The organism is Pseudomonas sp. BF-RE-21 (assembly GCF_019947305.1).
Lineage (GTDB): Bacteria > Pseudomonadota > Gammaproteobacteria > Pseudomonadales > Pseudomonadaceae > Aquipseudomonas > Aquipseudomonas migulae.
Window position 1 is genome coordinate 1 of record NZ_JAGYGF010000003.1, and the last position, 114,009, is coordinate 114,009.

A 114,009-nucleotide genomic window follows, 5' to 3' on the forward strand; every position below is an offset into this window, starting at 1 on the left:
GGGGCTTGATTTGACATGGGTGCCCTTACTGACTGGAAAAAATGCATTGGCGCACGCCCCTGTAGGAACGAGCCTGCTCGCGAAAAAGCCACAGGCGCCGCTGGGCATCTGGTTTCACGCGTTATCGTTAACGACCATCGCGAGCGGGCTCGCTCCTACGGAGGGCAGGTGGCGCCGGGAGAAAAAACATCACCAGCGCCACCACCAGGTAAATCAGATAAGCGCCGAGGGTGCTGACAGTCGGCGCATCCTGATACCCGAACATCCCGGCCAGCACCGAGCCCAGCGGGCCGTCCATTGGCAGCGTCGCGCTGAAGTCGAACAACACGGTTTGCAGCTGATTCCACACCCCGGCCTCATGTAGCGCCTGCACCGAGTTGGCGAGAATGCCGGCCGCGACCACGAGGATGAACAGCCCGGTCCAGCGAAAGAACGCGCCGAGGTTCAGGCGCATGCTGCCGGTGTAAATGAGGAAACCAACGATGATCGCCAGGATCAGGCCGAGCAGGGCGCCAATCGGTGCCGCCGGGCCTTCGCTTTGCTGGAACACAGCGAGCAGGAAAAACACCGTTTCCAGGCCTTCGCGGGCGACGGCGAAAAACACCATGGCGATCAGCGCCGTGACCTGATGTTTAGAGCCAGCCAACGCCTGATCGAGGGAGACGTGCAGCGAATGCTTGATCGAACGCGCCACCTTGCGCATCCAGAACACCATGGAACTGAGGATGCCGACCGCCACCAGGCCGACCACACCTTCAAACAGTTCCTGTTGTTTCTGCGGGAACTCAGCGCTGACCAGTTCCAGACCACCGCCCACCAGCAGGGCCAGCGCGGCGGCGAGAAACACACCGATCCACACGGCCGGCATCCACTGGCCGCGACCGGTTTGCTTGAGGTAGCTGGCGATGATGCCGACGATCAATGCGGCCTCGATGCCTTCGCGCAGCATGATCAGAAAAGGAACAAGCATTCAGCACCGTCGTGGAATTAGATAGGGTGCTAATTTGTAACATAATGACACTCATTCCCAAATGCCAATAGTTGACATTTACCTGAACCTAACCTGAACAACCCTCAACATCGCCCAAGTACCCCCTGTAGGAGCGAGCGGTGCGGCGATCCGACTTGCCCGCGAAGAGGCCATGTCAGTCACTGTGGATGTTGAATGACACACTGCTTTCGCGAGCAAGCTTCGCTCCTACGGAACTGTGTCGCTGTGCGCTACTATGCCCTCCACTCAAACAACAGGGCACACCCCGCGCAATGTCGGAAAAAGACACCATTTCCATTCAACTGGTGCGTGAAGCGCTGTTGCAAAGTTGCGCCCCTGGCGCGGCCACCGATGAGGTGTTGAACAAGGTCGGTATCGATCCGGCGCTGCTGGAGTCCGCCGTTGCCCGCGTCCCGGCCACGGCCTATGCGCGTTTGTGGCGGTTGCTGGCCCGACGTGGCGACGATGAGTTTTTTGGCATGGACCCGCGCAAGCTCAAATCCGGCAGCCTGGAGTTCCTGTGCCGCTGCTCGATGGTCCAGCCGAGCCTGGCCGCCGGCCTGACTTCGGGGCTGGGGTTTCTGTCGTTGATGCTCGAACACCTGCCCGCGCAGCTGGTTCGTCAGCAAAGTCTCGCGGAAATTGTCCTGCTGGAAGACGACCAGGACCCTCGCCGCGCGTTCACCTATTTCACCTACTGGATGATCGTTCACGGTGTTGCGTGTTGGCTGGCCGGGCGGCGGATTCCGATTCTGGCCATCGAGTTGCGCTGCCCGGAACCGGATTTCTGTGATGACTATCAGGTGATGTTTTCCGAGAACCTGCGTTTCGACCGGCCGCGCACCCGAATGATTTTTTCAGCCGATTGCCTGGACCTGCCGATCAAGCGCAGCGCGGAAGAACTCAAGCGCTTCCTGGCCCATGCGCCGGCCAATATTCTGGTCAAGTACCGCGACCCGGAGAGTCTGGCGAGTCGGATCAAGCACGATTTGCGGCAATTGCCCGCCGAGAAGTGGCCGGAAACCGAACCTCTGGCACAGCAACTGTGCATGTCGGCCTCGACCTTGCGGCGGCGGCTGGCGGAGGAGGGGCAAACCTATCAAGGCCTCAAGGACAGCGTGCGCAAGGAACTGGCCATTGTCTGGCTGGCGGAGCCGAGTATCAGCTTCGCCGAAATCGCCACGCGACTGGGGTTTGCCGATGCGAGCTCGTTCTACAAGGCGTTTCGCAAATGGTCGGGGTCGAATCCGGGGCATTACCGGAGTTTGATTCTGACCGAGGCCGACTGATCCGGATTTTGTATTGATGCAGCTGACCTCTTCGCGGGCAAGCCTCGCTCCTACAGAGAAATGCGATCCCCTGTAGGAGCGAGGCTTGCCCGCGAAGGCGTCAGCTCAGGCGCCGCACCTCTTGAATCTTGGCCAAACCAGTCAGACAACTTGATAGCTTTGACCATTGCCCCACCCCCCGCGCAGAGCGAGTATTTCGCTGTTGGTTACGCTTCCCCCAACCTAATAAAAATACCGAGGGATTCTGGCAATGCGCGATTACTTGTCTGCCACGTCACAGTTCAATTATCAGCACACCGTCGACGCCGCACTTGCGGGTAACCTGACGGCCCTCAATGCCTGTGTCGAGTGTTGCGACCGGCATGCGTTACCAGGTCGCATCGCGCTGTTCTGGGAAGGCCGGGACGGCACCAGTGCGACGTACACCTTCAGCGACTTGCAGGACAAGGCTGCACGTTTCGCCAATTTCCTGCTGGCGCAGGGCGTAAAAAAAGGCGACAAGGTCGCCGGCCTGCTGCCGCGCAATATCGAATTGTTGATCACCGTGTTCGCCACCTGGCGCATCGGCGCGGTGTATCAGCCGCTGTTCACCGCGTTCGGCCCAAAGGCCATCGAACATCGCTTGAGCAGCTCCGGTGCCAAAGTGGTGGTGACCGACGCGGTCAATCGCTCGAAACTCGCTGAAGTCGCCGACTGCCCGACCATCGTCACCGTCGGTGGTGCAAAAGGCCAGGGCATCGTCCGTGGCGATTTCAGTTTCTGGGCCGAACTGGCCAACTATTCCGCTGACTGCGAACCGGTGCTGCTGACCGGCGAAGACCCGTTCCTGCTGATGTTCACCTCTGGCACGACCGGCCCGTCGAAAGCGCTGTCGGTGCCGCTCAAGGCAATCGTCGCGTTCGAGAGTTACACCCGCGACGCCGTGGACCTGCGCCCTGAAGACGCTTTCTGGAACGTCGCTGATCCGGGTTGGGCCTACGGCATCTATTTCGGCGTCACCGGGCCGATGGCGATGGGGCATCCGATCACCTTTTACGATGGCCCGTTCACCCTCGAAAGCACCTGCAGGGTGATCAACAAATACGGGATCACCAACCTCACTGGGTCACCAACCGCCTATCGTCTGTTGATCGCCGGTGGCGATGAGTTCGCTAAGTCGATCAAAGGCAAGCTGCGCATCGTCAGCAGCGCCGGCGAGCCGTTGAATCCGGAAGTAATCCGCTGGTTCGCCGACAACCTTGGCGTGGTGATTCACGACCATTACGGCCAGACCGAATTGGGCATGGTCCTGTGCAACCACCACGGCCTCGATCATCCGATCCACATGGGCGCCGCCGGTTTTGCTTCGCCGGGCCACCGTATCGTGGTGCTGGACGAGGAGTACAAGGAACTGGGTGTCGGCCAACCCGGCATCCTCGCCATCGACCGCACTCAGTCGCCGATGTGCTGGTTCAACGGCTACGAAGGTGCACCGACCAAAGCCTTCGTCGGCAACTATTACCTGAGCGGCGACACCGTCGAGTGGAACCCGGACGGCAGCATCAGTTTCGTCGGCCGCAGTGACGACGTGATCACCACTTCCGGCTATCGCGTCGGCCCGTTCGATGTGGAAAGCGCATTGATCGAACACCCGGCCGTCGTCGAAGCCGCCGTGGTGGGCAAACCCGATCCGGAGCGCACCGAACTGGTCAAAGCCTTCGTCGTGCTCAGCGCGCAATACCGTGCCGCGCCGGAGTTGGCCGAAGAACTGCGCCAACATGTGCGCAAACGTCTGGCCGCGCACTCGTACCCCCGTGAAATCGAATTTGTCAGCGAATTGCCGAAAACCCCAAGCGGCAAATTGCAGCGCTTTATCTTGCGCAACCAGGAAATCGCCAAGGCTCAAGAGGCCGCAGCGAAGAACGTTTCAGCTTGAATCCAAGGAAACAATGATGCAGATCGAAAACAAGGTTTTTCTCGTCACCGGCGGTGCCTCCGGGCTCGGCGCGGCCACGGCTGAAATGCTGGTCGCGGCTGGCGCCAAAGTGATGCTGGTGGACATGAACGCCGAAGCGGTCGCGGCCCAGGCTGAACGTCTCGGCGCGCAAAGCGTGGTCGCGGACATCAGCAACGAAGCGGCGGCAGAGGCAGCGGTGCAGGCCACGGTCAAAGCCTTCGGTGGCCTGAACGGTCTGGTCAACTGCGCCGGCATCGTGCGTGGCGAGAAGATCCTCGGCAAAAACGGTCCGCATGCACTGGCTAGTTTCAGCCAGGTGATCAACGTCAACCTGATCGGCAGCTTCAACATGCTGCGTCTGGCGTCGGCGGCCATCGCCGAAACCGAGCCGGATGCCGATGGCGAGCGCGGTGTGATCATCAACACCGCTTCCGCCGCAGCCTATGACGGCCAGATCGGCCAGGCGGCTTATGCGGCATCGAAAGGCGCGATTGTCAGCCTGACCTTGCCGGCGGCTCGTGAACTGGCGCGCTTCGGTATCCGTGTGATGACCATCGCCCCAGGGATTTTCGAGACGCCGATGATGGCCGGCATGACCCCGGAAGTCCGCGATTCCCTTGCCGCTGGCGTGCCGTTTCCACCACGTTTGGGCAAACCGGCCGAGTACGCGCAGCTGGTCAGGCATATCATTGATAACAGCATGCTCAATGGCGAGGTGATCCGTCTCGACGGTGCCTTGCGCATGGCCGCCAAGTAAGGAGGATTTGTCATGACCCTTTCCCACGATCCAATCGTTATCGTCAGCGCCGTCCGTACCCCGATGGGCGGTTTCCAGGGTGAACTGAAAAGCCTGACTGCACCGCAGTTGGGTGCCGCCGCGATTCGCGCCGCCGTTGAACGCGCCGGTGTGGCGCCGGACGCGGTTGAAGAAGTGCTGTTTGGCTGCGTGCTGCCCGCCGGCCTCGGCCAGGCCCCGGCGCGCCAGGCTGCACTGGGCGCCGGGCTGGATAAATCGACCCGCTGCACCACCCTGAACAAGATGTGCGGTTCCGGTATGGAAGCGGCCATCCTGGCCCATGACATGCTGCTCGCCGGCAGCGCCGATGTGGTGGTGGCGGGCGGCATGGAAAGCATGTCCAACGCGCCATACCTGCTGGACCGCGCCCGCAGTGGTTATCGCATGGGCCATGGCCGTGTGCTCGATTCCATGTTCCTCGACGGTCTGGAAGACGCCTACGACAAGGGCCGCCTGATGGGCACTTTCGCCGAAGATTGCGCTGAAACCAACGGCTTCAGCCGCGAAGCCCAGGATGCGTTTGCCATCGCTTCGACCACCCGCGCGCAGCAGGCGATCAAGGACGGCAGCTTCAAGGACGAGATCGTGCCGCTGACCGTGACCGTCGGCAAAGAGCAAGTCGTCATCAGCAACGATGAGCAGCCGCCGAAAGCCAAACTGGACAAGATTGCCTCGCTGAAACCGGCCTTCCGCGAAGGCGGCACGGTGACGGCGGCCAACTCCAGCTCGATTTCCGACGGTGCGGCGGCGCTGGTGCTGATGCGTCGTTCCGAAGCGGACAAGCGCGGCCTCAAACCGCTGGCGGTGATCCATGGCCACGCGGCATTCGCCGACACGCCGGGCCTGTTCCCGGTGGCACCGATCGGCGCGATCAAGCGGCTGATGAAGAAAACCGGCTGGTCGTTGAATGACGTGGACCTGGTGGAAGTCAACGAAGCCTTCGCCGTGGTAGGCATGGCAGCGATGACCCATCTGGAAATCCCCCACGAGAAACTCAACGTGCACGGCGGCGCGTGCGCCTTGGGCCACCCGATCGGTGCGTCCGGCGCGCGGATCCTCGTGACCCTGCTCTCGGCCCTGCGCCAGAAAGGCCTGAAACGCGGCGTTGCGGCGATCTGCATCGGCGGCGGCGAAGCCACGGCGATGGCCGTGGAATGCCTGTACTGATCTGACCTGTAGGAGCCGGCTTGCCGGCGATGGCGCACTTGAAATTGCCATCGCCAGCAAGCTGGCTCCTACAGAGGCGATTACATTTTTAAGGATTTGCCATGATTCCCAATGACGAACAACTGCAGATCAGCGAAGCGGCCCGGCAGTTTGCCCAGGAACGGCTGAAACCGTTCGCCGCCGAATGGGACCGTGAGCACCGTTTTCCCAAGGAAGCCATCGGCGAAATGGCTGAACTGGGCTTCTTCGGCATGCTGGTGCCCGAACAGTGGGGCGGGTGCGACACCGGTTACCTGGCCTACGCCATGGCCCTGGAAGAAATCGCCGCCGGCGACGGCGCCTGCTCGACCATCATGAGCGTGCACAACTCGGTCGGCTGCGTGCCGATCCTGAACTACGGCAACGACGACCAGAAAGAACGCTTTCTCAAACCGTTGGCCAGCGGTGCAATGCTTGGCGCTTTCGCCCTGACCGAACCGCAGGCCGGCTCCGATGCCAGTGGCCTGAAAACCCGTGCGCGCCTGGAAGGCGATCATTACGTCCTGAACGGTTGCAAACAGTTCATCACCTCCGGGCAGAACGCCGGCGTGGTGATCGTGTTTGCGGTAACGGACCCGAGCGCCGGCAAACGCGGGATCACCGCGCTGATCGTGCCCACCGATTCACCGGGCTACAAAGTCGCCCGCGTCGAAGACAAACTCGGCCAGCATGCGTCCGACACCTGCCAGATTCTGTTCGAAGACGTCAAAGTGCCGGTGGCCAACCGCTTGGGCGAAGAGGGCGAAGGCTATCGAATTGCCCTGGCCAACCTCGAAGGCGGCCGCGTCGGTATCGCTTCGCAATCGGTGGGCATGGCCCGAGCCGCGTTTGAAGCGGCGCGGGATTACGCCCGTGAGCGCGAGAGTTTCGGCAAACCGATCATCGAGCATCAGGCCGTTGCGTTCCGCCTGGCGGACATGGCGACCCAGATCGCCGTCGCCCGGCAAATGGTGCATTACGCCGCCGCGCTGCGTGACAGCGGCAAACCGGCGTTGGTCGAAGCGTCCATGGCCAAACTGTTCGCCTCGGAAATGGCCGAAAAGGTCTGCTCTGCAGCGTTGCAAACCCTCGGCGGTTACGGTTACCTGAACGACTTCCCGCTGGAGCGGATCTACCGCGACGTGCGGGTATGCCAGATCTACGAAGGCACCAGCGATATTCAGCGCATGGTCATTTCGCGCAGTCTTTAAGAAGGAGTCCATTGTGAGTTACGAAACGATTTTGCTGGAAATCCATGGCCGTGTCGGCCTGATCACCCTGAACCGTCCGCAGGCGCTGAACGCGTTGAACGCGCAGATCGTCAGCGAACTGAACCACGCCCTCGATGGCCTGGAAGCCGATTCGAACATCGGTTGCATCGTGCTGACCGGCTCGAAAAAAGCCTTCGCCGCCGGTGCCGACATCAAGGAAATGGCCGAGCTGACCTACCCGCAGATCTACCTCGACGATCTGTTCAGCGACAGCGACCGCGTGGCCAACCGCCGCAAGCCGATCATCGCTGCCGTGAACGGTTTTGCCCTGGGCGGTGGTTGTGAACTGGCGTTGATGTGCGACTTCATCCTCGCCGGCGATAACGCCCGGTTCGGCCAACCGGAAATCAACCTCGGCGTGTTGCCGGGCATGGGCGGCACCCAGCGCCTGACTCGCGCCGTCGGTAAGGCCAAGGCGATGGAAATGTGCCTGAGCGGGCGTTTGATCGATGCCGTGGAAGCAGAGCGTTGCGGGATCGTCGCGCGAATCGTGCCAGCGGATGAATTGCTGGAAGAAGCGCTGAAAGTCGCCGCACTGATCGCCAAGAAGTCGCTGCCGATTGCGATGATGGTCAAGGAAAGCGTCAACCGCGCCTTCGAAGTGAGCCTGTCGGAAGGCGTGCGCTTTGAGCGTCGGGTGTTCCATGCGGCGTTTGCGACGCAGGATCAGAAGGAAGGGATGGCGGCGTTTATTGCCAAGCGTGAGGCGGAGTTCGTCGGTAAGTGATGTAGCGTTCTCACGGACGTCTTCGCGGGCAAGCCTCGCTCCTACGGGTTATGTGTTGTTCATGCGAACACCGATAACCTGTAGGAGCGAGGCTTGCCCGCGAAGCTTTTTAAGGTTCACACCAGATAATTTTTCAACTCTCGGGCAATCACCATCCGCTGAATCTCGCTCGATCCTTCATAAATCTGCGTGATCCGCGCATCCCGGTAGTAACGCTCCACCGGGTAATCCTCCAGATACCCGTACCCGCCATGGATCTGCATCGCTGACGAGCAGACCTTCTCAGCCATTTCCGAGGCAAACAGCTTGGCCTGCGAAGCCTCCGACAGACACGGCTTGCCGGCACTGCGCAACCGCGCGGCGTGCAGGATCATCAACCGTGCAGCGTTGAGTTGCATGTGCATGTCGGCCAGCATGTTGGCGATGCTCTGGTGCTCGATGATCGGCTTGGCGAACTGCACGCGATCACGGGAGTAGGCCAGCGCCGCTTCGAAAGCGGCACGCGCGATACCCAAGGCCTGCGCGGCGATGCCGATGCGTCCGCCTTCGAGGTTGGAGAGGGCGATGGCCAGGCCTTTACCGCGCTCACCCAACAGATTGGCTTCGGGGATGGTGCAGTTGCTCAGGGTGACTGCGCAGGTATCGGACGCGCGAATGCCCATCTTGTGTTCAGTGCGATCAACGATGAAACCGGCGGTATCGGTCGGCACCAGAAACGCCGAGATACCACGCTTGCCCAGGTCCGGATCGGTCACGGCAAACACAATCGCCAGTTTCGCCCGTTTACCGTTGCTGACGAATTGCTTGGCGCCGTTGATCACCCACTGGCCGTCGCGCAGTTCGGCGCGGGTACGCAGGTTATGCGCCTCGGAACCGGCTTGCGGCTCGGTCAGGCAGAAGCAGCCGATGGCCTTGCCGCTGGCCAGATCCGGCAACCAGGTCTGTTTCTGTTCGTCGGTGCCGTAGTTCATGACCGGCCCGCAACCCACGGAATTGTGGATGCTCATCAGTGCGCCCGTGGCGCCGTCGCCGGCGGAAATCTCTTCCACCGCCAGGGCGTAGGCGACGTAATCGACATAAGTGCCGCCCCATTCCTCGGGCACCACCATGCCCAGCAGCCCCAGTTCGCCCATCTTCGCCACCAGACCGTCGTCGATCCAGCCGGCCTTTTCCCAGGCTTGCGCGTGGGGCGCGATTTCGCCGCGGGCAAAGTCCCGGGCCATGTCGCGGATCATGACTTGCTCTTCGCTCAATTCGATATCGTGCATGGCTCAGCTCCCGCTCCGGTCAAACCCTGTGAAAAAACTCGCGACGTGTGCGGCGTCCAGCGCCTGCAAGGTCGGCGGGTTCCAGCGCGGGGTCTTGTCTTTGTCGATCAGCAAGGCGCGCACGCCTTCGATCAGGTCGCCGCGCTCGAACCACTGACGGTCCAGGTGCAGCTCCAGGGCAAAACAGTCTTCCAGACTCAGGTGCCGACCGCGCCGCAGCATTTCCAGGGTCACGCCCATGGCCAGCGGTGAACGGCTTTGCAGCAGGTCGGCGGTGGTGGTCGCCCATTCATGGCTGTCGGCAACCGTGACGTTGCGCAGTTGTTCAACAATACCCGGCACATCGGGCAGGGCGAAGAAGTGATCGATAGCCGGGCGCAGCGCTTCCAATGGCGCGTCCGGCAGTTGCTGCACGGCGAGTCGGGCCAGCAGGCCTTGCAGGTCCTTGAGCGGCGTGTCGTGCCATTCCAGCTGATCGAGTTTTTCGTCCAGCGTGGCCAGTTTGCTGCTGTCCAGATACCAGTCGGCCAGGCCGCAATAGAGCGCATCCGCCGCACGGATCTGCACGCCGCTGACGCCCAGGTAGATCCCCAGTTCACCGGGGATGCGCGGCAGGAAGTAGCTGCCACCGACGTCCGGGAAATAACCGATGGCCACTTCCGGCATCGCCAGGCGGCTTTTTTCGGTGACCACGCGCAGGTCGGCGCCTTGCACCAGGCCCATGCCGCCACCCAGGACGAAGCCGTCCATCAGGGCGAGAACCGGTTTGCGGTAATGGTGAATCGCGAGGTCGAGGGCGTATTCCTCGACGAAGAAGTCTTCGTGCAGGGTGTCGCCGTTTTTGAAGCTGTCATACAGCGAGCGGATGTCGCCGCCGGCACAAAAGGCTTTTTCACCGGCACCGCGCAAGACCACCGCGTGAATGTTCGAATCCTGCGCCCAGGCGTCGAGCTGACGCTGCAGATTGCGCACCATGTCGAGGGTAATGGCGTTGAGGCCGGCGGGGCGGTTGAGGGTCAGGTGACCGATATGGTTGCGAACCTCGGCCAGCACGTCGTTTTGCGTGGCATCCATGGACGAAGTCCACTTCGATAAAACCTGAGCAGTCATCACTAACTCCCTGCTTTTATTGTTCTTTATAGAGAAGCTCGCGCGCGAGCGATGCTGGATCGTAACAGTGCAAATTTGCCTAGTACAACCCGGATATGTGCAGGTCTCGTGTGCATTTTTGTAATAGCGCTGAAGAACTTCCCTCTCAAGACCACCGCGGGCCGCGCTCACGACCGAATCGGCTGTGAAAACAGCCTTATCAGCGCAATCGGGGCGTCTGGAGCGGCCCTTACGACACCTGCAACAGGTTATCTGTTGGCATTCTGGCCGTGCTTTTGAAGCCGTCTGTGCCGAGGGTTTCAGGCTGGAGGCCGCAACGTGCGGCCCCTCGAACAAAACAATAAGAACGCTGTTGCGGCTCGCGCCGCACCGACTCTCTGTTCCTGCCCATAAAGGCGGTCCGGTTCGCCAGGCCGCGATAACTCCAAACAAATCGGGACTCAAGAAGATGAATATCAAATGGCTGACTTTGCCGACACTCGCGCTGCTGTGCTGCACCACCGGCGCCCATGCCAAGGAATGGAAAGAGCTGCGATTCGGCGTCAACCCAAGCTACCCGCCTTTTGAGTCAACCACCGCCGATGGCGGCGTGCAGGGCTTTGGCGTGGACCTGGGCAACGCGATCTGTGCCGAGCTGAAACTGACTTGCGTGTGGGTCAGCAATGATTTCGACGGGCTGATTCCAGCCCTCAAGGCCGGCAAGTTCGACGCCATCGAATCGTCGATGACCGTGACCGAGCCGCGCAAAAAGCAGATCGACTTCACCGACCGTCTGTACGCCGGGCCGACCGCCATCGTCACCCGCAAGGACTCCGGGCTGCTGCCCACCGCCGAGTCGCTGCGGGGCAAGACCATCGGTTACATGCAGGGCACGATTCAGGAAACCTACGCCAAGGCCAAACTGGGGCCGGGCGGCGTGAAGCTGCGCGCTTATCAGAATCAGGATCAGGTGTACGCCGACCTGGTTTATGGCCGTCTCGATGCGTCGATCCAGGACAAGCTGCAAGCACAGATGAGCTTTCTCACATCGCCACAAGGGGCTGACTTCCAGAACAGCGAAGGCATCAGCGACCCGTTGGTGCCGTCGGAAATCGCCATCGGCGTGCGCAAGGACAACGAAGAACTCAAAGGCATGCTCAATGCCGCCATCAAGGCCCTGCACGACAAGGGCATCTACGCACAGATCCAGCAGAAGCATTTCGGCGATCTGGACCTCTACAACAACTGATCCTCGCGCCCCAAGACACTGTGCCGTGAACCGGCACAGTGTTTCATCGTGGGTGCCTCAAGACAGGTGACTGGCGTGAATTCCTTCCTGAATCTGATCGGGCTCGATGTTTCGGCCCTGCAAGGCTATGGCCCATTGTTGCTGCACGGCACCTGGGTCACGTTGAAACTGTCGGCGCTCTCGCTGCTGGTGAGCATGGCGCTGGGGTTGCTCGGCGCGGCGGCAAAGCTGTCGCCGCTGAAGCTGTTGAACCTGCCGGCAACCTTCTACACCACCTTGATTCGCGGTGTGCCGGACCTGGTACTGATGCTGCTGATTTTCTACAGCCTTCAAGGCTGGCTGAGCAGCCTGACCGAAGCGATGGGCTGGCCGTACATGGAAATCGACCCGTTCGTGGCCGGGATTATCACCCTCGGGTTTATCTATGGCGCGTATTTCACCGAGACCTTTCGCGGGGCGATCCTCAGCGTGCCGCGTGGACAGCAGGAAGCCGCGGCGTGTTTCGGTTTGAACCGCTGGCAGCGGTTTCGCTTCGTGGTGTTTCCGCAAATGATGCGTTTCGCCTTGCCGAGCCTGGGCAACAACTGGCTGGTGTTGCTCAAGGCCACGGCGCTGGTGTCGATCATCGGCCTGTCGGACCTGGTAAAGGTCGCGCAGGAGGCCGGTAAAAGCACCTTCAACATGCTCGATTTCCTGCTGATGGCGGCGGCGCTTTATCTGCTGATCACCAGCGCGTCGAACTACGCCTTGCGTGTGTTGGAGCGACGTTACAACCAGGGCGTACGGGGGATGGCGCGATGATCGAGTTGATTGCCGAATACTGGAAACCCTTTCTGTTCAGCGACGGCGAGACCCTCACTGGCCTGGCGATGACCCTGTGGTTGCTGGTGGCGAGCATCGCGATGGGCTTTGTCCTGTCGTTGCCGTTGGCGATCCTGCGCACCTCGCGCTGGGGCTTGCTGCGCTGGCCGGTTCAGCTGTTTACCTACGTGTTTCGCGGTACGCCGCTGTATATCCAGCTGCTGATTTGCTACAGCGGGATCTACGGCATCGCGGTGGTGCGCTCGCAGCCGCTGCTCGAAGCGTTCTTTCGCGACGCGATGAATTGCACGCTGCTTGCGTTCACCCTCAACACTTGCGCCTATACCGTGGAAATTTTTGCCGGGGCGATCCGCAGCATTCCCTACGGTGAGATCGAGGCAGCCCACGCTTATGGCTTGAGCGGCTGGCGCCTGTACCTGCGACTGATCCTGCCCTCGGCGCTGCGCCGGGCGCTGCCGTATTACAGCAACGAAGTGATTCTGATGCTGCACGCGACTTCGGTGGCGTTCACCGCAACCATTCCGGACATTCTCAAAGTCGCCCGCGACGCCAACGCCGCGACCTTCATGACCTTTCAGGCGTTCGGCATTGCCGGCCTGCTGTACCTCGCGTTGTCGTTCGGCCTGGTCGGCGCATTTCGCCTCGCGGAAAAGCGCTGGCTGAGCTTTCTCGGGCCGACTCATTAATCCATTTATCCAGACCAGCGCCGAATCGGGTGCTGCTGCAGGGGTGTCTGCATGTACAAACTCACGGTTGAAAATCTGTATAAACGTTTTGGTGACAATGAAGTGCTCAAGGGCGTCTCGTTGAATGCGCGGGCAGGGGACGTGGTGAGCATGATCGGCGCCAGCGGTTCAGGCAAAAGCACCATGCTGCGTTGCATCAATTTTCTGGAACGGGCGGACGAAGGCGTCATCGAACTCGACGGCGAACGGGTCATCACTCGCCCGGGCGCGAGTGGCATGCGCGTCGCCCATCCGGCACAGTTGCAGCGCTTGCGCACGCGCCTGGCGATGGTGTTCCAGCATTTCAACTTGTGGAGTCACCTGACCGTCCTGGAAAACATCGTGCTGGCGCCGTGCCGGGTGCTGGGCATCAGCCGCAAGGCGGCTGAGGAAAGTGCGCGGGCTTATCTGGACAAGGTCGGCTTGCCGCAGCGAGTCGCCGATCAATACCCGGCGTTTCTGTCCGGCGGCCAGCAACAACGGGTGGCGATTGCCCGGGCGCTGGCGGTGGAGCCGGAAATTCTGCTGTTCGACGAGCCGACCTCGGCCCTTGATCCGGAGTTGGTCGGCGAAGTGCTCAAGGTGATTCAGGCACTGGCGGAAGAAGGCCGGACCATGTTGATGGTGACCCACGAAATGGGCTTTGCCCGGCAGGTGTCGAGTCAGGTGTTGTTCTTGCATCAGGGGCGGGTCGAGGAGCAGGGTGATGCGACGATCCTCGACCGGCCAAACAGTGAACGTTTGCAGCAATTCCTATCGGGTCGTTTGAAGTGAGGCAAGACGTACATGGCGGATATCCGCGATCTGTCGATCGTGCTTGATCGTATCGATCAGGCAATCATTGAAGTGCTGCGCCATGAAGGGCGCATCACTTACCAAAAGCTTTCGGAGCGCGTGCACCTGACCCCCAGGCCATGCCTGGAACGGGTGCGCAAGCTTGAACAGCTCGGGGTCATTCGCGGTTACGGGGCGATCCTCGATGAGAAAAAACTGACGCCCGGACTGTCTTTGCTGGTGTTGGTGGCGCTGTCGAATCAGAGCGGGCGGGCGGCGCAAAAAGCCTTCGAAGCCAAGGTCCGTGCTTGCCCGCAGGTGCTGGAGTGTCGCTTGATCAGCGGCGCGTTCGACTACAGCCTGCGCATGCGTTGCCGCGACATGGAACATTACCGGGTACTGACCGAAGTCTGGTTCGACGACCCGGAGCTGCACATCGACAAACTGGTCAGCCACCCGGAACTGGCGATGGTCAAGACCACGATGGAGTAGTGAACAAGCCAGTTCCCTGTGGGAGCGAGCCTGCTCGCGATTGCGGTATGTCATCCAGCAATAATGTTGTCTGACACACCGCAATCGCGAGCAGGCTCGCTCCCACATTTGGTTCTGGGTGTCTGCCGAATCGGCTGGACGAGCCGGAATCTTCAGCCGTTTCCATCACCTTAAAAACCCTTATCAACCGGGTTTTCCCGCTCCCGAAACAGACAATGAGCCTCTCTCAACCCTCATTGAATCTGTGCCCATGCAAACCACCAATACCGTTTTGATGATTCGCCCGACACGTTTCTCTTTCAATCAGGACACGGCGGCAAACAACCGTTTTCAGCGCCCGGCAGCCGTGTCCGAAGACGTTCAGCTCAAGGCCCTGCAAGAATTCGATGGCTACGTTGCCGCACTGCGCGGGCAAGGCGTCGAGGTCCTTGTGCACAACGACCTTGAAGCCCCGCACACGCCAGACTCGATCTTTCCCAACAACTGGTGGAGCAGTCACCCCGACGGCACGTTGGTGCTGTATCCGATGCAAGGCCACAACAGGCGACTGGAGCGGGATAAAGGTGTGCTCGACTGGCTGCGCGACGAATACCGGGTCGAGCAGTTGCTGGACCTTTCCAGCCTCGAACAGCAGGAAGTCTTCCTGGAAGGCACCGGCAGCATGGTGCTGGATCGTCAGCAGCGGATTTGCTACGCCGGCTATTCCACCCGCACCCACGCCCGGGCGCTGGATCAGGTGGTCAACCATCTGGGTTACGAGCTATGCGCGTTCACGGCGCAGGACCGTCAGGGCGTCGCGATTTACCACACTAACGTGATGATGAGCGTCGGTACGCGGCTGGCCATTGCCTGCCTGGCATCGGTCACGAACCCGAGCGAACGCCTGGCCCTGCGCTCGCGGCTGGAAGACAGCGGCAAGCAAGTCATCGCGCTGAACTGGAGCCAGTTGGAATCCTTTGCCGGCAACATGCTGGAAGTTCAAAGCAGTGCGGGCGACCCCGTGCTGGTGATGTCACGTACCGCCTGGCAAGCGTTGGACACCCGCCAGCGTCGGTTGATTGAAGCCCACACCACGCCGCTGCCAGTGAACATCGACACCATCGAACGCATTGGCGGCGGCAGCGCCCGCTGCATGTTGGCCGAAGTATTCCTGCCCAAACACCTGACTGCCAAGGAGCAAGTGCGATGATCGTCCGTCCCGCCACACCGGCTGACCTGCCGGCACTCCTGGCCCTGGCCCATAGCGCCGGGACCGGTTTGACCACCTTGCCTGCCGATGCGCCGCGTTTGCGCCAGCGTCTGGAATGGGCCGCGAAAACCTTTGCCGGCGACGCCGAGCGTGCCGATGCCGACTACCTGTTTGTGCTGGAAAACGACCAGCAAGAAGCGATCGGTATTTGTGCGCTGGCCGGTGCCGTCGGCCTGCGCGAGCCCTGGTACAACTATCGAATGGGCTTGTTTGTCGCGGCGTCGAAAAACCTCGGGATCAATCAACAACTGCCGACGTTGTTCCTGGGCAACGACATGACCGGGCAATCGGAGTTGTGCTCACTGTTCCTGCACGCCGATCATCGCAGCGGGCTGAACGGGCGCTTGTTGTCGAAGGCGCGGTTCCTGTTTCTCGCAGAGTTCCGTCAGCACTTCGGCGACAAGGTCATTGCAGAGATGCGCGGCTACTCGGACGAAGCGGGCATTTCACCGTTCTGGGAAGGACTGGGGCGGCACTTTTTCAAGATGGACTTTGCCGATGCCGATTATCTTACCGGCCTGGGCAACAAGACCTTCATCGCGGAACTGATGCCCAAGTTTCCGCTGCCGACCTGCCTGTTGCCGGAAGCGGCGCGCTCGGTGATTGGCCGCGTCCATCCCAACACCGAGCCGGCGCTGGGCATGCTGCAGGCGGAAGGATTCGAACACCGCGATTACATCGACATTTTCGACGGCGGGCCGCTGATTGAATGCGCCACCGCCGACATCCGAGCGGTGCGTGACAGTCAGGTACTGCAATTGAGCATTGGCACCCCCGGAGAACAGGCGGCGACTTACCTGATTCACAACCGCCAGTTTGCCGAGTGCCGGATTACCGCAGCACCGGCGCGGGTAGCGGCGGGCACGTTGATTGTCGATGCGCAGACCGCAAAAACACTGGGGTTGAGTGCCGGGGCATCGGTGCGGGCAGTGAGTCTGGCAGTACCGGCCAAGCAATTATCTGCGGCTTGACTCGATCCTTCAGGAGCGAGGCTGCTCGCTCCTGAAAGGTTCTGTAGGGTGTCAGGTTCTGCGGCTAAGGACTTCAGTGATACTGCGCCGTTTGGCATGCAACTCACTGGCTTGAATCAATTGTTCAAGGTCTTCGGGCGTGACATCAAAGAAAGCTTCCATGTCCGCCAGCGCCCGTTTCAGGTCCTGGGCAGTGATCGCCTGGCTGTCGATGGGCGGGTGATCGGCTGGCACCATCGCCACCGGTTCACTGGCGCGTCTTGGGTAACGAATGCGCGTCAGGTTGTTGTACGCCAGCGCGCTGAGCAACATCGTCGAGGCGCCGAGCATTACCGGGCCGAGAGCTTTCCAGTCCAGCGCGATGGTCGCCGGGTCTGCCAATACCAGCAGCAACGCCAAGGCACCGGCCGGCGGATGCAGGCAACGCAGCCAGCACATCAGGATCAGCGACATGCCTGCGGCCAGGCAAGCACTGCCAAGGGTTCGTCCGAGCACGTGGGCGACCAACAATGCGACCACCCCAGCGCTCAAGTAGCCGCCGAGAATCGACCAGGGTTGCGCCAATGCGCCGGAGGACACCGCGAACAACAGCACTGCCGAGGCGCCCAGCGGACCGATCAGGTGCTGCGCCACTTCGATGCCGAAAGCCTGTGAGCACAGCCAGACGCTGAACATCGTACCGAGGGCCATGCCGATGGCGGCGCGGCTCCATTCAGAAGGTCGAGTATTGATGGCGGCGGGGAACCAGCGAGCAAACATGAGGTGAACGGTCCGTTGCAAAAGTCGAGGCAAAAAAAAGGCTTAGCTGGGATACCCAGAAAGCCCTTGAAGTCGTTCCAACTATTGGGGGAGGAACGAGGCACAGTGTGCCGCTCATTCCAGACGGAGACAAATTCATATTAATGCAGTTTCAGTGCATTAATTTTGCTGTAAAGCCACCCGGCGTCCGCTCATGAAACACAGGAAACCGCCCATGGCGGTCAGCGCGCTCAGGGCATAAAACATCGTCGGCGCCGGGGTGTGCATCAACAGGAAACCGCAAATCACCGGGCTCAGGGCACCGCCCAGGGCCGCCAGGTTTTGCGCGCCGTAGTAACTGCCGCGCAGTTCTTCCGGGGCCAGGGTGTCGACGAACAGGAATTCGGCGGGGTAAATGATCATTTCGCCGAGGGTGAAGATGAACATCGCGATGCACCACGACACCAGGCTATCGGCCAGGCTGAAGCCGATCAGGCCGAGGATGAACAGGCTGGTGCCACCGGCAATCCAGTAGCGCAGTTGTTCACGCTTGAGGAAACGGCCGATCTGGTATTGCAGCAGGATCACGCTCATGGCGTTGCAGGCGAGCAGGGCGGCCATGGTTTCCAGGGCGCGTTTGGAGTCCTGGGTCACCAGCAGGTATTGCGACAGGTACAGGGTGAAGCGCCCATGGACCACGGTGCTGAGCAGGCAGCCGCAAGTGAACATAATCAGCGTGCGGTCGTTTTTCAGGGTGATCAGGGTTTTCAGAAAGCTTTGCGGCTGGCCGATCACCGGTGTCTGGCTCGAATCTTTCGGGATCCCGCTCATCAGGAAGATGCTGAAAAACGCAATGCCGCCGGCAATCAGGAACGGCGCAATCGGGTAGACACCGGCGATGACCACGCCAAGCATCGGCCCCGTGGCGTAACCGATGTTGGTCAGGGTGTAGCGCAGGGAAAAGGCCTTGGCACGCTGGCCCATGGGCAGGTTTTCGCTGAGGATCGCCTTCGAGCCAATCAGGAACAGCGCCGAAGCGGTTTCGGTGATCACCAGGGTCAGGGTGGTCAGGTAGAGGTTTTCGGCGAAGGTCAGCAACACGAAACCGATGGCGCTGGAGAGCATGGCGAGGATCAGCAGCCGGCGTTTTTCGAGGCGGTCGATGATGTAGCCGCCGTAGAGCGCAAGCAGGGTAGCGATGAACACCGCGATGCCCAGCAGCAAGCCAACGTCCTGTTGGTTGAGGCCCAGTTTGTTGCTCAGGAACAACGTGAGCAACGGGCTGGTGATGGCGCGGCTGACGACGATGGTCAGCGATACGATCATCAACCGGCGGATAACAAGCGAGTAAGTGGCCACGGTGGGGCAAATGTCCTTATTCAGATTTCAGGGTGTTCGACGGTGTACCGTGTCGCGCCCAATCGCGAGCAGGCTCGCTCCCACATTTGGAATGCGTTCCCCTGTGGGAGCGAGCCTGCTCGCGATTGGGTCAGATCAGTCACCGCATTACTCAAGTCAGCCACCGATCCAGCACAGCAACCGATTCCAGCTGTTCCAACCGCCACATCTGCCCGATCAGTTCCTCTGCCTGCAACCTCGGCATCACCCGCACCGCCAGACTGAAAAACTTCTGTTCCAACGCGTCATCACTCAACGGATTACCCGGCGCACCCAGTGGCGGGTCGACGCACAGGCTCGCCTGCCGACCGTCCACCGTCCGCACGCTCACCACGGGCTCGCCATCCTCTGACAGTTGCGGGTCCACTACAAGACGAATGCGCGACATCCACAGCGCAATCTGCGGAACACGCCGTTGCTCGTCGTCGTACGCCTCCAGCCGGCAATGCCCATGAACCAGGCGTGCGGCGAGGGCGTACGGCAAGCTCATCTGCGCCGCCGCGAGGCTGCTCACTTCCTGAGCGCCGCACATGTCCTGCAGAAACCCGCACAGCGAAACCTCAAGGTCTTCAACCTGATCGGCATCCACCTGCAGTTGATCCAGCAACAACCCCAACGCGTCGATGGCCGAATGCGTGCCACGGCACGAGGCGTACGGCTTGATCGAACAGCGGGCGAGCTTCCACACGACGCCCAGGTCGGCATCCAGTGCCTCCGGTTGTGCCGTCTCGCCGGCCAGGGTTTTCAGGAAACCGCCCCAGACATCATCGAACAGCTTCGACGGCCCGGTGATGCCTTGCTGCGCAAACCGTGCCGCCAGCAATCCACCTTCGGCGGCGCGCCCGCTGTGCAGTTTTTTACTCTGCGAGCCGTCGTGGATGAAGGCCCACAAGCCGCCGCTGAAACTGCCGGCAATGCCCAGTGCCGAGAGCATTTGTCCGGCGTTCAAACCCAGGATGCGTGCACTTGCCGCCGCCGCGCCAAACACGCCGCAGGTGGCGGTGGAATGCCAGCCGGCGCCGTTGTGCGCCGAATAACCACCACAGGCTTCGAGCACGCGGCGGCCGACTTCGTAACCGATGACCACCGCCGTGATGAACTCGCGACCACTGACCGGCCGCGTGCACATCGAAACAGCCGCCATCACCGCCGGCAGCACCACTGCGCCGGAATGGTCACAGCCACCGGTGTCATCCAGTTCCAGCGCATGTGCGGCGACGCCGTTGAGCATTGCAGCCTGAGCGGCGCCGACCCGCAGGTCCGCGCCCCAGACCAGTGTGCCGCCGGTTTCACCCGCGAACACCAGGCGCGCCTGTTTCGCCACATCGCTGTCAGCCCCGGCCAGCGTCGCGCCAAAGGTGTCGAGAATGTGCCGTTTGGCTTGTGCAACCAGTGCCGGGGGCAAGTCTTCAAATCGTGTGTCGACGCAAAACTGCGCCAGTCGTTGCAAACGCTCGGTCATAGGAGGTAGTCCCGATAATGCCGTTCGTACACTGACGCCGGGTGATCCTCGGTCACAGGCGTCGCGGAATCGGCCCACCACTGAGCGACTTCGGCTCCGGTGGCGATCCACACGTCGTTGTGTTGCTGAATGCCCTGCAGCAATTCGCGCAACACGCCGATCCGCCCCGGCGTGGCAATGATTTCCGGGTGCAAACGCAGTACGTAACACAGCCCGAAGCGGTGAAACCCGGCGAAGTCCATTTGCAGGTTGCCCAGGGTGTGGCTGTAAGAGGCGATCCGCGATTGCGCCGGCGGCACCGCCGGGCTCAGGTTGAACGCGAAGTAGGGTTCGTCTTCCAGCTCGTAGTGCAAGGGCAGTTCGACCACCTGCGGCGCCGTGGGATGCGCGAACGGCAAGTCATCGCCGCGCCACGAGGATGACCAATGAATGCCTTGATCCCTCAGCGCCTCGATGAACCCCGGCGCGCCATTGCCGGCGGGGATGCGAAATCCCGTCGGGCGCTGGCCGGTCAATGCTTCAAGTGCCTCGCAACCAGCGGCAATTTCGGCGCTCTGCTGCGCCAGATCGAGGGTGTCGTAGTTTTGATGGCGATACCCGGCGCAGGCAATTTCATGCCCACCGGCCTGAATCGCCTGAAGGTGTTCGGGGTTTTCTTCGGCGACGATGCCGGGGACAAACCAGCTGCTGCGAACCCCCAGTTCCTTGAACAAACCCAGCAGACGCTCGACGCCGCGCTGGCTGCCGTAACGCCATACAGACAGTGTCTTGTCGCGCCCGGCGACTTCCGGCGCCTGGGTGAGAATCCCGTGAATGTCGTTGTAATCGACGGTCAGCACCACGGCGCAGCGATAGCCGTCGGGCCAGACGATGGAATCAGCCATGGTGATGCTCCTTCAGCCACCACTGGGCGACGTCGCGGCAAGTGGCAAACCACACGTCGTCGCGCTGACGCATGTGTTCGAAAAGTTTTTCCAGCAACAGGATGCGTCCCGGTTTGCCGGTGATCTTGGGGTGGAACAGGGTGGTCAGGCACAACCCTTCATTCATGGCGCCGTCGTACTCGCGGCACCAGTTGTCCAGGGTCAGCTCGTAGCTGGCCGTGCGGTCCAGTCCCGAAGGAAAGTCCGGCGCGCGGGTGTAGGCGAGGGAGGCGTAGTCGTCCATTTCCCAGCGCCCGGGGATTTCCACCAGTGGCGTGTCGAACCCCGGCACGTTCACCAGGTACGGTCGGTCGTCGCCGCGCATGCTGCTGGAGTAGGTCACGCCGGCTTCCACCAGCATCGCCGGGGTCTCGGCGCGCCAGTCGCCGGACGGCGTGCGGAAACCTTCGGCGCGGATGTTCAGGTGTTTCCAGAACACCTCGCGGGATTTCTTCATCACGTCCTTTTGCTGGTCCAGCGTCAGGGCGTAAAAGGATTCGTGTTTGTAGCCGTGGTACGCCACTTCATGCCCGCGCTCGACAATCGCCTGGCACTGTTTCGGCCAGTTCTCCACGACCCAGGCCGGAACGAAAAACGTGGTCGGGATGCGGAACTCGTCGAGCAGGTCGAGAATCCGTGGCAGCGCCCGGTAAGGGCCGTAACCACCAAAACCGAAGTACTCGGGCTTGCGCCAGATCGAGCCGTTGAGCATCGCATCGCCGGTGGGGCCGTCGAGGTCGAAGGCCAGGGCAAGGCAGGCCTTGTGCTGGTCGGGCCAGGTTGGGGAGGACGACATCGTGATGCTCCGTATTCAATTGTCGAAACGCAACCTTGTAGGAGCCGGCTTGCCGGCGATGGCGGCGCATCAATCTGCATTGATGGTGCCTGACCCACCGCTATCGCCAGCAAGCTGGCTCCTACAGGGATGTGTTCATCCCGAGCGGATTATTTGCCGGCGTTGATGGTTGCCGTCTTGATTGCGCCCAGCTCCAGGTCCCATTTTTTCAGGATGGTCTGATAGCTGCCGTCATCGATCATGCTCTGCAACGCAACCTTCACCGCTTCGCTCAGCTCAGGCTTTTTGTTGCTCAGGCCCATGCCGGAGAACTGCACGGAAATCGGCTGGCCGACCGTTTTGTACATGTCCTTTTCCTGAGTCTTCAGGTACGACAAGGTCTCGCTGCCTTGCATCGCGGCATCGATACGGCTCTGACGCAGTTGCGCACGGGCATCCGCCGAGCCTTCGGTGCCGATCACCACGATGGCCGGTTTGCCGGCGGCTTCGCAGTTGGCCTTGCTGTATTCAGCGATTTCCGCCGGGAACGTGGTCCGGCGGCTGGTGCCGACTTTCTTGCCGCACAGGTCGGTGATTTCGTTGAAGTCCTTGTTCTTCTGCAGGGTGTAGAACTGCGGACCGCTGGTGAAGTAGTCGACGAAGGTCACGCTGGCCTGACGCTCTTTGGTGTCGGTCATGCCCGACAGCACCATGTCGACGCGGTCGGTGGTTAGGGCGTTGATCATTTGCTCGAAGCCGGTTTCCTGCCATTTGATCTTCACGCCCAGACGTTCGGCCAGGGCGTTGCCCAGATCAACGTCCACACCGGTGAGGGTATTGGTGGCCGGGTCCTTGAAATCCATCGGCGGGTAGTTCGGCATGATCGCGACGACGATCTCGCCTTTTTCCTTGATGCTGGCCGGCAATTCGGCGGCGAAGCTGACGCTGGATGCCATCAGGCCTGCGAGTACTGCTGGGATTACGATGTTCTTCATGGTCGTTCTCTTATGTGTGTTGTTACGCCAGCCGGCGCTTAGGTTCGAACGGCAGAAATGAAGCTTTGGGTGCGCGGGTTTTGCGGACTTATTAGTATTTCTTCGGGGCTTCCTGCCTCCACGATCTGCCCGCCGTCCATGAACACCATGCGGTTGGATACTTCGCGAGCGAAGCCCAGTTCATGGGTGACGACGATCATGGTCATGCCGGATTGCGCGAGATCGCGCATCACCGACAGCACCTCACCGACCAGTTCCGGGTCGAGTGCCGAAGTGGGTTCATCGAACAGCATCAGCTTGGGCCGCATGGCCAATGCGCGAGCAATGGCGACACGTTGTTGCTGACCACCCGAAAGCTCGATCGGGTAGCTGTTGCGCTTGTCGGCCAGGCCGACGCGGGCGAGCAGTTCCAAAGCTTCTTCGTGCGCCTCCTTGGGCGAACGCTTGAGCACCTGGCACGGCCCTTCGATGATGTTTTGCAGCACAGTCATGTGCGGAAACAGGTTGAAACGCTGGAACACCATGCCGGTGGCCAGGCGTTGACGGGCGATCTGCGACTCGTTGAGTTCGTGCAGTTTGTTGCCGACGATGCGGTAACCCACCAGCTCTCCGTCGACCCACAGGCCGCCCTTGTCGATCTTTTCCAGCTGGTTGACGCAACGCAGCAAGGTGCTTTTGCCGGAGCCGGACGGGCCGATGATGCACAGCACTTCGCCTTGCTCGACTTCGATGTTGATGTCCTTGAGGGCGTGGAAATGGTCGTAATACTTGTTCAGGCTCACGGCCTTGACGATGCTTCTCATGTTCAACTCCTCAAGAACGCTTGCCGGCGCCGCGAGCGAAACGACGCTCCAGACGGCTTTGACCAAAGGACAGCACGGTGACTGTGGCCAGGTACCAGATACCCGCGACGATCAGCAGCTCCATCACTCGGGCGTTGGCGTAGTAGATGTTCTGAGCGTTGTAGAGCAGCTCCGAGTACTGGATGACGCTCGCCAACGAGGTCATTTTCACCATGCCGATAAACTCGTTGCCGACCGGTGGAATGATGATCCGCATGGCCTGCGGCAGGATGATCCGGCGCAGCGCTTGCAGGCGTGGCATGCCGATCGACTTGGCGGCTTCGTACTGCCCGGTGTCCACCGACAGCAGGCCGGCGCGCACCACTTCAGCGGTGTAGGCACCCTGATTGATGCTCAAGCCGAGGAGGGCGGCCACGAACGGCGTCATCAGGCTTACGGTGTCCATTTCGAACACGCCGGGGATGCCGATGGTGGGGAAGATCAGCGCCAGGTTGAACCACAACAGCAGTTGCAGGATCAGCGGCGTGCCACGGAACAGCCAGGTGTAGGTCACCGCCACGTAACGCAGGATCGGGTTGGCCGACATGCGCATGATCGCCGTGATCACCCCGAACACAATGCCCAGCCCCATCGCCAGCACGGCCATGACGATGGTATTGAGCAAGCCCCACATGATCGCCTGGGACGTGAGGAACTGGCCGATGTACGACCACTCGATCTTGCCTTCGGCGAAGGCCCGCACCAGGCCGATGATCGCGATGACGATGACCGTGGCGAAAAAGATCCGCCCGTAATAACGCCGTGGCACGTGATCGTACTGGGTGATATCGAACTGGTTTTCCGCCAGTTTGCGCTCCGCCTGGAGTCGTTCTGCCTGAGTCTGGCTCATGTTGTTTCTCCGAACACTGGTATTACATTCCCTTTGTAGGAGCCGGCTTGCCGGCGATGGTGTGTCAGCTAAAACGGTGTCGGCTGACACTCCATCGCCAGCAAGCTGGCTCCTACAAGGGTTTTGCGTTGTCTATCAGAGGCGGAAGCCCTGATAGTTCTCGGTCCATTCGTGTTGCGCGGCGAGGGCGGTCTTCAAGCGACCGATCTGCTCGCGCACCTGCTGCGGCGCCGTACCACCCCAACCGCTACGGGCGGCGATGGCGGCTTCCAGCGTCAGGCTGTCGCGCACTTCCGGGGTCAGGCGCGGGTCGATCTCGGCCAACAGCGCCGGCGAGGCTTCCCACAACTCGATGTCGTGTTTCTCACAGGCCTGAACCAGCGCGCCGGTGATTTCATGAGCTTCCTTGAACGGCACGCCGCGCACCGCCAGCCAGTCGGCCACTTCGGTCGCGAGGGTGAACCCGAGCGGTGCCTGACGGCGCAGCTCTTCAACGTTGACCTTCATGGTCGCGACCATCCCGGCCATGGCGGGCAGCACCAGCAGCAAGGTGTCGACGCTGTCGAGCACGCCGTTCTTGTCTTCGCTCAAGTCGCGGTTATACGACAGCGGCAGGGATTTCAGGGTGGAGAGCAGGCCGGTGAGGTTGCCGATCAGGCGACCCGCCTTGCCCCGGGCCAGCTCGGCAATGTCCGGGTTTTTCTTCTGCGGCATGATCGAGCTGCCGGTGGCGTAGGCATCGTCCAGTGCAACCCAGCGAAATTGCCGCGAGGACCACAGGCAGAATTCTTCCGCCAGGCGGGAAATGTTGATTCCGAGCATGCTGGCGATAAACAGGAACTCGGCAACGTGATCGCGGCTGGCCACGGCGTCGATGGAGTTTTCGCACACGCCGCTGTAACCCATTTCCTTGGCCGACTGTTGTGGCAGGCGCGCGATGGCGGAACCGGCCATGGCGGCGGCGCCGAGTGGCGACAGCGAGGTGCGGATGTCCCAGTCCACCAGCCGTTGCACGTCACGCAGCATCGATTGGGCGTGAGCGAGCAAGTGGTGAGCAAAGACGATCGGTTGCGCCTGTTGCAGGTGAGTGAAACCGGGGCAGATGCTTTCGATGTGTTGTTCGGCCTGGTCGACCAGCGCTTGTTGCAAGGCCAGCACTTCGACGGCCAGGGTCCGCACGTGGTCCCGCAGGAACAGACGCAGGTCGTTGGCGGTCTGGTCGTTGCGCGAACGGCCGGCGCGCAGCTTGCCGCCCAATGGGCCGAGGCGCTCGGTCAGCAGGCGTTCGATGAAGGTGTGGACGTCTTCGTCATCCAGCGTTGGCGCGATGCTGCCGGCTTTGAAGTCAGCGCCGATACCTTCCAGCGCGGCCAGCATGGTGTGGGTTTCCTGCTCGCTCAACAGCCCGGCGCGCTGCAGTTCACGGGCATGGGCCTTGGAACCGGCGAGGTCGTACGGGGTCAGGCGAAAGTAGCGCTCAGGGCAACGGGACAGGGCCGCCAGGGCTTCGGATGGGCCGCTTTTGAAGCGGGCACCCCAGAGACGGTCGGTGGTTTGAGACATTGTTGTTTTCCTCGTCGGTAAAGCGAACTGAAATTGATGCGCAGAGCCGGGAAGACCCGCCGGAAATAATTCGGGCGTGGTTCGGCCTAAGCAGTTTTCAAGAGGGCAGTTGCAGCGTTGCGAGAGCTGATCGAAGTGTCAGCTTTTAGTAGTTCGAAATCAGTGAGTTGGCACTGAAGTACGGGGATTATTAGCGGTTGCCAAGCCTGGTTTTCTGTGTTCATTATTATTGGCCAGCTATGTTTTTGTTGTTGGACACAGGTTGTTGAATAGCGCGCCAGAGGTAAATAAGCATTATGGAAACCCCACTTTCCAATTCCGGAAACCCGGCGCCAAAAACGGCGCATCGGGCGCCACTGGCCCTCAGCGGGCTGGATTTCAAACTGCTCAAAGTGTTCAAGGCCGTGGTCGAGGCCGGTGGTTTCAGTGCGGCGCAGAACGAGCTGAATGTGGGGCTGGCGGCCATCAGCAAACAGATCTCCGACCTTGAAATTCGTATCGGCATGCGCTTGTGCACCCGAGGTCGCGAGGGCTTTCATCTGACCGAAGAAGGCCGCCTGGTGTATCAGGCGTCGATTGATTTATTTGCCTCGGTCGATAACTTTCGCGACAGGCTTAGTTCAGCGCAGAATGAACTTATTGGCGACTTGGGCGTGGGGGTTATTGATAACACTATTTCCGATCTTAATTCGCCGTTAGTTGCAGCGCTTAGACGGATAAATGAAGAGTCGCCGAAAGTAAGGTTTCAACTTCAGGCGTCACAACTGGATGAAATTGAAAGAGGGGTCGTAGAGGGACGCCTTGTTGCCGGTATCGTGCCGGTTTATCAGAAACGCGAAGAGTTCGACTATTACACGCTGTATGAAGAACGCTCGGAGGTTTACTGCGCAATCGGCCACCCGTTGTTCTCGGTGCCGGAGGCAGAAATCGGCAGCAACGTGCTCAAGGATTACGAGTGCATCAACCACCGCTACGCGATCCATCGCGACAAACTGAATTTTGCCCGGTACGACAGTTTTTCCGCCTCGGCGACCCAGGTGGAAGCCGTGGCGCTGCTGATCAAGACCGGGCGTTTCGTGGGTTTTCTACCGCAGCATTACGCCGCGTCGATGGTCGCCCAAGGGCAGTTTCGCGCGGTGCGACCGGACCTCATTCACATCAGCACACCGTTCAATCTGATCCTGCGTCACAACACCGTGCGCAGTCCGTTGGTGAAGGCGTTTGCCCAGGCGTTGGGCGTTGATTTGAAGGTGCCTGTTTGTTAATCAAACTTTACTGACACCATCAAACTGTAGGAGCTGGCTTGCCAGCGATAGCAATCAAAAGATCACCACAAAGTCCAAGCTCCTCATCGCCGGCAAGCCGGCTCCTACAGTGTTTTGAGTAGGCCTCTGTCAATCACGCAACAACCGAAGCCACCGGCCATTGTTGATGTGGAATCGGTAACTTGCGCGAGTCGCCTCGCCCCATCGGAAAGTACATAAACCCGCTGCGCGCCAACCGGTCTGCGTCATACAGATTGCGTCCATCGAATATCACCGGCGCTTTCAATCGTTGCTGGATCAGATTGAAATCCGGCGCCTTGAACTGCTGCCATTCGGTGCAGATGATCAACGCATCAGCGCCGGCCAGCACCGATTCCGGGGTGCCCATGAGCATCAGCTTCGCTTCGTCGGGATACAAATGCTGGGTTTCCTGCATCGCCTCCGGGTCGAACGCCCGCACGGCGGCACCGGCGGCCCACAGCGATTCCAGGAGTACCCGACTCGGCGCGTCGCGCATGTCGTCGGTGTTGGGCTTGAACGCCAGGCCCCACACAGCAAACGTCTTGCCGCGCAAATCGCCCTTGTAGAACGCGTTGATGCGCTCGAACAGCTTGTGTTTCTGCCGCTGGTTGATGGCTTCCACCGCTTGCAGCAGGTCGCTGGAGCAATGCGCTTCCTCGGCGCTGTGGATCAGGGCGCGCATGTCCTTGGGGAAACACGAGCCGCCATAACCGCAGCCGGGGTAGATGAAGTGGTAGCCGATGCGCGAATCGGCGCCGATGCCCAGCCGCACAGATTCGATGTCGGCGCCGAGGTGTTCGGCCAGTTCGGCGATCTGGTTGATGAAGCTGATCTTGGTCGCCAGCATGCAGTTGGCGGCGTACTTGGTCAGCTCGGCGCTGCGCAGGTCCATGAACATGATCCGGTCATGGTTGCGGTTGAACGGTGCGTAGAGGTCGCGCATGACATCGCGCACGTCATCGTTTTCGCAACCGATGATGATACGGTCAGGGCGCCGACAATCGGCGACGGCCGAACCTTCTTTCAAGAACTCCGGATTGGAGACGATATCGAACTGCAGCAACCGGCCGACCTTGATCAGGCACTTGTCGATGTGCGTGCGCAAGGTATCGCCGGTGCCCACGGGAACGGTGGATTTCTCCACCAGAATCACCGGCAGCTCGCGGTGACGGGCCACCGCTTCACCCACCGACAGCACGTAGCGCAAATCCGCTGAACCATCGTCCCGGGACGGCGTGCCCACCGCAATGAACAACACCTGGCCGTGTTGCACCGCGAATTTTTCATCAGTGGTGAACTGCAACCGCTTGGCCTCCAGGCTTTCGCGCACCAGGCTGGCCAGCCCCGGCTCGAAAATGCTCACGTGGCCTTGCTGCAGCAACTCGACTTTTTTCTCGTCGATGTCCATGCAAACCACGTCGTGGCCGACTTCAGCCAGGACAGCGGCCTGCACCAGGCCGACGTAACCGCTACCAAATACACTGATTTTCATAGGTCACTCCTGAGTGTGGACGCGTGAGCAGGTCGAGCGTTGATGGTGATGACGCCCAGAATGACCAGGGCCACCCCGAGGCTTTTGGAAAGGCTGAAGTCTTCGTTGAACACTGGCAGGACGGCGGCCAGCAGGTACACCAGCGCGTAGCTGATGCTCAGCAGCGAGTAAGCCCGGCCCAGCGGCACATCGCGCAGGGCCATGAGCCAGCTGAGCATCGACAGGGCGTAAGCGAGGATGGCGGCCAGCACCACGGCGACGGCGCTCGGGTCGAGGCTGGCGGTCAGCAAGTGCTCCGGTGACGGCAGGCGCGTCATGCTCCAGCGCATGCCCAACTGCGCGGCACTGCCGAGCAGCACGCTGCCCAGGGCGAAGGCGATGCCCCGGCGCAGGCTCATGCGTTCAACCCCAGCAAAATCACGCCGCCGATCACCAGCGCTACGCCCAACCCGTGGCGGCGGTCGATGGTTTCGTGGAAGACAAAGCGAGCGATCAGGGTGATCAGCACAAAGTTGAGACTCAACATCGGATAGGCGACGCCGACTTCAAGTCGCTGCAACACCAGCAGCCATACCAGCAAACCCGCGCCCAGCGCGGCGAGGGCCAGCCACAGCCATGGCGAGCGCAGTTTTTCGCCCCAGCCCGACGTCTTGCCGCGCCAGTTCTCCACGGCGTATTTCTGGGCGATCTGGCCCAGGCAGGTCAGCAGGCAGGCCGCCAATACCAGCAACAGGCTCATGACGCACCCTGAGGGAATATCAAAATCACAAGGTTGCCTTGTTCATAGCGTTTGCCATCCTTGGGCAAGCGGTCGATTTCACGCAGCTCGTCTTCACCCTTGACCCGCATCAGCACGCCTACCGAGCCACGCTGACGGGCGTCGTGCATCCACTGTTGCACGCGATCAGGGTCGACGCGTTGCGACACGCCGTCAGGATAAGCGAGGCCATATTTCAGTTCGCCTATCGTGTTGTACAACGCCACGTCCGGGCGTTTCAGGCGCCAGGCCAGGGCCGAAGCGGCGCCCAGATCGTTGCTCAACAAACTGGCGGTCTCGCCGAGCTCCCGGGCATGCTCAAGGACAAACTGGTCGGGCATTTTGTTCGCCACCACCGATTCGGGTATGGCCGCCGGCAAGACCCCGACCAGCAGCAGGCTGCCGAAGGCCGGCGCCGCCCAGCATTGCAAGGGCCGGAACGCTTGCAGCAGGTTGGCCATGATCCAGCCGATCAGGCCGATGAACACCAGCACCAGGTTGTGCAACTCGTGGTCGTACAACGGTTTCTTAAGTTGCAGGTACACCAAAGTGAAGAGGGTGGTCAGGCCCAGCATGAGATTGAGCAAACCATTGAGGCCCAGTACCCGGCCTTGCTCCAGCCGCAAGCGATCCGCCAGCGCATGCCCCAGCAGCAAGGCCAGTGGCAACAGGCACGGCATGATGTAGGTGGGCAGCTTGCCGTTGCTCAGGCTGAAAAACAGCAGCGGCATCAGTAACCACAACAGCAGGAACGCGATGTTTGCCTGCCTGCGGGTTTGCCATGCCTGGCGAAGTGCAGACGGCAGCAGCACCACCCACGGCAGACTGAACGCCACCAGCAACGGCAGATAAAACCACCACGGCGCGTCATGCTGCGCGTCCTCACTGGCGAACCGACGGATGTGCTCGTGCCAGAAGAAAAACCGCCAGTAATCGGGCTCCTGCGCGTGCACCGCCAAGGCCCAGGGCAGGCTCACGGCGATGGCCACGGCAATTGCCAGCGGGCCGTAGATCAACAGTTCACGCCAGCGTTTTTGCCAGAGCATCCAGGGCAGGGCGATCAGCACCGGCAGCAGCCAGGCGAGAAAGCCCTTGGTCAGGAAGCCCATGCCACAGGCCAGGCCCAGTGTTGCCCAGGCAATCAGGCGTCGGGCGCGGGTGGCGCTGTCCAACGCAAACCACAAGGCGACCAGGCTCAGGTTGACCCAGAAAGTGAACTGCGGATCGAGATTGGCGTAGCCGGCTTGCCCGGCGACCACGGTGAAACTCATGTACAGCAACGCGCAGGCAAAGCTTTTGCGTGGCTCGTTCCACAGCCGGCGAGCGATCAAGTAACACAGCATCACACTGAGCCCGGTACTGATGGCCGAAGCAATCCGCACCCCGAACAGATTGTCGCCAAACAGTGCCTGGCCAAGGGCGATCATCCAGTACCCGGCCACCGGTTTTTCGAAATAGCGCAGGCTCATGAAATGCGGCGAGATCCAATTGCCGCTCAAGAGCATGTCCTGGCTGATCTGCGCGTAACGGGTTTCATCGGGAATCCACAGACCGTGGGTGCCCATTGGCAGCAGGTAGCCCAGCAGGAAAAGTCCCAGCAGCAGCGGAAGTACCCAGCGTTTACTCATGCACCTTGCACTCCCAGCCAGCCTTCACGACCGTCGAGCGTGCCGCGCAGTACGCGACCGGTCGGCAAGGTGCCTGGCGCCTCGGGCAGCAGGTCGCCCAAGGGTTGAAAACGGATACCTCGCTGGCGCGCAGCGGCCAGCAGTTGACGAAAATCGTTGGCCATCAGAATCCCTTCTACTTCGGCGTGGATCGTATAGACGTTGAGTTTTTCCGAGGAGAATCGATCGAGAATGAACCCGTTGAAGTCCTTGGCCGCGAGCGTTGGGCCAACCACTTCATCGAAGGTCGGCAGGTCGACCGGAATCTGCGGCGCCCCCAAACCACCCCCGGCCAGAGTCGGCTGGAACAGGCTGTGGCCACGGCAATCGCTGTTGTAGCGAAAGCCGAAAGCCTGCTTGGCCTCGATCACGCGCTCGTCCGCGCGCCAACCGGCGGCTGCCGAACACTCGATTTTTTGCCCGAGGATGTCGCCGAGCGTGTCCACGCCCTGGCGAATCTGCTCGATCAGCTGTGCGTCGCTCCAGCGCCCGGCATTGGCCTGCCAGCCGTGGTGATCCCAGGCATGCAGGCCGACTTCATGACCTGCATCCCGGGCCTGGCGCATCAAGTGCCCGAGGTCGCGACCAATGGGTTTGCCCGGCCATGCGGTGCCGGCCAGCAGGATGTCCCAGCCGTAGAGCCCGGCGGCGTTGGAACGCAGCATCTTCCACAGGAACTGCGGACGGATCAGGCGCCACAAGTGGCGCCCCATGTTGTCCGGCCCGACGCTGAAGAAAAACGTCGCTTTGACCTGGGCTTCATCGAGCATCTCCAGCAGCCGGGGCACTCCTTCCCGAGTACCCCGGTAGGTGTCGACATCAATCCGAAGGCCTGCCTGCATCAGTGTTTGTCCGCGATTTCGAGCATCGCTTCACGCAAGAAGAAATCCAGGGTGTTGCCGATGGTTTCGCTCATCTGCACGGTCGGCGCCCAGTCCAAAAGGCGCTTGGCGTTGTCGATGCTCGGTTTGCGGTGGGACACGTCCTGGTAACCGGTGCCGTAGAACGCCTTGCTTTCAACGTCGCGGAAGCCGGCGAACGGCGGGAAGTTGTCGCGCAGCGGGTGGGCTTCGAACTGGCGCAGCAGTTCCTCGCCCAACTGACGGATGCTGGCTTCGTTATCCGGGTTGCCGATGTTGATGATCTGGCCGTTGCAGGCATCGTTGTCGTTATCGATGATCCGCGCCAACGCTTCGACACCGTCGGCGATGTCGGTGAAGCAGCGTTTTTGCTCACCGCCATCGAACAGGCGAATCGGCGTGCCTTCCACCAGATTGAGGATCAGTTGCGTGATCGCCCGGGAGCTGCCGATGCGTGCCGAGTCCAGTCGGTCGAGGCGCGGGCCCATCCAGTTGAAGGGGCGGAACAGGGTGAAGTTCAGGCCTTTCTGGCCGTACGCCCAGATCACGCGGTCGAGCAATTGCTTGGAGGTCGAGTAGATCCAGCGCTGCTTGTTGATCGGCCCGACCACGAGGTTGGAGGTGTCTTCGTCGAATTTGGCGTCCTGGCACATGCCGTAGACTTCCGAGGTCGAGGGGAAGATCACGCGCTTGTTGTATTTGACGCAGTAGCGAACCAGTTTCAGATTTTCTTCAAAGTCCAGTTCGAACACGCGCAGCGGGTTGCGGGTGTACTCGATCGGCGTGGCGATCGCCACCAGCGGCAGGACCACGTCGCACTTCTTGATGTGGTATTCGATCCACTCGGAATGGATGCTGATGTCGCCTTCGACGAAGTGGAAATGCGGATGGCTGCGCAAGCGTTCGATGGCGTCCGAGCCGATATCCAGGCCGTAGACCTCGTAGCGGTCGTCACGCAGCAGACGCTCGGACAAGTGATTACCGATGAAACCGTTGACGCCGAGGATCAGCACGCGGGTGCGACGTGGCGCGCGCCCTGATTCGGCACCGCGCAGCACGGAACCGTCGACCAGCCCCAGTTCGTTGGCCAGTTGCGGGCCGCTCAGGTACAAACCGTTGTCGTTGCGTTGGCCGGCAGTGATCACCAGGGAATCTTCGCCGCAGGCAATGCGCAGCGGATCGACGCTGATGACCCGGCCCGGTGCCTGACCTTCGTTGCCCTGGGCGACTTCGGCGCTCCACACAATCAGTTTGTGCTCACCCACCGCGCAGAACGCGCCGGGATAAGGCTGGGTCACGGCGCGTACCAGATTGAACAGTTCTTCGGCCGGTTTTTGCCACATCAACTTGCCGTCGGCAGGCGTGCGGCGACTAAACACCGTGGCTTTCGATTCGTCCTGCGGGGTCTCGCTGACTTTCCCGGCGAGCAACGCTGGCAGCGTGTCGCGCAGCAGGTCGGTGGCGGCCACGCGCAACTTGCCGTGCAGGCTCAGCGCGGTGTCGCTGCGCTCTATCGCGACTTTTTTCTGGGCGAGAATCGCGCCGGCATCGGCCCGTTTGACCATGCGGTGCAGGGTCACGCCGGTTTCACTTTCGCCATTGACCAGCACCCAGTTGGCCGGCGCACGACCGCGATAGCGCGGCAGCAACGAACCGTGCAGGTTGAACGCGCCCTTAGTGGCCGTGGCCAGCAGCGGTTCGCTGAGCAGGTGGCGGTAGTAAAACGAGAACAGGTAATCGGGGTTGAGCTTGGCGATGCGTTCGATCCACAGCGGATGATTGACGTCTTCCGGCGCGTGCACCGGGATCCCCTGACGGGCGCACAGTTGCGCAACCGAGCCGTAGAAGGCGTTTTCCTGCGGATCATCGGCATGGGTGAACACGGCGGCAATCTCGTAACCGCTGGCGAGCAGGGTTTCGATGCCGGCACAGCCAATATCGTGATAGGCGAAGACAACAGCTTTTGCGCTCATGAGAGAACCTGATCTGAAGAGGTGGAAGTGAGGCCGTCGACGGTGACCACAGGCGCCGGGGTGGCCGGCTGGCCGCGCAGGACTTTTTCGATGAAGAACCGCGGACGGGCGCGAACGTCGCTGTACATGCGCCCGAGGTACTCGCCCAAAAGACCCATGCCGATGAATTGCCCGCCGGTGAACACGAACAGCACGGCGAACAGCACGAACGTACCGTCACCGGCCCAACTGGCGCCGAACACCAGTCGCAGGACGATCAGCGCCATGGCGAATGCCACGCCCAGTCCGGCCATGGCGAAACCGACGATGCTCAGCAACCGCAGCGGCGTGGTGGTCATGCACGTGATCAGGTCGAACATCAGATTGACCAGGCGCATGGGGCTGTACTTCGATTCGCCGTGTTCGCGCTCGGCGTGGGTCACCAGGATTTCCGTGGTGTGCCGGGCGAAGCTGTTGGCCAGGATCGGAATGAACGTGCTGCGTTCACGGCAGGCGAGCATCGCGTCGACAATGGTCCGGCGGTAAGCCCGGAGCATGCAGCCGTAGTCGCTCATGGCGACGCCGGTGGAGCGCTGCACGGCGAGGTTGATCAGTTTCGATGGCCAACGGCGCAGGGCCGAGTCCTGGCGGTTGTTGCGCACCGTGGCGACCACGTCATAGCCGAGTTCGGCCTGAGCCACCAACCGTGGAATTTCTTCGGGCGGGTTTTGCAGATCGGCATCGAGGGTGATGACGACATCGCCCTTGCACTGCTCGAAACCGGCCATGATTGCCGCGTGCTGCCCGTAATTGCGGTTGAGAATGACCGCCACCACCGGGCTGCACTCGCGACTGGCGGCTTCTTCAAGTATCTGCGCCGAGTGGTCGCGGCTGCCGTCGTCGACCAATACGATTTCATAGTCATGGTGCAATTGCTGGCACGCCGCCTCGGTGCGCCTGAGCAGTTCGGGCAGGCTGTCCTGTTCGTTGTAGACCGGGATGACAATTGACACACAACGGATCGGATAAGGTTTCACAGGCGGCTGTCCACAGTGTTTTCGATGGCGCTGACCACACGGTCGACGTCGTCGTGGGTCATGTCGGGGAACAACGGGATCGAACACAGGCGCGCCGAGTTCCATTCGGTGTTGGGCAGGTAGATGTTGGGGAATCGCCGGCGGTAGTAGGTGTGCAGGTGAGTGGCGATGAAGTGAATGCCGGTGCCGATGTTTTGTTCCTGCAGGGCTTTCATGAACGCCTCACGGTCCAGCCCGCAGCGTTCGGCATCGATGCGCAGGATGAACAGGTGCCAGGCGTGCTGCTGCGGGTAGGCCGGAATCGCCAGCGGTTGCACTGGTGAGCCTTCCAGCCGTTGCAGGTAAGTCTTGGCCAGTTCGGTGCGCTTGGCGTTGATCTGGTCCAGGCGCTCCAGTTGCACCAAAGCAATGGCGGCATTGATGTCGGCCAGGTTGTATTTGAACCCCGGCTCGATCACTTGGGCCTGGGGTTTGCGGCCGTGGGTCAGGCGGTCGTAGGCATCGACGCCGAGGCCGTGAAACTTGAGCATGCGCACCCGGTTGGCCAGCGCTTCATCATCCGTGACGAACATCGCGCCCTCGGCGCAGGTCATGTTCTTGATCGCATGGAACGAGAAGATCGCCGTGCCTTTCGCGCCGACGTGACGATTTCTGTAGAGGGTTCCGGCGGCGTGGGCGGCGTCTTCAACAACGGGGATGCCGTGTTTGTCGGCCAACGCATAGAGCGGGTCGAGATCGAACGCGGCGCCGGCATAATGCACCGGAATGATTGCCCGGGTGCGCGGGGTGATGGCCGCTTCAATGTGCTCCATGTTGCTCATCAGCGTGTCGCGGTCAACGTCGACGAACACCGGTGTCGCGCCCAGCAGGCAGATCATGTTGGCGGTGGAGACCCAGGTCTGGGACGGGGTGATCACTTCATCGCCGGGACCAATGCCCAAGGCCAGTAATGTGACGTGCATGGCGCCGGTCGCCGAGGAAAGTGCCACGGCATGACGGCAGCCCACGTAGTTGGCGAAGTGTTCTTCCAGTTGCTGGTTTTTCGGTCCGGTAGTGATCCAGCCGGAGCGCAATACTTGCTCTACGGCAGCCATTTCTTCATCGCCGATACTGGGGCGGGAGAAGGGGAGAAAAGCCTGACTCATGGGCACCTCAAGGCTGTTGGCTTAGTGGTGTGGCTCTAGATAATTATTGGATCCAATAAAAGCGTAGCCGAATAATCTAAAGCTGCATCAATGAGTTGACTCATCATGCTGACAATCCGCTTTCATTGACTTTTCCTGCCTGGACCGGCAGGTTGGGAGCCCCTTGCGGCTCACCGTATTCATAAGAGGTTAGGCGCGTTTTTGTGAAAGGAACATGAAAAACCAGTCGGCGAATCGTTTTTCTGACAGCTATTAAGCCCGTGTTCAGACTACTGCCGTTCATCGCGTTTTTAGTAGAAAGGTCCTACAGAAGTGTTCCGCTTTATATGAAGGATGTTTCAATCCTTAGTTGTTTTATTGATCTGTTTCCACTCAAGGCCGTTTTGTTTTGATTGACTTACCTGTTGCTGATTCAACTGCTGCAAAGAGCCCGATGACCGTGTATCTGGCGCGACTGGCGCCGTCCAGCCAACTGACCATGCGTTATGTGTTGCAGGATGCCGCCGACCGTCTGGGCTTCGAAGACATGAACGTCGAGGAAATTCCCTGGCACGAGCTTCAGCCCGAGGATGTGATCGCGCTGGTCGCGGCACTGCGTGAGGATGGCTACGCGCCGAATACGTCGTCGCTGTACGTCAACGCTGTGCGCGGGGTGATGAACGAAGCGTGGCGCATGAGCCTGATCAGCCAGGAACACTTGCTGAAAATGCGTTCGGTCAAAGGAATTGCCGGAACGCGGCTGTCCCAGGGGCGCAACCTGCGACGCTCGCTGATTCAGGAAATGATGGCGGTCTGTGCCGCGGACCCACGGCCACAAGGCCTGCGAGACGCGGCGATCATCGGGATTCTGTATGGCTCGGGCATGCGCAAGTCGGAATCGGTGAACCTGGACCTCGATCAGGTGGACTTCACCGAGCGCAGCCTGCGGGTGACCGCCAAAGGTAACAAGCAACTGATCAAATACGCACCGGCCTGGGCATTCGCCAAACTGGATGCCTGGCTGGAGCTGCGCCGCTCGCAGCTCAAGGAAGGCGAAGTGGATGATCCATTCCTGTTCAATCGCATTCGCCGTGGCAGCCACATCACCCGTGAGCGCATCACCAAGCACGCGATCTATTACATCGCCCGCCAGCGCGGTGCGCAGGTTGGGGTGAAGATCATGCCCCACGATTTTCGCCGCTCGTTCATTACCCGGGTGATCGAGGAGCATGACCTGTCGATCGCGCAGAAGCTCGCCCATCACAGCAACATCCAGACAACCGCCAACTATGACGTGCGGGATGACAACGAGCGGCGACGGGCCGTGGATCGTTTCGACCTTTAAGCTTCGCTCAACACGTGGGCGTGACCGATGGTCGAGACGTGCACCGCACTGCCGGTGGGTGGCGCGTACAGGCCCGAACTGCGCACCATGAGTGTGCGACCGGGCTGTTCGGCGGATGGCGGCGACTCCAGTTCCACGGTCAAAGTGCAGGTATTGCCGCTGAAATCCCGTTCGGTCACCACCGCGCGGCACCCAGTGGCCTCCACCGCGCTCGGCACGATGCCGACCACTTGCAGCTGCTCGGGCCGCAGCATGATCTGCGCGCAACGGTTGTTGCGATGGTTGTTGACCGGGATCCGCCCCAGATCGCAATGCGCCCAGCCAGCCTCGATCCTGGCGGGCATGACCACCGCATCGCCGAGAAACAGCGCGGTTTGTTCGTCACCGGGGTAGCGGTAGAGGTCCAGTGGATGACCTGACTGCACCAGTTGGCCATCGCGCATGACCGCCAGTTGATCGGCAAACGACAGCGCCTCACTCTGGTCATGGGTCACCAGGATGGTGGTGACCCCGGCGTCTGCCAGCAACCGCGCGACCAGTTTGCGCATGGCCGCGCGCAAGCCGGTGTCGAGCGCGGAAAACGGCTCATCAAGCAACATCAGGCGTGGCTGTTGCGCCAGTGCCCGCGCCAGAGCCACACGTTGTTGCTGGCCGCCGGAAAGCTCGTGGGGCCAACGATTGGCCATGCTGGAATCCAGCGCCACGCTGTCCATCAGCTCAGCGATACGCTCCTGTTTTTGCGCACCCTTGATCGACAGGCCGAAACCGATGTTGGCGGCCACGGTCATGTGCGGGAACAGGGCGCCGTCCTGCGGGACATAACCTATCTGGCGTTGGTGCGCCGGGACTTCGTGGGTGTCGTCCACCAGCGTCTGGCCGTTGAGTGTCAGGCGACCCCAGTCCGGAAACTCGAAACCGGCGATCATGCGCAACAAGGTGGTTTTGCCCGAACCGGAAGGCCCGACGATCACCGTACGGCTGCCCGTTGGCACCGACAGGCTGATGTTTTCCAGGGCGCGTTGCGAGCCATAGGATTTGCAGATCGAATGCAGTTCAAGAGCGTTCATCGGCCAGCCGTTTTTTTGGATTGGTGATAGAGGAGCCCGGTCAACGGAAGTGACAGCAGGATCATCAGCAAGGCATAAGGCGCGGCAGCGGCGTAGTCGATCTCGCTGGTCAACGCCCAGAACCCGGTCGCCAGCGTGCGCGTGCCGTTCGGTGCGAGCAGCAGGGTGGCGGTCAATTCATTAGTGATCGCCAGAAATACCAGCGCGGCGCCGGCGGCTGCACCGGGCGCGGCGAGGCGCAGGGTAATCAGCCACAGTGCGCGGCCGGGCGAGCGACCGAGACTGCGCGCGATGTTCTCCAGCTCCACCGGCGCCTGGGCGATGCCGGCCCGCAAGCTGACCAGCGCACGGGGTAAAAACATCAGCAGATACGCCAGCAGCACGGTGATCGTGGTCTGATAAATCGGCCGGGCGAAATGTACCGTGACGGTCACCAAGGCCAGGGCGACCACAATGCCCGGCAATGAGCTGGTGATGTAGTTGCAGCTTTCGAGGACCCGTTGCAGCCGCCCCGGCGAGCGGATCGACAGCCAGGCAATCGGGATCGCCGCGCAGGTGGTGAGGGCCGCACCCGCAATCCCCAGCAGCAGCGTCTGTTGCAGTGCCGGCATCAAGTCGGCCATCTGCCAGACGTCCGCACCACCGGCGATCAGCCACTTGCCCAAGGTGATCAACGGCACCCCGAGCGCGAGGGCGCAGGTCACGATCTGCAAGGTCAGCGCGAGCACGGTGGGCACCTTTTTCAGGCGCACGAGCTGCTGCTCCCGGGCGCTTCCGGAACCGACGCGGGCATAACGCGCATTGCCACGCGCCGTCGATTCAACGGTGAGCATCGCCAGGCAGCACAGCGCGAGAACACTGGCCAGCATGTTCGCGGCAGGTCCGTTGAAGGTGGATTTGAACTGATCGAAGATCGCCGTGGTGAAGGTGTCGAAGCGGATCATCGCGTACAGGCCATATTCGGCCAGCAGGTGCAGCCCCACCAACAAGGCGCCGCCGCAAATGGCCAGGCGCAACTGCGGCAGCACGACGCGAAAAAATACGGCCCAGGGCTTGAGCCCCATTGATTGCGCGACATCTTCAATGGCCGGATCGAGCCGACGCAAAGTCGCCGCAATCGGCAAGTAGAGGAAGGGGAAGTAGGCGATGACCGACACCAGAACCCCGGCAAACAGCCCGTGAATCGGCGGCACCAGGCTGACCCAGGCATAGCTGTGGACGAATGCCGGAACCGCTAGCGGCGCGGTCGCCAGTAACGACCACCAACGTCGCCCCGGCAGATCGCTGCGCTCGGTCAGCCAGGCCAGTGTCACGCCCAGCGCGATGCACAAGGGGATCGTGATCAACACCAGCAACACCGTATTGATCAACAGCTCGCCAACCCGTGGCCGAAACACCAGTGCCAGCAAGGTCGACCAGCCAGTTTGTACGGACACGCCGATGACAAAGGCGATGGGCAGCAGCGCGAGCAGAGAAACCAGCACCGACAAACCGATCACCCACGCACCGCCGCGACCCACGAACAATCCGCGGGAGCGGCGGCGTAAAGTTGCGGGAATCGCCTCAGCGACGCCCGCCGGTAATGTTTCAGGTATCAATTAGAGCAGTCCGGCCTGAGTCATCAGCTCCACGGCTTTTTTACTGTCGAGTTTCGAGGCGTCGACTTTCGGCGCGTCGAGCTGCTGCAGCGGCACCAGTTTGGGGTTGGATTCAGCGTTCTTGCCTACAGCATATTCATAGGAGTTACCGGTCTTGAGGATCGCCTGGCCGTCTTTGCCGGTGACCCACTTCAGGAACGCCTGGGCTTGATCCTTGTGTTGGCTGGACGCCAGGACACCGCCACCGGAAATACTCACAAACGCGCCCGGGTCTTTGTGCTTGAAGTAGTGCAGGGCGGTGTTCTTGCTGTTCTCGCCGGTCTTGGCCTGATCACCGAAGCGGTAATAGTGATAAATCACGCCGCTGTCAATTTGTCCGGCGTTGACCGCTTTGAGCACCGAGCTGTTGCCCCGGTACGCGGTAAAGTTGTTTTTCATGCCCTTCAGCCACTCAAGCGTGGCGGCTTCGCCCTTGAGCTCCAGCACGGCGGCGACAATCGCCTGGAAGTCGGCACCGGCCGGGGAGGCCGCCCAACGGCCTTTCCACTTGGCGTCGGCGAGGTCCATCAGCGACTTCGGCAATTCGGCTTCGGGCAGTTTGCCCGGGTTATAGACAAACACCGTGGAGCGCGCGGCGATCCCGACCCATTTGCCATGGGCCGGACGGTAGGCTGCATCGACCTGTTCCAGGGTGGTCGGCGCCACCGGTGCAAACAGCCCGGCGTTGTCCACCAGCACCATGGCCGGGGAGTTTTCGGTCAGGAACACGTCAGCCGGGGAGGCCGCGCCTTCCTGCACGATTTGATTGCCCATTTCCGTGTCGTCGCCATTGCGTATCGTGACCTTGATCCCGGTTTCCTTGGTAAAACCTTCGACCCAGGCTTTGGTCAGGCTTTCGTGCTGGGCGTTGTAGACCACGATACCGTCGGCATCGGCGGCGTAGACGTGGCCGGCGCTCAGCAGGGCAGTGGCCAGCAGGGCTTTTTTCAGGAAAGAGGGGATATGGCGATTCATGCTTCGGGCAGCTCCTGTTTTTTTGGGCGTCATGCGCAGGAATTCGCGGGTCAACCAATGCGAATCATTTGCATGTTTCGGATCGCTGGAATGTAGTGGGTACAATGAGAAAAAAACGTTAAATAAACCGTTAATACATGTCATTTTCATTCAGATTAGCAGTGACTCAGCCCCTTGCGCGGTCGATCTGATTCAAACGATGTCGTCGATCAGGATATGGCGCTGGCCACGGCTGCAAATCTCGATTCTGGCTTCGACCTCGTAGACATCGCGCAGCATCTGTTCGGTGATCACTTCATCGCTGGGGCCGCTCCCCTGAGACGTTCCATTGGCAATCACCAATACCTGATCGGCAAAACGTAGCGCTTGATTCAGGTCATGAATGGCAATAAATACAATGACTTCGCGTTTGCGTGCCAGTGCGCGCATGAAGCTCAGCACTTGCACCTGCCGATGCATGTCCAGCGCGCTGGTCGGTTCGTCCATCAGCAGGATTTCCGGTTCGCGCACCAGCGTTTGTGCGATCGATACCAATTGCTGCTGCCCGCCACTGAGTTCACCGAGGTTGCGAAAGGATAGTTCGGTGATGCCGAGCGCGTCGAGAATCTGGTCCACGAGTTTCAGCTCGTCGTCGTGAACGACCCACCCCGGCGTCAGTTGTTTGCGGGCCAGCAGCACGGACTCATAGACGGTCAACCGGGCACTGGCGTTCAAGCCCTGAGGCATGTAGCTGATGCCCTGCGGCCCCTTTTTCGAGCCCTGCAAGTTGACCTGTCCCGGGCCGTCGATCAGCCCGGCCATGCGTTTGAACAGGGTGGATTTACCCGCTGCATTGGGCCCGACCACCGCGACCACCTGGCCACCGATAAACCTTGCCGTAGTCACGCCGCTAATGATCTCGCGCTGGCCATAGCGGGCGCCAAGGTTTTCAAGCTGGAGCTTCACCATGTGTTTTTCTTCCCGCCAAGGATCAAAGAGATGAAGAACGGCACGCCGATCAGCGAAGTGACCACGCCAATGGGGAAAATCGCGCCAGGGATCAGGGTTTTGCTGACCACCGAACTGGCGGACAGAATCAGCGCACCGGTCAGCAATGACGCCGGCAAAAAGAACCGTTGATCTTCACCAATCAGCATCCGGGCAATGTGCGGGCCGACCAGCCCGATAAAACCGATGGTGCCGACGAAGGCCACCGGAAACGAGGCGAGCAGGCTGACCATGATCAGCGTCTGGAAGCGCAGGCTGCGCACGTTGATCCCGAAACTCGCGGCTTTGTCATCGCCTAAGCGCAGGGCCGTCAGGGCCCAGGCCCGTTTGGCGAAGATCGGCAGGGTGATGAGAATCACCGCGCAAATCACCCCGAGTTTTGGCCAAGTGGCTTTGGTCAGGCTGCCCATGGTCCAGAACACTACGGCCGCCACCGCTTGCTCGGTGGCAAAGAACTGCACCAGTGCCAACAACGCGTTAAACGTAAACACCAGGGCAATGCCGAGCAGCACGATGGTTTCGGCGGTTACGCCGCGACGCATGCTCAGAAAGTGGATCAGCAGCGCGCAGAGCATGGCCATGATGAACGCGTTCAGCGGCACCATGTACTGCGCCGCCAGTGGAAACAGCGCCACCCCGAAAGCCAGTCCCATTGCCGCGCCAAAACTGGCGGCAGCAGAAAGGCCCAGGGTGAACGGACTGGCCAGCGGGTTGTTGAGGATTGTCTGCATCTGCGCACCGGCCAGCGACAGCGCCGCGCCGACCGCAACCGCCATCAGCGCGACCGGCAAGCGGATGTCCCACATCACCACCCGCACTTGCGCCGACGCCGTGTCCGGTGAAAACAGGGCGCCAAGCACCTCCTTCAGGCTGTAACTGGCCGGCCCCAGCGCCAGATCGAGCAGCACGCTGAACACCAGCAACACCGCCAGCGCCACCAGGATCAGCCGTTTTCGCAGGACTCGTTGACGGTACGTCACGCTCTGCGCAATAGGCAGTTCACCTAGCGAACTCATGGCTTGCCCCCGGTTTTCTCAAGGCTGACGAAGTAGCCCGGCTGGTAGGGCACGGGCAGGAAGCGCTCGTGGAGTTCGCGAAACGCGGCGTCGGGATCCAGATCGGCAAACAGCGCCGGATGAAACCACTTGGCCAATTGCTGGATGGCCACAAACTGGTAGGGGCTGTTATAGAACTGGTGCCAGATGGCATGAAACGCTTGATTGTTCTGCGCCTTGATACCGGCGTAGGCCGGGCGTTGGGTGTACCAGGCCAGTTTGTGCCGCGCTTGTGTCAGGTCCGCGCCCGGTCCGACACCCACCCAGCGACCGCCGGGCGCAAAGGCTTGCCAGTTGGCGCTGGTGACGACCACTTGGTCCGGGTTGGCGACGATCACCTGTTCGGGGTTCAACTGGCCAAAGGTGTTCACAATGATGCTTTTGGCGATGTTGTTGCCACCGGCCATGTCGACAAACAGGCCGAAATTCTCGTTGCCGAAACTCAGGCAACAATCGTCGGTGTACCCACCGATTCGCTCGATGAACACCGTGGGCCGCGCGGGGTGTTTGGCCTCAATGACGTCGGTAACACGACGGATCTGTTGATTGCGAAAATCGATAAACGCCTCGGCGCGCTCTTCCTTGCCAAACAACTGGCCGAACAGGCGCATGGTCGGCTCGGTGTTTTGCATCGGGTTGTTGCGAAAATCGACGTAGACCACCGGGATCCCCAGCGCGTCGAGCTTCTCGATGTAACGCGCATCTTCGGTGGCGTGTTGCGCTTCGATGTTCAGGACGATGACGTCCGGTTGTTGCGAGATCGCTTGCTCGATGTCGAAGGTGCCGTCCTCAAAGCCGCCGAAGGTGGGAATCCTGGCGATGTCGGGGAACTTGCGCAGGTAGGCGCCGTAAGTGTCCGGGTCGGACTGAATCAAATCCTTGCGCCAACCGACTATGCGCTCGATGGGGTTTTGCGTATCCAGCGCGGCGACCAGGTACAACTGGCGACCCTCGCCGAGTATCACCCGTCTGACCGGGAGGTGAACCTTGACCTTGCGGCCCAGCAGGTCAGTGACCGTGACGGCGGCGGGATCCGGATTCGCCGCGAGCGCGGTGCGCGGCGCCAGGGAAAACCACACCACGCCCAGCAGTCCCGCCAATAGCAGGGCCGCGAAGGCGTGGCGGCGTGGATGAACAGATGCCATGGTTGAAACCTTTACAGGTAGCCAGACCGGGCAACGGCTCAGGCCGTTGCCCGGGGCTGAACGTTTCAGAAGTCGACGGTGGCCGACAGTTGCAGGGTGCGCGGCGAACCTTGTGAGAAGGCGCCATAGGACGCGACACCGGACCAGTACTCACGGTCGAAAACGTTCTGCACCGTGGCCCGGAATGTGGTCGGACGCTCCGCGATGCGCGTGGCGTAACGTGCGCCAACATCGAAGCGGGTCCAGGGGTCGAGTTCCTGGGTGTTGGCCTGGTTGACGTATTGGCTGCCGGTGTAGATCGCGCCGCTGGTCAGCGTCAAACCTTCGATCCACGGCGTATCCCACTCGGCCCACAAGTTGGCCTGGACCTCGGGCACGCCCACCGGTTTGTTGCCGCGATTGGCTACGGTTCCGGTCTTGGTCAGTTCAGCGTCGAGGACGGTGACGCCACCGAGCAGGCGAGTGCCTTGGGCGATCTCGCCAAACACGTTCAACTCCACGCCCCGGTTGCGCTGTTCACCTTGTACCGAGAACACACCGGAGGCCAGCTCGCCGCTGGGTTTCTTGATCTGGAACAGGCTGAGCGTGGAGGTGAAGGTGCCGTAGTCGACCTTGACCCCGACTTCCTGCTGGCGGGAAATGTACGGCGCGAAGATCTCGCCGGAGTTCGACGCAGTGGCCGGGGCAATGTCGCCCTTGCTCAGGCCTTCGATGTAGTTGTAGTAGAACGACACGTGGTCCCAGGGCTTGACCACCACCCCGAACAGCGGCGTGGTCTCGCTTTCGTCATAAGACGTGGTGACGGCGCCGGCCGCGTTGAAGTTATCGGATTCGATGTTCTGCTTGCGCAGGCCGACAGTGACCTGCAAGCGCTCATCCAGTACCGAAAGGGTGTCGGCCAACGCCACGCCCGACAGTTCTGTCTCGGAGACTTTGAGGGCATCCGGTTCGGCAATGGACGGTTTCGGACGGTCGATCGGGTGGTACATGTTCGACAGCACGGCCGGGCCGGAAATGATGCCGCGTTTCAGTTCGTCGCGATAACGGGTGACCTGCAACGTGGTGCTGTGGCTGATCGGGCCGGTGTCGAAGCGCAGGCGGGCACCGGCGTCGACGGTGTAGCGCTCGACTTCGAATTTGTAGTAGCCCGGGATTGAAGAGGTGTCACCCGCGTTGTTGAGAATGGTCGGGGTCTGATCAGACATCCGCTTCACGTCCGACCGGCCGCCACCGGCGTGGGCGAACACGGTCAAGGCGTCGTTGAGGTCGTACTCGGCACCGAGCAGGGCCGATTTATCGCGGGTTTCGGCCCATCCCCAGTCCTGGCTCACGTTGGTGCGGCCGTTGGCGGCGGAGGGAATTTCCACGCCCGAGGCGATGAGGAACGGACGGGACGCGGCGTCGAATTGTTCTTTCTGGCTGATCAGGTCCAGGGTGGTTCGCAGGCGATCACCCTGATAGTCCAGGGAGATGGCGCCGATGTCGACGTCCCGGGATTGATCGTCGATGGCCGTGTCACCTTGCTGGGTGCTGCCGTTGACGCGCACACCGAAGCGGCGTTCTTCGCCGAAGCGCCGGCTGACATCGACGTGGCCGCCGATCTGCGAATCCATGGCGTAGCTGGCGGTGAAACGGGTCAGGTCCTCATCGAGGGAACGCTTGGGGACTACGTTGATCACGCCACCGACACCGCTGTTGGGCGACATGCCGTACAGCAGGGCGCCGGGGCCCTTGATCACTTCGATACGCTCGGCGTATTCGGTGAAGACCCGGTAGTTGGGCGCAACGCCGTACACCCCGTCGAACGCCAGTTCGCCGAGGTTGCCTTCGCCCACCGGGAAGCCGCGAATGAAGAAGGAATCGACAATGCCGCCGGTCTGGCCAGTGGAGCGTACCGAGGAGTCGCGCTCCAGCACATCGGCCACTGTCACGGCCTGCTGATCTTTCATTAATGTCGAGGTGTAGTTGCTGACGCTGAACGGCGCGTCCATCACGTCCTTGTTGCCCAGCATGCCGAGACGCCCGCCACGGGCGACCTGACCGCCCGGGTAGGCTGGCGGCAAGCTGCCCTTGCGACCGTCGGTGCCGTTGATCGTGGTTTCGGCAAGGGTCAGATCCCCCTCGCTGTTGGCCGGGACCGGCGCCAGGGTGTAGCTGCCATCAGTGCGCGGCACTATTTGCAGGCCGCTGCCGGACAACAGTCGGGTGATCGCTTCCTGGGTCGAGTACGTGCCGGAAAGCCCCGGGCTCATCAGGCCCTCGGTCATTGATGGCTGGAATGACAGCGCAATGCCGGCGTCCACAGCGAACTTCGACAAGGTTGCCCCCAGCGGGCCGGGGGCAATGCTGTAGGCGCGGGTCGCAGTGGCATCCAGTGACGCTGGCGCGGCAAGGGCAACGGGGCAGGCGACGCCGGTCAGGGCAAGGCTTAGCAACGCGCTGCGGATAGCCAGCTTGAGTGAGCGATCCGAACGCAGAGGGCGTGCAACGAACATGGAGTGATGACCCTTTCGACGAGGTTGAGAAGTTCTTCCTTTCCTTGCCAGTCGAGATCAAAAAAAGTATCACCCGCTCAGCCATTTTTTTTGCGCGAGGTTCAGGCGGGGGAGAGCGTCACCCAATAACCGCTCAAATGGCCGGTTGCGAGCACCGGGTAGGTTTGCACCAGCATGTTCAAGGTGCGTTGGGTATCGCTGATGGGGAACGCGCCAGAAATGCGCAGATCGGCAATGGCCGGATCACAACGCACGAAGCCTTTGCGATAACGCGCCAGTTCCGCGATGAAGTCGGCCAGACGCATGTTGTCGGCCATCAGCATGCCTTGGGTCCAGGCGCTGACGGAGCGGTCCACCGGGTTCAACAGGCCGAAAGCCTGCGATGAAAAGTCGGTGCGTTGCCCGGCATTGACGATCAAGGGCGTTACGCCGTTGCCACCGGGCAGTTCCACCCTGACAGCGCCGTCCAGTACCGCGAGCTGAGTGCGGGTTTGCAGTTCGCGCACCGTAAACCGCGTGCCCAATGCCTGCATTCGCCCCTGACGGGTAGTCACCAGAAACGGTCGGGACTGGGGGGCTACATCCGGCGCGGTCTGCACCAGGATTTCACCTTCACGCAAATTGATCAGCCGTTGACGGGCGTCGAACAGCACATCGATCGCCGAATCGGTATTGAGTGTAATGCGCGAGCCATCGGCCAGCGTCAACTCGCGTTGCTGGCCCACGGCAGTCCGGTAGTCGGCCGACCATTGCTGGGATTCGACCAGCTTCCAACTGCCCCAACCGGCGGGTAACACGGCCAGCATTATCGCCAGTTTGCCGAGGGCCATGCGGCGTTCGGGATTGCTCGGGCGATCCAGCGCCGACATCGCCAATGACGGGGGCAGGCCGCCCAGTTTGCTTTGCAGCAGTTGGGCGCGGCCCCAGGCGCGGCTGCGTTCAGGGCAGCTGACGCGCCAGCATTCCCACTCGGCGCGCTCGGCATCGTCAAGGTCGCCTTCGCTGATGCGCATCAGCCACTCGGCCGCTTCGTCGAGTACTTGTGGATCAATCTGAGTGGGCGTGGCGTAGGTCGACATTCATTCCACCAGCATCAGGCATTGAACGAAGGCCTGTTTCATGTAGCGCTTCACGGTGATCAGCGACACGTCCAGTTGCGTGGCGATGTCGTCGTATTTCAGCCCGCTGATCTGCGACAGCAGGAACGCGCGTTTGACCAACGGCGGCAAGGCGTCGAGCATCGCGTCGATTTCATGCAGGGTTTCCAGCACGATGAAACGCAATTCGGGCGAGGGCGCTTCAGGGGCAGGCAACAGCGCCAGGGCATCCAGATAGGCGCGTTCAAGCGCCTTGCGCTGATACCAATTGACCAGAATGCCCTTGGCCACACAGCTCAGGTAGGCGCGGGGCTGTTCAATGACCGCGACCCTGGAAGCCAGTATGCGTGTGAAGGTGTCTTGCGCCAGGTCCGCCGCATCCATGGCGTTGCCCAGTTTTTTGCGCAGCGTGGCGTACAACCAGCCGTGATGGCCGGTATAGAGAGCCTCGATCGCGCGCAGGTGATTGTGATGAGTCGCGGGCAGGGTATCGCTCATGGATGATAATTTTTAGCGATTGAGAAGTATTCCCAATCCTAAGTGACTGCACCCCTGCGGCGCAAGGGGGAGGCTGATCAGTCGCAGCGTGGCGCTTCGTCCGGTTGCAACAGTACTGATCGATAACGCAAGGCGACAATGAGCACCAAGGCCATTGCGTAGGCGAGGCAAACGATCAGATAGGTGTATTGCAGGCCGTAGACCTGGCTGAGCAAACCGCCCAGGGAAATACCTGCGATGGAAGCCAGTTGCGCGGTGCTCTGAGCCACACCCAGTACGTAACCCTGTTGTGAACTGTCGACCGTCTTGGAAATCAGCGCCATCAGCACCGGCGTCGTGGCGCCCAGCAGCACACCCCACAGGAAGTAGGCCATGACAAACACGGCCGGGTTTCGGGTAAGGCCGGCGACGCCGGTCAGGCCGATGCAGCCGATGACAACCCAGGACATTCGCTGCAGGGTTTGCTGTTGCGTCCGGTGTTCGAAGTAGCGCGCCCAGCGTGTCGCCGAAAGGATGAAGCCCAGTGCCAGCAAGCCGTAACACAGGCCCGTGACCGAATTGCCGACCTCAAACACCGAGCTGACGTACAACGAAAATGATGTCTGCGGCAGCATCCGCGCCAACAGCAGAATGCCCATTACGCCCAGCAGCGACATCAGGGGTGAACCCTGCCACACGCCGCGGGCTCGAGTCGGCTGCGGCGCCGCATCCACCACCGGCGTTTTTTTCACGGGCGGCACATCCGGCAACGTCACGGCCGCCACCACGGTGCACACCGCGCAGAGCGCCGAAGCGATGAGATTGATCCAGAAAAAAGTCGCGTAATCGAGAATCAGACCGCCGACCACTGCGCCGAGCAACGAGCCGACGTTGGTGGAGATTTGCAGGATCGCAAACAGGCGGGCCCGCCGTGAGGGCGCCTCGATACTGACCCCGTAAGCCTGGGCTGGCGCGATATACCCGGCAAAGGCGCCTTGCAGGAAGCGCAGCAGCAGAATCACCCAGATATCGCTGCACAGTGCCAACCCCAACTGAGTCAACGACAAACCGGCCAAGGCACGAATCATCATCAACTTGTGACCATAACGGTCGCCGATCCGGCCCCAGAAGGCGCTGGTCAGCATGATGCCCAGCATCGGGCCGACATACACGGCGATGCTGGCGAAACTGAACAGCGATTCCGACGTGGTCAGCCCGCGCAGGTAGACCGGCCAGAACGGGCCGCTCATTTCCATCGCACCCATGGAGATGAGCTGGATCGTGAACAGAAGATAAATCAGGATTCTGACGCTGGAACCCTGAAAAGTGCCTGAATGGAACATCGGTCAGCCTCGGTGGTTGGCCGGCATCCTACGTGCTTTGCCATCGAGGGAAAACCATATCGGGCGTTCTGTATCGGTGTCAGTTGGCAGGCGGACAGCCTCGCTGCGCAGTGGTTGCCGCCTGGCTGATCAACGCGGCCAGGCGTTTGACGTTGTTTTGCTGGGCCACCACCAAGTCATCAATGGAGGGGCCTGAAGGCGTCTGCAAGGTGCTGCGGCAGGTAATCAGCGTGTTATCTCCTTCGCCGGGATTGCGCAGGCGCCATTTGACGTCGATCAAACCGTACTGCCCGGGAATCGAGTCGAAGCGTTGCACCTCCAGGCGTACTGACACTCTTCGCTTCGGACTGCTGTTGGCCAGTTGATCCACCAGAGCACTGCGCAACTCGTCCACCAGACTCGCAGCCCACCATTGGGTTTCGAGAATTGCCACGCCGCTGTTGCCCTGACGAATGACGATCTGCGGGCGATCGACCTGGGCCGGTACGCTGAGGCTTTCGATCTGGATTTCCCCACCGTTGCCTCGTGCGGTGCCGCTCAATTGTGCCGGGGTCAGGGTGTGGAACTGAATCGGGTCACTGCGGCAGGCGGCGAGCAGTAGACACGCAGTGACCAAGGTAATCTTCAGCGAAAAAGCCATGGGTGTTGCTCCTGTGGTCAGTTGCGCGGTGGGCCCTGTAGGTCCGTCGGTGCTGCGTTATTGGGACGACCGCGAATCAGCGACTCTGGATGCCGGCCCAGGTAATCCGAGAGCTCACGCAGGGAGCGCGACATGCGCCCGAGTTCTTCCAGGGTCTGGGTCAATTGCTCGCGTTGCGGCGAGTCTTCGGCGAGGGTCGAGCTGGCCGATTGCAGGGTTTTGCTGACGTCTGCCAGGGTGGTTTGCACGCCAGGCAGGGTCTTGGCGTTGAATTGCGCGAGGCCCTTGCGCAGCTCTACGAGGTTGCTGTCGAGGTTGCCGGCGATGCGCTCGATGGGCAGTTGGTTGATCTTGGTGACCATGCCTTCGAGTTTTTCCTGCAACTGTTCGAGGCTGCCAGGAATGGTGGGAATGCTGACAGGGCGGGCGGTCGGGTCGAACACGACTTTCTCCGCTTTGGGATAGAAGTCGAGTGCGATGTACAACTGGCCGGTCAACAGATTGCCGCTGCGGGCCTGGGCCCGCAGACCGTTTTCGATGAAGCTGCCCATCAACCGTACGCCGGCGGCTTCGTCATTGGGGTCATGCTTCAACGCTTCAAGCATTCTGGCGTGGGCCTGGCCGAGCCGTTGCGGGTAGATCACGATGCCGACGTTGACCGGAAAGCTGCGTTTTTTCGGGTCGAAATCCAGATTGACCGACACAACCCTGCCGAACTCGATGCCAAGGAACTCCACCGGCGCACCGACTTTCAACCCGCGCAATGCCTGGTCGAAACGCAAACTCAGGAACTGCGCCTTGCCGCTGGGTGGGGCGAGGGCGGTTTGCTGGTCTTCGAACAGCTCGAAGCCTTTGTCCTCTAGCGCCGGTTTATCGTTGGGGCTGTATTCCGGAGCCCTGAACGCGATGCCGCCCACCAATATGGACGAGAGCGACTCGGTCTTCACCGAAAAACCGTTGGCGCCGACGTTGACATCAATGCCGCTGGCATTCCAGAACCGGGTGTTATCGGTGACGAAGGCATCGTTGGGCGAATGGATGAAGACTTCGAGGTTCACCCCTTTGCCGTCGGCATCCAGGGCATAGGCGACCACTTGGCCGACCGGAATTTTGCGGTAGTAGACGGGGGAGCCAATGTCGAGCGAGCCCAGGTCCTGGGTGTGCAGCGTAAAGCGCTTTCCGGGTTCGCCATAGGTAATGGGGGGCGGATTTTCCAGCCCGGTGAAATTCTTCGACCGGGCATTGGCCTGGCCGATGTCGGCGCCAATGTAGTCCCCGGACAGCAGTGTATCGATGCCCGACACGCCGCCAGCACCGATGCGGGGTCGTACCACCCAGAATTGCGAGTCTTCGCGGGTGAAACTTTCCGCCTGCTTGGACAGTTTGATGGTGGCGTTGACGCTTTTCTGGTCGCCGCTCAATTCCACGTCGGAGACATGCCCGATCACCACGTTGCGGTATTTGACCTCGGTCTTGTTGGCGGTCAGGCCGCTACCGGTCTTGAACGTGACGGTGATGGTCGGTCCTTCCTGCAAAATGCTGTGAACCACCAGCGAAATACCCACCAGCACCGCGACAATCGGCACGATCCACACCAATGAAACGCTGTAGCGGCGGGTCTTGATGGGGGCCTGCCCGGGAGCTTGCGGCCCGTCAGCGGCTTGAGACTTCATCCATGACCTCCTCGTTTTCGGAATGTTGCTGATCCCAGATCAGACGTGGGTCGAAACTCATCGCCGACAGCATGGTGAACACCACCACCAGACCAAAAAACAGAATGCCCGCGCGGGGTTCGATATCGGCCAGCGCCTGGAACTTCACCAACGAAGCCACCAGGGCGACCACGATCACGTCGAGCATCGACCAATAACCGATGAGCTCGACGAAACGGTACATTTTTGAGCGCTCCTTGCGCGCCCAATCACTGTCGCGCTGAACGGTCACCAGCAATAACGACAGGGCGACGAACTTGATGCCCGGCACCGCGATGCTGGCAATGAAAATGATCAGGGCGATGTCCCAGGCGCCGTGCTGCCAGAAATCCAGCACACCACCCATGATTGTGCTGTCCGCGCCGCTGCCGACCATTTTGGTGTTCATCACCGGCAACACATTGGCCGGGATGTAAAACACCAATGACGTGATCAAGTAGGCCCAGGTTCGGGTCAGGGCGTTGGTTTTGCGCCGATGCAGCGGCGCACCGCAGCGTTCGCATTCGTGGGGGTCGCCGGTCATGTCACAGGCCAGGCCGCAGCTGTGGCAGAGACACAGGTTGAGTTCGCTGGCGACTGGTGGCGTAGTCATAAGACATCCCACAGTTCACGGACATCGCGCCCGGCGATGCGGATCATCATCAGGCTGAGAATGGCCAGGGCGAACAGGCCGATGCCAGGCAGGACGTCGAGCAACCCTGCGAGCTTGATCACCGCGACCATCGCCCCCAGCAGGCAGACTTCCAGCATGCTCCAGGGCCGCAGGGTTTCCAGCCAGCGCATACAGAATTTGAAACCCGGCGAACGACGGGAGGCGAGGGCAAAACTCAGGACCCAGATGAGCAGCAGCAACTGGAAAATCGGCGCGATGATCATGGCGATGGCCGCCACCATCGCGATGAAGGTAATCGGGCCCAGACTCAGGGCCTGTACCGAATCCCACAGCGTCGCGCTGTTTTTCAGGCCTTGCAGGCTGATGCTCATGACCGGGTAGAAATTGGCGAAAATCCACAGCATCAGCGCGGTGACGGTCAGCGCCAGCCGCTGCTCCACCGTCAGGCCGTTATAGCGCTGAAGCACGCCGCCGCAGCGCGTACAGAGGGTTTTCTGATGTTTGGCGAGCGTGACTTTTTGATACACGCAGTCGCAGTGCTCGCAGATGATCAGTTGGTCAGTCGTAGCCATAGGCCGCACTCGCCAGGAGGCAGGAAAGTCAGAGCACATCCTCAATATAGAAGTGCCTTGCGATTGAGCAAATTAAAAGGCGGACTTAAAGTCACTTGCTGGCGATCGGGCCTTGAGTCCTGCACTGATCTTGCGGCCGCCATCGCCAGCAAGCCGGCTCCTACAGGGGTTGGTGTTTACTCCGTTGATTGGCTGCGCACGGATATTGTAGGAGCCGGCTTGCCGGCGATTGGGCCTTGAGGCTAGCGGTTATGTTGAGGGCGCCATCGCCAGCAAGCTGGCTTCTACAGGGTTTGGTGTTTACCCGGTGGATCGGCTGCGCACGGCCATTGTAGGAGCCGGCTTGCCGGCGATTGGGCCTTGAGGCTTGCGATTATCTTGAGGACGCCATCGCCAGCAAGCTGGCTCCTACAGGGTTTGGTGTTGACCCGGTGGATCGGCTGCGCACGGTTATTGTAGGAGCCGGCTTGCCGGCGATCGGGCCTTGAGGCTTGCGGTTATGTTGAGGGCGCCATCGCCAGCAAGTTGGCTCCTACAGGGTTTTGTGTTCACCCGGTGGATCGGCTGCGCATGACCATTGTAGGAGCCGGCTTGCTGGCGATTGGGCCTTGAGGTTTGCGGTTATGTTGAGGGCGCCATCGCCAGCAAGCTGGCTCCTACAGGGTTTGGTGTTGACCCGGTGGATCGGCTGCGCACGGCCATTGTAGGAGCCGGCTTGCTGGCGATTGGGCCTTGAGGTTTGCGGTTATGTTGAGGGCGCCATCGCCAGCAAGGGGTGGGTGTTTTAGCCGAGGACTTCACGCAGGCGATACCAGAACATGCCGAGGGCCAGCAGCGGTGAGCGCAGTTTCGGGCCGCCGGGGAAGGTCATGTGGGGCACGGCGCTGAATACGTCAAAGCCTTGGCTGTGCCCGGCGTGAATCGCTTCGCCCAGCAGTTTGGCGCACCAGTGGGTCACGTTCAGGCCGTGACCGGAATAACCTTGTGCGTAGAACACGTTCGAATGCTGGCTCAAGCGCCCGACCTGCGGGAAGCGATTGGCGGTGATACCAATCTTGCCGCCCCATTGATAATCAATGCGCACATCGGCCAGTTGCGGGAACACCTTGAGCATTTGCGGGCGCATGTAGGCGGCGATGTCTGCCGGATCACGCCCGGAATAATGGCAGGCACCGCCGAACAGCAAACGCCGGTCCGCCGAGAGCCGGTAGTAATCCAGGCCGACTTTCTGGTCACACAGCGCCAGATTCTGCGGGATCAACTGCGTTGCGACGTCAGGCGTCAACGGCTCGGTGGCGATGATGTAGCTGCCCGCCGGAAGCACCTTGCCGCTAAGCTTCGGTTCGAGTTCGTCCAGATGCGCGTTACACGCCAGCACCAGGCTGCCGGCGCGCACTGTGCCCCTGGCACAACGCACCTGCACGGTGTTGCCATGAATCAACTCCAGCACCGGGCTCTGTTCGAAGATCTGCACCCCAAGCGATCGCGCCAGTCGCGCTTCGCCGAGCACCAGATTGAGCGGGTGCAAGTGCCCCGAACCCATGTCCACCAGGCCACCGGCATACACGCCTGAGTTCACTACGTGCTCACGGATCTGCTCCGGCCCGACCAAGCGCGTTTCATGGGCGTAACCCGACTCGACAAGGCCTTCCTGCTCGGCCTTGAACGCCGCGAACTGTGCCTTGGTGTTGGCCAGTTCGCAAAAACCCCAGCGCAGGTCGCAATCGATGCCGTGCTCGCGGATGCGCTTGCCCACCAGTTCCACCGATTCGGTCCCCGCGCGCTCCAGGTAACGCACACCTTCTACACCGACGTGCCGGGCGAAACCGCTGACGTCATGGCCAATGCCGCGGATCAACTGGCCACCGTTGCGCCCGCTGGCGCCCCAGCCGATCCGCCGGGCTTCCAGCAAAATAACCGAGAGCCCGCGCTGAGCCAGTTCGATAGCCGTGTTGACCCCGGTAAACCCGCCGCCGATCACGCAGACATCGGCGACAAGGTCATCTTCCAGCGCAGGGAAGGGCGTCAGCGTATGAGCCGATGCCGCGTAATAGGAGCGCGCATGTTCGTGGTTGTACTGATTCATTTGTTGGACTTCACTTTGCTCCAGGAACGGGTCATCAGCCGCATGATCGCCTGGGGCGGGGTGGTCGAGATGTAGAGCTTGTCGAGCACTTCCTGAGGCGGGTAAACCTCGGGATTGTTCACCAACTCAGGGTCCATGAATTGCTTGGCGGCCGGGTTGGGGTTGGCGTAACCGACCGAGGCGCTGACCTTGGCGATCACTTGTGGGTCGAGCAGGTAGTTGATGAAGGCGTGTGCCTCTTTCGTGTTGCTGGCGTCGGCAGGAATCGCCAGCAAATCGAACCACAGGTTGCTGCCTTCCTTCGGAATCGCGTAGGCGATGTTCACGCCGTTCTTGGCTTCCTTGGCGCGGTTGGCAGCCTGGAACACGTCGCCGGAATAACCGAACGCCACGCAGATGTCGCCGTTGGCCAGGTCCGACACGTACTTGGATGAGTGGAAGTAAGTGATGTAAGGCCGGATGCTCAGCAACTTGGCTTCGGCCTTCTTGTAGTCCTCGGGATTTTCGCTGCGCGGGTCCATGCCCATGTAGTTGAGGATCGCGGGGAAGACTTCATCCGCCGAGTCCATCATCGACACGCCACACTGGCTGAGCTTCTTGATATTTTCCGGTTCGAACAGCACGGCCCAGGAGTCGATGCGATCGATGCCCAGCACTTGCTTGACCTTGTCGACGTTGTAGCCGATGCCATTGGTGCCCCACAGGTAAGGCACCGAATGCTCGTTGCCCGGATCGTTTTTCTCCAGTAGCGCCAGCAGTTTCGGGTCAAGGTTCTTGAAGTTCGGCAACTGTGCGCGATCCAGCTTGAGGAACGCGCCGGCCTTCACCTGGCGCGCGAGGAAGTGGTTGGACGGCACCACCACGTCATACCCGGTACGACCGGCGAGCAGTTTGCCCTCCAGGGTTTCGTTGGAGTCGAAAACGTCGTAGATCACCTTGATTCCGGATTTAGCCTGGAAGTCGGCGAGGGTGGTTTCGCCGATGTAATCGGTCCAGTTGTAGACGCTGACCTGTGGTTGAGCCTGGGCAACAGCGCTGAACAGCAGGGCCAGCGCGACCGGGACCACGGATTTCAATAGACGCATATCGACACCTTTGGAGTTATTGGGTTTTTTCCTGAGCGTTCCTGTCCCTCTGTAGGAGCCGGCTTGCCGGCGATGGCGGCGCATCAAGCAACATTGATGACGCTTGACACAGCGCTATCGCCAGCAAGCTGGCTCCTACAGGGGCAGCGTGATCTCATATGACGTGTGGTTTTCAGACACTAAGAAGCAAAAACTCCCGCTCCCACGAGCTGATCACGCGCTTGAAGTTCTCGTGCTCCGCCCGCTTGACCGCGACATAACCGCGGACAAACTTGCTGCCCAGATAACGCTCGATGGTTTCGCATTCTTCCATCTGCGTCAGCGCGTCTTCGATGGTGATCGGCAGGCGCAGGTTCCGTCGTTCGTAGGCCCGGCCCTGTACCGCAGCGCTCGGCTCGATGCGTTCGACCATGCCGAGGTAACCGCACAGCAGGCTGGCGGCGATGGCCAGATACGGGTTGGCATCGGCGCCGGGCAAGCGGTTTTCCACGCGCATCGCCTCGGGGCTGGAGGTCGGCACACGCAGGCCCACGGTGCGGTTTTCTTCGCCCCATTCAACGTTCACCGGCGCCGAGGTGTCCGGCAGGAAACGGCGGAACGAGTTCACGTTGGGCGCGAACATCGGCAGCACTTTGGGGATGTATTTCTGCAGGCCGCCGATGTAATGCAGGAACAGCTCGCTCATCTGCCCGTCCGCATTGGCGAAGATCGGCTGGCCGGTGGCGATGTCCACCACACTCTGATGAATGTGCATGGCGCTGCCCGGCTCGTCGCCAATCGGCTTGGCCATGAACGTCGCCGCAACATTGTGCTTGAGCGCGGCTTCACGCATGGTGCGTTTGAACACCGTGATCTGGTCGGCCAGGTCCAGCGCGTCGCCATGACGGAAGTTGATTTCCATCTGCGCCGGGCCGTCTTCGTGGATCAGCGTGTCGAGGTCCAGGCCTTGCAATTCGCACCAGTCGTAGACGTCTTCAAACAGCGGGTCGAATTCGTTGGCGGCGTCGATGGAAAACGACTGACGCCCACTTTCCGCACGGCCCGAACGGCCCATCGGCGCCTTGAGCGGCAAGTCCGGGTCTTCGCAGCGCTGGGTCAGGTAAAACTCCATTTCCGGCGCGACAATCGGCTTCCAGCCTTTGTCGGTGTACAACTGCAAGACTTTCTTCAGCACGTTGCGCGGCGACAGTTCAATCGGGTTGCCGAACTTGTCGAAGGTGTCGTGAATCACGATTGCGGTGGGCTCGATGGCCCATGGGATCACGTACACCGCATCGGAAACCGGCTTGCACACCATGTCGATGTCGGCCGGGTCGAGCAGGTCGTAATAGATGTCGTCGTCGACAAAGTCCCCGGTTACCGTTTGCAACAGCACACTTTCCGGCAGGCGCATGCCTCGCTCATGCAGGAACTTGTTGGTGGGCGCAATTTTGCCGCGTGCAATGCCGGTCAGGTCGCTGACGACACACTCGACTTCGGTAATCTTGTGATCTTTCAGCCACGTGAGCAGCTGATCGAAAGGGACATTCATAAAGACCTCGTTATTGGTTTTATTAACGCCGGGGAGGGTGGTTTCATCCGCCACACACTTCCCCTGGGACGCGTTGACGACTATCTTGGGCGAGCCTTGACGTTCCATCTATCCACTTTCAGCAGCACCAAAACGCACCAAACGAGTGCGTAAGGTCACCCATGACAGCGTGCAATCCATTACAGGTCCAAGCGTTCGATACCGCCGATGTCGCCGAGCAAATCCGCGCCACACCCGGTTGGGTCCAGCATTACCAGCAGATGTCGCCAGGGCATTTCGCCGGGCGGGTGCGTTACCTCGACCTGCAGGGCGTAGAGATTTACGAGGAACACATGAACACCCGGGTCGAGCAGAATTTCAGCGCGCCCGAGGGTGCACTGGCGTTCTGTTTCGATCGCAGTGACAACGCGCTGTACGTGCTGAATGAAGAAAGCCGCAACATCTGGATCACGCCGGAGAACTACCAGGAAATCGCCGTGGTGTTCGGGCCGGAGTTCGTTCAGCGTCACGGTCTGAATGTCGCCAGGCTCGAAGGTTTGTTCATGGCGCCGCTGAATTCGGGGCAGAACGCGCTGTTCAGCCGCTGGCTCAGCGGGACCTTGACCCGGTTGGCGCAAACCCTCGATCCGCCGAGCAAAGACGCCTTGACCCAGCAGTTGCTGGAAGACTGCCTGTACATCCTCGACAACGCCTCGGTCTGCCTGGATCGCGGCGGTTTGCAGCGCCGCGCTGAAGAGCGGGCGGTGATGAAGCGCATTGGTGAATGGGCGGCCGATTCCCCGGAAGAAACCCTGAACCTGCTGGAGCTTTCCCGGGTTGCCGGGGTGTCATTGCGTCAGTTGCAGCACGCGTTCAAGGCGTACACCGGCATGACGCCGACCCATTGGCTGCGTCTGCGCCGACTCAACAGCGCCCACCGCGAACTGCTGAATCGCTCGCCTATGGAAACCACCGTGGCCGAAGTGGCGATGCAGTGGTCGTTCTGGCATTTGGGGCGGTTTTCCAGCAGCTACCGAGCGTTGTTCAAAGAGCTTCCCAGTCAGACCCTCGCACGCAAAACCGGTCGGGCATCAAGCCGCTGAGCCGACCACTGCTCAGCGTGGCTTGGTGGCTTTGGGCGATTTAGTGCTGCCGGGGATGTGCAGGTAAGCCATGACGCTTTCGGTCAGCTCGGTCGCCAGTTTGACGGCTTCCTTGTTGCGCGCCATCACCCCTGCGACCAACCCTTCGATCAAGGCGAGTACGGCGATGTTGGAACTGGTCATGACCGGGTGATCGGCCGGGGCGAACAGAACGTGATCGGCAACGCTGGTTAGCGGCGATGCAGGCGAATCGGTGATTGCCAGCACCTTGGCCCCGCGTTCATGGGCGAAACGGGCGAGTTGCAGGGTGTCGAGCGAGTAACGCGGCAGGGCAATCGCCAGCAAGACGTCCTGGTCGGTAATGGCGGCCAGACGGTAAGCGGCGTTCTCGTTACCGCCCTCCATGCTGATAGCGGTGGCGTCCGCACAGAACGGCATCAGCGTCGAGGCGGCGAGGCCGGCAAAATAGACGCTGTTGCCAAACCCAAGAATGTAGATTTTGCGTGCGTTGATCAGGCTGGTGACGAACGCTTCAAACGTGTCTTCATGGTTGTTGGTCGCCGCCGTCGCCAGGTTACTGGTGGCGCTCTGGATTTGTTCCTGCAGCCCAAACGCGCCGTCGGGGCGATGCGCCAGTTCGTTGCGCAGCTTGTCGACGGGCGAGACCATTTGCTGCAACGTCGCCACCAGCTCGGCCTTCATGCCGGTGTAGCCGCCGAGGTTCAGGGCTTTGGCCAGGCGGTTTACCGCTGCGGGTGAGGTGGACGTGACGTGAGCCATCTCTTCAATGGTCAGCGTCGCCGCCTTCAGCGGGTGGCGCAGAATGAAGTCGGCCACTTTGCGCAATGACGGCGGCAACTCGGAGACGGTTTCCGCCAGTTTGCGCATGACCGGCGCGGCATAGACCGTGGTGTCTTTCGATGGGGTCGGCATATCCGGCTCAACATTTCCTGAGAATTAGAGAAGGCCTGGCATGAGGTTGGCGCGAGTGTATCCGAAGCCGACCCTCGACGTGCAGCGCAAGGGCGAGGGTCGGTGACGCAAACGCGCGGATTACTTCAAGCTGCCGGCCAAAAACTGTTGCAGCCGTTCGGACTGTGGTTTTACCAGCACCTCACGTGGGTCACCGCGCTCTTCGACCAAGCCCTTATGCAGGAACACCAGTTGATTGGAGACTTCCCGGGCAAAACCCATTTCGTGGGTCACCACCACCATGGTGCGGCCTTCCTGAGCGAGGTCCTGCATGACCTTCAGCACTTCGCCGACCAGCTCGGGGTCGAGTGCCGACGTCGGTTCATCGAACAGCATCACTTCCGGTTCCATGGCCAGCGCACGCGCTATCGCCACGCGCTGCTGCTCGCCACCCGACATATGCGCCGGCCACGCGTTCATGCGGTGCGCCACGCCGACTTTGTTCAAGTAATGCTCGGCCTTTTCCCGCGCTTCTTTCTTGCCCAGCCCCTGCACATGCACCGGGGCTTCCATGACGTTTTCAAGGGCACTCATGTGCGACCAGAGATTGAAGTGCTGAAACACCATCGACAGTCGCGAACGCATGCGCTGCAACTGCCGGGGTTCGGCAGCCTTCAGGCCGCCGAGTTTGTTGTTCACCAGTTTGAGCTGCTCGCCATTGAGCACGATGTTGCCCGCGTTCGGCTGTTCCAGCAGGTTGATGCAGCGCAGGAAGGTGCTTTTGCCTGAGCCGCTGGAACCGATGATGCTGATGACGTCGCCCGCTTTCGCTTCCAGGGATACGCCCTTGAGCACTTCGTGGGCGCCGTAGCTTTTGTGCAGATTCTGGATTTCAAGTTTGTACATTCTGTTCACTCTCTGGTGTCAGTCGCTGAGTAAGCGGCCCTGGCGAATCAGGCGGGTGCCGGCGACTTTGGCCAGCCACAAACCGGGTTGGGCAAAACGCAGACGTTCGCGGGCATAAAGGATGCCGTCGGTGCTGGCGCGCACGATGCTGTGGCGATCGTTCAGCGGGTCAAGCACTTCAAACAGTGGATCGCCAACCTTGACCCGGGCGCCCAGCGGTTGCAGGAAACTCACCACACCAGGGTGCGGCGCGTAGGCGTATTGCGTCCCGGCGAATGGCGTTGCTTCACAAGCGGATATCGGGGCCTGGGGCCAGTCACCGCTGATCAGGCCTTGTTCGGCGAGATAGCCGAGAATGGCCTCGGCGCTGTCGACACATTGCTCGCGCTCGGTGTCGGCCATGCCACGCAATTCGATGGTCGTGGCCACGCACGCCATCGGGATGGCCGCTTCGGGAAACAGCTCGGCCAGGCGTAACCAAGGAATCGCACAGGCTTCATCGAAGGCGCTGCCGCCAGCATCTTCGGCCAGCAGGGCGGCACCGGCGCCCAGGCGTGCGGCCAATGAGCGCAAGCGTGGCCAGTGTTGTGGCATGGCATAAAGCAGCATGATCGACTCGAAGTCGCAGTGCAGGTCCAGCACCACGTCGGCGTCACACGCATGCCGCAACAGCAGGCGACGCAGGCCATCGAGTTCCGAAGTGGCTGGCGGTATGTCGGCGAGGACATCGGCCATGGCACGACGGATCAGCGCGGTGTTGACGTCGGCGTCGGCGCCCAGTTGGCCTTTCACCAATGCGGCCACGGCTTCGGTCAACTCGGGAAAATCACGATTGAAATTCTTGCCGCTGGAGAACTCGAAGCGACCTTGATGGGTCGCCTGGAACATCTGGGCGATGCCGATGGGGTTGGACATCGGCACCAACTCGACGACCCCGTTCAGGCGACCTTGCTCTTCCAGCACTCGCAGACGACGTTTGAGTTCCACCGCCACGCGCATCCCCGGCAACTCGTCGGCATGCAGGGAGGCCTGGATGTAAGCCTTGCGCGGCCCGCTGCCAAAGCGAAACAGTGACAGGCGCCGCTCGGTGCCCGAAGCACTCCACGGCAACAGGTATTCAATGTGCTCCATAACAGCTCCTTAATGCTTGCGCGGTGCCAGGTATGCCAGCCAGCGGCGCTCGGCCAACTTGAACAGACGAACCAGGATGAAGGTCAGGGCCAGGTAGATAAGGCCGGCAGTGATGAACGCCTCGAACGGCAGGTAGAACCGCGAACTGACTGTTCGCGCGGCCCCGGTGATATCCACCAGCGTGACGATCGACGCCAGGCTGGTGGTTTGCAGCATCATCAGCACTTCGTTGCTGTACTGCGGCAGCGCCCGGCGCAAGGCCGACGGCAGCAGAATGCGGCGGTACAACGTCACGCGCGACATGCCCATGGCTTTGGCCGCTTCGATCTCGCCATGTGCCGTGGCCTTCAAACTGCCGGCCAGTAACTCTGCGCTGTAGGCACTGGTGTTGATCGCGAAGGCCAGGCACGCGCAAAAGGTGGCACTGGACAGGTAGGGCCAGAGCGCGCTTTGGCGTACCGATTCGAACTGCGCCAGGCCGTAATAGATCAGGAACAACTGCACCAGCATGGGCGTGCCGCGGATCACGTAGGTGTAAAGCCAGGCCGGAAAGTTGATCAGCGGCGATCGAGACACCCGCATCAACGCCAGCGGAACGGCCAGGACCAGGCCGAAGGCCAGGGAAATCAGCAGCACTTTCAGCGTCACCAGGATGCCGTTGAAATACAGCGGCAGGTTTTCCCAGATCAGGTTGTAGTCGAGCATCATTGGTTGCTCCCCATCACAGTTCGGCGGCTTTGATGCCGACCGAGTAGTGTTTTTCCAGATAGCGCAGCACCAGCAATGACAGGCTGGTCAGCATCAGATAGAGCGCCGCTACCGCGAGAAAAAAGGTAAACGGCTGGTGGGTGGCGTCCGCAGCGTTCTTGGCTTTGAACATCATGTCCTGCAAGCCGATGACCGATATCAGCGCGGTGGATTTGGTCAGCACCAGCCAGTTGTTGGTGAAGCCGGGAAGGGCGAAACGAATCATCTGCGGCACCAGAATTCGCCAGAACACTTGCGTGCCCCTCATGCCATAAGCGGCTCCAGCCTCGGCCTGGCCTTTAGGGATCGCCATAAAGGCACCGCGAAAGGTTTCCGACAGGTAGGCACCAAAAATGAAACCCATGGTGCAGACACCGGCGATAAAGGGATTGATATCGATATAGCGGGTGTAACCGAGCGCAAGAGCGACGCGGTTCACCAGATCCTGGCCGCCGTAGAAAATCAGCAGGATCAACACCAGGTCGGGAATGCCCCGAATCAGGGTGGTATAACTTTCGCCCAGCATCGCCAGCCATTTCAGTGGCGACAAACGAAAGGCCGCTCCCAGCAGACCCAATGCTATCGCCATGGCCATGGAAGTCAGGGCCAGGTTAACGGTCAGCCAGGCGCCATCGAGAATGCTCGATCCGTAGCCGTGAAGCATGATGAAGTTCCTCAAGCGAGCGCGGTGAGGCGCGCAAACAAGCCCAAAGCGACGCCTGCCCAGGGGCCGGCGCCAGAGTGGCGGGTGAAGGCTTATTCGCCGTAGATATCGAACGCGAAGTACTTGCTCATCACTTGCTGGTACTTGCCATTTTCGCGGATGGCGTCAATGGCGGCACTCAGGCGGGCAACGTTGGCACTGTCACCTTTACGCACCGCGATCCCGGCGCCCCGACCGAAATATTTCGGGTCGTTGATGTCCGGCCCCACCAGGGCGAAATCCTTGCCCGCCGCGGTTTTGATAAAGCTTTCATTGGTGTTGACGATGTCGGCCAGCGTCGCGTCCAGACGGCCCGACGCCAGGTCCAGGAACGCCTCATTCTGCGAGGAATAGCGCACCACCTCGATCCCGCGTTCCGCCAGTTGTTCGGTGGCGAAACGGTCGTAAGTCGAGGCGCGTTGCACGCCGACTTTCTTGCCTTTGAGATCAATCAGCGGGTCGTTGATCACGTTGCCGGCCTTCATCGCGAACTTGCCCGGCGTGTGGTAGTACTTTTTGCTGAAGTCGACCGACTTCATCCGGTCTTCGGTAATCGACATCGACGACAGCACGGCGTCGATCTTGCGCACCTTGAGTGACGGGATCATGCCGTCGAATTCCTGGATGACCCACTCGCATTTGATCTTCATTTCTTCGCACAGGGCATTGCCGATGTCGTAGTCGAAACCGCTGACGTTGCCCTCCGGTGTCTTGAAGGAGAAGGGAGGGTAAGCGGCTTCGATACCGATACGCAGGCTGTCTTCGTCGGCATGCGCCAGGAAGCTTGTTGCGCACAGTGCCATGGCGCCTAGAAGTGCTCTTTTGTTCATTTTGTTGACTCCTTGAAGGGGCGTTTGGGTGGTCCGGGTAGAAGCCGTCCGATCTGGCGATGTCGCAGTCCCTGAAATGTGTGCAGCTATAATTGACACGTTTTATTTCATATTGCAACAGTGTGAAAATAAACATATCAGCACAGGACACACAAATTCTCGACGTGCATGACCCGAAGCCGGTGTGTAGTGAGGGCCGTCAGTCACCCGTCGGAGGAGGGGGAGCGGGGGTGATCTACACTCTTGATGGCTGAGAAAAATGCCAGGAGGTTTTCATGAACAGGTTGTCTTGCATAGGCCTGTGTCTCGCGCTGTCGGTTGTCGCTACTCAGAGTCGGGCAGAAACGGTTGTGCCGATGAAAGGGCAGAACTCGCAACAGACACAGCTGGACATCAATGAGTGCCACAACGTGGCCGCCAGTCAGAGTTCATCGACGCAGCCAACATCCGGTGGCCGCCTGAAAGGCGCGGCGGTCGGTGCCGCTGCAGGAGCCGCTGGAGCTCAGGTTCGCGGGCGCCAGCACGACGAGTTTTATGACCGCGTCGATGACGATGTAAAGCAGGATTATCGGCAGAATCGCGCCAAAGAGACGGCAGCGGCAGGCGCGGTAGTCGGTGGCTCGCGTCAACGCCAGGAGCGCCGGGCGCAGCAGAAAACCGCCGCTTCGACCAGCTCGACGGCCTATACCAGTTGCCTGCAAGGAAAGGGGTATCAGGTCAATCCCTGAGCGTGTTTTGGCGGTCGCTGATCCAGCAGATACACCATCAGGCAGGCATACAGCGTCACCAGAATGAACAGTCCCATGCGCACGGCGAATGCGGTGTAGACGTCCTTGCCTGCGATGCTGTCCTGCACTGACTGGCCCAGCAGAATGATCATCGTGATCAGGCTGTTGAGCCAGAACCCCGGGCTTAAACGTGTCGGGCTCAGCGCGTAGAGCTTGCGCGCAATGATCAGACCGAACAGCAGCATCCACAGAAAAAACATCCAGAGGTGCACAAACAGGCTGAGTGCACTCCAGAACAGCACCGCCAACACACCGGCGAGCAGGGTCGAACCGACCAGTTCGCGACCGGCGTTGCGGGCTGTGGTGGAACTCTGCTGACCCAGGCCGACCGCCTTCAGGATGATCGGCAGATAGCTTGCCGGATCGATCAATGCCAGTAAAAACGCCGGCAGCACAATCAGGGTTGCACGCAGCGCCACGCGACTGACTTCTTCGGCCGGCATCGGCGGCGCGACCGGCGGCGACGGTGCGTTGGCAGGTTCAGGAAACAGCCAATGACTCAGCCCGACCACCATCACGGCCAGCAGCAATCCTTTGACCAGCGCCCCGATGACCGTCGCCGCGAGGTCGAACTCGGCGACGCCGGCCGAGGAAATCATGGTCAGGCCGATCACCAGGAAAGTGACGATCAAATTGTTGCCGCCGCGCAGCCCAAAACGAAACACCAGAAACAGGCACACGCCGATCAACAGTACGCCGCTGACCGGGTAATAACGCAGGATCGGAATCAGCAATAGGCCGACGCCGGTGGTCAGCATTGCGATCAGCGCGAGCGCCAGTCCAGCCTTAAACGGCAGCGGACGATTGACGCTGGCGAGTAGCAACAACGCCAGCACCGGCGCGATGAACGGAATCGGCAATCCCAAACCGAAACTGGCCGCCAGACACATCGCGGTGCCGGTGGCCAGGCGCAATGCGCGCTGCTCCCGGGGCGTGCGCTCAGTAGGCATACGACAGCCAGCTCATCAGGCCCACAAACAAGCGGCCGAGTGGATTCAACGGATTGCCCTCGGTGGGGAACGCCATGACTTCAGCCTGACCGCCGGTACGAATGGCGCGACTGTCTTGCAGTTTGGCCATCGATGCTTCGGAAAACTCGATGATCACCGGAAAGCGTTGCGCCGGGCGCAGCCAGTCACGGCTGTTCTGCACAGTGGGCAACGTACCGGGTGGCGGCGTCTGACCGACACTGACGCCGTAACCGACACTGCGCACGCGCCCCTCGAACACCTCGCCCGGCAGCGCATCCAGAACGATTGCCACCGGCGTATCGACCCGGACCCGGCCGAGGTTGTTTTCGGTCATGTCCGCGCTGATCCAGACATCGTGGATCGCGATCAGTGTCATCACCGGAGTGCCAACGGCAGCGAACTGCCCGGCATCAGTGCGCAGGTCGGTGATCAACCCGGCCGACCGCGCACGAATCTGCGTATTGGCCAGATCCAGTTCGGCTTTCGACAACGCGGTGGCTGCGCTGCGCAGCAAGGCGTTCTCTTCCTCGCTGCCACCTTCCTGCTCACGCGCGCGCTGGACTTCGGCACGCGCAGCGGCGACCTGGCTGACCGCTTGTTCGCGGTTGGCCCGAGACACTTCGAGCAGGCGCACGGAAATGGTCCCGGGGTCGTCGCGGTACAAACCCTCAAGGCGCTGATTGTCCTGGCGAGCCTTGAGTTCGTTGGCTTGCGCGGCGCGCAAATTGGCCTGGGCCGAGGCAATGCCGGCGGTACTGGCGCCGATCTGGCGACGTGTCGACTCAAGGTCTGCGCGCGCACGGTCGACGGCGATCTGATAAGGCTGAGGATCGACCTCGAACAGCACGTCTCCCGCCTTCACGTCCTGATTGTTGCGCACGTTGACGCGAATGACCCGACCGGCCACTTCCGCGGCCACCGGAATGACGAAAGCACCGACCCGAGCCTGTTGCGTATAAGGCGTGTATCGGTCGGCCAACAGATACCAGGCCAGGCTCAGGAGGATCAACAGCAGCACCCACTTGAGCCCTTTTTTCGCCGGGTCGGCAGGCGGTTCCGGCGCCTTGGAGGAGGGCGCCTTGGAGGAGGGCGCCTCAGGGGAGGGTTGCGCGACATCACTCATGGTCCGTTACCTTTTTTGGCGGCTGCGGGCTCATCCAGTAAATCGCCCCAGTCCGTGCGTTTTTTCATGTCCTGGCGGGTGGCCGGATCAACGATCGGCTGGGCGCTGTACCAACCTCCGCCCAGCGCCTTATACAGCGCGATCACATTGCTCACGGCATTGCTGCGGCTGACCAGGTAATTGTCCTGTTGCTCCAGCAATGCGCGTTGCGCGTCCAGCACCCGCTGAAAGTCGGAATAGCCTTCGCGATACTGGGCGCTCGCCAGCACCAACGAACGTTTGGCGGCGACTTCAGCCTCACGCAGGATGCTTTCGCGCTCCAGGGATTTGATCAGCCCATTGGCGGCGTCATCTGCCTCGCGAGCCGCTTGGCGAACCTTGTCGCGGTAAGCCTCGATCAACTGCTGCAACCGCGCATCCTGCACGCGCACGTTGTTGCTGATCTGGCCATGGTCGAACAGGTTCCAGCGCAGGCTGGGGCCACCGATCAGGTCCAGACTTCTCGAGGTGCCATTGAGCGTGTCGGCCGACCAGACGATGCTGCCCAACAAGGTCAGCGACGGGTAGAAATCGCTTTCGGCGACACCGATCAAGGCCGACTGGGCCGCGACATTCAGTTCGGCGGCGCGTACATCGGGGCGTCGCAGCAGCAGATTGGCCGGGACGTCCTGCAGCACGGCGCGGTCGACCAGCGGGATCAGTCCTTCATTGTCGATCAGTTGCGGTAGCGCACCGGGCGGCTGGCCAATCAACACCGCCAACGCATTACGCGTGCGCAGCAACTGATCCTCGAAGCTGGGGATGGTGCTCAGGGTGCCCAGGTATTGGGTTCTGGCTTGCTGCAAGTCGAGCTCGGCTTGTTGGCCGCTGTTGAACAGCTTTTCGGTGATCTCGAAATTACGCTTTTGCTGTTTGGCGTTTTCCCTTGCAACCCGCAAGCGTGCCTCGGTGGTGCGCAACAAGAAGTACGTATCCGCCAGCTGCGCGCGCAGCAGCACGAGCACGTCTTCATAGTTGGCATGGGCGGCGAAGTAACTGGCATCGGCCGACTCGATCGCTCGGCTGAAACGCCCCCAGAAGTCCAGCTCCCAGCCAATGTCGAACCCGGCACTGTGCTGCCAGAAATGGCTGTCCTGAGGATTGTTCCCGCCGGATTGTCGGCGGTTGAAGTACAGACTGTCGGCGCTGGCTTGCTGCAGTTGCGGATAGCGTCCGCTTTGGGCAATCCCCAATTGCGCACGAGCCTCCATGACCCGTAGACCAGCGATTTTCAGATCCGAATTGTTCGTATCCGCTTCGGCAATCAGACGATCGAGGACGGGATCACCGAAGACTTGCCACCACTGACGCAAATCCGGGTTCAGGCTGCGTTGACTGGATTGCTCAAGGGCAGGGGAGCTCCAGTGCTCGATCCACGTGGGCTTCGGCGACTGAAAATCCGGCCCCAGACGTACGCAGCCACTCAAGCCGAGCACACCCAGCAGCAACAGTTGTCCCGATCGCGTCAGATGCATGCATGTTTTCCAGCCAAGGAAGTTCACAGGAGCATAGACGTCCAAATGATCAACTGACTGCTAAGCTGTCCAAACATCTGACCCTTTTAACAGGTACGACAGCCATGAATGCACCCCATACCGCTGGATGGCGATTCAAACTGGGCATCGCGATCATTTGTCTGATGCTCGGCTCCTGGCTGTTGGTGCCGATCATGGCGGCAACCGACATGCCGGGTTCCAAGATCGCCGCGCTGACCGGCGTCCTGTTTATCAGTAACAAAGTGCTGTTGATTATCGTCATTGCTGTCATGGGCAAGGCGGGGTTTCAGCAGCTTAAAAGCACTGTATTTGGCTACGTGTCTAAACTGGCACCGGCAACCGACACCGAAGTTGGGCCATGGCGTCATTGGATCGGTGTCGTGATGTTTTGTCTGCCGCTGATTTCGGCATTTCTGGAACCCTACGTAGACAGTATCTGGCCCGGACTCAGGCCAAACATCTGGCAGCTCCAGGCGTTGGGCGACTTGATGTTGATCGGCAGCTTTTTTGTACTGGGGGGAAACTTCTGGGAAAAAGTGCGTGCATTGTTCATTCGAACCGCGCGAGTGGTGAACACCAGTGCAGTGTGATTATTGATTAACTTAACTAAAGGGCTATTTAGTATAGCTATTTGCCATCATGGCATTCGGAGCAGCCATTGCAGCTAAACAGTGAAGCACTCGTGACCGCGCTTAATCTTGAACCGCATGTCGAGGGTGGTTACTACCGAAGAACCTATCAGGCTGATCAACAGCCTTTGGTCGAGACGATTGGTGGTCCACGTTACACGATGAGCTCCATCTATTACCTGTTGACCACAGATTCGCCCGTCGGCCAGTTTCACCTGAACCGATCCGACATCATGCATTACTACCACCTGGGCGACGCCATTGAGTACAGCCTGATTTTCCCGGACGGCACATTAAAAACTGTCGTGATGGGCAGCGACGTTTTGGCCGGAGAATGTTTGCAGCTGCATGTACCAGGTGGCATCTGGAAAGCTTCGCGGTTGATGAAGGGATCGACGGGATTCGGTTTGATCAGTGAAGCGGTAACACCAGAGTTTCATTTTGCGGACATGGAAATGGGCGACAGGAAAAAGCTCAGTGAGGAATTTCCAGAGCATGGAGGGTTGATTGAGCAACTGACGAGAGATTGAGGATCGAGGGGGAATCAGTGCTTCAAAATCTGCGTGCAACCGGGCTGATCCCGAAACACATTGTTACGTGTAATGTATATTATGTTAAATGATGTGTCTGGGTGGAACTTCTTCCAAGGGCCTCTCAGCGAAAGCTCTCCGAACTAATTATTAGAGTTTTCGCGAACTAATTTGTAGATTTTTGACCATTGCTTCGAAAATGAAATTTTAGTTCCTGCCGTGTGTCACAGAGCGTCTAGTAAATCTTTGGTTGAATTCGGAAGGATCAGCCTTAAGGCGACCATCACCTCGTTGCCACATATATAGAAATTCTCTGTCAGACGCCCGCGCTGTCCGCCAATACCACGACCCATACGCTCATGCGAAGCGCGGCAATACTGCTGCCCATTTTTCGGCGTCCAAATCTGTATTTGCTTCCTAACAAGCCCTAGGTAAGGGCCGTGACGGGCGTTGATTCCTCATGGAAAGCTTATTACTCGACCGCTTGCCGCCACAGTCGACACAGCTATTTTGGCGATGCCCAGAATGTTGACACAGTAAATTTTGAGCAATAAGGTGGGTTCACTTGCTCTGGGATTCGCGGGCGTGAAGCCTCCCCCTGGAGACACAAGACAGGCTCACTCCCGCCGCCCCCCCTGTCACCGAAAGAGCAATTCGAGGAAGAGGCGAAGCGGATGGCTCCCTCTGAATCCAAGCAAACTCACCGACAGGGTGTTTCCCTTGTGGATGCAGATGGCGCTACGCAATGCTATTTAACTGTCTGCGTTGGATGAACCCCAATTGGCCTAAAGCGACCAGTGATGAACGCCTTAAAGACTGCTCAGCGTCAGGCAAGCAAGAAAGAAAAGGTCCGTGCTGACTCGATCACCGCATTTTGGGATTTCAGCGCTAATCTCGACTTGCTCAAGGAGTCGGAGCGTCTGCTACAGATAAAAGCTGGGTTATCCGCTCAGCTTTTCCAGGCGGTTCGTCTTACTTTTGACCTTAAGGAACGCAGCTTGGAGACCCTCCTCAGTGCGTCAATCTCAACGCTCCGACGACGTTGGCGTGACCAAAAGCCTCTCGACCGTACCGCTTCTGAACGAATAGATCGAATCGCAGTTGTCTGCCGATTAGCCGAAGAGGTCTTCGAGAGCAGAGTTATCGCCGCGTGCTGGATGTCAAAACCGAACAAAGCCCTCGGCGGTGAGGAGCCGATTATGGTCTGTGTAACCGAAATCGGAGGCCAGCAGGTTCGTCGTGTGCTTCAAACATTAGAATGGGGGGGCGTTATCTGATGCTGTAGGGACCTGACTACATAATAGTTCGATGTAAAGAGGTATGTTATGTTTGCAATATCCGATAACTGTCAGACCCGGATATTGCACAACACCTCTTTGACAAGCAAAACGAGCGTCTGCACATCTTCACTATGATCACTCACGATGGTGTATGCCGGCTTATCTTGGCTGACAGGTCAAACCGTGGAGAGATCGCTTCGTTGCGTGTAGCAGTAGTATGGTGGCGTCCGTGCGAGCCTCAAGGGAGCCGCGCCATACGACTAACGCTTACATATTGAGCTCATTGACCACCCACCCTTGCGCCTCCAGCGCTGCTTTTCGCACAGCTCTCACTTCCCTTTCGCCCAGCGCGCTGCTTCGAATAGCCAAGCACAGCAGGTGCGTTGGCCTGGTCATACCAACGTACATGAGCATCCTGTTCTTCCGGTAAGTCACTTTGTGCTCTTTCTTCACCTGAGGCTTACCCTCCAGCCAAGGCAGCATCATTTCCAGGAAGCGCTGTCCACTGAACGTTTCCACAATCAGGGTCGCCGAATGAGTCTTGCCCTTGACAGAGTGCATGGACGCCAGCTGAACGTCGACGGGGTCGCCTCCACCCTCCTCGGATCGGTAGGTGTTGATAGTTTTACGTGGTACCTCGACATCGACCGTGTCCCTTGGTTCTGTCCACGCCAGGTAGGCATCTACCTCGGGGTTGTTTGATATGGCCTCACCAGGATGCAGTTCTGCAATAAAGCGCCTAAGCAGCATGGCATGCCTACGAACCCACCGCTCCTCTCTCAGCGGATGCGAGTAGAACAAATATAGATAGATACATCGTTGGTAGGCCTTCAGAAGATTCGTGTTAGACGCCAAGTTTCGCTCTATGTAGCGGTGAAGCCTTGTCCTGATCTGGACAGGTTTTCTTAACCCAGAACGTTCGGCGAGATGAAGCAGACACTTGGCAATCATCTCGACGCTTTCGTGCGCGTGACCGCTAATGGCCAGATGTGCCCTCGCCGTACGAACACCCTCAACGAACGTCTCGGGTGCATATCTAGAGGTACTAGAATCAGAGCGGTAGGCGCTCCAATAATGCTCCAGGGCCTTTGGATATTGCTCGAACTTGTAGTCCTTCAGCCGATGCACTGCGCCGATTGCATGCACCCCATCCTTGCGCTCCGCAACGGGTATACACCGAGACACCAAATTGGCAAATGCGCCGAGGACACCCCTTGCATTGTCGTCAGGGAAGACAAAGATTGTGTTTGGACAGCCATCTCCCGCCCTTCCCCGACCGATCAACCCTCCAGCAATTGGAGCGACTGCGAAGTGGTTCGCAAGGGAGGCAATTGCTTGGTCGAATCGAAAACTAGTAGAGATATCAATCGTCCGACCATGAGGAAAGGCGCCATCGGACTCGCTGTCGCCCTCAAATATCTGTTGATTGGGATCCCCTACCCTCACCACTACTGTATTCGCGGCATCGCGCGGAAAAACGTGATTCAAGAGGCGATTCTGCGTCACATCCGTGTCTTGCATCTCGTCGATGAGCACGCAGGGAAACCGAGCTTGCAGCGAGTGAGCGACATTAGGTTCTTGCTCGATCATGGCCTGGCCAAGCGTAAAAACCTCGTCATAGCAAAAGTAGCCTTCCGAGGCGGCAGCGCCCATGGCTCTGCAAAGCTTCCCGTGTGTCGGCGCATCTGGTGAACAAATATAGTGCTTACCTTGAAGCGGAGCAGAAAAATCAACCGAGGGTAGCCGAAGATCAGCGAGCGTTTTTTCTTTTTGTTCGAGAAAATACTCCACACTCCAGCGGTCTTTGCCCAACGCCCTTCCCCTGGCACGCCCGGTCGCCTCGTCATCGACCATCACAAGCGGATAGCCATTCGATCGTAGCCAAGGCGACGCCAGGAACCGCATGACGAAACCATGGATGGTGTCGATGAAGTGCGGGTAACGCAGCAGCCTTTGGCCAACCTCTGTGGCACCCAGCCGACTCTCGATCTCTTCACGGGCCGCATTGGTGTGAGACAGCACGCAGATCCCCTGCGTACGGCTACGCCAGTGACGTCCAAGAATGGCAAGTTTGGCAACCACCAAGGTGGTCTTGCCACTTCCTGGGCACGCTGCGACATCGAGCGTATCGAGACGCTTGAGAAAATCCCTCCGCGACTCATCCAGGTCACGCAATGACATGAGTACGCTAACCCATTCGATGTCTGCATCCGTGACTGGCGGAACAAGATCTTGGAGGCGCATTACGCGAGCTCCCCCGCTTCAACTGCCTGTGGAGGGGATGTAGTAGCGGGCTCAGCAGGTGGCTCTGGTGTCTGAGAAAGAATTGGGCTTCCAGTTGCAAACTCTATTGCTTCAACCACATATGTCGGCAGCGCTGCACGCAAGCTCGCCTGGTCGAGTTCACCCTCATCAAATGCCGTCTCCAGCAGGTCGACCAAGTGTTGAGCAGTGATCGACTTGGAGCCGGAATCCACAAGACGGTAAATCTCAGTGGCTCGTTCTTCATCGGAGGGATAGCGATCCTTGAGTGCCGTCAGTGCCTTGCTCGCCTTCTCAAGGACTTTCTCGCGCGTCAACTTGCGCTCATTGATCTTCACGTCATGTAAGGCCAACGTGGCGGCACGATGCACCCATTCCATGAGTCCCTCTACAGCTAAGTCGTATTCGAGCGTCCAATGATTAGCCACGAAGGTTTTTACATTCTGACCATCACCACGTGAACGTTTTTCTCTATGAGCCGCTAGCCTCGGCTCTCGTTCCGCATCTGAATCACCAAAGTCGCTCAGCATCCTCCATCGACGAGGGGCCGGCTTGCCATTGGCTTTGAGCTTGTTCGGATTCAGACCCATGATTGCCGGCGCGCAATCAGGCATTACATCCATATCGGTGATGCAGGCGGTTGGAATCTGGATTTCGCCTTCGGAGACATCAGCGCGCTGCATGATGTGCGCATAGCGACGCAAGCCGACTCCACCCACGTTGACGATCGAGACGCCGTGCTTTGTCAGGTCACGCTCAAGCAGTCGAGCCAACGCCGGCATAAGTATCGCCTCGGCATCCCCTTCAACGATGAGCAGCCCCTTCGCGAAGAACAGACTGGCTTTGGTGGCATCCAGGAAACGGCTCAGGAAACGATAGTCATCAGCGGATAGCTTGGTGCGCTCCTGCGCCATGGAGAACGCGCGCTGGCCTTGAATAAGTACCAGGTTTTCCAGGGCAATCTTAGAGCTCAGGTTGGGGCTATGCGTGGTAAGAATCACCTGCACGGGTCGTGTCTGCGCTGGCTCTTGCTCTTGCTCTTGCCTCTGGACCTGGGCTACAGGCTGGGATGAGCTCACCAGAAACTCCATCAGCCTGAGCTGGCGCTGCGGGTGAAGATGCGCTTCTGGCTCTTCGATCAACAGTAGCGGAAGCCCGTCCGGCTCCTTACCAAGCAGGAGGAGCTCGCAGGCCATGAACAGCAGGTTGTTTGAGCCCAGGCCGTAACTGCCCTTCGCAAGACCTGCACTCTTGTCCAGCAGTCCCAATTCGAGCCGCTCAAGGATTAGCTTGAGCTTTGCGGTGTCACTTCCGGAATCGCCGAAGCCAAGATGGCTATGAAGCGGCTGCCCAGCCAGCGAGAGAGGCTCTAGGTATCGGTCATTGATCGTCGCCTGGGCAACCTTGATGGCTTCATGTCCTCTGACGAGCTCTCGCATGTAATCGCCCATGCCGGCGATGCTCAGGTCAGAGGCCTCAGCTGTTGACGCCGGCGGGGCGGTATCGACATAGGACGCACCGGTTTCAATCCCCGGAAAGCTGGACAGAACTTGAGACAATCGGGAGTTACGGCCCGGTGACATCTCCCGCTCAGCATCACGCAAAGGCTTCAAGTAAGCGGTCGCCAGCAACTGGCGTACACCGACGTCCAGTGAGGGCCCTTCTCCGCGCTCGCCACAACGAACTTGGATATCTACCCAGCGTCGTGACGCTGTCGGCATCGCGAGTCGACGTGCTGACCAGTGCACATGGAGCACCCCTTCCCCGCGAGAGAACGTTACGTGCTCAGCAAAGGCACCGAGCTCTAATGAGGATAGTCCCGACAATGTGCAAACCAGGGTGATGTCGGTCGCAGGCTCACCGTTGCTCGTGACGTGGAAGTCTTCGATTTCTAGGCGCAGAAAGTCGGAGTCACGGGTCTGCAGGACATGCCGGATGGCGTCGATTACCGCTGTCTTGCCGGCATCATTCTCCCCTACAAGCGCAGTGACGCCCTCATTGAAGTGGATGACAAAGCCTGGAGTCAGCTCGCCAAACTGGCGGAAATTCTGGATCGACAGCGCTGAAATGTACATCCACTTCTCCCTCAACCTGGCTTCTATCGGCCTCTGGCTTCCTGGCCGAGCGCAATGTTAATGGCTGTATGCCACAGACTCGGGCGATGCGCTACATCTAGCGCCCATCATCTGTCACTGGGGGTAAACGGATCGTCAGATGGCTGTGAGTGCGGGAACCAAGGGTTTAGCCTCTTGGGACCGGCTAAGCGTCGACAGCGACTGTAAATTATCCTCGGAGGGAGCTACTGGAACGGGTTTTTTTACATTTTCAAAGCCAGCGGTAACTTCATAAAGTAATGTCTTGCCGTGTCTGTATTAAAATGCCGCAGTCCAGCCACCGCCTGTCGCCACTGCCTAGGTCGTTCTCTTCCGCTCAAGACCGCGAGTCGAGCTGATCATATCCGATACAAATGACTGGTCAGGTGTAATGCAATGGGGTGGGCAAGTCTATGCCATTACCACTACGCATTGATGACGACTAGTTGAGGTTGTAGCCGTGCGTCCTGGTCAACAGGATTTCCTTCCAATGGCTCTCGCGCGCATCAATTTCCCCCGGCATCGCGTGCAGGTCTGCGATCTCCAGCAATGAGAATCGCAGATCCTTATCACGTTCCGACGGAGCATCAATGCCAAACTCCCGCTTGAGCGCAACGTTGCGGCCATGGCTGGTCGTCGAATACATACACCAGCGCCCCCAAATATTGGTCTCCCCGTCGTCCTTGCCCACGTAGAGCTTGCCGGTATGGGTATCAGTGATGAGGTAGATGCCCTTGACGCTCGAAAGGGCTGAGCGCCACTAATCAACGTTCTGCTGCACTACGACATCGAGTTGGCTTTTGGTCAGGTTGACCTTTTTGAAGCCGGGGAAATGCCCAATGCTGAGGCGTTCGGCCAGCAGCTCAGTCACTGTCAAGTCGCCATCCGGGTTTTTACCGTACGGGTAGGAGTTACGTTTGGTGTAGCTGCTGCTCAGATACAGCCGCCCTACCCACTCCTCTGCCGCCGGCACACGCTCCAGGGTGTAGATGTAGTCAGTCGGGCCGTCTCTTTCGACACAATCCATTGTCCGAAACAGACCCGCAAACAACCAGCGGGTTGGACTGCCCGCCTGAATCAGCGAAACCACGTAGGGCAGCTTAAAATTGCGGTTGCTTTGCCGACGCGGCCATACGTCGAAGCCTCCCTGTATGAACACGTCGAGCGGATGGTCCTCGCCGTTGTACCCGGCCAGGTGGACCTTGGCCTGTTCCGGCGAAAACGTCGGCTCCCACAGTTTCATCAGATCGAACAGGTTCAATGCAACGCTCCCCAGGCAGTCAGGATCGCTTTGCTTGTTGGCATTACGCATATACGACGAATCCGTCATGCAGGGCGATCGGGATATTTCGTCTGATTATCGGGTAGACCATCGTGCTCCTCTTGGCTGTTGCGAGCGCTGGTGTGCTGATGGCCACAGCAATTGTCATGTTCACCACTTTCACCGTGTTCATGTCCGCCATGCCCACGGTGCATGAAAAAGTGCATCAGTGGACAGGCCAGTAGTAGCAGGAATGGCAGATATGGAAGGACGTGAGCCCTGTGCTCGGTGAACAGGAAATAACCGGCGATGGCAAGGAAGCCTAAAAAGTACCAGTTGGTCCCCCTTGCGCGGTGTTGGGGCAAGTTATGTTGATTCATGATGGCACTCCTTGGAGGGAACGGGAGGGACGGCTATAACGCAAGGCCACTTCCAATTCAGCTGAAGCGCTATCGCAGGTGTGAGCATAGCGAGCCACAGCATCAGTTTACCTGTCCAATGCGTCGGGAATTTAGGGTGGTAAGTCGCATAAAGTATCAAGGCAGATTCTTCCTTTTCAGATGCCGATTAGCCTCGGTCATGTCCTTATCAAATTGGCGGACGCCGCGGAAAAGTTGCACTCCGACCAAGACCGGGCACAGCAGGAAAATCGCTGCTATGACAAACGATTTTCCGGTCAGCCCCAACAGGTAAAGCACGGTGTTGATGCCCACAACACTCACCAGGAGGCAGATAATTAAAACTACGCGGTTCATGATTTAGCCTCCTGACTCAAGCCGATACGGGCACGTTTCAGCATCGCGGAATTGGCGATTACCGACAGGGAGCTGAGTGCCATCGCGGCGGCAGCGATGATGGGATTAAGCAGTCCGAAGGCCGCGATTGGAATGCCGATACTGTTGTAGATGAATGCCCAGAACAGGTTTTGTTTGATCTTGACCATCGTTGCGCGCGACAGCTTAATCGCGGTGACCACGTCGCGTACGTCGTTCTTGAGCAGGATAATGCCGCCGGTTTCCTTGGCTACATCGGAACCCGAGCCAATGGCGATGCCGATGTCAGCGGTGGCCAGGGCAGGCGCATCGTTGACACCATCGCCAACCATGGCCACGACCTGCCCTTCGCTTTGCAATTGACGGATAACTGCGGCCTTGTCGTCCGGCAAGACCTCGGCAATCACTCGCTCGATGCCGACCTGCCGAGCGACCGCTTCGGCAGTACGGTGGTTGTCGCCGCTCAGTAGCACGACCTTGATGCCGCTTGCCTGCAATGCCGCAACGGCTTCAGCCGCTTCAGGTTTTATGGTATCGGCCACAGCAATTACCCCGAGCAAGCGGTCGTCGACCCCGACCAGCATAGCGGTCTTGCCATCGGCTTCCAGGCCGATGAGGTGCTCCTCGGCAGCCTCGGTCGAAATACCTTGGCGGGCGAATAAACGCCGGTTGCCCAGCCAGATTTTGCGACTGTCGATACTGCCTACGATGCCGTGTCCGGCGACCCCATTGATGCCGATCGCTTTCGGCAGGCTGATGCCGCGATGCCGGGCGGCGCGCACTATCGCTGCGCCGAGCGGATGTTCTGAACCGGACTCCACGGGGGCGGCGAGCATCAAGACCTCGTGTTCCGACGCTGCGCCTAGCGGGATCACATCGGTTACGTTGGGTTCGCCTCGGGTAATCGTGCCGGTTTTGTCGAACACCACCGTACTCAGTTTTTCTGCCCGCTCCAAAACTTCGCCGCCGCGGATAAGGATGCCGTTATCGGCCCCCTTGCCAACACCGACCATTAACGCGGCGGGTGTCGCCACGCCCAGGGCGCAGGGGCAGGAAATGATCAAAACCGCGATAAAGGCCAATAGCCCCTGCGGAAAGTTCCCCGCGAGAGACCAGCCCAGCAGGGCCAGCAGTGCGACCGTTACCACTACTGGAACAAAGTAACCCGTGACCTGATCGGCCAACCGCTGGATCTGTGCCGTACTGGTCTGTGCTTCTTCGACCATCTTGATGATCTGCGCCAGTGCGGTATCGGCACCGATCCTGCTCGCCTTGAAAGTGAGCACACCACTGCCATTGAGCGTACCTCCGATCACCGGACTGCCCGGGTGTTTGTCGACCGGCATCGACTCGCCCGTCAGCATGGACTCATCTACCGTTGACTGACCTTCACTGACATCGCCATCAGTGGGGATTTTTTCGCCAGGCTTGACTACCAGAAACTCGCCGGCCATGACGTTTTCAGCGGGCAGGTCGACCTCTTGCCCATCACGAATCACATGCGCGATCGCCGGTTTGAGATCAAGTAAGCGCCGTACTGCGGCCGAAGACTTTTTCTTGATGATCTCCTCCATGTACCTACCCAGCAGTACGAAGGCGATGATCACAGCCGACACTTCGAAATAGACGTCGCGCTCGGCCACCTTGACCGGGAGGACATCCGGGAAAAACAACACCGCGACACTGTAGAAATAGGCGACTGACGTGCCGAGGGCGATCAAAAAATCCATGTTGATGTTACGGGTGCGAATGGCGTTCCACGCCCCTTTATAGAAACTCCAACCACCGATGAACTGCACCGGTGTTACCAGCAGGAATAGCCATATACCCCATGTGAACCAAGGGAGCGCCGGGATCGGTACCCAAGTCAGCAATGTGGCACCCGCGGCCAGCGCGATGAAGGCGCCTGCACGCAGCAGCGCCAAAGCCAGTACTCCAGTCAGGGCGATGGTGACGCGAGTTTTCATCGCCTTCAGTTCACTTTCTGGCGACTCGAAGGTGCGCAGGCAGGTATCGCTGCAAAAGTAATAGCTGCGCCCGCCACGTTCTCGTGACAACGCTGTGGTCTTATCTACCATCATCCCGCAGATCGGATCTTTCGCCATTTTTCCTGATGCAACTGCCTGCGGATGTTGGCTGTGCTGCATGTGTGATTCGTCCATCGCTGCCTCCTACTCGAAGCGGCTATCAAGGCCTGCCATGGAGCTTGGCGGACAGCCAGGCAAACAAGGTGCCGACCATCGCGCCCCATACACTCAAGACCAGCAGTGGCCCGACGAAAGTCGCCACACAGTAGTCTTGGGGAGCTTGAAGGCGACCAAAGTCAAGTCCATGGAACAAAGCGCTGAGAAAAGCGATACCCTGCGCCGGCCATAGCGCATAGAACAGCGCACAGATGGTGTAGGAAACGGCCATGGTCAGAGCCAGAGAAATGCCAGTTTTCCAGGGAGCGTTCATGGCTTTTTTCCTGAGCTTGGAGGGGCGCCTGTAGGGGTGTTGGGACTGTGAGGGGCTGACTAGGGCAGGAATGTCGGAGTCTGTTGACAGTAAGTGCGGTAGGTATCGCCGAAGCGCGTAAGCATCTCCCGTTCTTCTCGCTTCGCCAGCTTGGCGTAGACCACCAGGAGGATTGGAAACATCACCAAGGTGATCAATGTCGGCCACTGCACCAAAAAGCCAAACATGATCAGCACGAAGCCGACGTACTGTGGGTGACGGATCTTCGCATAGGGCCCGTCGAGCGCTAGTTGCCCAGTACTTTGGGCCTTGTAGAGCACGCGCCAGGCGGCCGCTAATAACCAGAAGCCGCCAGCGATCAGCAGATTGCTGATTATGTGGAATGGACCCCAGTGCGGATTGACCTTCCAGCCCATCACTGTTTCGAGCAAATGTCCTGCGTCGTGCGAGAGGAAGTCGATGCCAGGGAAGTTACGAGTGAGCCAGGGCATCAACAGGTAGATAGTCAGCGGGAAACCGTACATCTCTGTAAACAGAGCCACCAGGAACGCCGAGAACATGCCAAAGGAACGCCAATCGCGGCTCGTCTTAGGCCGGGTGAAGCTGAAGGCGAACAGGATAAACACTAATGAGTTGATGATGACCAGCGACCAAAGACCGTAGGCCGATTCAGTATGGTTCATGGTTGGTGCTCCTCATTTTCCTGGTGTGTTTGCTGTTCGTTCAACACACATCAGACGGGTGCGGTCTGCGTTAACCCAGCCAACACCAGTGCTTTGTAATTTGCATCAGCTCTACTGCACATTTATTTTTTCATTGGCATTTCCATCATGGACGACTGCTGTTCCATCATTTGCATCATCATGTCCATCATCCCTTTACCTCCGCCCTCCTTAGCTCCCGACATGCCCATACAACCCATTGCGCTCTGCTCCTTGCTCATCATGGCCATGCTGTCCTTCATCGTTTTCATGCCTTCTTGCATGGCCGCCTGGCGCTCGGCGGGAGTTTTAGCCGCCGCTGCTTTGTCATGCGCAGCCTGCATTTTCTGTATTTGATCGGTCATGGCCTTAGTCATGGCCGCCGACGCGGGTGCTGTGCTCTCGGTTGAGTTGCCCGGTACGTCGGCCGGGTGGTGTGTATCCTCGGCAGAGGCTATGAACGCACTGCTAGTCAGGATGGCAGCTAGTACGAATTTGGAATGTGTTTGCATGATGAACTCCAGGGAATGTGAGGGATAAACAGAAATAGTTGAGTCGCGAAAAAGCCGCGCGCAACAAGACAGAGCGACCGGTGCCCGGGTGCTCTGAAGCAGGGGTTAATCGTTGGAACGAACGAAAATCAGGCGGACGGGGCCTCTCGGCGGTGCGGGGCGTTTCAGTGCAAGAGCGGCGAAGGAGGATTTCTCCTCGGGGTTAAGCACTATTATTAAAGCCGCAGTTAGCAGCAAAAGGACGCCCCAATGGATGGGGTCTAATGCAGGAGTCTGCAAGGCAGGTTTTATCGCGGCGGCGGTGTCCTCACAGTTCTGAAGGCAACCACTGGCGTGGAGAGCATGACCATCCACCACATAGTGCTCGGCATCGTGTGGTGCGGCTATATTGTGATCCGGCTGCACCAAACACCCCTGGATTGCCATCACGGCCACAGCTAACACACATACCACGAGGGTAAGGTGCAATAGGCTTCGGCGGTGACGGCGGAACCAGTACATGAAATTCAACCTCGACTTATTACGTCGTGTTGATTTTCAGTCTAGCTAGCAAAGCAATGGAAAGATTGATCAAAATCAAACTAATTGATGACTTGATGATCGAGGCTCGCCTTGAATCGTCCCTGGTTATGGGCTGAGTTCGGCATTGGCATCGATACCCAATAACTGCGCCAAGTGCAGGTCGTCATGAACACATCGAAGATGTCCAACAGCCCCCCATCGCTGAAGCGACCATGACCCGTAGATAGGCCGTGACCATCCGATCTGCACGTACAACGCACATGAATGTGCTCAATGCAAAGCGGTCATGACCGATGCAAATGGCTGGTCAAGTGGAATGCAAACAGGTGATCAGAAGAATGAAGGCTTGATGACTTTGGGCCGCCCGTTTAACTACGCAAGGTGAGTTGGCTGGACGCTTACAGTGCGACAAGCACAGAACATGAAGGAACGATTGACCTCTGTCATTTAAGAGTCAGACGCTTGGCCAGCCCGGTGTTAGGCTCCCACAGAGCGTTGATACAGACTTCCCCATCTTCCTCCGTTACAGGCTCAAGTACCTGCGGATCAAGCAAGTGGCTGTCGACCAACGCGAGTCGCACAACTCCGTTTTTATCGAGGAACGAGCGCGCCACACATTCGCACAAAAATCGTGGCAAGGCTTTTATGGAAGGCTCTACTTCGGCATTCTCAAGCTCGATCTCGAAACGAGCCGAGCACGCGTTTACCATTTCCTTCAGTGCACGAGAGGTAAAGTAATACGCCGTGAAATAACATGTCGCCAACACCAGCGAGATCAATAGCAGGAAGATTGCTTCACGTTTCCACGGACTTTTGCCCGTCCGGCGCAGGGTTCCGAGTGTTGCACCTCGGTCCCGCCACCAGCCTTGCACCACGTGAATTCCAATTAGCTTGTTGATTTTCATGACAAGCCCCTCACCCATGTGTGAGAAAAGCATGGTGCCAATAACAGGATGCCGTTTGACCTAGATCAACCAGCCTGCAACAACGCATGCGCCTCAAACGGAACCAGAATGGAATTACTCGCTTGGCAAAAGCGCACCAAGGGGCAGACATTGCACCCAATGGAGCAATCAGCTGCTATATCAGCATACCGGCCCACATGCAGGTGTCGGTGATACGGCGGCTGCAAGATTCAACTGCGCGACTCATTTCAACCATTTTCACAACGGCGGGTCACTCATTGATGGCCTAGCGCACACAACCGCACAAAGAGGACAAGTGACGATGGTGCGCCAAGTGTGCTGTGCTGGACGCAAGCGTTCAGCGCCAATCCAGATAACGGAACAGCTCCTCTTCCTGATCAAAGTGTAATCGCACGAGGGTATCCAGCCGAATCAGTTGATGTTGAATCTCATCTGCTGAAACCGCTTCAGGGGCGACATTGAAGTCACTGCACATGCGCGCCAGCAGATGGATCAGGCGAAAAATCTCCCGGTGAGCGTGGCTCATGGCCGACATGGGGTCCTCGCCGGGCATGCTTCGCGTCAGCTGCGGATAGAGTGTGTTTTCATCTTCACGTTCATGGTGCGCCAGTGATGTTTGCAACTTGTTGACCAGTTCCAGCAAATCAGCCTGAGCTTGCGCCAGTGGACGTCGGGCAAAATCATTGGCCAGCTGGTGCAGATCGCTGAGTACTGAGGAGAGCTCCTTGTGTTCGTCTTGCAGACGATCAATCTGTTGCGTGGCAAGCTTCCGTTGGCTCGCCCCCCGCAGTGGCCCCAACGCACGCAAGGCGTTTATGATGATCGCCACATCGATGCCCTCTTGCACGATGGCGCCGATAAGCGGTGGCAGGTAACCGAGGGCCGCCACCACCATGGCCAGCAACGACATACCCATGCCGACCAGCACACCCTGGCGGGCGATGTGGCGGGTTCGTCGGGCAATGTCCAGTGCCTCCACCAGACGATCAAGACGATCCACCAGCAACACAACGCCCGCAGCCTGAGCAGAAGCCGTGGCACCGCTGGCCCCCATGGCCACGCCGACGTTGGCCGCCGCCAACGCGGGAGCATCATTGATGCCATCGCCGACCATCAAGGTACTCGCGCGCAAACAACCCTCCTGCACCGCTCGAACTTTATCCTCGGGGATCAACCCCGCACGCAGTTCGTCAATCCCGGCAGACAGCGCAACCATCTCGGCGGTTTCCAGACGATCCCCGGTGAGCATAACGATCCTCTCGATGCCCCTGTTACGTAGTCGGCGCAATGTTTGTGGTGTTTCACGACGCACGTTGTCCGAGAACACCAGCAGCCCGGCGAGTGTTCCATCCACGTCTATAAAGCTTCCACTGCACGCCAGGTAATCCATGTGGCGCAACATGGTTGCGGCCCACTCCGAGGCAGGTGCGTCTGCATGAGCAAAAGACAACGTGCCGAAACGCACCCGCCTGCCATCGACCACCCCACAAAGGCCAGAGCCCGGACTCTCTTCCACCTGCTGGGGGATGTTGAGAAGCAATTGACGCTGATGCGCCGCCTCGACAATGGCCTGGGAAATGGGGTGCGTCGAGGCCTGCGCAAGCGAAGCGGCCAGACCAAGCAAAAGCTGGGGATCGGCCAATCCATTGACCTCAATCGACTGCAAGCGGGCATGGCCGCTGGTTAATGTTCCGGTCTTGTCGAGAAAAACCTGCTTGATGCCAGCCAACGCCTCCAGGGTCGCGCCGTCCTTGATCAGGATCCCGCGTCGCGCAGCCCTCGAAATACCTGACATGATGGAAATCGGTACCGCCAGAATCAACGGGCAAGGTGTGGCCACCACCAGAACCGCCAGCGCTCGCAAGGGATCGCCACTCAGTTGCCAGGCCGTTGCGGCAATCAGCAAAGTCAACGGGATGAAGAACAGCGCATAACGGTCGGCCAAACGCACGAAAGGCGCGCGTGAACGGCGTGCCTCCTCGGCCAGCCGAACGATACCGGCATAGGTGCTCTGCGCGGCCGTTCGGGTGGCGGTCAGCAGAATGGGCATACCGACATTGGAAACCCCACTGAGCAGAGGCTCACCTTTTCGACGTGTGACGGGCAACGATTCGCCGCTGAGCGCAGATTCATCCAGAACAGCGGTAAGGCTCACCAAGCGCCCGTCGACTGGTACTACCTCCCCCAAGCGCACCAGCAATGTTTGATTTGGCTGGATCTGTTCTACGGGGATCTCGCGCAATCCATCGTCTTCCTGCAACCAGGCAAAACGTGGCGCCCTGTCGATGAGTGCACGAAGCTCTCGCTCGGCGCGTTGGCTAGTAAAAAACTCCAGGGTACGTCCACTTGCGAGCATCAAGGCAATCACCGCTGCCACCAATGTCTGCGCAAAGGCCAGGGCGGCGGTGATCGACAGCAACGCGATCATGTCTACACCGGCCTCGCGCCGGGCCAGGCGCCTGACGATCTCTATCAGCAGCACCACGGCCATCACCAGGCTTCCTGCGGCCCAGCACATCGATGCCCAGTCCGGTCTCTGCGAAATCTCCGCAATGCCCCCCGCCAGCAACGTCAGGGCGCTGAACAGTAGCAGCATGGGGTCTAGCCATTTACTGAGCATGAAGGTGAGCTCCTCACAGGGCCATTCACGTTCCTCGCAGTGAAATCACCCGCCGCCCATTGAGTTAAAGCTTAGGACTCGAATGTTTATCGTGTCCGTTTTCGTTAGAGGTCCGCCACACAGGTTTGCGAACCGGTCAATGCCCGACCACACTGGAAAAATCAACCCTGGACAAGCAGGCCATCTATGTATCAGAACTTAGCCCTGCTTGCCGCCTTCCTCCTGACCTACAGCATATTTGCGGGGCGTTTCGAGTCACGCCTGCTCAATGGTCCGCTCATGTTCATGCTTGCCGGTCTGATTCTCGGCCCGGCGTTTTTAGGCATTCTGCAACCTCGGATAGACAAAGACGGCCTAAAGATCCTGGCAGAACTCACATTGGCGATTGTGCTCTTCAGCGATGCGGCCAACGCCAATCTCAAGGTTCTAAAGGCATACGAAGGATTGCCACTGCGCTTGCTGATGATAGGACTACCACTGACCATACTCCTTGGTTGGCTGGTCGGCGTCTTGCTGTTCCCACAGGTAGCCCCGGTGGAATTGGCAATACTGGCGACACTCCTGGCTCCCACCGACGCTGCGCTGGGGAAGGCCGTCGTAACCAATCCCAAGGTACCCGCGTCTGTGCGTGAAGGGTTAAATGTGGAGAGCGGGTTGAATGATGGCATCTGCGTTCCAGTGCTATTGATGTTCCTGGCACTGCTGGTCGAAGAGCGAACGCAGTCCCCCCTTTCACTGGCAGTGGAGTTGGTTATTGAGGAACTGGGAATCGGTGCAGTCATCGGTGTCACCCTTACGTACATCGCCTGGCTGTTGCAGCGTTACTCCGGAAAACACCATTGGCAAACACCCATGTGGTCACAACTGACGCTGCCTGGACTTGCCATTCTGTGCTTTGCCACAGCGCAAACATTAGGCGGTAGTGGGTTTATCGCCGCGTTCGTCGGTGGGTTGCTAGCAAGCTCCTTGTTCACCGAACAAAAGCATCAACTGCTCAAAGCCAGCGAAGAGTTCGCCAGCCTGCTATCAGTCATTACCTGGATCGTATTTGGCGCACTGGTGATTCCTTGGGCCTGGAGCAGTCTCACCCTGAACATCTGGCTCTATGCGGTGTTCAGTCTGACGGTGATTCGCATATTGCCTGTGCTCATCAGCCTGGCAGGAACTCGCTTCGATTTCGAAACCCGCCTGTTCATCGGCTGGTTCGGCCCGCGAGGCCTGGCAAGCATCGTCTTCGCCGTCATGATATTGGACTACCCGCTACAAGCCAGTCGGTCATTGGTAGCTGCAGCTGTCTGTACCGTTTTACTCAGCGTGTTACTACATGGCTTGAGTGCCAATCCATGGGTTTCACGGCTGGCATGTCGTATTCATTGATTCTTGTCAGAAATGCCTCCTCTGTTGGTCCTAGCGTTGAAACAAGAGAGGCTCGTTGGTTTGAGAAACCTGACGGTGCATGGGCGTGGGGTTTGCTGCAAAAACCGAGTGTGAAATTTTATCGAGTCGACCCCGATGATCGAACATCGGCGTGCCAAAGGCGTGCCTGTCAGACCGACACATCGCTCTGATCCAAACGCTTTGGGAAATGGTGTCCACCCGAACTCAGAATGACACCTTTGTTAGTCTTTTAAGCGGATCATCCACGCAGCCAGCAACGCGATACTCCCCCGAAGAACAGAGCTGCTACGCTTTTGATTAAGGCCTTTTCCGCTTGCCATGGTTCGCATTCATAGGCGTTTGCGATGGCAATTCAGGTCCGTTGAACAAGGAATGGCCGCATACGGTAAACACCGAGTGCACGTGATAGTCGACGGGTGATCTGCAAGCTACTCCAGCAAGGAGTGAGCCTGATTCAGTGCGCCGTTTTCTATAGCCGCAAAGGGCTCGCTGCAAGGCAAGGACCGGGTTTGACAGCTTTGGTAATTACTCGCGTCTTTACCTGTGGCGTTTTTGGGCTGATGGATCCGACGCGTAACCCGGTTTGGCGCCCGAACGAGTTCGATTTCCTTGAGCAAAGGAGTAGAAATGTCTCCACGTAAAAAAAGGTCTGCCAAAGGTGGGACGCAAACTGTGGCAGTCGGCGATATCGAGCCGATCTTTCGGTCGCGCAAAGAACGCCTGCGCGCGGGAGAACAATTACGCGAGAGCGTGCCACATTCAACTCACTCTGTATGGAAACCACCGCGCAAACATCGTGACCCGATCGATCTCCTTGAAGAGTCCAACCGTTATCGACTCCCCAACCTGGTACCTGTGCGCTATGGACGCATGTTGCGCAACCCATTCGCTTTTCTGCGCGGCTCTGCGGGATTGATGGCTCATGACTTGGCCACTATCGCGAACACCGGCATTCTGGTTCAGGCGTGTGGGGATTGCCATCTATTGAACTTCGGACTATTTGCAACACCTGAGCGCAATCTGATTTTTGACATCAATGATTTCGATGAAACCCTTCCCGCCCCCTGGGAGTGGGATGTCAAGCGTCTGGCGATCAGTTTTGCAGTGGCCGCACGGGATAATCGACTCAGCGACAAAGACGCCCAAGCGATCGCTATCAAATCTGTTGCTGCTTACCGCAAGCGTCTGCGTGAACTGTCGAAGATGAACCCGCTGGATGTCTGGTATGACTGCTTGGATGCCCAAACGATCATTGACATGGCCCCAAATGCCAAAGTCAAAAAAAATCGCGAACAATTGATAGCTAAAGCCAGGATACGTGTCGGTGATTACCTTTACCCCACGATCAGCAGCGAAGTCGCAGGTCGTCGGCGCTTGATCGATCAACCTCCAGTACTGTTTCACATTTATGAAAAGGGCTTTGAGCAGCGAGTGCATATGGCGCTGCAAGATTATCGATTGTCTCTACCCCACGAACGGCGTGTACTCATTGATCGTTACCGTCTCGAAGACATTGCCGTCAAAGCTGTCGGGATCGGCAGCGTCGGCACCCATTGTTTTGTCGGCCTGTTTTTTTCCGCAGAAAACCACCCCTTGCTCCTGCAATTCAAGGAAGCCTGCCCTTCCGTGTTAGCGCCTTACGCGGGAAAAAGCGAGTACGAGAATCAGGGGCAGCGCGTTGTGACGGGGCAGCGATTGATGCAGTCATCCAGCGACATTTTTCTGGGATGGACGCAAGGCCAAAAAGGCAGGCATTTCTTTGTACGCCAGTTACGGGACATGAAAATGTCCGCGCCGATCGAAGGCGCAACGACCACACAAATGAAGATGTACGCCGAGCTGTGCGGTCTCACCCTTGCGCGCTCTCACGCCAAATCCGGGGATGCAGCACTGATTAGCGGCTATTTGGGCAAATCTGACTCCTTCGACCAGGCTATCGGAAAATTTGTCATGGCCTATTCAAAACAAAATGCGAAAGACTATGCCGCTCTGGTAGCCGCAGAAAAATCCGGACGAATCAAAGCGTTAAGAGAAGAAGACTGATGACGTCGATCCCTGTTTGTCCACTATCGTGACTATTGGTTTTGGATCGGCGACCGCGACATAAAATCCAAATCGGAGTTTTTGTTCATTCTGGTGTTGTTCTCTCTTGCCGAAACAGGCGTGGCGCCGCAGACGCCTGTGATCACCGTCCCCGCGAACTGAATAGGCGATGGTTCGTGCAGAAGCAGGCATCAATTTGATCTGCGCAAAGTGCGGGCGATGCAGCTAGCTAAACACCGATCATGCGAACTTGCGCGCGGGTTCCATTATCCGGCAAAACACCAGCCTATTTTCAGAGAGCAAGCCTTATGGAGCCTCATCCAGATGATTTGTACGAATGCTTGACCCTGTAACGTTGTTCTTCTGAGCGTCACACCGGGCAACGATGCGTTGAGGTGATCGCTGCGCTTCAGCAAAAACGGTGTTTGCCCTCTTTCTGATCTAAATCAAGCGGCCTTTGAGTGTTCACGTAGAAATTAGAGTCGGCGTTCGCACCATCGCATTCGGTGAGTACAGAAACTCTCGTTTTGTGGAGGCTCCTATGGCTACGCAGTTGCAAGGCACTCATACAAATATCCCTCCCTCGGGCCATCCCATTGCAGGCAGTTTGCAAAAGGTGGAGTCCAAGCGCCTGTCCCTGAGCCTGCTGATTGCCCTCGTGGTCGGCTCGATGATTGGCAGCGGCATTTTCAGCCTGCCGCAGAACATGGCGGCCAGTGCCGGGGCCGGGGCGATTTTGATTGGCTGGTTGATCACTGGCGTCGGCATGCTGTCATTGGCGCTGGTTTACCAAACGCTATCCAACCGCCAACCGGCCCTGGACAATGGTGTGTTTGCCTACGCCCGCGCGTTAGGAGGGGAATACTTGAGTTTCAATTCTGCCTGGGGCTACTGGATCAGCGCCTGGATTGGTAACGTGAGTTACCTGGTGATTTTGTTTGCCGCGCTGAGTTACTTCTTCCCGCTGTTCGGTGAAGGCAACAACACAGCGGCGATTGCCGGGGCGTCCGTGGTGTTGTGGTCGTTGCACTGGATGATCCTCAGGGGGGGGCGCACTGCGGCGCGGGCAAACGCGCTGACGACCATGGCCAAAATCGTGCCGTTGTTACTGTTTATAGGGCTGGTAATCGTAGCCTTTCAGCGTGAAACCTTCAGTGTCGACTTCTGGGGCTCGCCTGCACTGGGCAGTCCCCTTGATCAAGTCAAAAGCACCATGCTGGTGACCGTCTGGGTTTTTATCGGGATCGAGGGCGCCAATGTGTTTTCCGCTCGTGCGGCAGAACGGGCAAATGTCGGGCGCGCCACGGTGATCGGTTTTGTCATCACCCTGTTGCTGCTGATTGCGGTGTCCCTGTTGTCACTGGGCATTCTCAATCAAACGGAGCTGGCCGCCCTTAAAAATCCGTCAATGGCGGGTGTGCTTGAGGCAGCGACCGGACCTTGGGGAGCGGTTCTGATCAGCGTCGGCTTGATCATCTCGGTGGGCGGCGCCCTGCTCGCCTGGACGCTGCTGGCGGCCGAATCGGTATTCACACCGGCCAAAGAAAAGGTCATGCCGGGTGCGCTTGCCTTGGAAAACACTCGCGGTGTGCCGAGCCATGCCCTGTGGATCACTAACGGCTGCATCCAACTGTTTCTGTTGCTGACGCTGTATTCAAGCGCCAGCTACCTCGCGCTGATTTCCCTGGCCACCTCGATGATTCTACTGCCGTACCTGTTCAGTGGCCTGTATGCGCTGAAACTGGCCTGGCAAGGCCAGACCTACGAGGGCCATCGCGCCCTACAACTGCGCGACATGGCCATCGCTTCGGTCGCCACCCTGTATTGCCTGTGGTTGCTGTATGCCGCCGGGCCTAAATACATGCTGCTCAGCGCCTTGCTCTACGCCCCCGGCTCATTGATTTACCTGGCTAGCATGAAAGCTCGCCAGGGACAGCCGCTCAGCGGCCCCGAAACGGGACTGCTGATCATCATCTGGACGGCGGCCGCGTTCGCCGGATGGATGCTGTGGTCCGGAACGCTGGCTTTGTAAGGTCAGCGCCTGATTGTTTTTTCAGAGTGGACTGGCATACAGGATGTTCGCCGCCTGCCTTTTACCCAAGAGGAGTCGTGAAAAATGAGCAATTCCGTGAAAAAAATGCCGATTCAGACCGAAGACAAAGCAAGCCAGCATCCAGCGGCCTCAGACTTTTGGCGGCCCCTGGAAAAACTGCGGCAACAGGTCGATCACCTGTTCGACGAGTTCAATCGCGGTTCAGGGCTATCGCCCTTCAGCCGTGGGCTGTTCGATGTCGAACCATTCTGGCGACGCGAATTGATCGGCCATGGCCTGCCTGCCGTGGACATCACCGAGAAAGACAAGAGCTTCGAAATCACCGCCGAACTCCCCGGCATGGATCAGAAAAACATCGAGCTCAAACTGTCCAATGGCAATTTAATCATCAAGGGGGAAAAGAAAGAGGACAAGGAAGAAAAAAGAAAGGGCTATTACCTTAGCGAGCGTCACTATGGTTCCTTCGAGCGGGTGTTCAACCTGCCCAAAGGGGTCGATGCCGAGAAGATCGAAGCGAGTTTCAGCAAAGGCGTGTTGAGCATTTCGTTACCGAAAAAGCCCGAAGCCATGAAGGCGGACAAGGTCGTGCCGATCAAGGCCGATTGACCGCTGGCGTACTTGCCCCCTGCCGGGAAACCGGTCGGGGGTTTCTTATTTGATCTCTGGATCACGTCACTTGTACTCCAGTACATCAGACCCAGGACGCAATCATGAACGACTTAAACTTACGTAAAGCCATTTTGGAAGAGCTTGAATTTCAACCCGGCATTGACGCCGCCCACATCGGCGTGAGCGTTGAAAACGGCGTCGTTACACTCTCCGGCCATGTTAAAAATTACGCCCAGAAAGTCAGTGCCGAACGTGCGGTCAAAGCCATCAAAGGCGTACGTGCCGTGGCTGAAGAAATCCAGGTGAGACTGGAAAAGGGCGCGGGCACGGCGGACGACACCATCGCGAACCGCGCCTTGAACATCCTCTCTTGGAGTTCCGATACTCCAGAAGGTGACATCAAAATCGTCGTGCAGAAAGGATGGATCACCCTGGAAGGCCAAGTGGACTGGCAGCACCAGAAAGAAATCGCAGAGCGAGCTGTACGCAAACTGTCCGGCGTAGTCGGCGTAAACAATCACCTCACCATTCGCCCCCGGGTAGACGTAGTCGATATCCAGCAACGCATCGAAGAGGCCCTCAAACGCAATGCCGAAGTCGACGCCAAAGGGATACGCATCAAGGTCGAAGGCGGTGTTGTGAAGCTTGAAGGCAAAGTGCACTTTTGGCGCGAGCGTCAGATAGCGGAGCGTGCTGCCTGGTCGGTGCCGGGCGTGTCCAAGGTGGATGATCACTTGCTGATTGCCTGAGTCAATACTCGGGGACGTCTCGACTGCTCGGATTGATTCTTGCGTTACCGACCCGACGCCATACTCATTTCCGGAGGCGGCCAGCGTCGTAGAAAGAACTGAGCCACGTGGCTGGTCAATGCACGCCAACGTTCTATCCGGATGGAGGAACCCCTGATGCTCACTGTAAAGAAATCTGGTGATCGGGAAACCTGTTCCAACGTCGACGGGAAGTACTGGATCGATGCGCTCAGCAATGGTCGGCATGTGTTGATCCGGCAACCGACGGAAAAGGATCGTGAGCGCGAAAACACCTTCATCCGCCGTTTGGCCCTGGCATCCCGGCACATGCGCTTTCTTGCGCAGATCTGCGAACCCGGCAAAGGCATAACCTACATTGCACTGGTTCACGAAAATGGCCAATTGGTCGAGATCGGCGTCAGTCGTTATGTTGCCGCGGGGGACTATAAATGCGAATGCGTGGTAGCCGTCGTCGATGACTGGAAACGTCTGGGTTTGGGGACGCTATTGATGGAGCACTTGATCGACGCTGCTTGCAAAAACAGCGTCCACCTTATGTATTCGGTCGGCCCCTCCAGTAATGCGCCCATGCGCGACCTGGCCAGATCCCTGGGTTTTCAAGCGCACGACGATCCCTTCGACCCCCACCAGGTTATTCACCGCCTGTACCTGTAAAAATGTTCGGTAAAAATCTTGCCTATGGCTGATATTTGCTCTGATCTTCTGCAGTTAATCGGCCATTGAGTAAAAATGACTTGAGTGCGGTCAGCGAGCGGGTATTGAGCACGTTATGACTTTCCAGCCAGGCTCGACGGGCCTGAGCAATCCCATAGCGCAAGTAGGAAAAATCAGCGGTGCGATGGGCATCGGAATTGATGCTGATGAGCACGCCCTGATCCTTGGCGAATTGGCACTGGAGGTCGAACAGGTCCATGCGTTGTGGCTGTGCGTTGAGTTCCAGACAGCAACCACGCACAGAGGCGGCCTTGATGATGGCCGGAAGGTCCAGGTTCAGAGGGTCGCGTTCATTGATCAGCCGACACAGCGGATGGGCCAAAATGGTGAAGTAGCGGTGATCCATGGCCCTTAGCAGGCGTCGAGTTTGCTGACGCAGGGGCAGACCGAAATGGCTGTGGACCGCACCCACGACTAGATCCAGCCGTGCGAGGATATCGTCCGGCAGATCCAGGCTGCCGTCTTCAAGAATGTCCACCTCACTGCCTTTGAGCAAGGTTATGCCCCGCAAGCGGGCGTTGAGCGCATCGATCTGGTCGATTTGCTTCAGCAATCGGTCGCTGTCCAGACCATGGGCCACCCTGAGGGACCGGGAATGATCGGTTATCGCCAGGTATTGCAACCCGACCGCCTGCGCTGCGAGCGCCATCTCTTCCAAGCTGTTGCCGCCATCCGAGTCACGAGTGTGAACATGCAAGTCACCTTTGAGATCGCTCAACTCAATCAGTCTGGGCAAACGACCTGCCTGCGCCGCTTCGACTTCACCGCGATCCTCGCGCAACTCCGGCGCGATCCATGGCAGATCCAAGGCCCGATAGACGTCGCCCTCGGTGCTGCAGGCCACGCGTTCCCTATCCTTGAAGACGCCATACTCATTAAGTTTGAGCCCCTTCCTCTGGGCCCTTTGGCGAATCGCGATGTTGTGCGCCTTGCTGCCGGTAAAATAAACCAATGCCGCGCCATAGACTGTCGGCTCAACGATACGCACATCCACCTGCATGCCTGATGCCAGGAGGACGCTGGTACGTGTAAGCCCTTGAAGCAGAACCGTGGATATATCCGGATGCTTGATGAACTGCGCGGTGACATCCACGGAAGGCGCTGCGGCGACAAGGATATCGATATCACCGACGGTGTCGCGCATGCGTCGCAGGCTCCCGGCCACGGTCGCGTGTTCGACGCCCGGGATACGTTCAAGGTATTGAGCCAGGCAGTGTGCCACGGGCTCGACATGCGCCAGCGGCAAACGGCGATCCTTGCCGATTCCCTTCTGCGCAGCACTCAACAGCCGGGCCTCCAACTTTTCACCAAAGCCGGGCAGATGGCGAATACATCCCTGTTGAGCGGCCTGACATAACTGCTGTACGGTTTCGATTCCCAGGTCGTGATAAAGGTGTTTGACACGTTTTGGTCCCAAACCGGCGATAGACAGCAAGTCGGCCAAACCGGGCGGGAAGGTAGAGTGCAACCGCTGGTGCAAGGCGCAATCGCCTGTGGTGATGATTTCGTGGATCTTGCCGCCCAGGTCAACGCCAATACCAGACAGCTTGGGCAATGATTCGCCACGCGCGATGATCTTCGCAAGCTCAAAGGTCAACGCCCTAAGCGTTCGCGCCGCATTACGATACGCGCGGATCCGGAAGGGGTTGGCGTCCTGGAGCTCCAGCAGGTCAGCGATATCGTCAAAAATCGCAGCGATGTCATCATTGCCGGTCCCCTGCCCGGCCGATGAGGGCAGCGTGGTTGACAAGGGGGTGTGCAGCGATCTCTTTTGGTGGGGCATAGCGCAATCCCGACGCAGAGGGGTTGATTGCAACAGCATTGCCGATCCCCTTCTTTTGTCCTTGATGCAGATCAGACGAGATTGAAGGATTGTCTCGGCGTTCGGGTATCCGGTTCATCGTGGATACCCTGGCTGGTGATCATTCCTTTGCCCCGAGTGTCGCCATATACCGTGCGACGGATTCGGCATCTGCCTGAGAAAGTGCATGATCCACCTGCTTCATCTGGGCACCGTTGGGGCGTTCTCCGCTCTGCTGAAGCACCATGATCTGGTGGGTCATATAGCTTGCATGCTGGCCCGCCACCCGTGGAATCTGCCCATTGCCCCCGCCGTCCGGACCGTGGCAAGCGCTGCATGCAGCGACGCCCATCTTAGGCAAACCCTGGCGAAAGATCAGTTCTCCGCGCGCATCTGGCGTATCGGCTTCAGCCTTCATGGCACGCTGGCTTGAAAAATAGTCGGCCAGTTCGGTGACCTGAGTCGCGGTCAAATGGGTCAGTCCCCCCATGTACCGGCTGCCGGTTGCATCGCTGCGCATATGTTTTTTGAAGTCGGTCAGTTGTAACTGTATGTACTCTTTTTGCTGGCCTGCCAATTTTGGAAACATCGGCGAGACAGACTCTCCCGTCAGCCCATGGCACAACGAACAAACGCTGTCCGCCATGGCGATCCCGGACATGGGGGACGAGTCCTGGAGCCCTTCTTCGCTCGTACCGGTACAGCCCATGAGCGTGGCCAGGCAAAGGGCTAGAACATGAGGTGACCGATTGTCCGTACGCTGCATGCCCTTAACGTTCATGACCTGTACCCCCGAGTTGCGACAATCATTATCTTCTCTTGGGGGATTGCGCCCTTTATTGACAAACCTCAAGCAATCCTCTGGAGCGCCGTGTAGGAATAATCAAGAAGAAGGACACAGAACATCCGAATCGTTAACGCTCTGTGTCGAGACACTGCGCAATGATTTCGGGCGGTTGAGCCTCTGTTACGACCCTGGCGCCATGCCGCCGTCAGTAACCCACTCTCTGGGAGATGACGTTCATGAACTCTACCTCGCAGAAACTGCTCGAAAAACTCTACGGCCAGCAACATCACGTTGATACGGCGCACATAGCCCCTGTTTTGCGTCAATACGCGGAACCACTGCCGGACCTGGACGCCCCCGCTTTCGGCGACATGTTCGATCGCTACGCTGATGCGCGCATGGTGATGATCGGTGAGGCGAGCCATGGAACCAGCGACTTCTATCGAGCCAGGGCAGCGATCACCCAAAGGCTGATCGAGCAGCATGGGTTCAATATTGTGGCAGTGGAAGCAGACTGGCCGGACGCCGGCCATGTCGATCAATACGTCCGAGGGTTGGCGCATTCGGCGTGGAAGCGCCATATCTTCAGTCGATTTCCGACCTGGATGTGGCGCAATAGCGAGGTGAAGGCATTCGCCCACTGGCTGCATCAGTTCAACCACCAACAGGCCCCTGACCGTCGCGTCGAGTTTCGCGGCCTGGACGTCTACAGCCTGCGTAATTCCATTCATGAAGTGCTGGGCTATCTGGATCGGATCGACCCGCATCTGGCCCGTGAAGCCCGACGGCGTTATGGCTGTTTGACCCCATGGCAGGATGATCCTGCCCTGTACGGCCATTTCGTCGAGCGTGGCGGTGTGATGCCCTGTGAACAGCCAGTAGTCGAACAGCTCAACGTCATGCTGGCCGAACAACTGACCGGGCTCATCCGCAATGACGAAGCGTTCTTCAATGCGACGCAGAACGCCCGGGTCGTGATGGCGGCGGAGCAGTATTACCGCGCAATTTATCGAGGGTCGACAACCTCCTGGAACCTGCGTGACCGGCACATGTTCGATACGTTGCGCGCACTGCTCGAACACCGGGGCCCGCAAGCCAAGGCCGTGGTGTGGGCCCACAACTCCCATATTGGCAACGCGGGCGCGACGGAGATGGGCTGGAAGGGGCAGTTCAATATTGGTCAATTGTGCCGTAACGCCTTTGGACGCGATGTCGTGCTGATCGGCATGGCCACTGACCGCGGCCAGGTGGCTGCCGCCGATGACTGGGACGGCGAGATGTTGATCAAGGACATCCGCCCTTCCCGGCCGGACAGCTGGGAACATCAGTTCCTCAAGGCCGGGGTGGCGGCGTCCCTCACCGACTGGCGAGACCCGCAGCGAAAAGAATTGCGCAGAGTCCTGTCCACGTCCTTGCTGGGGCGAGCAATCGGTGTAATTTACCGCCCCGAAAGCGAGCGGTTCAGTCATTACTTCGAATCGATGCTGGCTGAACAATTCGACGCCATGATCTGGATCGAGCAAACCAGGCCGGTAACCGCGCTGCCGCTGCCGAAAAACCAGCAACTGGAAGCGGAAGACGAAACCTATCCGTTTGGCGTGTGAGGATAAGTGCACGCCCCCTCAGGGGTGGGAACATGCAGGTATTTTTCAAACCAGTCGCCAGCGAGCCTGGCGACTTCCTCCAGGGTACCGGGCTCTTCGAAAAGATGGGTGGCGCCATCCACGACTTCCAGTCGTTGCTCGCACCGCAGGGTCTGGCTGCTCTTGCGATTCAAGCCCAACACCACCGGGTCCTGTGCCCCGACAATCTGCAAGGTCGGCGCTTTCACACGGGCCAACGCCGGGCCAGCCAGATCGGTTCGCCCACCCCGGCTGACCACTGCCCCTACCACTTGTGTGCGCTCGGCGGCCGCCACCAGTGCTGCGGCAGCGCCGGTACTGGCGCCGAACAGACCGATCCGCAGCGAGCGCAACTCGCGGTCCAGGCCGGCCCAGTCAATCACATCGATCAACCGTCTGGCCAACCGAGGAATATCGAAACGCAGCTCCCCGGTCAGATTGTCCAGGCGCTGCTCCGGTTCCGTGAGCAGGTCGAACAACATTGAACCCAGGCTTCGACGGGCCAGGACATCGGCCACATATTGATTACGGGGGCTTGAGCGGCCACTGCCGCTGCCATGGACGAAGATGACCAAGGCGCGGGGGTTCGTCGGCAATCGCAATTCGGCGGATAATTCAACGCCCATCAGGTCCATGGATCGATATTGAAGTTCAAACATCGACAGGCTCCGGAGTGGAGCCGTGCGAGGATTCCCGCTGCCAGGCCCGTTGTATGAGATCAATGACTTCTTCATCCGGGGTCTGGGAAAAATCCATGTACCAGTAGCCGATCGAGATCATCCACTCGGGCATGAGCGGGCAGATCACCTCTTCCACTTCACCACGCAATGCCTCTACCGTTTCAAGGGGGGCAACCGGCACTGCGACAACAATGCGTGACGGCGCCTGCGCGCGCACTGCATGGACCGCCGCCATCATCGAGGCGCCTGTCGCCAGACCGTCGTCGATCAGGATCACCACCTGATCCTTGAGTTGCGACGGCGGCCGGGTTCCGCGATATAACTGCTCACGACGCGACAGCTCCCGTGTTTCCCGAGCGACCACGGCCTCGAAACTGGCTTGATCGATCGGATGCGCCTGCAGCGCGTCTTGATTGAGTACTTGTATGCCACCGCTGGCAATGGCTCCCATGGCGAACTCCGGGCGGGAGGGAACACCGAGTTTGCGGACCAGCAACAGGTCCAGACGAACGTCCAGGGCCTTGGCGACTTCATAGGCAACCGGAACACCACCACGGGGCAAGGCCAGGATGATGACGTCGGGCCTGTGGGCATATTTGAACAATGGCTCCACGAGACTTCGACCAGCCGCGGCCCGATTCTGCAGGGTGGTTTGCAATGAGGGACTCTGAATCACAATAGAACCTCCTCAGGCGATTGCACCTGTCGTTTCGTAGTACATGGCCCTGTCCGCTCTAGACCGCCAGAATGCTGCAAGGCACCTGATATAGGATGTGTTCGGTCGTGCTGCCCAAAAGCTTGTCCAGACCATGAGACTGGACTCTGCCCATCACAATCAAATCCACATTGTGTGCATGGGCGAACTCACTCAGCACCGAAACAGGGTGCCCCTCAATGAAATGCCAACGGTCAGGGGGCACACCATATTGATCAGCCAGATTGAGGAACGAATTTTCCAGTTCCTTGCGCAACTGACTGCCAAGGTCAGCAAGCGCCAAGCCACCGCCGCCCAAGTCGCCCAGATAGGCCGTTGACGTGTCGCAGGCGAACAGCAAGTGCAACTCGGCCTGACACTGCAAGGCGAGACCGGAAGCCTGCTTGATGATCCGCTCATTGAGTTCGCTGCCCTGAGGCTCGGTATTCGAAGCGTCAACCGCTGCCACGATCTTGCGCGGCAAGGCAAGTCCTCCTTCACCGACCAGATAAACAGGGATTGGGCAATGACGCAGCAAACGCCAGTCCAGCGGAGTGAAGAACGCACGCTTGAGCGCTGGTTCATGCTGCACTTGTTTGATTAGCAAGTCCGGCTGCATTTCCGCCACGTGATCAAGAATGTCTTGCTGCATGTCATCGGCCCAAGCCACTTCCGTTGTCACGTCGATTCCCCTGCCATGCAGGTTTTTCGCCTGGTCCTTCAACCAATCGTGATGATCCTGCAGGAAGCACTCTCGAGCCTTTTCCCGGTCACCCTCTTCGAGTAGCGACAACAGTTTCCACGACGGAATCAAGGCAGCAATATGCAGACTCGCCCCACTGGCCTTGGCCAGGGCCGCTGCGTGGTTTATGGCCTGTGAATGGCGCAGGGCCGGGTTGATGATCAGTAATAAGCGTTGATATTGGCTCATGATCTGACTCCAGATGGGGCTTTGCGCCTACAGTTACCCACTACGGAAACAGTTGATATGTCCGCGTGAACAGACACCCGCAGTTCCAGTTCAGCGTCCTCCGTTGAAGCCACCCTGGCGTTGATTTATATCAAGTGACCGTGCAACACCAATCATGCCCCTGCATCTCCCGGCCCCTGGAGCAAGTCCTGCACACGCGAACATGGGATTGGCGTTCCTTGGCTGAATACGTATTTCATTTCACCGCGGTTGATCAATATCAATCCGGCGAGGGCCAATGGGGCTACCTTGACCAAACCGCACTCGCACGAGGTGCAGTGCACAGGGCTCACAGGAGGTTGCTATGTCGAGCATGTTGGCGAGTCAGCGGTTGCGTTTGTACGACAGCGATGAACTCGATGACGTGTTACAGGCGATGACGCGCCAGGTCGCTGGTCTGTTGCCGCCCTGTCAAACGGCACTGATTGGCATCCAGCGCCGTGGCGAGCCTCTGGCTCAGCGCTTGCGCCAGCATCTTTCACATCAAACCGGTCAGCCGGAACTGCCCCTCTACCCCCTCAAGGTCAAGCGTTATGCCGATGATCTTCAGGTGCTGCACGCGCATACCCAATTAACCGAGAATCCGCTTTTGAGTGAATTGGACCTTGCCAATACCACCCTGCTGGTGATCGATGATGTGCTTTTCGAAGGCCATTCACTCCTGCGCACCTGCGCGTATCTGGCACAACTCGGGGCGCGTCGGGTCTACACTGCCGTATTGGTGGACCGCCATGTTTGCCAACAGCCGATTCATGCCGACATTGTCGGCGTGCATCTGCAAGTGGCGGCCGGTGACATCGTCGAATGCAACGTACCGCCCTACGAAACGGAGTTTTGCATTGATGTTGTTCGTCACGGCGCCGCGCGCTGACCGTTCGAGGGTCGTCCGTCGTTCAGACTCGACAGCGGCCATGCGCTATAGATGATGGATATGTGCCATTTCAGGTGAGGCGCAGTTGATATCCGGCCTCCAAGGAGCCTCTGCATGCGTGCCCTGCCCCCGCTTCTTTTTGCCCTCAAAGGAACCGAACTGTATGCAAGCAGCGTCGCTCAGCGGCTGGGTTGCCAACTGGCGAGCCACGAAGAGCGCGACTATGAAGACGGCGAACATAAATGCCGACCGCTGGATCGGGTCAGCGGTCGTGACGTCGTGGTGTTCCATTCCTTGTATGGGGATGCCCAACAGAGCGCAAACGATAAGCTGTGTCGCCTGCTGTTCTTCTGCGGTGCACTCAAGGATGCCGGCGCTCGTCAAGTGCAGGTGGTGACGCCCTACCTCTGCTACGGGCGCAAGGATCGCCGCAACCAGCCACAGGACCCGACTATTACGCGTTATGTAGCCGCCTTTTTTGAAGCCAGTGGCGTGGATCGTCTGATCGCCCTGGACGTGCATAATCCGGCAGCGTTCGACAACGCCTTTCGCATTCCAGCCTGGAACCTGCAGTGCACCGAACTGTTCGCAGGGCATTTCGCCGGGCTCGTCGGCGACGCCGAAGTCGTTGCGGTTTCCCCGGACTCAGGAGGCACCAAGCGCGCCGAGCAGTTTCGTCAAGCCCTGGAGCGGCAACTGGGGCGTTCGGTCGGCAGTGCATTGATGGAAAAGCACCGCGATCATGCCACGCTGACGGGTAATCTCTTGATCGGCGAAGTCTCAGGCAAGACAGCCATTGTGTTCGACGACCTGATCAGCACGGGTGAAACGCTGACGCATGCCGGTTACGCCTGCCAAAAGGCCGGCGCTGTCCGGCTGTTCGCAGCCGCCACCCACGGTTTGTTCACCGCTGGCAGTCGGTTGTTCGACCAGCCTCTTTTTGAACACATTGCGATCACTGATTCCGTGCCGCCGTTTCGCCTGCCGCCTGAGTGTGTCACGCGTCACCTGAAGGTACTCGACAGCACGGCCCTGACCGCCACCTTGCTGGCGGAAAATGGAGCCTTTGATCAGGTCTGAGCATGTGCCCGTGCCAATGAGCGGCCGGGACCTCGAGCCTTCACTAGACCGCCAGTACGCTGCAGGGCACCTGGTACAGGATATGTTCGGTCGTGCTGCCCAGAGGGTGCTCCAGGTCCTGGTACTGGGTTCTACCCATCACAATCACATCCACATGATGCTCGCTGGCAAATTCACTGAGAGCCGTGACGGGGTGACCCAAAACGAAATGCCGGCGGTCGGCGGGAACGCCGTATTGGCTGGCAAATGCCAGAAACGACTTTTCCAACTCCTTGCGCCCCCCTTTGCTCAGCGCTGACAGTTTCAAGCTATCGCTCAACTCTTGCAGATAATCTTCCGAAATGTCATGGGCATAGAGCAGGTGCAACTCGGCATCACATTGTATGGCGAGGTTGGAGGCCTGTTGGATGATGCGGTCATTGAGTTCGCTGTGTTCAGACTCGCCAGCCGACGCGTCAACCGCCGCCACCACCATGCGGGGCAAGGCGTGACCGGTCCCGCCCACCAGGTAAACCGGTACCGGACACTGGCGCAGCAAGCGCCAATCCAGCGGGGTAAAGAGCGCGCGTTTGAGCGCTGATTCATGTTGAATTTCTTTGATCAACAGGTCGGGCTGCAATTCTGCGACGTAATCCAGAATGTCTTGCCTCATGTCATCAGTCCAGGCCACCTCGGTAGTTACGTCGATCCCTCTGCCACGCAAGAGTTTTTCTTGGTCCTTCAGCCAATCGCGATGGTCCTGCAGATAACGTTCCCTTGCCTTTTTCCGGTCGCCATCTTCGAGCAGCGACAACAATTTCAACGGTGGAACCAGGGCCGCGATATGCAACCGCGCGCCGCTGGCCCGGGCCAACGCCGCAGCATGGTTGATTGCCGGAGAATGGCTCAGGGCAAGATGGATGATGAGTAATAACCGTCGGTACTGGCTCATGACTCGACTCCAGACAGAGGGGGCTCGATGCCGGATTCAGCACCTGAGTTCAGATTGCTCCACCGAAATGTTGCTGGCGTTGATAAATATCAAACGGGTCGGAACTTCCCTTCTTCACACTGCCCAAGGGGCCGCGGACAGCCTGAAGACGAGGAGTATCACGTGAGTATTGCTCAAGAGGAGGTCATCGCCTTTCTCTCCAGACCGTCCAGTTACGACGCGTCCAACCGCCCGGTGGAACGTATCGAAACCCATGGTTCTGTGATCTTTCTGCACGCGAACCGCGCCTACAAGCTCAAACGCGCGGTCGCGTTTGCCGAGCTGGACTTCCTAAGCCTGCAAAGCCGTAAAGATGCCTGCGAAGCAGAATTGCTACTCAATCGACGAACGGCGCCAATGCTGTATTTGAGCCTGTGCCCGATCAATCGCCGGAAAGATGGTCTGTTGCAGCTCAACGGTTGCGGCCCCGTGGTCGACTGGCTCGTGGTGATGCGCCGCTTTGCTCAGAATCTGTTGTTCGAGCGCATGGCCGTCGAAGGACGGCTGACCGAATCCATGATGGAACGGTTGGGAACCGAGATCGCCCGTTTCCATGCCAGCGCCGAAATAACCCCTTCGTTCGGTCGCATCCCGGACTTGTACAAAGAAATCGAGAAAAACCACAGGGAAATGTGTCGCTACCCGCAAATCCTGGACATCGCGACCGTCAATGCAATCACCCACGCCTCGAAGACGATGCTGGAATCGTTGATTGGGTGCCTCGAATCACGTCGCCGCGGGGGGCGCGTCCGGCGCTGTCATGGTGATATGCGCCTGGCCAATATCTGCCTGATCGACAATCATCCGACACTTTTCGACGGGATCGAATTCAGTGAACGGATCGCCTGCATCGACGTGCTCTACGACCTGGCGTTTGTGCTGATGGACCTGCAACATCATGGCCTGAACAGATTGGGCGCACGTCTGCTATCCAGTTACGTCAATCACAGTGTCATGGAGGAAGATTGCCAACCCTTGGCTTTTTTTCTTTCTCTGCGTGCGGCTACGCGCTGTTTTTCACTGGCAAATGGAGCGCTGCGCCAAGCTGATACAGCCAAGCAAAATGAAAAAAAAGAAAGATCCATCCAATTGATGCACCAGGCACAGGCTTACTTGCAAAGCGAAAGCCTGTTGCTCCATCACCTGACAATGAACGAGTCCTCATCGTGTTGAACAGGTCGCGTCCATCATTCAGGGAACGGTGCCTGCACAGGCGTTTCCTTTTCCGGAATGTCAGTCATGGTCGCCTCGGTCAGCAGCAGGATACTGGCGACTGAAACCGCATTTTCCAGGGCAATGCGTACCACCTTGGTCGGATCAATGATGCCGGCTTCGTACATGTCCACATAACAATTGGCGGACGCATCGAAGCCTATGTTTCCCGTTTCCGTGAGCATGCGCGCAACCACAACGCCAGCGTCCACTGCTGAGTTCTCGGCGATGAGTCTGGCCGGCGCTTCCAGCGCCCGGCCAAGTATCTGCAGACCAGTCCTGGCATCGCCCTCGTGTCGGCCTTCTTCGGATGCGATGATCGGCACAGTCTTGAGCAAAGCAAGGCCACCTCCAGGGACAATGCCTTCTGCAATCGCCGCCCGAGTCGCCGAAATGGCATCGTCCAGCGCATCCTTACGCGCCTTCATCTCAGCTTCGGATGGCGCCCCGACCCGGATCACCGCGACACCGCCAGATAATCTGGCCAGTCGCTCCTGGAGTTTTTCACGATCATAGTCACTGGTGGTCGCGTCCATTTGCGCGCGAATCTGCTGCAGACGCGCCTCGATAGCCTCGCGAGTACCTGCACCGCCAATCAACGCCGTGCTGTCTTTTTGCACCACTACGCGATGTGCCCGTCCCAATTGGCTCAGTTCCACCTGTTCGAGGGAGATACCCAATTCGTTCGAAACCATGGTAGCCCCTGTCAAAACTGCCATGTCCTGAAGCATCTCCTTGCGTCGATCCCCGAAGCCCGGCGCCTTGACCGCCACGGCTCGCAGTACCCCTCGCAGCTGGTTGACGACCAGCGTGGTCAATGCCTCACCTTCGATGTCATCTGCGATCAGAACCAGTGGTTGTCCACTCTTGGCAATCAGTTCAAGCAATGGCAGAAGATCCTTGAGTGCACCGATCTTGTGGTCACAGAGCAGCAAGTAGGCATCGTCGAGTTCGACCTGCATCTTCTCGGTGTCCGTGACGAAGTAAGGTGAGACATAGCCCCGGTCAAAGCGCATCCCTTCCATGACCTCGACCACTGTTTCGGTGGTCTTGGACTCTTCCACACTGACGACCCCTTCAACGCCGACCTTTTCCAGGGCGTCTGCCACCAACTGACCTATGACGGTATCGTTATGCGCCGAAAGCGTGGCGACCTGGGCCTTTTCCTTGAGGGTACTGACTGGGCGCGACTGGGCTGCAAGTGATTCCAGTACCAACAGCAACCCACAATCCAGGCCGCGTTTCAGGTCGATCGCACTGGCCCCCGCCACGACGTTGCGTATGCCATCGGCCAGCATTGCATGGGCCAGCACCGTTGACGTACTGGTCCCGTCCCCGACTGCATCGCCAGTGCGCTCCGCAGCTTGACGCAGCATTTGCGCACCGAGGTTTTCCTCGGGGTCTTGCAGGTCAATTCGTTTGGCAATTGTCACGCCGTCATTGCAGACCGTCGGGTTACCCCACTTGTTCTGGATCAACACCGATTTTGATTTGGGGCCCAGCGTAACGCGCACGGCATCCGCCAACTGGGTGGCGCCACTGAGGATTTTCTCGCGAGCGGCTGAACGAAACATGATTTTACTGTGAGCCATCAGATTGCTCTCCCGGCCGGTGCGTCCTTGCAGCTTCTATCAATGGCCCCCTGCAAACTTGATTTTTATCAATAAAATCGCCACGCCGGCGCAGCCTTCAGGCTCCTTGGCCTGCAGCTCATGCAACCGGCAATGCTGTGCGATGAGCGACTGGCGACGCATGATCGCGAGTTGACCCAGGTCAATCCGCACCGCTCGAATTCGAGCCCAAATAAACCTTGTCATCCCGGCGCGTACCGGAAAAAGGAAAAAGCCGGGCACGTCAGTTAGCGTATCCGGAATCGGGATGAGCAGTACCAGGCGAGGATATGTTAAATGCCCAAATTTGAAGAATGCCAGAAGACCGGATAGACACTTCTGTGTTTTCAGAGGGAAAAATAATGGAGAACATCGACACGCAAACAACCGAACAGCCAACTCATCGGCCACCGATCAACGATTGCGCCGAGCTGTTCATTGAAGCAGACCGGTTGAACGAGCAAGCCTACGCCCTGTTGAGCGAGCCTGTTTCGACGCTGTCCATCCATGAATTTTCCGAAGCGAAAAAGCGCGCGGAAGAAAAGTACCAGCAAGCCCGGCGGGAGTGGTTATGCACCAGGGACACGAAGGATCGATAATCACTCGATGGCAGGCCGATCAGCCCCCCGCCTCGACATCGGCCGGGGGGTGTTTTTTGTCAGAGGAGTGAGTGTTCAGGGGAACTGATTGGGGTGAGGTCGACGCTATCGCGATACTCCGGCACCGATACCGACCAGCCAAGTTCCAGGCTGATACGGCGGCGCAGCACATCCGAGGCGTTTGGCTCGCCATGCACCACAAAGGTGTGTTTGGGTGGTCGCTTGAACCCACGCAGCCACTGCATGATTTCATCGGCGTCAGCATGCGCCGACAGGGTTTGCATCGGCACCACCTCAGCGTTTATCGGCACGTCCCTGCCATGGATGCGAACGGATGGACTGCCTGCAACAATCTGCGCTCCGCGGGTGCCACCTGCCTGAAAACCCGGCATCAGCAGCGTATTAACCGGATTGGGAGCCAGCGCCTTGAGGTGATGGACGACCCGCCCTCCGGTCGCCATGCCGCTGGCGGCGATAATCACCGCCGGAGTGCGTTGCTGATCGAGTGCTCTCGAGTCCTGGACGGTCCGGACGAATTGCGCCACATGGCACATACCTTCGCAGTCCTCCAGGGATAATCTGTGCTCGCTGCGAAACCGCTGGTACAGGACCGTGACGTCGGTGGCCATCGGGCTGTTCAGGTAGATGGGAATATCAGGAATCGCTCTTTGGCGTTTCAACTGATAAAGGTGATACATCAACAATTGGGCACGTCCCACCGCGAACGATGGCACCAGCGTAATGCCTCGGCGCAACGCGGTTCGGTTGATGACCTCAGCCAATTGCTCCTGCGGCGAGTCGACTGGATGCTTACGGTCGCCATAAGTCGACTCCACCAGCAAGTAATCTGCCTGCTCTACGGCTTCCGGTGCGAACATCAAAGGATCATCAGGTCGCCCCAAATCCCCTGAAAACACCAAGTCCATGCCATTGGCGCCCACTTGCACCGTTGCCGCACCCAGGATATGCCCGGCGCATCGTAGCTCGATGGTCATGTCAGGGACAATTTTAACTTTGTGGTGCAACTCCACAGGCCGTAACAGTTTTAGTGCTTGCTCGGCATCTTGCTCAGTGTAAAGAGGCAGCGCCGGGCTGTGCTTTGAAAAGCCATGCCGATTGGCGAACTCAGCCTCTTCTTCCTGTAGGCGACCACTGTCTAGTAGCAGAATTTTCACCAGCTCACAGGTCGCTGGCGTGGCGTAAATCGGGCCGCGATAACCATTGCGCACCAGTACGGGTAGATAGCCGCTGTGATCAAGATGGGCATGGGTCAGCACGATAGCGTCCAGGTCGCTGACCGGAATCTGGAACGGGTCACGGTTGTGTAATCTCAGTTGCTTGTAGCCCTGAAACAGACCGCAATCGATCAGCACATGTTGGTTACGATTTTCCAGCAAGTACTTGCTGCCCGTGACCGTGCCCGCGGCACCCAGAAATGTGATTCGCATGGCCGTTTCCTTGAACATTCAGGGGAGCGCTATTGATTGCGCCTTTTGGCTCAAGACCAGTTGATTTTTATCAACTGCAAGCTCGACAGCTCCCCTTTCAATCAAGTGGCGGCAATGGTTTGACGATCATCAAGCTGCACGGTGCCCTGTTCAACACACTCTCGACGGTACTGCCGATAAACCCGTTTTTCCCGTCGGTATACCTCGTCCCCAACACCACCATGTCAATGGCATTCTGTTGAGCAAAAAGGGCGATTACCTTATGGGGAGTACCTGTCAGTGAATGCCGGCATGGAAGCTGGATGCAATAGCGTTCAGCAAGTTCATCGAAGGCTTCTTGCTGGGCATCCTCAATCGCGTCCCGCAAACTGTCATCCAGACTGCCTGTCGGCAAACTTCTAGACGCATCGTTCATCACTGACCAACTTCTGACATTGAGCAGGTGCAGCGCGGCACCGCAACTGGCCGCCAGTGTGGAAGCAAGGTCGAGTACTCGGTCATTCACCCCCTGAGTCAGTTCTTCCAGATGGGACAGGTCGATCGCCGTGAGAATTTTCAACGGTTTGGGGTGCACGGCACTGGTCACCAGGTGCAAGTGCGCCGGACATTTGCGCAGCAAATGCCAGTCCAGGGGTCGATGAAAGGCCCGGTCGAGTGCCGGCACATAATGAGTGTCCTTGATCACCATATCCGGATGAAAGTCATTCACGTACTCAAGCAGGTGCGTCACGCTTGATCGGGCCCAGACCACTTCAGTGGTCACCTGCAGGCCGATGCAACGTTTAAAGCGCGCTTGCTGTTCCAGCCAGTGCCGATGCACCTGTAAATACCCCTCCCGCGCCTGGACCATCGCATCATGGTCAAGCAAACCTGCCACCGCCAGTGCCGGGACATAATCGAACGCGACAATATGCAAAAACGCACCGGTTGCGCAGGCCAGTGCATATGCACGTTCAAACGCCGGAGTAAGGGTCATTTCGCCAGGGGCTATCAATAGAATGCGTTTGAGTTTGAGCATCACGTGCCTCTCCCTGAAACGTTTACCTGGATGATTGCAATTCTAATCTCATGCTTGGGGGGTTATCGCTTGTCATTTGCGACTTGCCTTCTCCAGCATCCGCTTCAGGCGTTCATTTGCTTGATCGGCTGCATTTTGCGCCTGTGCGGCCGCGGCCTCTGCCAGCTCGGCTTTGATGTACGCCTCGTCGGCCCTGAGCCGTGCCGTGGCGGCATTGTTTTCGGCATTTTCCAGGCGTGCGTCGATTTCCTGGGCATGCTGATGACTGCAACCGGCCGTCATCGCCAGCAAAATGGCCAGCACTGCAATGGACAAGCACTTGTTCATGATCTTCCCCTCGGCGTGTGCAACTGCAAATGCAGTGGTTCAAGTATCTGGCGGTATCCGTTGGCAGCACTGACTTTTATCAACTAAATCGGTGGCCGTACGCCCCTTGCGTGCTCATAGGAAGATTATTGATTTACCTCAACGATTTTCCTGTGCCCAGGCGTAGAAAAATACTGAACGGCAATCATCGTTTGCCCCTGGTCGGCGCCACGACCCAGAGCCACGCCCATGAAAAAAAATCACCAATGGAACTTGTCTCACTTCGCGATTGCGTTTGTTGTGCTGACCCTGGTTCAAATACTGTTTTTCGAACGCAATGTCGTGCAAAGCATTCCATACAGTCAGTTTGTGCAGTTGCTCAATGAGCAGAAGGTCAGCGATTTACGGGTCGAGAAGGATCAGATCAGCGGCAAACTGCAAGAGCCCATCAACGGGCATCAACAGTTTTCCACGGTGCGGGTGGATCCGGTGCTGGCGACTGAGCTGGGGCGTTCGGGCGTCGGCTTCACCGGGGTCAACGAAAGCTCGGTGCTTAATGGCCTGCTGGGCGTGCTGCTGCCTTTTGTCCTGATCATGGTGATCTGGCATTTCCTGTTTCGCGGGCTGGCGGAAAAACAAGGTGTCGGTGGGTTGATGAGCATCGGCAAGTCCCGGGCCAAGGTGTTTGTGCAGCGCGAAACCGGCGTGACCTTTGCCGATGTGGCGGGCATTGATGAGGCCAAAGCCGAGCTGGTGGAGATCGTCTCCTTCCTCAAGGACAAAGCCAAATACTCACGCCTGGGGGCGCATATTCCCAAGGGCACGTTGCTGGTCGGCCCGCCGGGAACAGGCAAGACGCTGGTGGCCAAAGCCATCGCCGGTGAAGCCGGCGTGCCTTTTTTCTCGATTTCGGGATCCGAGTTTGTCGAAATGTTCGTGGGAGTAGGCGCCGCCCGAGTGCATGACCTGTTCGAACAGGCGCGGCAGGCGGCACCTTGTATCATTTTCATCGACGAGCTTGATGCTCTGGGTAAAATGCGAGGCGTTGGCGCGTTTGGCGGCAATGACGAAAAAGAGCAGACGCTCAACCAGCTACTGTCAGAGCTGGACGGATTCGATCCCCGTGAGGGCGTTGTGCTACTTGCCGCTACCAACCGGCCAGAGATTCTGGACCCTGCACTGCTTCGGGCCGGCCGGATCGATCGGCAGGTGCTGATTGACCGCCCAGACCGAAAAGGCCGACAGGCGATCCTCAAGGTCCATCTGCAAAAAATCACCGTGGAGCCCGTCCTCAATGCCGAGCATATCGCCGACATCACCACAGGCTTCACCGGCGCGGATCTGGCCAATCTGGTCAACGAAGCCGCCATCGTGGCCACCCGTCGTGGAGCCGATGCAGTCAACCTCGACGATTTCACGGTCGCGGTAGAACGTATCGTCGCGGGGATTGAGCGCAAGAGCAGTGTGTTGCGCCCCGAGGAACGCCAAGTGGTGGCGTATCACGAGATGGGGCACGCTCTTGCCGCCAGCAGTCTGCCGGCCATGGACCCGGTACATAAAGTCTCTATTGTGCCCCGTGCCATTGGCTCGCTGGGCTATACACTGCAGCGTCCGACCGAAGATCACTTCCTGATCAGTTGTCAGATGCTCAAGGACCGGATCGTCGTCCTGATGGCCGGTCGCGCTGCCGAATTCCTCGCTTATGGTCAGATTTCCACTGGAGCTGCCGATGACCTGGCCCACGCAACGGATATCGCCCGCCAATTGATCACCCGGTTTGGCATGAGCGCTGAGCTCGGTCAGTCCGTCCTGGAGCGACAAAACACGACGTACCTGGGTGACCGCATGCCGGGGCTGGGTGAAAAAGACTATTCGGAACAGACAGCCAGGGAAGTCGACCTGGGCATTCGAGCCCTGCTCGATGAAGCCTATGGGCGGGCCAGGGCTTTGCTCGAAAGTCGTCGGGCAGATCTGGACGCCGGGGCACACCTGCTACTCGAAAAAGAAACTCTGACGCCTGAAGACTTTCCAGCACTCATGCCTGTACAGCGTGACCCTGATTCACCGTAACCCCCTTGGAAGATGGAGTCGGTCATGCTGGCAGTCACACTGATCAATACGCTGGTGGTCATAATCGCCGTAGTAATCCATTACGAATGTCTGTTACGCCTGAACGATTGGCTACCCCGGCTCAAGCTGTGGAGCCGCTTCAGAATTGTCGTCGGGGTATTCGGCGCCCTGCTGGCTCACGCGATAGAGGTCTGGTGCTTTGCACTGGTTTATTACCTGATGGTGCACTCCGGCAAATGGGGCGGCCTGACGGGCAACTTCGACGGTACCCTGATGGACTGCGTTTACTTCTCCTTCACGACCTACACGACGATCGGCTTCGGTGATATTTCGCCGATGGGCAACCTCAAGTATTTGACCGGCCTGCAAGCCCTGACCGGGCTGGTACTGATCACGTGGACCGCATCCTTTCTGTTTCTCGAAATGCAGAAGTACTGGAAGCGCAAATAAACCCTTTTGCGCACATGACGCTCTCAACTGTCACCAAGTTGCAATCGGATCTAGACCGCCAGAACACAACAAGGCACCTGGTACAGGATGTGTTCGGTCGTGCTGCCCAAAAGCTTACCCATCCCATGGGACTGGGTTTTGCCCATCACAATGACATCCACTTGATGTTCGTGGGCGAACTCACTCAATACCCTGACCGGATGCCCCTCGATGAGATGTCGCAGCTCAGAGGGCACGCCGTACCGACCAGCCAGCCGCAGGAAAGATTTTTCCAGATCCTTGCGAAGCGATTGGGTGAGTTCAGCGAGTGCGAGATTCCCGAAGTCCGCCAGAAAAGCGGCCGAGATATCACAGGCGTACAGCAAATGCAGCTCGGCATTGCATTGCATGGCAAGGCCGCGTGCCTGTTTGATGATCAGGTCGTTCAACGCGTTGTCGGCTGTCTCTATTTCCGATACTTCGACCGCTGCAACAACCTTGCGTGGCAACACGAAGCTGCTGCCGCCCACCAGATAGATCGGTATCGGGCAGTGGCGCAGCAAGTACCAGTCAAGCGCGGTGAAAAAAGCCCGCTTGAGTGTTGATTCATGCTGGATCTGCTTGATCAACAGGTCGGGCTGCATGTCCATGACATGATCGATGATGTCTTGTTTCATATCTTCGGCCCAGGCCACCTCCGTGGTCACGTCGATCCCTCTGACACGCAGATGTTCAGCCTGCCCCTGAAGCCAGTCGCGATGGTCCCGCAGGTAGTGCTTGCTAACCTGATCGCAGGCGCCTTCTTCAAGCATCGAAAGGCCTTTGATCGGGGGGATCAACGCCGCAATATGTAAACTCGCCCCACTGGTCCTGGCCAGCGCCGCGGCATGGTTGATTGCTTGAGAGTGACGCAGGACCGGATTAATCATCACTAACAACCGTTGATACTGGCTCATGACTGGCCTCCAGTCGGGTAACGATTCAATGCAACGGCCGCCCCAGGGACTCAGCGGCCCACTCCCGGCGTCCATCGCCAGTTCAGTACTTCAGGCATGTCCTGTCCATGCTCGATGAGGTAGAGCTTGTGTTTTTCCATGGTCGACCAATAGCGCGAACGAGCGGTTTGCAACTGATCGTGCAACCGGGGCACCCGCTCGATGACGTCCAGCGCCAGCCGATAACGATCCATGTTATTGATCACGGCCATGTCGAACGGCGTCGTGGTGGCGCCCTCCTCGTTGAAACCGCGCACGTGAAAATGCTCATGATTGGTGCGCTTGTAAATCAACCGGTGAATCAGCGCGGGATAGCCATGGAAGGAGAAGATGACCGGTTTGTCGACGGTAAAGAGCTCGTTGAACGCCGTGTCCGGCAAACCATGGGGGTGCTGGAAGGACGGCTGAAGCACCATCAAGTCCACAACATTGATCACCCTCACCCGCAAATCAGGTATGTACTCGCGCAACAAGGTCACGGCGGCCAGGGTTTCCAGGGTTGGCACGTCACCGGCACAGGCCATCACCACGTCCGGGTCGTCATCCTCGCGACAGGCCCAATCCCATCGACCGATACCTGCCTGGCAGTGGCGCAGGGCCGCGTCGATGTCCAGCCACTGCCATTCCGGTTGTTTACCGGCGACGATGACGTTGATGTAGTCGCGGCTTCTGAGGCAGTGGTCAGCCACCGACAGCAAACAATTGGCATCGGGCGGCAGGTAGATGCGCACCAGGTCCGACTTCTTGTTAGCCACCAGATCGATGAAACCCGGGTCCTGGTGGGAGAATCCGTTATGGTCCTGCCGCCAGACATGGGACGTCAGCAGAAAATTGAGCGAAGCGAGCGGTTTGCGCCACGGCACCTCGGCGGCGGTTTTCAACCATTTGGCATGCTGGTTGACCATCGAATCGACGATATGGATAAAGGCCTCGTAACACGACAGAAAACCATGGCGTCCGGTCAGCAAATACCCTTCTAGCCAACCCTCGCAAACCTGCTCACTGAGGATTTCCATCACCCGGCCATCGGCCGCCAGATTGAGGTCTTCCGGCTCTAGCGGGTCCATCCACGCCTTGGCGCTGACGTCATAAACCGCGTCGAGGCGGTTCGAGGCGGTTTCATCCGGGCCGAACAGCCGGAAGTTGCCGGCGCTCAGGTTGTTTTTCATGACATCGCGCAAGTACGTGCCCATGACCCGTGTCGCTTCGGCACGCAGGGTACCGGGGACGTCACATTTCACGGCATAGTCGGTAAAGCACGGCAGATCCAAGGGGCGCAACAACAGGCCACCATTTGCATGGGGATTGGCGCTCATGCGCCGATGTCCGGTGGGCGCCAACGCGGCCAACTCGGGGAGCAAGGCGCCGTTGGCATCGAACAATTCATCAGGACAGTAACTGTTGAGCCATTCTTCAAGCTGGCGCAGGTGCTGCGGCTGCCGGAAATCGGCCAAAGGGACCTGATGCGCCCGCCAGGTGCCTTCAACCCGATGACCGTCGACGAACTTCGGCCCGGTCCAACCCTTGGGCGTACGAAGTACCAGCATCG

General features: G+C 59.0%; 103 protein-coding genes and 1 pseudogene (1 of these 104 only partly in view). 33 read left to right on the forward strand and 71 right to left on the reverse strand.

Annotation, left to right across the window (positions count from 1 at the left end; genetic code table 11):
- Positions 1 to 127: 127 nt before the first annotated feature.
- Positions 128 to 970 (reverse strand): iron uptake transporter permease EfeU, encoded by an 843-nt coding sequence (efeU, locus tag KGB25_RS03180; RefSeq protein WP_223434202.1) that lies wholly within the window; start codon positions 968 to 970, stop codon positions 128 to 130.
- A gap of 293 nt (positions 971 to 1,263) precedes the next feature.
- Between efeU and KGB25_RS03185 the strand changes: the two genes are divergently transcribed.
- The 6 genes from KGB25_RS03185 to KGB25_RS03210 all read left to right on the forward strand — a co-directional run bounded on the left by KGB25_RS03185 (position 1,264) and on the right by KGB25_RS03210 (position 8,195).
- Positions 1,264 to 2,280 (forward strand): AraC family transcriptional regulator, encoded by a 1,017-nt coding sequence (locus KGB25_RS03185; RefSeq protein WP_223434203.1) that lies wholly within the window; start codon positions 1,264 to 1,266, stop codon positions 2,278 to 2,280.
- Between the two features lie 250 nt (positions 2,281 to 2,530).
- Complete coding sequence (locus KGB25_RS03190) at positions 2,531 to 4,195, forward strand: AMP-binding protein (protein ID WP_008038364.1); 1,665 nt, start codon at positions 2,531 to 2,533, stop codon at positions 4,193 to 4,195.
- Positions 4,196 to 4,211: 16 nt separating this feature from the next.
- Positions 4,212 to 4,973 (forward strand): SDR family NAD(P)-dependent oxidoreductase, encoded by a 762-nt coding sequence (locus KGB25_RS03195; protein ID WP_008026522.1) that lies wholly within the window; start codon positions 4,212 to 4,214, stop codon positions 4,971 to 4,973.
- Between the two features lie 12 nt (positions 4,974 to 4,985).
- On the forward strand, positions 4,986 to 6,179 hold the full coding sequence (locus KGB25_RS03200) for an acetyl-CoA C-acyltransferase (RefSeq protein ID WP_008038365.1): 1,194 nt from the start codon (positions 4,986 to 4,988) through the stop codon (positions 6,177 to 6,179).
- Between the two features lie 101 nt (positions 6,180 to 6,280).
- Complete coding sequence (locus tag KGB25_RS03205) at positions 6,281 to 7,408, forward strand: acyl-CoA dehydrogenase (RefSeq protein ID WP_008026517.1); 1,128 nt, start codon at positions 6,281 to 6,283, stop codon at positions 7,406 to 7,408.
- Between the two features lie 13 nt (positions 7,409 to 7,421).
- Positions 7,422 to 8,195, forward strand: coding sequence for an enoyl-CoA hydratase (locus KGB25_RS03210; RefSeq protein ID WP_192227237.1), 774 nt, complete (start codon positions 7,422 to 7,424; stop codon positions 8,193 to 8,195).
- A 116-nt stretch (positions 8,196 to 8,311) separates the two neighbouring features.
- Here KGB25_RS03210 and KGB25_RS03215 read toward each other — a convergent pair whose 3' ends face one another.
- Positions 8,312 to 9,463 carry an acyl-CoA dehydrogenase family protein gene (locus tag KGB25_RS03215; RefSeq protein ID WP_008026512.1) on the reverse strand — a complete coding sequence of 384 codons (1,152 nt, stop codon included), beginning with the start codon at positions 9,461 to 9,463 and terminating at the stop codon, positions 8,312 to 8,314.
- Positions 9,464 to 9,466: 3 nt separating this feature from the next.
- Positions 9,467 to 10,573, reverse strand: coding sequence for an enoyl-CoA hydratase/isomerase family protein (locus KGB25_RS03220; protein WP_223434204.1), 1,107 nt, complete (start codon positions 10,571 to 10,573; stop codon positions 9,467 to 9,469).
- 448 nt (positions 10,574 to 11,021) lie between these two features.
- Between KGB25_RS03220 and KGB25_RS03225 the strand changes: the two genes are divergently transcribed.
- The 7 genes from KGB25_RS03225 (at position 11,022) to astA (ending at position 16,834) form a co-directional block, all read left to right on the forward strand.
- Positions 11,022 to 11,801, forward strand: a complete 780-nt coding sequence (locus KGB25_RS03225) for a transporter substrate-binding domain-containing protein (RefSeq protein ID WP_008026508.1) — start codon at positions 11,022 to 11,024, stop codon at positions 11,799 to 11,801.
- Between the two features lie 75 nt (positions 11,802 to 11,876).
- The gene (locus KGB25_RS03230) at positions 11,877 to 12,602 is read left to right on the forward strand and encodes an ABC transporter permease (RefSeq protein ID WP_008038374.1); all 726 of its coding nucleotides are present in this window, start codon (positions 11,877 to 11,879) and stop codon (positions 12,600 to 12,602) included.
- Entirely contained in the window at positions 12,599 to 13,309 is a 711-nt protein-coding gene (locus KGB25_RS03235) for an ABC transporter permease (protein ID WP_008026504.1), read from the forward strand. The genes KGB25_RS03230 and KGB25_RS03235 overlap by 4 nt, the downstream gene beginning before the upstream one ends.
- A 51-nt stretch (positions 13,310 to 13,360) precedes the next feature.
- Positions 13,361 to 14,122: an ABC transporter ATP-binding protein gene (locus tag KGB25_RS03240; RefSeq protein ID WP_223434205.1), complete on the forward strand. Its 762-nt coding sequence runs from the start codon at positions 13,361 to 13,363 to the stop codon at positions 14,120 to 14,122.
- A 12-nt stretch (positions 14,123 to 14,134) separates the two neighbouring features.
- Positions 14,135 to 14,614 (forward strand): Lrp/AsnC family transcriptional regulator, encoded by a 480-nt coding sequence (locus KGB25_RS03245; protein ID WP_008026500.1) that lies wholly within the window; start codon positions 14,135 to 14,137, stop codon positions 14,612 to 14,614.
- Between the two features lie 250 nt (positions 14,615 to 14,864).
- Complete coding sequence (gene ctlX / locus KGB25_RS03250; protein WP_223434206.1) at positions 14,865 to 15,803, forward strand: citrulline utilization hydrolase CtlX; 939 nt, start codon at positions 14,865 to 14,867, stop codon at positions 15,801 to 15,803.
- Positions 15,800 to 16,834, forward strand: coding sequence for an arginine N-succinyltransferase (gene astA, locus KGB25_RS03255; protein WP_008038379.1), 1,035 nt, complete (start codon positions 15,800 to 15,802; stop codon positions 16,832 to 16,834). The genes ctlX and astA overlap by 4 nt, the downstream gene beginning before the upstream one ends.
- A 51-nt stretch (positions 16,835 to 16,885) precedes the next feature.
- On the opposite strand, the gene KGB25_RS03260 is transcribed toward astA, so the two are convergent.
- The 9 genes from KGB25_RS03260 to argH form a co-directional block, all read right to left on the reverse strand.
- Entirely contained in the window at positions 16,886 to 17,593 is a 708-nt protein-coding gene (locus KGB25_RS03260; RefSeq protein WP_008038386.1) for an HPP family protein, read from the reverse strand.
- A 159-nt stretch (positions 17,594 to 17,752) separates the two neighbouring features.
- Positions 17,753 to 18,931: an MFS transporter gene (locus tag KGB25_RS03265; protein ID WP_223434207.1), complete on the reverse strand. Its 1,179-nt coding sequence runs from the start codon at positions 18,929 to 18,931 to the stop codon at positions 17,753 to 17,755.
- A 151-nt stretch (positions 18,932 to 19,082) separates the two neighbouring features.
- Positions 19,083 to 20,432, reverse strand: coding sequence for an MmgE/PrpD family protein (locus KGB25_RS03270; protein ID WP_223434208.1), 1,350 nt, complete (start codon positions 20,430 to 20,432; stop codon positions 19,083 to 19,085).
- The gene (locus tag KGB25_RS03275) at positions 20,429 to 21,316 is read right to left on the reverse strand and encodes a polysaccharide deacetylase family protein (protein WP_223434209.1); all 888 of its coding nucleotides are present in this window, start codon (positions 21,314 to 21,316) and stop codon (positions 20,429 to 20,431) included. Before KGB25_RS03275 ends, KGB25_RS03270 begins: the two co-directional genes overlap by 4 nt.
- Positions 21,309 to 22,151, reverse strand: coding sequence for a polysaccharide deacetylase family protein (locus KGB25_RS03280; RefSeq protein ID WP_223434210.1), 843 nt, complete (start codon positions 22,149 to 22,151; stop codon positions 21,309 to 21,311). Before KGB25_RS03280 ends, KGB25_RS03275 begins: the two co-directional genes overlap by 8 nt.
- A 149-nt stretch (positions 22,152 to 22,300) precedes the next feature.
- On the reverse strand, positions 22,301 to 23,125 hold the full coding sequence (locus KGB25_RS03285) for an ABC transporter substrate-binding protein (protein WP_008026483.1): 825 nt from the start codon (positions 23,123 to 23,125) through the stop codon (positions 22,301 to 22,303).
- 38 nt (positions 23,126 to 23,163) lie between these two features.
- Entirely contained in the window at positions 23,164 to 23,928 is a 765-nt protein-coding gene (locus KGB25_RS03290) for an amino acid ABC transporter ATP-binding protein (protein WP_008026481.1), read from the reverse strand.
- Positions 23,929 to 23,938: 10 nt separating this feature from the next.
- Entirely contained in the window at positions 23,939 to 24,817 is an 879-nt protein-coding gene (locus KGB25_RS03295; RefSeq protein WP_008026479.1) for an amino acid ABC transporter permease, read from the reverse strand.
- A 135-nt stretch (positions 24,818 to 24,952) separates the two neighbouring features.
- The gene (gene argH, locus KGB25_RS03300; RefSeq protein ID WP_223434211.1) at positions 24,953 to 26,380 is read right to left on the reverse strand and encodes an argininosuccinate lyase; all 1,428 of its coding nucleotides are present in this window, start codon (positions 26,378 to 26,380) and stop codon (positions 24,953 to 24,955) included.
- A 296-nt stretch (positions 26,381 to 26,676) separates the two neighbouring features.
- Between argH and KGB25_RS03305 the strand changes: the two genes are divergently transcribed.
- On the forward strand, positions 26,677 to 27,645 hold the full coding sequence (locus KGB25_RS03305; protein ID WP_223434212.1) for a LysR family transcriptional regulator: 969 nt from the start codon (positions 26,677 to 26,679) through the stop codon (positions 27,643 to 27,645).
- 133 nt (positions 27,646 to 27,778) lie between these two features.
- Here KGB25_RS03305 and KGB25_RS03310 read toward each other — a convergent pair whose 3' ends face one another.
- Genes KGB25_RS03310 through arnB form a run of 8 tightly spaced genes read right to left on the reverse strand, consistent with a single transcriptional unit; the run spans position 27,779 to position 36,576 of the window.
- Positions 27,779 to 29,158 carry a UDP-glucose dehydrogenase family protein gene (locus tag KGB25_RS03310; protein WP_223434213.1) on the reverse strand — a complete coding sequence of 460 codons (1,380 nt, stop codon included), beginning with the start codon at positions 29,156 to 29,158 and terminating at the stop codon, positions 27,779 to 27,781.
- Entirely contained in the window at positions 29,155 to 29,556 is a 402-nt protein-coding gene (gene arnF / locus KGB25_RS03315; protein WP_223434214.1) for a 4-amino-4-deoxy-L-arabinose-phosphoundecaprenol flippase subunit ArnF, read from the reverse strand. The genes KGB25_RS03310 and arnF overlap by 4 nt, the downstream gene beginning before the upstream one ends.
- Positions 29,553 to 29,897 carry a 4-amino-4-deoxy-L-arabinose-phosphoundecaprenol flippase subunit ArnE gene (gene arnE / locus KGB25_RS03320; RefSeq protein WP_008026468.1) on the reverse strand — a complete coding sequence of 115 codons (345 nt, stop codon included), beginning with the start codon at positions 29,895 to 29,897 and terminating at the stop codon, positions 29,553 to 29,555. Before arnE ends, arnF begins: the two co-directional genes overlap by 4 nt.
- Positions 29,894 to 31,543, reverse strand: coding sequence for a lipid IV(A) 4-amino-4-deoxy-L-arabinosyltransferase (arnT, locus tag KGB25_RS03325; RefSeq protein ID WP_223434215.1), 1,650 nt, complete (start codon positions 31,541 to 31,543; stop codon positions 29,894 to 29,896). Before arnT ends, arnE begins: the two co-directional genes overlap by 4 nt.
- On the reverse strand, positions 31,540 to 32,424 hold the full coding sequence (gene arnD, locus KGB25_RS03330; protein WP_223434216.1) for a 4-deoxy-4-formamido-L-arabinose-phosphoundecaprenol deformylase: 885 nt from the start codon (positions 32,422 to 32,424) through the stop codon (positions 31,540 to 31,542). The genes arnT and arnD overlap by 4 nt, the downstream gene beginning before the upstream one ends.
- Positions 32,424 to 34,415, reverse strand: coding sequence for a bifunctional UDP-4-amino-4-deoxy-L-arabinose formyltransferase/UDP-glucuronic acid oxidase ArnA (arnA, locus tag KGB25_RS03335; protein WP_223434217.1), 1,992 nt, complete (start codon positions 34,413 to 34,415; stop codon positions 32,424 to 32,426). Before arnA ends, arnD begins: the two co-directional genes overlap by 1 nt.
- Complete coding sequence (gene arnC, locus KGB25_RS03340) at positions 34,412 to 35,431, reverse strand: undecaprenyl-phosphate 4-deoxy-4-formamido-L-arabinose transferase (protein WP_008026458.1); 1,020 nt, start codon at positions 35,429 to 35,431, stop codon at positions 34,412 to 34,414. Before arnC ends, arnA begins: the two co-directional genes overlap by 4 nt.
- Positions 35,428 to 36,576: a UDP-4-amino-4-deoxy-L-arabinose aminotransferase gene (gene arnB / locus KGB25_RS03345; RefSeq protein ID WP_223434218.1), complete on the reverse strand. Its 1,149-nt coding sequence runs from the start codon at positions 36,574 to 36,576 to the stop codon at positions 35,428 to 35,430. The genes arnC and arnB overlap by 4 nt, the downstream gene beginning before the upstream one ends.
- Before the next feature lie 433 nt (positions 36,577 to 37,009).
- Here arnB and xerC point away from each other — a divergent pair, with 433 nt between their 5' ends.
- On the forward strand, positions 37,010 to 37,900 hold the full coding sequence (gene xerC / locus KGB25_RS03350; RefSeq protein ID WP_008038408.1) for a tyrosine recombinase XerC: 891 nt from the start codon (positions 37,010 to 37,012) through the stop codon (positions 37,898 to 37,900).
- On the opposite strand, the gene KGB25_RS03355 is transcribed toward xerC, so the two are convergent.
- The 17 genes from KGB25_RS03355 to KGB25_RS03435 form a co-directional block, all read right to left on the reverse strand.
- Positions 37,897 to 38,967: an ABC transporter ATP-binding protein gene (locus KGB25_RS03355; RefSeq protein WP_223434219.1), complete on the reverse strand. Its 1,071-nt coding sequence runs from the start codon at positions 38,965 to 38,967 to the stop codon at positions 37,897 to 37,899. The genes xerC and KGB25_RS03355 overlap by 4 nt on opposite strands.
- Entirely contained in the window at positions 38,964 to 40,562 is a 1,599-nt protein-coding gene (locus tag KGB25_RS03360) for an ABC transporter permease (protein WP_223434356.1), read from the reverse strand. The genes KGB25_RS03355 and KGB25_RS03360 overlap by 4 nt, the downstream gene beginning before the upstream one ends.
- Positions 40,563 to 40,565: 3 nt before the next feature.
- A complete protein-coding gene (locus KGB25_RS03365; RefSeq protein ID WP_008026448.1) occupies positions 40,566 to 41,579 on the reverse strand; it encodes an iron ABC transporter substrate-binding protein in 1,014 nt (337 codons plus the stop codon).
- Positions 41,580 to 41,771: 192 nt separating this feature from the next.
- Positions 41,772 to 42,527 carry an ABC transporter ATP-binding protein gene (locus KGB25_RS03370; protein ID WP_223434220.1) on the reverse strand — a complete coding sequence of 252 codons (756 nt, stop codon included), beginning with the start codon at positions 42,525 to 42,527 and terminating at the stop codon, positions 41,772 to 41,774.
- Positions 42,521 to 43,582: a FecCD family ABC transporter permease gene (locus KGB25_RS03375; RefSeq protein ID WP_192227216.1), complete on the reverse strand. Its 1,062-nt coding sequence runs from the start codon at positions 43,580 to 43,582 to the stop codon at positions 42,521 to 42,523. The genes KGB25_RS03370 and KGB25_RS03375 overlap by 7 nt, the downstream gene beginning before the upstream one ends.
- Complete coding sequence (locus KGB25_RS03380; protein ID WP_223434221.1) at positions 43,579 to 44,766, reverse strand: ABC transporter substrate-binding protein; 1,188 nt, start codon at positions 44,764 to 44,766, stop codon at positions 43,579 to 43,581. The genes KGB25_RS03375 and KGB25_RS03380 overlap by 4 nt, the downstream gene beginning before the upstream one ends.
- A gap of 65 nt (positions 44,767 to 44,831) precedes the next feature.
- Positions 44,832 to 47,261, reverse strand: a complete 2,430-nt coding sequence (locus tag KGB25_RS03385) for a TonB-dependent receptor (RefSeq protein WP_223434222.1) — start codon at positions 47,259 to 47,261, stop codon at positions 44,832 to 44,834.
- Between the two features lie 101 nt (positions 47,262 to 47,362).
- Complete coding sequence (locus tag KGB25_RS03390) at positions 47,363 to 48,340, reverse strand: FecR domain-containing protein (RefSeq protein ID WP_223434223.1); 978 nt, start codon at positions 48,338 to 48,340, stop codon at positions 47,363 to 47,365.
- A complete protein-coding gene (locus KGB25_RS03395; protein WP_008026436.1) occupies positions 48,341 to 48,856 on the reverse strand; it encodes a sigma-70 family RNA polymerase sigma factor in 516 nt (171 codons plus the stop codon).
- 77 nt (positions 48,857 to 48,933) lie between these two features.
- On the reverse strand, positions 48,934 to 50,178 hold the full coding sequence (locus tag KGB25_RS03400; RefSeq protein WP_223434224.1) for an MFS transporter: 1,245 nt from the start codon (positions 50,176 to 50,178) through the stop codon (positions 48,934 to 48,936).
- A 79-nt stretch (positions 50,179 to 50,257) separates the two neighbouring features.
- Positions 50,258 to 50,818: a membrane integrity-associated transporter subunit PqiC gene (locus tag KGB25_RS03405; RefSeq protein ID WP_223434225.1), complete on the reverse strand. Its 561-nt coding sequence runs from the start codon at positions 50,816 to 50,818 to the stop codon at positions 50,258 to 50,260.
- Positions 50,819 to 50,835: 17 nt separating this feature from the next.
- Positions 50,836 to 52,491, reverse strand: coding sequence for an intermembrane transport protein PqiB (locus KGB25_RS03410; RefSeq protein WP_008038427.1), 1,656 nt, complete (start codon positions 52,489 to 52,491; stop codon positions 50,836 to 50,838).
- Positions 52,472 to 53,122: a paraquat-inducible protein A gene (locus KGB25_RS03415; protein ID WP_008038428.1), complete on the reverse strand. Its 651-nt coding sequence runs from the start codon at positions 53,120 to 53,122 to the stop codon at positions 52,472 to 52,474. Before KGB25_RS03415 ends, KGB25_RS03410 begins: the two co-directional genes overlap by 20 nt.
- Positions 53,119 to 53,715, reverse strand: coding sequence for a paraquat-inducible protein A (locus tag KGB25_RS03420; RefSeq protein ID WP_008038429.1), 597 nt, complete (start codon positions 53,713 to 53,715; stop codon positions 53,119 to 53,121). The genes KGB25_RS03415 and KGB25_RS03420 overlap by 4 nt, the downstream gene beginning before the upstream one ends.
- A 784-nt stretch (positions 53,716 to 54,499) precedes the next feature.
- Positions 54,500 to 55,801, reverse strand: coding sequence for an NAD(P)/FAD-dependent oxidoreductase (locus KGB25_RS03425; RefSeq protein ID WP_223434226.1), 1,302 nt, complete (start codon positions 55,799 to 55,801; stop codon positions 54,500 to 54,502).
- Positions 55,798 to 56,886: a polyamine ABC transporter substrate-binding protein gene (locus KGB25_RS03430; RefSeq protein WP_008041571.1), complete on the reverse strand. Its 1,089-nt coding sequence runs from the start codon at positions 56,884 to 56,886 to the stop codon at positions 55,798 to 55,800. Before KGB25_RS03430 ends, KGB25_RS03425 begins: the two co-directional genes overlap by 4 nt.
- A 172-nt stretch (positions 56,887 to 57,058) precedes the next feature.
- Positions 57,059 to 58,417, reverse strand: a complete 1,359-nt coding sequence (locus KGB25_RS03435) for a glutamine synthetase family protein (protein WP_008026421.1) — start codon at positions 58,415 to 58,417, stop codon at positions 57,059 to 57,061.
- 161 nt (positions 58,418 to 58,578) lie between these two features.
- Between KGB25_RS03435 and KGB25_RS03440 the strand changes: the two genes are divergently transcribed.
- Complete coding sequence (locus KGB25_RS03440) at positions 58,579 to 59,499, forward strand: helix-turn-helix domain-containing protein (protein ID WP_223434227.1); 921 nt, start codon at positions 58,579 to 58,581, stop codon at positions 59,497 to 59,499.
- A gap of 12 nt (positions 59,500 to 59,511) precedes the next feature.
- On the opposite strand, the gene KGB25_RS03445 is transcribed toward KGB25_RS03440, so the two are convergent.
- The 6 genes from KGB25_RS03445 to KGB25_RS03470 all read right to left on the reverse strand — a co-directional run bounded on the left by KGB25_RS03445 (position 59,512) and on the right by KGB25_RS03470 (position 64,728).
- Positions 59,512 to 60,432, reverse strand: a complete 921-nt coding sequence (locus KGB25_RS03445; RefSeq protein WP_008041565.1) for a MurR/RpiR family transcriptional regulator — start codon at positions 60,430 to 60,432, stop codon at positions 59,512 to 59,514.
- 120 nt (positions 60,433 to 60,552) lie between these two features.
- On the reverse strand, positions 60,553 to 61,317 hold the full coding sequence (locus KGB25_RS03450; protein ID WP_207284309.1) for an ABC transporter ATP-binding protein: 765 nt from the start codon (positions 61,315 to 61,317) through the stop codon (positions 60,553 to 60,555).
- An 18-nt stretch (positions 61,318 to 61,335) separates the two neighbouring features.
- Positions 61,336 to 62,448, reverse strand: a complete 1,113-nt coding sequence (locus KGB25_RS03455; RefSeq protein ID WP_192416381.1) for a succinylglutamate desuccinylase/aspartoacylase family protein — start codon at positions 62,446 to 62,448, stop codon at positions 61,336 to 61,338.
- Between the two features lie 9 nt (positions 62,449 to 62,457).
- Positions 62,458 to 63,156 carry an ABC transporter permease gene (locus KGB25_RS03460; protein WP_008026413.1) on the reverse strand — a complete coding sequence of 233 codons (699 nt, stop codon included), beginning with the start codon at positions 63,154 to 63,156 and terminating at the stop codon, positions 62,458 to 62,460.
- 13 nt (positions 63,157 to 63,169) lie between these two features.
- Entirely contained in the window at positions 63,170 to 63,859 is a 690-nt protein-coding gene (locus KGB25_RS03465) for an ABC transporter permease (protein WP_008041551.1), read from the reverse strand.
- Positions 63,860 to 63,951: 92 nt separating this feature from the next.
- The gene (locus KGB25_RS03470; protein ID WP_008026411.1) at positions 63,952 to 64,728 is read right to left on the reverse strand and encodes an ABC transporter substrate-binding protein; all 777 of its coding nucleotides are present in this window, start codon (positions 64,726 to 64,728) and stop codon (positions 63,952 to 63,954) included.
- Between the two features lie 275 nt (positions 64,729 to 65,003).
- Between KGB25_RS03470 and KGB25_RS03475 the strand changes: the two genes are divergently transcribed.
- Positions 65,004 to 65,456: a YMGG-like glycine zipper-containing protein gene (locus KGB25_RS03475; protein ID WP_008026410.1), complete on the forward strand. Its 453-nt coding sequence runs from the start codon at positions 65,004 to 65,006 to the stop codon at positions 65,454 to 65,456.
- Here KGB25_RS03475 and KGB25_RS03480 read toward each other — a convergent pair.
- From KGB25_RS03480 to KGB25_RS03490, 3 genes are read right to left on the reverse strand one after another with little or no spacing between them, the layout of a single operon-like run.
- Positions 65,441 to 66,466: a DUF2955 domain-containing protein gene (locus KGB25_RS03480; RefSeq protein WP_223434228.1), complete on the reverse strand. Its 1,026-nt coding sequence runs from the start codon at positions 66,464 to 66,466 to the stop codon at positions 65,441 to 65,443. The genes KGB25_RS03475 and KGB25_RS03480 overlap by 16 nt on opposite strands.
- On the reverse strand, positions 66,456 to 67,610 hold the full coding sequence (locus KGB25_RS03485) for an HlyD family secretion protein (RefSeq protein WP_223434229.1): 1,155 nt from the start codon (positions 67,608 to 67,610) through the stop codon (positions 66,456 to 66,458). Before KGB25_RS03485 ends, KGB25_RS03480 begins: the two co-directional genes overlap by 11 nt.
- On the reverse strand, positions 67,607 to 69,124 hold the full coding sequence (locus KGB25_RS03490; RefSeq protein WP_192227201.1) for an efflux transporter outer membrane subunit: 1,518 nt from the start codon (positions 69,122 to 69,124) through the stop codon (positions 67,607 to 67,609). Before KGB25_RS03490 ends, KGB25_RS03485 begins: the two co-directional genes overlap by 4 nt.
- A gap of 104 nt (positions 69,125 to 69,228) precedes the next feature.
- Between KGB25_RS03490 and KGB25_RS03495 the strand changes: the two genes are divergently transcribed.
- The 3 genes from KGB25_RS03495 to KGB25_RS03505 all read left to right on the forward strand — a co-directional run bounded on the left by KGB25_RS03495 (position 69,229) and on the right by KGB25_RS03505 (position 71,581).
- Complete coding sequence (locus KGB25_RS03495) at positions 69,229 to 69,735, forward strand: transporter suffix domain-containing protein (protein WP_008041543.1); 507 nt, start codon at positions 69,229 to 69,231, stop codon at positions 69,733 to 69,735.
- 68 nt (positions 69,736 to 69,803) lie between these two features.
- Entirely contained in the window at positions 69,804 to 70,304 is a 501-nt protein-coding gene (locus KGB25_RS03500) for a cupin domain-containing protein (protein ID WP_008026405.1), read from the forward strand.
- Positions 70,305 to 71,104: 800 nt separating this feature from the next.
- Entirely contained in the window at positions 71,105 to 71,581 is a 477-nt protein-coding gene (locus KGB25_RS03505; RefSeq protein WP_223434230.1) for an antitoxin Xre/MbcA/ParS toxin-binding domain-containing protein, read from the forward strand.
- A 270-nt stretch (positions 71,582 to 71,851) separates the two neighbouring features.
- Here the strand turns inward: KGB25_RS03505 and KGB25_RS03510 are convergent, their stop codons facing one another.
- From KGB25_RS03510 to KGB25_RS03565, 12 genes and pseudogenes are all read right to left on the reverse strand, one after another.
- Positions 71,852 to 73,828, reverse strand: coding sequence for a UvrD-helicase domain-containing protein (locus KGB25_RS03510; RefSeq protein WP_223434231.1), 1,977 nt, complete (start codon positions 73,826 to 73,828; stop codon positions 71,852 to 71,854).
- Positions 73,828 to 75,921, reverse strand: a complete 2,094-nt coding sequence (locus tag KGB25_RS03515) for an ATP-dependent nuclease (protein WP_223434232.1) — start codon at positions 75,919 to 75,921, stop codon at positions 73,828 to 73,830. The genes KGB25_RS03510 and KGB25_RS03515 overlap by 1 nt, the downstream gene beginning before the upstream one ends.
- A gap of 460 nt (positions 75,922 to 76,381) precedes the next feature.
- Entirely contained in the window at positions 76,382 to 76,630 is a 249-nt protein-coding gene (locus KGB25_RS03520) for a hypothetical protein (protein WP_223434233.1), read from the reverse strand.
- A gap of 69 nt (positions 76,631 to 76,699) precedes the next feature.
- Complete coding sequence (locus KGB25_RS03525; RefSeq protein WP_223434234.1) at positions 76,700 to 77,251, reverse strand: hypothetical protein; 552 nt, start codon at positions 77,249 to 77,251, stop codon at positions 76,700 to 76,702.
- A gap of 14 nt (positions 77,252 to 77,265) precedes the next feature.
- Positions 77,266 to 77,580, reverse strand: coding sequence for a DUF2933 domain-containing protein (locus KGB25_RS30370; protein WP_317850738.1), 315 nt, complete (start codon positions 77,578 to 77,580; stop codon positions 77,266 to 77,268).
- Positions 77,581 to 77,736: 156 nt separating this feature from the next.
- Positions 77,737 to 77,955, reverse strand: a complete 219-nt coding sequence (locus KGB25_RS03535; protein ID WP_223434235.1) for a hypothetical protein — start codon at positions 77,953 to 77,955, stop codon at positions 77,737 to 77,739.
- Complete coding sequence (locus KGB25_RS03540; RefSeq protein WP_223434236.1) at positions 77,952 to 80,135, reverse strand: heavy metal translocating P-type ATPase; 2,184 nt, start codon at positions 80,133 to 80,135, stop codon at positions 77,952 to 77,954. Before KGB25_RS03540 ends, KGB25_RS03535 begins: the two co-directional genes overlap by 4 nt.
- Positions 80,136 to 80,160: 25 nt before the next feature.
- Positions 80,161 to 80,430, reverse strand: a complete 270-nt coding sequence (locus KGB25_RS03545; RefSeq protein ID WP_223434237.1) for a DUF5676 family membrane protein — start codon at positions 80,428 to 80,430, stop codon at positions 80,161 to 80,163.
- Positions 80,431 to 80,492: 62 nt separating this feature from the next.
- A pseudogene (locus KGB25_RS03550) lies at positions 80,493 to 81,113 on the reverse strand (methyltransferase family protein); the annotation flags it as partial.
- A 122-nt stretch (positions 81,114 to 81,235) separates the two neighbouring features.
- The gene (locus KGB25_RS03555) at positions 81,236 to 81,643 is read right to left on the reverse strand and encodes a hypothetical protein (protein WP_223434239.1); all 408 of its coding nucleotides are present in this window, start codon (positions 81,641 to 81,643) and stop codon (positions 81,236 to 81,238) included.
- 965 nt (positions 81,644 to 82,608) lie between these two features.
- Positions 82,609 to 83,070, reverse strand: coding sequence for a hypothetical protein (locus KGB25_RS03560; RefSeq protein WP_223434240.1), 462 nt, complete (start codon positions 83,068 to 83,070; stop codon positions 82,609 to 82,611).
- A 358-nt stretch (positions 83,071 to 83,428) separates the two neighbouring features.
- On the reverse strand, positions 83,429 to 85,711 hold the full coding sequence (locus tag KGB25_RS03565) for a heavy metal translocating P-type ATPase (protein ID WP_223434241.1): 2,283 nt from the start codon (positions 85,709 to 85,711) through the stop codon (positions 83,429 to 83,431).
- A gap of 186 nt (positions 85,712 to 85,897) precedes the next feature.
- Between KGB25_RS03565 and KGB25_RS03570 the strand changes: the two genes are divergently transcribed.
- From KGB25_RS03570 to KGB25_RS03595, 6 genes are all read left to right on the forward strand, one after another.
- Positions 85,898 to 87,088, forward strand: a complete 1,191-nt coding sequence (locus KGB25_RS03570) for a cation:proton antiporter (RefSeq protein WP_223434242.1) — start codon at positions 85,898 to 85,900, stop codon at positions 87,086 to 87,088.
- Between the two features lie 891 nt (positions 87,089 to 87,979).
- On the forward strand, positions 87,980 to 89,152 hold the full coding sequence (locus tag KGB25_RS03575; RefSeq protein ID WP_411740521.1) for a DUF2252 domain-containing protein: 1,173 nt from the start codon (positions 87,980 to 87,982) through the stop codon (positions 89,150 to 89,152).
- A gap of 541 nt (positions 89,153 to 89,693) precedes the next feature.
- Positions 89,694 to 91,184 carry an arginine-ornithine antiporter gene (gene arcD, locus KGB25_RS03580; protein ID WP_223434244.1) on the forward strand — a complete coding sequence of 497 codons (1,491 nt, stop codon included), beginning with the start codon at positions 89,694 to 89,696 and terminating at the stop codon, positions 91,182 to 91,184.
- A gap of 84 nt (positions 91,185 to 91,268) precedes the next feature.
- Positions 91,269 to 91,811 (forward strand): Hsp20/alpha crystallin family protein, encoded by a 543-nt coding sequence (locus tag KGB25_RS03585; protein ID WP_223434245.1) that lies wholly within the window; start codon positions 91,269 to 91,271, stop codon positions 91,809 to 91,811.
- 104 nt (positions 91,812 to 91,915) lie between these two features.
- Positions 91,916 to 92,563: a BON domain-containing protein gene (locus KGB25_RS03590; RefSeq protein ID WP_223434246.1), complete on the forward strand. Its 648-nt coding sequence runs from the start codon at positions 91,916 to 91,918 to the stop codon at positions 92,561 to 92,563.
- Between the two features lie 156 nt (positions 92,564 to 92,719).
- Positions 92,720 to 93,238, forward strand: a complete 519-nt coding sequence (locus tag KGB25_RS03595) for a GNAT family N-acetyltransferase (RefSeq protein ID WP_223434247.1) — start codon at positions 92,720 to 92,722, stop codon at positions 93,236 to 93,238.
- 22 nt (positions 93,239 to 93,260) lie between these two features.
- Here KGB25_RS03595 and polX read toward each other — a convergent pair whose 3' ends face one another.
- Complete coding sequence (gene polX / locus KGB25_RS03600) at positions 93,261 to 95,081, reverse strand: DNA polymerase/3'-5' exonuclease PolX (RefSeq protein WP_223434248.1); 1,821 nt, start codon at positions 95,079 to 95,081, stop codon at positions 93,261 to 93,263.
- A gap of 139 nt (positions 95,082 to 95,220) precedes the next feature.
- A complete protein-coding gene (locus tag KGB25_RS03605) occupies positions 95,221 to 95,760 on the reverse strand; it encodes a c-type cytochrome (protein WP_223434249.1) in 540 nt (179 codons plus the stop codon).
- A gap of 362 nt (positions 95,761 to 96,122) precedes the next feature.
- Between KGB25_RS03605 and KGB25_RS03610 the strand changes: the two genes are divergently transcribed.
- On the forward strand, positions 96,123 to 97,490 hold the full coding sequence (locus tag KGB25_RS03610; protein WP_223434250.1) for an erythromycin esterase family protein: 1,368 nt from the start codon (positions 96,123 to 96,125) through the stop codon (positions 97,488 to 97,490).
- On the opposite strand, the gene KGB25_RS03615 is transcribed toward KGB25_RS03610, so the two are convergent.
- From KGB25_RS03615 to KGB25_RS03625, 3 genes are read right to left on the reverse strand one after another with little or no spacing between them, the layout of a single operon-like run.
- Complete coding sequence (locus tag KGB25_RS03615; RefSeq protein ID WP_223434251.1) at positions 97,472 to 98,167, reverse strand: dienelactone hydrolase family protein; 696 nt, start codon at positions 98,165 to 98,167, stop codon at positions 97,472 to 97,474. The two genes, KGB25_RS03610 and KGB25_RS03615, sit on opposite strands and share 19 nt — an antisense overlap.
- A complete protein-coding gene (locus KGB25_RS03620; protein ID WP_223434252.1) occupies positions 98,160 to 98,864 on the reverse strand; it encodes a phosphoribosyltransferase in 705 nt (234 codons plus the stop codon). The genes KGB25_RS03615 and KGB25_RS03620 overlap by 8 nt, the downstream gene beginning before the upstream one ends.
- A 58-nt stretch (positions 98,865 to 98,922) precedes the next feature.
- Positions 98,923 to 99,813, reverse strand: a complete 891-nt coding sequence (locus tag KGB25_RS03625; RefSeq protein ID WP_223434253.1) for a universal stress protein — start codon at positions 99,811 to 99,813, stop codon at positions 98,923 to 98,925.
- A gap of 343 nt (positions 99,814 to 100,156) precedes the next feature.
- On the opposite strand from KGB25_RS03625, the gene KGB25_RS03630 reads away from it, so the two are divergent.
- Both KGB25_RS03630 and KGB25_RS03635 read left to right on the forward strand, forming a co-directional pair.
- On the forward strand, positions 100,157 to 100,723 hold the full coding sequence (locus KGB25_RS03630) for a phosphoribosyltransferase family protein (RefSeq protein WP_223434254.1): 567 nt from the start codon (positions 100,157 to 100,159) through the stop codon (positions 100,721 to 100,723).
- A 114-nt stretch (positions 100,724 to 100,837) separates the two neighbouring features.
- Positions 100,838 to 101,803 (forward strand): ribose-phosphate diphosphokinase, encoded by a 966-nt coding sequence (locus KGB25_RS03635; RefSeq protein WP_223434255.1) that lies wholly within the window; start codon positions 100,838 to 100,840, stop codon positions 101,801 to 101,803.
- Between the two features lie 43 nt (positions 101,804 to 101,846).
- Here KGB25_RS03635 and KGB25_RS03640 read toward each other — a convergent pair whose 3' ends face one another.
- Entirely contained in the window at positions 101,847 to 102,734 is an 888-nt protein-coding gene (locus KGB25_RS03640; RefSeq protein WP_223434256.1) for a universal stress protein, read from the reverse strand.
- Between the two features lie 162 nt (positions 102,735 to 102,896).
- On the opposite strand from KGB25_RS03640, the gene KGB25_RS03645 reads away from it, so the two are divergent.
- Positions 102,897 to 103,946, forward strand: coding sequence for a phosphotransferase (locus KGB25_RS03645; RefSeq protein ID WP_223434257.1), 1,050 nt, complete (start codon positions 102,897 to 102,899; stop codon positions 103,944 to 103,946).
- A gap of 14 nt (positions 103,947 to 103,960) precedes the next feature.
- Here the strand turns inward: KGB25_RS03645 and groL are convergent, their stop codons facing one another.
- Both groL and KGB25_RS03655 read right to left on the reverse strand, forming a co-directional pair.
- A complete protein-coding gene (gene groL / locus KGB25_RS03650) occupies positions 103,961 to 105,577 on the reverse strand; it encodes a chaperonin GroEL (RefSeq protein ID WP_223434258.1) in 1,617 nt (538 codons plus the stop codon).
- 39 nt (positions 105,578 to 105,616) lie between these two features.
- Positions 105,617 to 105,838 (reverse strand): hypothetical protein, encoded by a 222-nt coding sequence (locus tag KGB25_RS03655; RefSeq protein ID WP_223434259.1) that lies wholly within the window; start codon positions 105,836 to 105,838, stop codon positions 105,617 to 105,619.
- Positions 105,839 to 105,957: 119 nt separating this feature from the next.
- Here KGB25_RS03655 and KGB25_RS03660 point away from each other — a divergent pair, with 119 nt between their 5' ends.
- A complete protein-coding gene (locus tag KGB25_RS03660; RefSeq protein WP_223434260.1) occupies positions 105,958 to 106,194 on the forward strand; it encodes a hypothetical protein in 237 nt (78 codons plus the stop codon).
- A gap of 59 nt (positions 106,195 to 106,253) precedes the next feature.
- Here the strand turns inward: KGB25_RS03660 and KGB25_RS03665 are convergent, their stop codons facing one another.
- The 3 genes from KGB25_RS03665 to KGB25_RS03675 form a co-directional block, all read right to left on the reverse strand.
- Positions 106,254 to 107,642, reverse strand: coding sequence for an MBL fold metallo-hydrolase RNA specificity domain-containing protein (locus tag KGB25_RS03665; protein WP_223434261.1), 1,389 nt, complete (start codon positions 107,640 to 107,642; stop codon positions 106,254 to 106,256).
- Between the two features lie 97 nt (positions 107,643 to 107,739).
- Positions 107,740 to 108,660 (reverse strand): universal stress protein, encoded by a 921-nt coding sequence (locus KGB25_RS03670; RefSeq protein WP_223434262.1) that lies wholly within the window; start codon positions 108,658 to 108,660, stop codon positions 107,740 to 107,742.
- 72 nt (positions 108,661 to 108,732) lie between these two features.
- Positions 108,733 to 108,987, reverse strand: coding sequence for an Lpp/OprI family alanine-zipper lipoprotein (locus KGB25_RS03675; RefSeq protein ID WP_223434263.1), 255 nt, complete (start codon positions 108,985 to 108,987; stop codon positions 108,733 to 108,735).
- 228 nt (positions 108,988 to 109,215) lie between these two features.
- Here KGB25_RS03675 and ftsH point away from each other — a divergent pair, with 228 nt between their 5' ends.
- Both ftsH and KGB25_RS03685 read left to right on the forward strand, forming a co-directional pair.
- Complete coding sequence (ftsH, locus tag KGB25_RS03680) at positions 109,216 to 111,036, forward strand: ATP-dependent zinc metalloprotease FtsH (RefSeq protein WP_223434264.1); 1,821 nt, start codon at positions 109,216 to 109,218, stop codon at positions 111,034 to 111,036.
- A 24-nt stretch (positions 111,037 to 111,060) separates the two neighbouring features.
- A complete protein-coding gene (locus KGB25_RS03685) occupies positions 111,061 to 111,486 on the forward strand; it encodes a potassium channel family protein (RefSeq protein ID WP_223434265.1) in 426 nt (141 codons plus the stop codon).
- Between the two features lie 50 nt (positions 111,487 to 111,536).
- Here the strand turns inward: KGB25_RS03685 and KGB25_RS03690 are convergent, their stop codons facing one another.
- Both KGB25_RS03690 and KGB25_RS03695 read right to left on the reverse strand, forming a co-directional pair.
- Positions 111,537 to 112,421: a universal stress protein gene (locus tag KGB25_RS03690; RefSeq protein ID WP_223434266.1), complete on the reverse strand. Its 885-nt coding sequence runs from the start codon at positions 112,419 to 112,421 to the stop codon at positions 111,537 to 111,539.
- Between the two features lie 50 nt (positions 112,422 to 112,471).
- Positions 112,472 to 114,009, reverse strand: partial view of a phosphoketolase gene (locus tag KGB25_RS03695; RefSeq protein WP_223434267.1) — the 3' portion only. 838 nt of this gene lie beyond the right edge of the window; only the last 1,538 of its 2,376 coding nucleotides appear in the window; its start codon lies off the right edge, out of view; its stop codon occupies positions 112,472 to 112,474.

What these genes read in the sequence shown, in the direction of transcription:
- efeU (WP_223434202.1), bottom strand. Translation starts at nt 970, where the DNA reads ATGCTTGTTCCTTTTCTGATCATGCTGCGCGAAGGCATCGAGGCCGCA.
- KGB25_RS03185 (WP_223434203.1), top strand. Translation starts at nt 1,264, where the DNA reads ATGTCGGAAAAAGACACCATTTCCATTCAACTGGTGCGTGAAGCGCTG.
- KGB25_RS03190 (WP_008038364.1), top strand. Translation starts at nt 2,531, where the DNA reads ATGCGCGATTACTTGTCTGCCACGTCACAGTTCAATTATCAGCACACC.
- KGB25_RS03195 (WP_008026522.1), top strand. Translation starts at nt 4,212, where the DNA reads ATGCAGATCGAAAACAAGGTTTTTCTCGTCACCGGCGGTGCCTCCGGG.
- KGB25_RS03200 (WP_008038365.1), top strand. Translation starts at nt 4,986, where the DNA reads ATGACCCTTTCCCACGATCCAATCGTTATCGTCAGCGCCGTCCGTACC.
- KGB25_RS03205 (WP_008026517.1), top strand. Translation starts at nt 6,281, where the DNA reads ATGATTCCCAATGACGAACAACTGCAGATCAGCGAAGCGGCCCGGCAG.
- KGB25_RS03215 (WP_008026512.1), bottom strand. Translation starts at nt 9,463, where the DNA reads ATGCACGATATCGAATTGAGCGAAGAGCAAGTCATGATCCGCGACATG.
- KGB25_RS03220 (WP_223434204.1), bottom strand. Translation starts at nt 10,573, where the DNA reads ATGACTGCTCAGGTTTTATCGAAGTGGACTTCGTCCATGGATGCCACG.
- KGB25_RS03225 (WP_008026508.1), top strand. Translation starts at nt 11,022, where the DNA reads ATGAATATCAAATGGCTGACTTTGCCGACACTCGCGCTGCTGTGCTGC.
- KGB25_RS03235 (WP_008026504.1), top strand. Translation starts at nt 12,599, where the DNA reads ATGATCGAGTTGATTGCCGAATACTGGAAACCCTTTCTGTTCAGCGAC.
- KGB25_RS03240 (WP_223434205.1), top strand. Translation starts at nt 13,361, where the DNA reads ATGTACAAACTCACGGTTGAAAATCTGTATAAACGTTTTGGTGACAAT.
- KGB25_RS03245 (WP_008026500.1), top strand. Translation starts at nt 14,135, where the DNA reads ATGGCGGATATCCGCGATCTGTCGATCGTGCTTGATCGTATCGATCAG.
- ctlX (WP_223434206.1), top strand. Translation starts at nt 14,865, where the DNA reads ATGCAAACCACCAATACCGTTTTGATGATTCGCCCGACACGTTTCTCT.
- astA (WP_008038379.1), top strand. Translation starts at nt 15,800, where the DNA reads ATGATCGTCCGTCCCGCCACACCGGCTGACCTGCCGGCACTCCTGGCC.
- KGB25_RS03260 (WP_008038386.1), bottom strand. Translation starts at nt 17,593, where the DNA reads ATGTTTGCTCGCTGGTTCCCCGCCGCCATCAATACTCGACCTTCTGAA.
- KGB25_RS03270 (WP_223434208.1), bottom strand. Translation starts at nt 20,432, where the DNA reads ATGACCGAGCGTTTGCAACGACTGGCGCAGTTTTGCGTCGACACACGA.
- KGB25_RS03275 (WP_223434209.1), bottom strand. Translation starts at nt 21,316, where the DNA reads ATGGCTGATTCCATCGTCTGGCCCGACGGCTATCGCTGCGCCGTGGTG.
- KGB25_RS03280 (WP_223434210.1), bottom strand. Translation starts at nt 22,151, where the DNA reads ATGTCGTCCTCCCCAACCTGGCCCGACCAGCACAAGGCCTGCCTTGCC.
- KGB25_RS03285 (WP_008026483.1), bottom strand. Translation starts at nt 23,125, where the DNA reads ATGAAGAACATCGTAATCCCAGCAGTACTCGCAGGCCTGATGGCATCC.
- KGB25_RS03290 (WP_008026481.1), bottom strand. Translation starts at nt 23,928, where the DNA reads ATGAGAAGCATCGTCAAGGCCGTGAGCCTGAACAAGTATTACGACCAT.
- KGB25_RS03295 (WP_008026479.1), bottom strand. Translation starts at nt 24,817, where the DNA reads ATGAGCCAGACTCAGGCAGAACGACTCCAGGCGGAGCGCAAACTGGCG.
- argH (WP_223434211.1), bottom strand. Translation starts at nt 26,380, where the DNA reads ATGTCTCAAACCACCGACCGTCTCTGGGGTGCCCGCTTCAAAAGCGGC.
- KGB25_RS03305 (WP_223434212.1), top strand. Translation starts at nt 26,677, where the DNA reads ATGGAAACCCCACTTTCCAATTCCGGAAACCCGGCGCCAAAAACGGCG.
- KGB25_RS03310 (WP_223434213.1), bottom strand. Translation starts at nt 29,158, where the DNA reads ATGAAAATCAGTGTATTTGGTAGCGGTTACGTCGGCCTGGTGCAGGCC.
- arnF (WP_223434214.1), bottom strand. Translation starts at nt 29,556, where the DNA reads ATGAGCCTGCGCCGGGGCATCGCCTTCGCCCTGGGCAGCGTGCTGCTC.
- arnE (WP_008026468.1), bottom strand. Translation starts at nt 29,897, where the DNA reads ATGAGCCTGTTGCTGGTATTGGCGGCCTGCCTGCTGACCTGCCTGGGC.
- arnT (WP_223434215.1), bottom strand. Translation starts at nt 31,543, where the DNA reads ATGAGTAAACGCTGGGTACTTCCGCTGCTGCTGGGACTTTTCCTGCTG.
- arnD (WP_223434216.1), bottom strand. Translation starts at nt 32,424, where the DNA reads ATGCAGGCAGGCCTTCGGATTGATGTCGACACCTACCGGGGTACTCGG.
- arnA (WP_223434217.1), bottom strand. Translation starts at nt 34,415, where the DNA reads ATGAGCGCAAAAGCTGTTGTCTTCGCCTATCACGATATTGGCTGTGCC.
- arnB (WP_223434218.1), bottom strand. Translation starts at nt 36,576, where the DNA reads ATGAGTCAGGCTTTTCTCCCCTTCTCCCGCCCCAGTATCGGCGATGAA.
- xerC (WP_008038408.1), top strand. Translation starts at nt 37,010, where the DNA reads ATGACCGTGTATCTGGCGCGACTGGCGCCGTCCAGCCAACTGACCATG.
- KGB25_RS03355 (WP_223434219.1), bottom strand. Translation starts at nt 38,967, where the DNA reads ATGAACGCTCTTGAACTGCATTCGATCTGCAAATCCTATGGCTCGCAA.
- KGB25_RS03365 (WP_008026448.1), bottom strand. Translation starts at nt 41,579, where the DNA reads ATGAATCGCCATATCCCCTCTTTCCTGAAAAAAGCCCTGCTGGCCACT.
- KGB25_RS03370 (WP_223434220.1), bottom strand. Translation starts at nt 42,527, where the DNA reads ATGGTGAAGCTCCAGCTTGAAAACCTTGGCGCCCGCTATGGCCAGCGC.
- KGB25_RS03375 (WP_192227216.1), bottom strand. Translation starts at nt 43,582, where the DNA reads ATGAGTTCGCTAGGTGAACTGCCTATTGCGCAGAGCGTGACGTACCGT.
- KGB25_RS03380 (WP_223434221.1), bottom strand. Translation starts at nt 44,766, where the DNA reads ATGGCATCTGTTCATCCACGCCGCCACGCCTTCGCGGCCCTGCTATTG.
- KGB25_RS03385 (WP_223434222.1), bottom strand. Translation starts at nt 47,261, where the DNA reads ATGTTCGTTGCACGCCCTCTGCGTTCGGATCGCTCACTCAAGCTGGCT.
- KGB25_RS03390 (WP_223434223.1), bottom strand. Translation starts at nt 48,340, where the DNA reads ATGTCGACCTACGCCACGCCCACTCAGATTGATCCACAAGTACTCGAC.
- KGB25_RS03395 (WP_008026436.1), bottom strand. Translation starts at nt 48,856, where the DNA reads ATGAGCGATACCCTGCCCGCGACTCATCACAATCACCTGCGCGCGATC.
- KGB25_RS03400 (WP_223434224.1), bottom strand. Translation starts at nt 50,178, where the DNA reads ATGTTCCATTCAGGCACTTTTCAGGGTTCCAGCGTCAGAATCCTGATT.
- KGB25_RS03405 (WP_223434225.1), bottom strand. Translation starts at nt 50,818, where the DNA reads ATGGCTTTTTCGCTGAAGATTACCTTGGTCACTGCGTGTCTACTGCTC.
- KGB25_RS03410 (WP_008038427.1), bottom strand. Translation starts at nt 52,491, where the DNA reads ATGAAGTCTCAAGCCGCTGACGGGCCGCAAGCTCCCGGGCAGGCCCCC.
- KGB25_RS03415 (WP_008038428.1), bottom strand. Translation starts at nt 53,122, where the DNA reads ATGACTACGCCACCAGTCGCCAGCGAACTCAACCTGTGTCTCTGCCAC.
- KGB25_RS03420 (WP_008038429.1), bottom strand. Translation starts at nt 53,715, where the DNA reads ATGGCTACGACTGACCAACTGATCATCTGCGAGCACTGCGACTGCGTG.
- KGB25_RS03425 (WP_223434226.1), bottom strand. Translation starts at nt 55,801, where the DNA reads ATGAATCAGTACAACCACGAACATGCGCGCTCCTATTACGCGGCATCG.
- KGB25_RS03430 (WP_008041571.1), bottom strand. Translation starts at nt 56,886, where the DNA reads ATGCGTCTATTGAAATCCGTGGTCCCGGTCGCGCTGGCCCTGCTGTTC.
- KGB25_RS03435 (WP_008026421.1), bottom strand. Translation starts at nt 58,417, where the DNA reads ATGAATGTCCCTTTCGATCAGCTGCTCACGTGGCTGAAAGATCACAAG.
- KGB25_RS03440 (WP_223434227.1), top strand. Translation starts at nt 58,579, where the DNA reads ATGACAGCGTGCAATCCATTACAGGTCCAAGCGTTCGATACCGCCGAT.
- KGB25_RS03445 (WP_008041565.1), bottom strand. Translation starts at nt 60,432, where the DNA reads ATGCCGACCCCATCGAAAGACACCACGGTCTATGCCGCGCCGGTCATG.
- KGB25_RS03450 (WP_207284309.1), bottom strand. Translation starts at nt 61,317, where the DNA reads ATGTACAAACTTGAAATCCAGAATCTGCACAAAAGCTACGGCGCCCAC.
- KGB25_RS03455 (WP_192416381.1), bottom strand. Translation starts at nt 62,448, where the DNA reads ATGGAGCACATTGAATACCTGTTGCCGTGGAGTGCTTCGGGCACCGAG.
- KGB25_RS03460 (WP_008026413.1), bottom strand. Translation starts at nt 63,156, where the DNA reads ATGATGCTCGACTACAACCTGATCTGGGAAAACCTGCCGCTGTATTTC.
- KGB25_RS03465 (WP_008041551.1), bottom strand. Translation starts at nt 63,859, where the DNA reads ATGCTTCACGGCTACGGATCGAGCATTCTCGATGGCGCCTGGCTGACC.
- KGB25_RS03470 (WP_008026411.1), bottom strand. Translation starts at nt 64,728, where the DNA reads ATGAACAAAAGAGCACTTCTAGGCGCCATGGCACTGTGCGCAACAAGC.
- KGB25_RS03475 (WP_008026410.1), top strand. Translation starts at nt 65,004, where the DNA reads ATGAACAGGTTGTCTTGCATAGGCCTGTGTCTCGCGCTGTCGGTTGTC.
- KGB25_RS03480 (WP_223434228.1), bottom strand. Translation starts at nt 66,466, where the DNA reads ATGCCTACTGAGCGCACGCCCCGGGAGCAGCGCGCATTGCGCCTGGCC.
- KGB25_RS03485 (WP_223434229.1), bottom strand. Translation starts at nt 67,610, where the DNA reads ATGAGTGATGTCGCGCAACCCTCCCCTGAGGCGCCCTCCTCCAAGGCG.
- KGB25_RS03490 (WP_192227201.1), bottom strand. Translation starts at nt 69,124, where the DNA reads ATGCATCTGACGCGATCGGGACAACTGTTGCTGCTGGGTGTGCTCGGC.
- KGB25_RS03495 (WP_008041543.1), top strand. Translation starts at nt 69,229, where the DNA reads ATGAATGCACCCCATACCGCTGGATGGCGATTCAAACTGGGCATCGCG.
- KGB25_RS03505 (WP_223434230.1), top strand. Translation starts at nt 71,105, where the DNA reads ATGAACGCCTTAAAGACTGCTCAGCGTCAGGCAAGCAAGAAAGAAAAG.
- KGB25_RS03510 (WP_223434231.1), bottom strand. Translation starts at nt 73,828, where the DNA reads ATGCGCCTCCAAGATCTTGTTCCGCCAGTCACGGATGCAGACATCGAA.
- KGB25_RS03515 (WP_223434232.1), bottom strand. Translation starts at nt 75,921, where the DNA reads ATGTACATTTCAGCGCTGTCGATCCAGAATTTCCGCCAGTTTGGCGAG.
- KGB25_RS03525 (WP_223434234.1), bottom strand. Translation starts at nt 77,251, where the DNA reads ATGCGTAATGCCAACAAGCAAAGCGATCCTGACTGCCTGGGGAGCGTT.
- KGB25_RS30370 (WP_317850738.1), bottom strand. Translation starts at nt 77,580, where the DNA reads ATGAATCAACATAACTTGCCCCAACACCGCGCAAGGGGGACCAACTGG.
- KGB25_RS03535 (WP_223434235.1), bottom strand. Translation starts at nt 77,955, where the DNA reads ATGAACCGCGTAGTTTTAATTATCTGCCTCCTGGTGAGTGTTGTGGGC.
- KGB25_RS03540 (WP_223434236.1), bottom strand. Translation starts at nt 80,135, where the DNA reads ATGGACGAATCACACATGCAGCACAGCCAACATCCGCAGGCAGTTGCA.
- KGB25_RS03545 (WP_223434237.1), bottom strand. Translation starts at nt 80,430, where the DNA reads ATGAACGCTCCCTGGAAAACTGGCATTTCTCTGGCTCTGACCATGGCC.
- KGB25_RS03555 (WP_223434239.1), bottom strand. Translation starts at nt 81,643, where the DNA reads ATGCAAACACATTCCAAATTCGTACTAGCTGCCATCCTGACTAGCAGT.
- KGB25_RS03560 (WP_223434240.1), bottom strand. Translation starts at nt 83,070, where the DNA reads ATGAAAATCAACAAGCTAATTGGAATTCACGTGGTGCAAGGCTGGTGG.
- KGB25_RS03565 (WP_223434241.1), bottom strand. Translation starts at nt 85,711, where the DNA reads ATGCTCAGTAAATGGCTAGACCCCATGCTGCTACTGTTCAGCGCCCTG.
- KGB25_RS03570 (WP_223434242.1), top strand. Translation starts at nt 85,898, where the DNA reads ATGTATCAGAACTTAGCCCTGCTTGCCGCCTTCCTCCTGACCTACAGC.
- KGB25_RS03575 (WP_411740521.1), top strand. Translation starts at nt 87,980, where the DNA reads ATGTTGCGCAACCCATTCGCTTTTCTGCGCGGCTCTGCGGGATTGATG.
- arcD (WP_223434244.1), top strand. Translation starts at nt 89,694, where the DNA reads ATGGCTACGCAGTTGCAAGGCACTCATACAAATATCCCTCCCTCGGGC.
- KGB25_RS03585 (WP_223434245.1), top strand. Translation starts at nt 91,269, where the DNA reads ATGAGCAATTCCGTGAAAAAAATGCCGATTCAGACCGAAGACAAAGCA.
- KGB25_RS03590 (WP_223434246.1), top strand. Translation starts at nt 91,916, where the DNA reads ATGAACGACTTAAACTTACGTAAAGCCATTTTGGAAGAGCTTGAATTT.
- KGB25_RS03595 (WP_223434247.1), top strand. Translation starts at nt 92,720, where the DNA reads ATGCTCACTGTAAAGAAATCTGGTGATCGGGAAACCTGTTCCAACGTC.
- polX (WP_223434248.1), bottom strand. Translation starts at nt 95,081, where the DNA reads ATGCCCCACCAAAAGAGATCGCTGCACACCCCCTTGTCAACCACGCTG.
- KGB25_RS03605 (WP_223434249.1), bottom strand. Translation starts at nt 95,760, where the DNA reads ATGTCCGGGATCGCCATGGCGGACAGCGTTTGTTCGTTGTGCCATGGG.
- KGB25_RS03610 (WP_223434250.1), top strand. Translation starts at nt 96,123, where the DNA reads ATGAACTCTACCTCGCAGAAACTGCTCGAAAAACTCTACGGCCAGCAA.
- KGB25_RS03615 (WP_223434251.1), bottom strand. Translation starts at nt 98,167, where the DNA reads ATGTTTGAACTTCAATATCGATCCATGGACCTGATGGGCGTTGAATTA.
- KGB25_RS03625 (WP_223434253.1), bottom strand. Translation starts at nt 99,813, where the DNA reads ATGAGCCAATATCAACGCTTATTACTGATCATCAACCCGGCCCTGCGC.
- KGB25_RS03630 (WP_223434254.1), top strand. Translation starts at nt 100,157, where the DNA reads ATGTCGAGCATGTTGGCGAGTCAGCGGTTGCGTTTGTACGACAGCGAT.
- KGB25_RS03635 (WP_223434255.1), top strand. Translation starts at nt 100,838, where the DNA reads ATGCGTGCCCTGCCCCCGCTTCTTTTTGCCCTCAAAGGAACCGAACTG.
- KGB25_RS03640 (WP_223434256.1), bottom strand. Translation starts at nt 102,734, where the DNA reads ATGAGCCAGTACCGACGGTTATTACTCATCATCCATCTTGCCCTGAGC.
- groL (WP_223434258.1), bottom strand. Translation starts at nt 105,577, where the DNA reads ATGGCTCACAGTAAAATCATGTTTCGTTCAGCCGCTCGCGAGAAAATC.
- KGB25_RS03660 (WP_223434260.1), top strand. Translation starts at nt 105,958, where the DNA reads ATGGAGAACATCGACACGCAAACAACCGAACAGCCAACTCATCGGCCA.
- KGB25_RS03665 (WP_223434261.1), bottom strand. Translation starts at nt 107,642, where the DNA reads ATGCGAATCACATTTCTGGGTGCCGCGGGCACGGTCACGGGCAGCAAG.
- KGB25_RS03670 (WP_223434262.1), bottom strand. Translation starts at nt 108,660, where the DNA reads ATGCTCAAACTCAAACGCATTCTATTGATAGCCCCTGGCGAAATGACC.
- KGB25_RS03675 (WP_223434263.1), bottom strand. Translation starts at nt 108,987, where the DNA reads ATGAACAAGTGCTTGTCCATTGCAGTGCTGGCCATTTTGCTGGCGATG.
- ftsH (WP_223434264.1), top strand. Translation starts at nt 109,216, where the DNA reads ATGAAAAAAAATCACCAATGGAACTTGTCTCACTTCGCGATTGCGTTT.
- KGB25_RS03685 (WP_223434265.1), top strand. Translation starts at nt 111,061, where the DNA reads ATGCTGGCAGTCACACTGATCAATACGCTGGTGGTCATAATCGCCGTA.
- KGB25_RS03690 (WP_223434266.1), bottom strand. Translation starts at nt 112,421, where the DNA reads ATGAGCCAGTATCAACGGTTGTTAGTGATGATTAATCCGGTCCTGCGT.